At 68.5% G+C, this 113071-nt stretch carries 98 protein-coding genes, 2 tRNA genes and 4 pseudogenes (2 of these 104 only partly in view); 46 read left to right on the forward strand and 58 right to left on the reverse strand.

Annotation, left to right across the window (positions count from 1 at the left end; genetic code table 11):
* The 9 genes from ACS5RC_RS05135 to zwf all read left to right on the forward strand — a co-directional run.
* A protein-coding gene (locus ACS5RC_RS05135; RefSeq protein WP_478342757.1) for an MdtA/MuxA family multidrug efflux RND transporter periplasmic adaptor subunit crosses the window boundary here: on the forward strand, nt 1-100 show its 3' end. The gene continues 1283 nt to the left of window position 1, outside the view; only the last 100 of its 1383 coding nucleotides appear in the window; its start codon lies off the left edge, out of view; its stop codon occupies nt 98-100.
* Between the two features lie 118 nt (nt 101-218).
* Nucleotides 219-3344 (forward strand): MdtB/MuxB family multidrug efflux RND transporter permease subunit, encoded by a 3126-nt coding sequence (locus tag ACS5RC_RS05140; protein WP_478342758.1) that lies wholly within the window; start codon nt 219-221, stop codon nt 3342-3344.
* A gap of 22 nt (nt 3345-3366) precedes the next feature.
* Nucleotides 3367-6690 carry an efflux RND transporter permease subunit gene (locus ACS5RC_RS05145; RefSeq protein WP_478342759.1) on the forward strand — a complete coding sequence of 1108 codons (3324 nt, stop codon included), beginning with the start codon at nt 3367-3369 and terminating at the stop codon, nt 6688-6690.
* On the forward strand, nt 6690-8216 hold the full coding sequence (locus tag ACS5RC_RS05150; protein ID WP_478342760.1) for an efflux transporter outer membrane subunit: 1527 nt from the start codon (nt 6690-6692) through the stop codon (nt 8214-8216). Before ACS5RC_RS05145 ends, ACS5RC_RS05150 begins: the two co-directional genes overlap by 1 nt.
* 157 nt (nt 8217-8373) lie before the next feature.
* Nucleotides 8374-9741, forward strand: a complete 1368-nt coding sequence (locus ACS5RC_RS05155; RefSeq protein WP_478342761.1) for an MFS transporter — start codon at nt 8374-8376, stop codon at nt 9739-9741.
* Nucleotides 9742-9811: 70 nt separating this feature from the next.
* A complete protein-coding gene (gene uraH / locus ACS5RC_RS05160) occupies nt 9812-10339 on the forward strand; it encodes a hydroxyisourate hydrolase (protein WP_478342762.1) in 528 nt (175 codons plus the stop codon).
* A gap of 57 nt (nt 10340-10396) precedes the next feature.
* A complete protein-coding gene (gene uraH / locus ACS5RC_RS05165) occupies nt 10397-10750 on the forward strand; it encodes a hydroxyisourate hydrolase (protein ID WP_478342763.1) in 354 nt (117 codons plus the stop codon).
* Between the two features lie 5 nt (nt 10751-10755).
* On the forward strand, nt 10756-11271 hold the full coding sequence (gene uraD / locus ACS5RC_RS05170; RefSeq protein WP_478342764.1) for a 2-oxo-4-hydroxy-4-carboxy-5-ureidoimidazoline decarboxylase: 516 nt from the start codon (nt 10756-10758) through the stop codon (nt 11269-11271).
* 745 nt (nt 11272-12016) lie between these two features.
* Entirely contained in the window at nt 12017-13588 is a 1572-nt protein-coding gene (gene zwf / locus ACS5RC_RS05175; protein ID WP_478342765.1) for a glucose-6-phosphate dehydrogenase, read from the forward strand.
* A gap of 95 nt (nt 13589-13683) precedes the next feature.
* Here zwf and ACS5RC_RS05180 read toward each other — a convergent pair whose 3' ends face one another.
* The gene (locus ACS5RC_RS05180) at nt 13684-14442 is read right to left on the reverse strand and encodes a restriction endonuclease (protein WP_478342766.1); all 759 of its coding nucleotides are present in this window, start codon (nt 14440-14442) and stop codon (nt 13684-13686) included.
* Between the two features lie 282 nt (nt 14443-14724).
* Nucleotides 14725-15171 carry a Ros/MucR family transcriptional regulator gene (locus ACS5RC_RS05185; RefSeq protein WP_478342767.1) on the reverse strand — a complete coding sequence of 149 codons (447 nt, stop codon included), beginning with the start codon at nt 15169-15171 and terminating at the stop codon, nt 14725-14727.
* Between the two features lie 269 nt (nt 15172-15440).
* Between ACS5RC_RS05185 and ACS5RC_RS05190 the strand changes: the two genes are divergently transcribed.
* Nucleotides 15441-18134: a bifunctional acetate--CoA ligase family protein/GNAT family N-acetyltransferase gene (locus ACS5RC_RS05190; protein WP_478342768.1), complete on the forward strand. Its 2694-nt coding sequence runs from the start codon at nt 15441-15443 to the stop codon at nt 18132-18134.
* Nucleotides 18135-18164: 30 nt separating this feature from the next.
* On the opposite strand, the gene ACS5RC_RS05195 is transcribed toward ACS5RC_RS05190, so the two are convergent.
* The 3 genes from ACS5RC_RS05195 to ACS5RC_RS05205 form a co-directional block, all read right to left on the reverse strand.
* Nucleotides 18165-19013 carry a glycosyltransferase family 2 protein gene (locus ACS5RC_RS05195; protein WP_478342769.1) on the reverse strand — a complete coding sequence of 283 codons (849 nt, stop codon included), beginning with the start codon at nt 19011-19013 and terminating at the stop codon, nt 18165-18167.
* Nucleotides 19014-19022: 9 nt separating this feature from the next.
* The gene (locus ACS5RC_RS05200; RefSeq protein ID WP_478342770.1) at nt 19023-19754 is read right to left on the reverse strand and encodes a PIG-L deacetylase family protein; all 732 of its coding nucleotides are present in this window, start codon (nt 19752-19754) and stop codon (nt 19023-19025) included.
* An 83-nt stretch (nt 19755-19837) separates the two neighbouring features.
* Nucleotides 19838-20110 carry a helix-turn-helix domain-containing protein gene (locus ACS5RC_RS05205; RefSeq protein WP_478343417.1) on the reverse strand — a complete coding sequence of 91 codons (273 nt, stop codon included), beginning with the start codon at nt 20108-20110 and terminating at the stop codon, nt 19838-19840.
* A 331-nt stretch (nt 20111-20441) separates the two neighbouring features.
* Between ACS5RC_RS05205 and ACS5RC_RS05210 the strand changes: the two genes are divergently transcribed.
* The 3 genes from ACS5RC_RS05210 (at nt 20442) to ACS5RC_RS05220 (ending at nt 21798) form a co-directional block, all read left to right on the forward strand.
* The gene (locus ACS5RC_RS05210; protein ID WP_478342771.1) at nt 20442-20954 is read left to right on the forward strand and encodes an META domain-containing protein; all 513 of its coding nucleotides are present in this window, start codon (nt 20442-20444) and stop codon (nt 20952-20954) included.
* Between the two features lie 95 nt (nt 20955-21049).
* Entirely contained in the window at nt 21050-21217 is a 168-nt protein-coding gene (locus tag ACS5RC_RS05215) for a hypothetical protein (protein WP_478342772.1), read from the forward strand.
* A gap of 35 nt (nt 21218-21252) precedes the next feature.
* Nucleotides 21253-21798 (forward strand): hypothetical protein, encoded by a 546-nt coding sequence (locus tag ACS5RC_RS05220; RefSeq protein WP_478342773.1) that lies wholly within the window; start codon nt 21253-21255, stop codon nt 21796-21798.
* Nucleotides 21799-21813: 15 nt separating this feature from the next.
* On the opposite strand, the gene dnaE is transcribed toward ACS5RC_RS05220, so the two are convergent.
* The 23 genes from dnaE to ACS5RC_RS05335 form a co-directional block, all read right to left on the reverse strand.
* A complete protein-coding gene (gene dnaE, locus ACS5RC_RS05225; protein WP_478342774.1) occupies nt 21814-25323 on the reverse strand; it encodes a DNA polymerase III subunit alpha in 3510 nt (1169 codons plus the stop codon).
* Nucleotides 25324-25805: 482 nt separating this feature from the next.
* Entirely contained in the window at nt 25806-26519 is a 714-nt protein-coding gene (locus ACS5RC_RS05230) for an ABC transporter ATP-binding protein (RefSeq protein ID WP_478342775.1), read from the reverse strand.
* 23 nt (nt 26520-26542) lie between these two features.
* A complete protein-coding gene (locus ACS5RC_RS05235) occupies nt 26543-27850 on the reverse strand; it encodes a lipoprotein-releasing ABC transporter permease subunit (protein WP_478342776.1) in 1308 nt (435 codons plus the stop codon).
* A gap of 11 nt (nt 27851-27861) precedes the next feature.
* Nucleotides 27862-29187 (reverse strand): proline--tRNA ligase, encoded by a 1326-nt coding sequence (gene proS, locus ACS5RC_RS05240; protein ID WP_478342777.1) that lies wholly within the window; start codon nt 29185-29187, stop codon nt 27862-27864.
* A 480-nt stretch (nt 29188-29667) separates the two neighbouring features.
* Nucleotides 29668-30978 (reverse strand): sugar MFS transporter, encoded by a 1311-nt coding sequence (locus ACS5RC_RS05245; protein WP_478342778.1) that lies wholly within the window; start codon nt 30976-30978, stop codon nt 29668-29670.
* 85 nt (nt 30979-31063) lie between these two features.
* Complete coding sequence (locus tag ACS5RC_RS05250; RefSeq protein WP_478342779.1) at nt 31064-31399, reverse strand: DUF1467 family protein; 336 nt, start codon at nt 31397-31399, stop codon at nt 31064-31066.
* Nucleotides 31400-31404: 5 nt separating this feature from the next.
* Nucleotides 31405-31809, reverse strand: coding sequence for a methylmalonyl-CoA epimerase (mce, locus tag ACS5RC_RS05255; RefSeq protein ID WP_478342780.1), 405 nt, complete (start codon nt 31807-31809; stop codon nt 31405-31407).
* Nucleotides 31810-31938: 129 nt separating this feature from the next.
* Complete coding sequence (locus tag ACS5RC_RS05260) at nt 31939-33612, reverse strand: ribonuclease J (protein ID WP_478342781.1); 1674 nt, start codon at nt 33610-33612, stop codon at nt 31939-31941.
* Between the two features lie 17 nt (nt 33613-33629).
* Nucleotides 33630-34433 (reverse strand): biotin--[acetyl-CoA-carboxylase] ligase, encoded by an 804-nt coding sequence (locus ACS5RC_RS05265; RefSeq protein ID WP_478343418.1) that lies wholly within the window; start codon nt 34431-34433, stop codon nt 33630-33632.
* The gene (gene nuoN, locus ACS5RC_RS05270; RefSeq protein ID WP_478342782.1) at nt 34430-35875 is read right to left on the reverse strand and encodes an NADH-quinone oxidoreductase subunit NuoN; all 1446 of its coding nucleotides are present in this window, start codon (nt 35873-35875) and stop codon (nt 34430-34432) included. The genes ACS5RC_RS05265 and nuoN overlap by 4 nt, the downstream gene beginning before the upstream one ends.
* Nucleotides 35876-35887: 12 nt before the next feature.
* Entirely contained in the window at nt 35888-37408 is a 1521-nt protein-coding gene (locus ACS5RC_RS05275; RefSeq protein ID WP_478342783.1) for an NADH-quinone oxidoreductase subunit M, read from the reverse strand.
* Complete coding sequence (gene nuoL, locus ACS5RC_RS05280; protein WP_478342784.1) at nt 37408-39519, reverse strand: NADH-quinone oxidoreductase subunit L; 2112 nt, start codon at nt 39517-39519, stop codon at nt 37408-37410. Before nuoL ends, ACS5RC_RS05275 begins: the two co-directional genes overlap by 1 nt.
* Nucleotides 39520-39599: 80 nt before the next feature.
* Nucleotides 39600-39905: an NADH-quinone oxidoreductase subunit NuoK gene (nuoK, locus tag ACS5RC_RS05285; protein ID WP_478342785.1), complete on the reverse strand. Its 306-nt coding sequence runs from the start codon at nt 39903-39905 to the stop codon at nt 39600-39602.
* A 28-nt stretch (nt 39906-39933) separates the two neighbouring features.
* On the reverse strand, nt 39934-40554 hold the full coding sequence (locus ACS5RC_RS05290; RefSeq protein ID WP_478342786.1) for an NADH-quinone oxidoreductase subunit J: 621 nt from the start codon (nt 40552-40554) through the stop codon (nt 39934-39936).
* A 124-nt stretch (nt 40555-40678) separates the two neighbouring features.
* Nucleotides 40679-41167: an NADH-quinone oxidoreductase subunit NuoI gene (gene nuoI, locus ACS5RC_RS05295; protein ID WP_478342787.1), complete on the reverse strand. Its 489-nt coding sequence runs from the start codon at nt 41165-41167 to the stop codon at nt 40679-40681.
* Nucleotides 41168-41192: 25 nt separating this feature from the next.
* On the reverse strand, nt 41193-42215 hold the full coding sequence (nuoH, locus tag ACS5RC_RS05300; RefSeq protein ID WP_478342788.1) for an NADH-quinone oxidoreductase subunit NuoH: 1023 nt from the start codon (nt 42213-42215) through the stop codon (nt 41193-41195).
* An 11-nt stretch (nt 42216-42226) separates the two neighbouring features.
* Complete coding sequence (gene nuoG, locus ACS5RC_RS05305; RefSeq protein WP_478342789.1) at nt 42227-44296, reverse strand: NADH-quinone oxidoreductase subunit NuoG; 2070 nt, start codon at nt 44294-44296, stop codon at nt 42227-42229.
* A gap of 43 nt (nt 44297-44339) precedes the next feature.
* On the reverse strand, nt 44340-45641 hold the full coding sequence (gene nuoF / locus ACS5RC_RS05310) for an NADH-quinone oxidoreductase subunit NuoF (RefSeq protein WP_478342790.1): 1302 nt from the start codon (nt 45639-45641) through the stop codon (nt 44340-44342).
* 1 nt (nt 45642) lies between these two features.
* Nucleotides 45643-46716 carry an NADH-quinone oxidoreductase subunit NuoE gene (gene nuoE, locus ACS5RC_RS05315; protein WP_478342791.1) on the reverse strand — a complete coding sequence of 358 codons (1074 nt, stop codon included), beginning with the start codon at nt 46714-46716 and terminating at the stop codon, nt 45643-45645.
* Nucleotides 46717-46741: 25 nt separating this feature from the next.
* Nucleotides 46742-47932: an NADH-quinone oxidoreductase subunit D gene (locus ACS5RC_RS05320; RefSeq protein WP_478342792.1), complete on the reverse strand. Its 1191-nt coding sequence runs from the start codon at nt 47930-47932 to the stop codon at nt 46742-46744.
* A 16-nt stretch (nt 47933-47948) separates the two neighbouring features.
* Nucleotides 47949-48596 carry an NADH-quinone oxidoreductase subunit C gene (locus ACS5RC_RS05325; RefSeq protein WP_478342793.1) on the reverse strand — a complete coding sequence of 216 codons (648 nt, stop codon included), beginning with the start codon at nt 48594-48596 and terminating at the stop codon, nt 47949-47951.
* A gap of 9 nt (nt 48597-48605) precedes the next feature.
* On the reverse strand, nt 48606-49193 hold the full coding sequence (locus ACS5RC_RS05330) for a NuoB/complex I 20 kDa subunit family protein (RefSeq protein WP_478342794.1): 588 nt from the start codon (nt 49191-49193) through the stop codon (nt 48606-48608).
* A 42-nt stretch (nt 49194-49235) separates the two neighbouring features.
* Nucleotides 49236-49601: an NADH-quinone oxidoreductase subunit A gene (locus ACS5RC_RS05335; RefSeq protein ID WP_478342795.1), complete on the reverse strand. Its 366-nt coding sequence runs from the start codon at nt 49599-49601 to the stop codon at nt 49236-49238.
* Nucleotides 49602-49961: 360 nt separating this feature from the next.
* Between ACS5RC_RS05335 and ACS5RC_RS05340 the strand changes: the two genes are divergently transcribed.
* Nucleotides 49962-50038 (forward strand) — tRNA-Asp (locus ACS5RC_RS05340).
* A 103-nt stretch (nt 50039-50141) separates the two neighbouring features.
* Here the strand turns inward: ACS5RC_RS05340 and ACS5RC_RS05345 are convergent.
* From ACS5RC_RS05345 to ACS5RC_RS05355, 3 genes are all read right to left on the reverse strand, one after another.
* A complete protein-coding gene (locus ACS5RC_RS05345; RefSeq protein ID WP_478342796.1) occupies nt 50142-53375 on the reverse strand; it encodes an efflux RND transporter permease subunit in 3234 nt (1077 codons plus the stop codon).
* A gap of 11 nt (nt 53376-53386) precedes the next feature.
* Nucleotides 53387-54796, reverse strand: a complete 1410-nt coding sequence (locus tag ACS5RC_RS05350; RefSeq protein WP_478342797.1) for an efflux RND transporter periplasmic adaptor subunit — start codon at nt 54794-54796, stop codon at nt 53387-53389.
* Nucleotides 54797-54921: 125 nt separating this feature from the next.
* Nucleotides 54922-55320 (reverse strand): hypothetical protein, encoded by a 399-nt coding sequence (locus ACS5RC_RS05355; protein WP_478342798.1) that lies wholly within the window; start codon nt 55318-55320, stop codon nt 54922-54924.
* A gap of 193 nt (nt 55321-55513) precedes the next feature.
* On the opposite strand from ACS5RC_RS05355, the gene ACS5RC_RS05360 reads away from it, so the two are divergent.
* The 8 genes from ACS5RC_RS05360 to ACS5RC_RS05395 all read left to right on the forward strand — a co-directional run bounded on the left by ACS5RC_RS05360 (nt 55514) and on the right by ACS5RC_RS05395 (nt 64661).
* Nucleotides 55514-55825 (forward strand): hypothetical protein, encoded by a 312-nt coding sequence (locus ACS5RC_RS05360; protein WP_478342799.1) that lies wholly within the window; start codon nt 55514-55516, stop codon nt 55823-55825.
* A gap of 326 nt (nt 55826-56151) precedes the next feature.
* The gene (locus tag ACS5RC_RS05365; RefSeq protein WP_478342800.1) at nt 56152-57906 is read left to right on the forward strand and encodes an ABC transporter ATP-binding protein; all 1755 of its coding nucleotides are present in this window, start codon (nt 56152-56154) and stop codon (nt 57904-57906) included.
* Nucleotides 57907-58014: 108 nt separating this feature from the next.
* Nucleotides 58015-58893 (forward strand): aldose 1-epimerase family protein, encoded by an 879-nt coding sequence (locus ACS5RC_RS05370; RefSeq protein WP_478342801.1) that lies wholly within the window; start codon nt 58015-58017, stop codon nt 58891-58893.
* A 1-nt stretch (nt 58894) separates the two neighbouring features.
* Complete coding sequence (locus tag ACS5RC_RS05375; RefSeq protein ID WP_478342802.1) at nt 58895-59611, forward strand: uroporphyrinogen-III synthase; 717 nt, start codon at nt 58895-58897, stop codon at nt 59609-59611.
* 190 nt (nt 59612-59801) lie between these two features.
* Entirely contained in the window at nt 59802-62057 is a 2256-nt protein-coding gene (locus ACS5RC_RS05380) for a COG4223 family protein (protein WP_478342803.1), read from the forward strand.
* A 96-nt stretch (nt 62058-62153) separates the two neighbouring features.
* Nucleotides 62154-63725, forward strand: a complete 1572-nt coding sequence (locus ACS5RC_RS05385; RefSeq protein WP_478342804.1) for a heme biosynthesis HemY N-terminal domain-containing protein — start codon at nt 62154-62156, stop codon at nt 63723-63725.
* Nucleotides 63726-63912: 187 nt separating this feature from the next.
* Entirely contained in the window at nt 63913-64371 is a 459-nt protein-coding gene (locus ACS5RC_RS05390) for an NUDIX hydrolase (RefSeq protein WP_478342805.1), read from the forward strand.
* Nucleotides 64372-64586: 215 nt separating this feature from the next.
* Nucleotides 64587-64661: transfer RNA gene (locus tag ACS5RC_RS05395), tRNA-Thr, on the forward strand.
* 1086 nt (nt 64662-65747) lie between these two features.
* Here the strand turns inward: ACS5RC_RS05395 and ACS5RC_RS05400 are convergent.
* Nucleotides 65748-66650: a hypothetical protein gene (locus tag ACS5RC_RS05400; RefSeq protein WP_478342806.1), complete on the reverse strand. Its 903-nt coding sequence runs from the start codon at nt 66648-66650 to the stop codon at nt 65748-65750.
* Nucleotides 66651-67647: 997 nt separating this feature from the next.
* On the opposite strand from ACS5RC_RS05400, the gene ACS5RC_RS05405 reads away from it, so the two are divergent.
* From ACS5RC_RS05405 to ACS5RC_RS05420, 4 genes are read left to right on the forward strand one after another with little or no spacing between them, the layout of a single operon-like run.
* Nucleotides 67648-67968 (forward strand): hypothetical protein, encoded by a 321-nt coding sequence (locus tag ACS5RC_RS05405; protein WP_478342807.1) that lies wholly within the window; start codon nt 67648-67650, stop codon nt 67966-67968.
* Nucleotides 67965-68189 (forward strand): hypothetical protein, encoded by a 225-nt coding sequence (locus tag ACS5RC_RS05410; RefSeq protein ID WP_478342808.1) that lies wholly within the window; start codon nt 67965-67967, stop codon nt 68187-68189. The genes ACS5RC_RS05405 and ACS5RC_RS05410 overlap by 4 nt, the downstream gene beginning before the upstream one ends.
* 1 nt (nt 68190) lies before the next feature.
* The gene (locus ACS5RC_RS05415) at nt 68191-68517 is read left to right on the forward strand and encodes a hypothetical protein (protein ID WP_478342809.1); all 327 of its coding nucleotides are present in this window, start codon (nt 68191-68193) and stop codon (nt 68515-68517) included.
* A 31-nt stretch (nt 68518-68548) separates the two neighbouring features.
* Nucleotides 68549-69091 carry a terminase small subunit-like protein gene (locus tag ACS5RC_RS05420; protein WP_478342810.1) on the forward strand — a complete coding sequence of 181 codons (543 nt, stop codon included), beginning with the start codon at nt 68549-68551 and terminating at the stop codon, nt 69089-69091.
* Nucleotides 69092-69217: 126 nt separating this feature from the next.
* On the opposite strand, the gene ACS5RC_RS05425 is transcribed toward ACS5RC_RS05420, so the two are convergent.
* From ACS5RC_RS05425 to ACS5RC_RS05465, 9 genes are all read right to left on the reverse strand, one after another.
* Nucleotides 69218-70789 carry a caspase family protein gene (locus ACS5RC_RS05425; RefSeq protein ID WP_478342811.1) on the reverse strand — a complete coding sequence of 524 codons (1572 nt, stop codon included), beginning with the start codon at nt 70787-70789 and terminating at the stop codon, nt 69218-69220.
* Nucleotides 70790-71113: 324 nt separating this feature from the next.
* Nucleotides 71114-71488 carry a hypothetical protein gene (locus ACS5RC_RS05430; protein ID WP_478342812.1) on the reverse strand — a complete coding sequence of 125 codons (375 nt, stop codon included), beginning with the start codon at nt 71486-71488 and terminating at the stop codon, nt 71114-71116.
* Nucleotides 71485-72117 carry a nucleotide-binding protein gene (locus ACS5RC_RS05435; protein WP_478342813.1) on the reverse strand — a complete coding sequence of 211 codons (633 nt, stop codon included), beginning with the start codon at nt 72115-72117 and terminating at the stop codon, nt 71485-71487. The genes ACS5RC_RS05430 and ACS5RC_RS05435 overlap by 4 nt, the downstream gene beginning before the upstream one ends.
* Nucleotides 72117-73124, reverse strand: coding sequence for a site-specific integrase (locus tag ACS5RC_RS05440; RefSeq protein ID WP_478342814.1), 1008 nt, complete (start codon nt 73122-73124; stop codon nt 72117-72119). The genes ACS5RC_RS05435 and ACS5RC_RS05440 overlap by 1 nt, the downstream gene beginning before the upstream one ends.
* Nucleotides 73121-73528, reverse strand: a complete 408-nt coding sequence (locus tag ACS5RC_RS05445) for a hypothetical protein (RefSeq protein ID WP_478342815.1) — start codon at nt 73526-73528, stop codon at nt 73121-73123. The genes ACS5RC_RS05440 and ACS5RC_RS05445 overlap by 4 nt, the downstream gene beginning before the upstream one ends.
* A gap of 376 nt (nt 73529-73904) precedes the next feature.
* Nucleotides 73905-74660, reverse strand: a complete 756-nt coding sequence (locus tag ACS5RC_RS05450) for a hypothetical protein (RefSeq protein ID WP_478342816.1) — start codon at nt 74658-74660, stop codon at nt 73905-73907.
* Entirely contained in the window at nt 74657-75094 is a 438-nt protein-coding gene (locus ACS5RC_RS05455; RefSeq protein WP_478342817.1) for a type II toxin-antitoxin system MqsA family antitoxin, read from the reverse strand. The genes ACS5RC_RS05450 and ACS5RC_RS05455 overlap by 4 nt, the downstream gene beginning before the upstream one ends.
* Nucleotides 75087-75401, reverse strand: coding sequence for a type II toxin-antitoxin system MqsR family toxin (locus ACS5RC_RS05460; RefSeq protein WP_478342818.1), 315 nt, complete (start codon nt 75399-75401; stop codon nt 75087-75089). The genes ACS5RC_RS05455 and ACS5RC_RS05460 overlap by 8 nt, the downstream gene beginning before the upstream one ends.
* A 93-nt stretch (nt 75402-75494) precedes the next feature.
* Complete coding sequence (locus ACS5RC_RS05465; RefSeq protein ID WP_478342819.1) at nt 75495-75776, reverse strand: helix-turn-helix domain-containing protein; 282 nt, start codon at nt 75774-75776, stop codon at nt 75495-75497.
* 104 nt (nt 75777-75880) lie between these two features.
* Between ACS5RC_RS05465 and ACS5RC_RS05470 the strand changes: the two genes are divergently transcribed.
* From ACS5RC_RS05470 to recD2, 5 genes are all read left to right on the forward strand, one after another.
* Entirely contained in the window at nt 75881-76318 is a 438-nt protein-coding gene (locus ACS5RC_RS05470) for a hypothetical protein (protein ID WP_478342820.1), read from the forward strand.
* Nucleotides 76319-76423: 105 nt separating this feature from the next.
* Nucleotides 76424-76624, forward strand: a complete 201-nt coding sequence (locus tag ACS5RC_RS05475) for a hypothetical protein (RefSeq protein WP_478342821.1) — start codon at nt 76424-76426, stop codon at nt 76622-76624.
* A gap of 63 nt (nt 76625-76687) precedes the next feature.
* Nucleotides 76688-78019 (forward strand): hypothetical protein, encoded by a 1332-nt coding sequence (locus ACS5RC_RS05480; protein WP_478342822.1) that lies wholly within the window; start codon nt 76688-76690, stop codon nt 78017-78019.
* Nucleotides 78020-78146: 127 nt separating this feature from the next.
* Nucleotides 78147-78275: a hypothetical protein gene (locus tag ACS5RC_RS05485; protein ID WP_478342823.1), complete on the forward strand. Its 129-nt coding sequence runs from the start codon at nt 78147-78149 to the stop codon at nt 78273-78275.
* Nucleotides 78276-79500: 1225 nt separating this feature from the next.
* Nucleotides 79501-81726, forward strand: coding sequence for an SF1B family DNA helicase RecD2 (recD2, locus tag ACS5RC_RS05490; protein WP_478342824.1), 2226 nt, complete (start codon nt 79501-79503; stop codon nt 81724-81726).
* 549 nt (nt 81727-82275) lie between these two features.
* Here recD2 and ACS5RC_RS05495 read toward each other — a convergent pair.
* Nucleotides 82276-82587 carry a hypothetical protein gene (locus ACS5RC_RS05495; RefSeq protein ID WP_478343447.1) on the reverse strand — a complete coding sequence of 104 codons (312 nt, stop codon included), beginning with the start codon at nt 82585-82587 and terminating at the stop codon, nt 82276-82278.
* Between the two features lie 87 nt (nt 82588-82674).
* Here ACS5RC_RS05495 and ACS5RC_RS05500 point away from each other — a divergent pair, with 87 nt between their 5' ends.
* Both ACS5RC_RS05500 and ACS5RC_RS05505 read left to right on the forward strand, forming a co-directional pair.
* Entirely contained in the window at nt 82675-82962 is a 288-nt protein-coding gene (locus ACS5RC_RS05500) for a helix-turn-helix transcriptional regulator (RefSeq protein WP_478343419.1), read from the forward strand.
* A gap of 118 nt (nt 82963-83080) precedes the next feature.
* On the forward strand, nt 83081-85012 hold the full coding sequence (locus tag ACS5RC_RS05505; RefSeq protein WP_478342825.1) for an autotransporter domain-containing protein: 1932 nt from the start codon (nt 83081-83083) through the stop codon (nt 85010-85012).
* 41 nt (nt 85013-85053) lie between these two features.
* Here ACS5RC_RS05505 and ACS5RC_RS05510 read toward each other — a convergent pair whose 3' ends face one another.
* The 6 genes from ACS5RC_RS05510 to ACS5RC_RS05535 all read right to left on the reverse strand — a co-directional run bounded on the left by ACS5RC_RS05510 (nt 85054) and on the right by ACS5RC_RS05535 (nt 87773).
* A complete protein-coding gene (locus ACS5RC_RS05510) occupies nt 85054-85206 on the reverse strand; it encodes a hypothetical protein (protein ID WP_478342826.1) in 153 nt (50 codons plus the stop codon).
* Entirely contained in the window at nt 85203-85451 is a 249-nt protein-coding gene (locus ACS5RC_RS05515; protein ID WP_478342827.1) for a DUF6894 family protein, read from the reverse strand. The genes ACS5RC_RS05510 and ACS5RC_RS05515 overlap by 4 nt, the downstream gene beginning before the upstream one ends.
* Nucleotides 85452-85575: 124 nt before the next feature.
* Complete coding sequence (locus tag ACS5RC_RS05520; RefSeq protein WP_478342828.1) at nt 85576-86343, reverse strand: Crp/Fnr family transcriptional regulator; 768 nt, start codon at nt 86341-86343, stop codon at nt 85576-85578.
* A gap of 670 nt (nt 86344-87013) precedes the next feature.
* Nucleotides 87014-87187 (reverse strand): hypothetical protein, encoded by a 174-nt coding sequence (locus ACS5RC_RS05525; protein WP_478342829.1) that lies wholly within the window; start codon nt 87185-87187, stop codon nt 87014-87016.
* A 193-nt stretch (nt 87188-87380) separates the two neighbouring features.
* Nucleotides 87381-87602 (reverse strand): hypothetical protein, encoded by a 222-nt coding sequence (locus tag ACS5RC_RS05530; protein WP_478342830.1) that lies wholly within the window; start codon nt 87600-87602, stop codon nt 87381-87383.
* A gap of 9 nt (nt 87603-87611) precedes the next feature.
* Entirely contained in the window at nt 87612-87773 is a 162-nt protein-coding gene (locus ACS5RC_RS05535) for a hypothetical protein (protein ID WP_478342831.1), read from the reverse strand.
* Nucleotides 87774-88183: 410 nt separating this feature from the next.
* Between ACS5RC_RS05535 and ACS5RC_RS05540 the strand changes: the two genes are divergently transcribed.
* The 5 genes from ACS5RC_RS05540 (at nt 88184) to ACS5RC_RS05560 (ending at nt 90584) form a co-directional block, all read left to right on the forward strand.
* Nucleotides 88184-88660, forward strand: a complete 477-nt coding sequence (locus ACS5RC_RS05540) for a MarR family winged helix-turn-helix transcriptional regulator (protein ID WP_478342832.1) — start codon at nt 88184-88186, stop codon at nt 88658-88660.
* 305 nt (nt 88661-88965) lie between these two features.
* Nucleotides 88966-89334, forward strand: a complete 369-nt coding sequence (locus ACS5RC_RS05545) for a septal ring lytic transglycosylase RlpA family protein (RefSeq protein ID WP_478342833.1) — start codon at nt 88966-88968, stop codon at nt 89332-89334.
* A gap of 217 nt (nt 89335-89551) precedes the next feature.
* Complete coding sequence (locus ACS5RC_RS05550) at nt 89552-89674, forward strand: hypothetical protein (protein WP_478342834.1); 123 nt, start codon at nt 89552-89554, stop codon at nt 89672-89674.
* A 372-nt stretch (nt 89675-90046) separates the two neighbouring features.
* On the forward strand, nt 90047-90259 hold the full coding sequence (locus ACS5RC_RS05555; RefSeq protein WP_478342835.1) for a hypothetical protein: 213 nt from the start codon (nt 90047-90049) through the stop codon (nt 90257-90259).
* A 139-nt stretch (nt 90260-90398) separates the two neighbouring features.
* Nucleotides 90399-90584 carry a hypothetical protein gene (locus ACS5RC_RS05560; RefSeq protein WP_478342836.1) on the forward strand — a complete coding sequence of 62 codons (186 nt, stop codon included), beginning with the start codon at nt 90399-90401 and terminating at the stop codon, nt 90582-90584.
* Nucleotides 90585-90620: 36 nt separating this feature from the next.
* On the opposite strand, the gene ACS5RC_RS05565 is transcribed toward ACS5RC_RS05560, so the two are convergent.
* On the reverse strand, nt 90621-90878 hold the full coding sequence (locus ACS5RC_RS05565) for a DUF6894 family protein (protein ID WP_478342837.1): 258 nt from the start codon (nt 90876-90878) through the stop codon (nt 90621-90623).
* A gap of 403 nt (nt 90879-91281) precedes the next feature.
* A pseudogene (locus tag ACS5RC_RS05570) lies at nt 91282-91712 on the reverse strand (hypothetical protein).
* A 357-nt stretch (nt 91713-92069) separates the two neighbouring features.
* Here ACS5RC_RS05570 and ACS5RC_RS05575 point away from each other — a divergent pair.
* Together ACS5RC_RS05575 and ACS5RC_RS05580 are read left to right on the forward strand one after the other, a co-directional pair.
* Entirely contained in the window at nt 92070-94271 is a 2202-nt protein-coding gene (locus ACS5RC_RS05575; RefSeq protein WP_478342838.1) for a PAS domain-containing sensor histidine kinase, read from the forward strand.
* Nucleotides 94268-94630, forward strand: a complete 363-nt coding sequence (locus ACS5RC_RS05580; protein ID WP_478342839.1) for a response regulator — start codon at nt 94268-94270, stop codon at nt 94628-94630. Before ACS5RC_RS05575 ends, ACS5RC_RS05580 begins: the two co-directional genes overlap by 4 nt.
* A gap of 371 nt (nt 94631-95001) precedes the next feature.
* Here ACS5RC_RS05580 and ACS5RC_RS05585 read toward each other — a convergent pair whose 3' ends face one another.
* The 5 genes and pseudogenes from ACS5RC_RS05585 to ACS5RC_RS05605 all read right to left on the reverse strand — a co-directional run.
* Complete coding sequence (locus tag ACS5RC_RS05585) at nt 95002-95181, reverse strand: hypothetical protein (RefSeq protein WP_478342840.1); 180 nt, start codon at nt 95179-95181, stop codon at nt 95002-95004.
* A gap of 13 nt (nt 95182-95194) precedes the next feature.
* A complete protein-coding gene (locus ACS5RC_RS05590) occupies nt 95195-95359 on the reverse strand; it encodes a hypothetical protein (protein WP_478342841.1) in 165 nt (54 codons plus the stop codon).
* 169 nt (nt 95360-95528) lie between these two features.
* Nucleotides 95529-95867: a hypothetical protein gene (locus tag ACS5RC_RS05595; protein ID WP_478342842.1), complete on the reverse strand. Its 339-nt coding sequence runs from the start codon at nt 95865-95867 to the stop codon at nt 95529-95531.
* A 17-nt stretch (nt 95868-95884) separates the two neighbouring features.
* Entirely contained in the window at nt 95885-97489 is a 1605-nt protein-coding gene (locus ACS5RC_RS05600; RefSeq protein WP_478342843.1) for a methyl-accepting chemotaxis protein, read from the reverse strand.
* Nucleotides 97490-97854: 365 nt separating this feature from the next.
* Nucleotides 97855-98343: pseudogene (locus ACS5RC_RS05605) on the reverse strand (hypothetical protein); the annotation flags it as partial.
* Here ACS5RC_RS05605 and ACS5RC_RS05610 point away from each other — a divergent pair.
* Nucleotides 98339-98428, forward strand: a pseudogene (locus ACS5RC_RS05610) (RNA polymerase subunit sigma-70); the annotation flags it as partial. The pseudogenes ACS5RC_RS05605 and ACS5RC_RS05610 sit on opposite strands and share 5 nt — an antisense overlap.
* A 2078-nt stretch (nt 98429-100506) precedes the next feature.
* Here ACS5RC_RS05610 and ACS5RC_RS05615 read toward each other — a convergent pair.
* From ACS5RC_RS05615 to ACS5RC_RS05625, 3 genes are all read right to left on the reverse strand, one after another.
* Nucleotides 100507-106431, reverse strand: a complete 5925-nt coding sequence (locus tag ACS5RC_RS05615) for an LPD38 domain-containing protein (protein WP_478342844.1) — start codon at nt 106429-106431, stop codon at nt 100507-100509.
* Nucleotides 106431-108587 (reverse strand): lytic transglycosylase domain-containing protein, encoded by a 2157-nt coding sequence (locus ACS5RC_RS05620; protein ID WP_478342845.1) that lies wholly within the window; start codon nt 108585-108587, stop codon nt 106431-106433. Before ACS5RC_RS05620 ends, ACS5RC_RS05615 begins: the two co-directional genes overlap by 1 nt.
* 412 nt (nt 108588-108999) lie before the next feature.
* Nucleotides 109000-109563 (reverse strand): hypothetical protein, encoded by a 564-nt coding sequence (locus tag ACS5RC_RS05625; RefSeq protein ID WP_478342846.1) that lies wholly within the window; start codon nt 109561-109563, stop codon nt 109000-109002.
* 120 nt (nt 109564-109683) lie between these two features.
* On the opposite strand from ACS5RC_RS05625, the gene ACS5RC_RS05630 reads away from it, so the two are divergent.
* The 5 genes and pseudogenes from ACS5RC_RS05630 to ACS5RC_RS05650 all read left to right on the forward strand — a co-directional run.
* Entirely contained in the window at nt 109684-109905 is a 222-nt protein-coding gene (locus tag ACS5RC_RS05630; protein WP_478342847.1) for a helix-turn-helix domain-containing protein, read from the forward strand.
* Nucleotides 109906-110185: 280 nt separating this feature from the next.
* Nucleotides 110186-110416, forward strand: a complete 231-nt coding sequence (locus ACS5RC_RS05635; protein WP_478342848.1) for a hypothetical protein — start codon at nt 110186-110188, stop codon at nt 110414-110416.
* Entirely contained in the window at nt 110413-111819 is a 1407-nt protein-coding gene (locus tag ACS5RC_RS05640) for a replicative DNA helicase (RefSeq protein ID WP_478342849.1), read from the forward strand. Before ACS5RC_RS05635 ends, ACS5RC_RS05640 begins: the two co-directional genes overlap by 4 nt.
* On the forward strand, nt 111816-112745 hold the full coding sequence (locus ACS5RC_RS05645; RefSeq protein ID WP_478342850.1) for a DUF1376 domain-containing protein: 930 nt from the start codon (nt 111816-111818) through the stop codon (nt 112743-112745). Before ACS5RC_RS05640 ends, ACS5RC_RS05645 begins: the two co-directional genes overlap by 4 nt.
* Nucleotides 112746-112950: 205 nt before the next feature.
* Nucleotides 112951-113071: pseudogene (locus tag ACS5RC_RS05650) on the forward strand (recombinase family protein) (its annotated part continues 926 nt past the right edge of the window); the annotation flags it as partial.

Consider the following 113071-nt stretch of genomic DNA (forward strand, 5'->3'; position numbering starts at 1 on the left):
GGACAAGGCGGCCGAGGCCGGCGCGCCCGCCGCGACCACCGCAGCCGCCGAGGGCGACCACAAGCAGGAGCGCCGAGGCCGTCGGCGGCAGGCGCAGTGAGCGGGCGGCACGCGAGCGCGAGGCCCCCCTCCCCCCTCCGCGGGAGGCGGGCGACGCGCGGGCTCCCGCGGCGGACAGCCGCGCCGACCCGCGTCGCGGGGCGGTCTGAGGTTCGGCCGTGAACCCGTCCCGCCTCTTCATCCTGCGCCCGGTCGCGACCACGCTCCTGATGCTGGCGATCCTGATCGTCGGCGGGGTGTCCTACCTGAACCTGCCGGTCTCGGCCCTGCCCTCCGTCGACTACCCGACGATCCAGGTGCAGACCTTCTACCCGGGCGCGAGCCCCGAGGTGATGACCTCGGCCGTCACCGCGCCCCTGGAGCGGCAGTTCGGCCAGCTCGCCAACCTCAACCAGATGACCTCGCAATCCTCGGCGGGCGCCTCGGTCATCACGCTGCAATTCAGCCTCGACCTCTCCCTCGACATCGCCGAGCAGCAGGTCCAGGCGGCGATCAACGCGGCCGGGAACCTGCTGCCCTCGGACCTGCCCGCGCCGCCGGTCTACGCCAAGGTGAACCCCGCCGACGCGCCGGTGCTGACGCTGGCGCTCACCTCCAAGACCCTGCCGCTGACGCAGGTGCGCGACCTCGCCGAGACCCGGCTCGCCCAGAAGATCAGCCAAGTGGCGGGCGTCGGCCTCGTCAGCATCTCGGGCGGCCAGCGCCCGGCGGTGCGGGTGCGCTTCAACGCCCGTGCACTCGCGGCCTACGGCCTCAACATCGACGATCTGCGCACCACCATCACCAACCTCAACGTCAACACGCCGAAGGGCACCATCGACGGCCCGAAGCAATCCTACGCCATCAACGCCAACGACCAGATCCGCGACCCGGCCGCCTACAACGACGCGATCATCGCCTATCGCAGCGGCTCGCCGGTGCGGCTCTCGGACGTGGCCGACGTGGTCAACGCGCCCGAGAACACCAAGCTCGGCGCCTGGGCCGACGAGACGCCCGCCGTCATCCTGAACATCCAGCGCCAGCCCGGCGCCAACGTCATCGCCACCGTCGACAAGATCAAGGCGCTGCTGCCCACTCTCCAGGCGTCGATGCCGGCCGCCGTCGCGGTGGCTCCGCTCACCGACCGCACCACCACGATCCGGGCCTCGGTGGAGGACGTGCAGTTCGAGCTCGGCCTCGCCATCGCCCTCGTGGTGCTGGTGATCTTCCTGTTCCTGCGCAGCCTGTCCGCCACCCTGATCCCAAGCCTGTCGGTGCCGCTCTCGCTGATCGGCGCGCTCTCGGTGATGGATCTCTACGGCTTCTCCCTCGACAACCTCTCGCTGATGGCGCTCACCATCGCCACCGGCTTCGTGGTGGACGACGCCATCGTGGTGATCGAGAACATCGCCCGCCACGTCGAGGACGGCGATTCGCCGCTGGAGGCCGCCCTGAAGGGCAGCCGCGAGATCGGCTTCACCATCATCTCGCTCACCGTCTCGCTGATCGCGGTGCTGATCCCGCTGCTGTTCATGGGCGACGTGGTGGGGCGCCTGTTCCACGAATTCGCGATCACGCTGGCCGCCACCATCGTGATCTCGGCCGTGGTCTCGCTGACGCTGGTGCCGATGCTGTGCGCGCGCCTGTTGAAGCACGTGCCGGAATCCCAGGCCCGGCGGCGCGAGGGCGTCATCGCCCGGCTCGGGCGGCGCGCCACCGAGGGCACCATCGCGGCCTACGGCCGGGCGCTGCGGGTGGTGCTCGACCACCAGGGCCTGACGCTCCTCGTCGCGCTCGGCACCGTGGCGCTCACCGCCTACCTGTTCGTGGTGATCCCCAAGGGCTTCTTCCCGGTGCAGGACACCGGGGTAATCCAGGGCATCACCCAGGCCGACCAGACCGTCTCCTACGCGGCGATGGCCGAGCGCCAGCAGCGCATCGCCGGGATCATCCTCAAGGACCCGGACGTGGCGAGCCTGACCTCGTTCATCGGCGTCGACGGTGCCAACGTCACGCTGAATTCCGGCCGGCTCCTGATCAACCTGAAGCCCCGCGACGAGCGCAGCGCCAGCGCCAGCGAGATCATCCGGCGGATCGGCCGGGCCGCCGCCGATGCGCCGGGCATCCGCCTCTACATGCAGCCGGTGCAGGATCTGACCATCGACACGGCGGTCTCGGCGACGCAGTACCAGGTGATCCTGGAGACGCCGAACCTCGAGGATTTCGAGGCCTGGGTGCCGCGCTTCACCGACGCGCTGGCGCGCTCGCCGGTCGTCGCCGACGTGGCGAGCGACCACCAGGGCCAGGGCCTGGCCGCCTACATCACCATCGACCGGCCGACCGCGGGCCGCTACGGCATCACCCCGGCCACCATCGACAACGCCCTCTACGACGCCTTCGGCCAGCGCATCATCTCGACGATCTTCACCCAGTCGAACCAGTACCGGGTGATCCTTGAGGCCGATCCCGACCTGCACAGGACGCTGGAGAGCCTGGAGGGAATCTACCTGCCCTCCTCCACGGCGACGAACGGGCAGGTGCCGCTCTCGGCGGTGGCCCGGGTCTCGGAGCGGCGGGCGCCCCTGCTGATCTCGCATCTCGGCCAGTTCCCGGCCACCACCGTGTCGTTCAACCTCGCGCCGGGCGCCGCGCTCGGCCAGGCGATCGAGGCGATCGAGGGCGCGCGGACCGGGATCGGGCTGCCCGATTCCTTCCGGGTGGTGCCGCAGGGCTCGGTCTTCGCCTTCCAGGCGGCGCTCGGCAACGAGCTGTTCCTGGTGCTCGCCGCCATCGTCACCGTCTACATCGTGCTGGGCGTCCTCTACGAGAGCTTCATCCACCCGATCACGATCCTCTCCACCCTGCCGTCGGCGGGCATCGGCGCGCTGCTCGGCCTGATGCTGTTCGGGCTCTCCCTCGACATCATCGCGATCATCGGCATCGTGCTGCTCATCGGCATCGTGAAGAAGAACGCGATCATGATGATCGACTTCGCGCTCCAGGCCGAGCGCGAGGACGGGCTCGACCCGCGCGAGGCGATCTACCAGGCCTGCCTACTGCGCTTCCGCCCGATCCTGATGACGACGCTGGCCGCGCTCTTCGCGGCGGTGCCCCTGATCGCGGGCACGGGCGTCGGTTCGGAGCTGCGCCAGCCGCTCGGCATCTGCATCGCCGGCGGGCTCATCGTCAGCCAGGTGCTGACGCTGTTCACCACCCCGGTGATCTACCTCGCCTTCGACCGCCTGGAGCGCCGCGTCACCGGCCGCCGCGGGCCGGACTTGGCGGGCGGCGAGGCGCTGCCGTGAGCGGGCCGCGCGGGGCCCGCCCGTGAACATCTCCGAGCCCTTCATCCGCCGCCCGGTCGCGACGACCCTGCTGACTATCGGCGTGCTGCTCGCCGGGATCTTCGCCTTCCTGAAGCTGCCGGTGGCGCCGCTGCCGCAGGTCGACTTCCCCGTCATCCTCGTCCAGGCGCAGATGGCCGGCGCCAGCCCCGACACCATGGCGGCGACGGTGGCCGCGCCGCTGGAGCGTCGGCTCGGGGTGATCGCCGACGTCAACGAGATGAGCTCCACGAGCTCTCTCGGCACGGTGCGGATCGTCCTGCTGTTCGGCCTCAACCGCGACATCGACGGCGCCGCCCGCGATGTGCAGGCGGCGATCAACGCCGCGCGCGCCGACCTGCCGGCCTCGCTGCGCACCAATCCGACCTACCGCAAGTTCAACCCGGCCGAGACGCCGATCATCATCCTGGGACTGACCTCGGACACCCTGACGCCGGGCCAGCTCTACGATTCGGCCGCTACGGTCGTGCAGCAGAAGCTCTCGCAGCTGCCCGGCGTCGGCAACGTCGACATCGGCGGCTCGTCGCTGCCGGCGGTGCGGGTCGAGCTCGATCCGACCGCGCTGTTCAACTACGGCATCGGCCTCGAGGGCATCCGCGCGGCCCTGGCCTCGGCCAACGCCAACTCGCCGAAGGGGGATATCGAGGCCGGGGGCCGGCGCTACCAGCTCTACGCCAACGACCAGGGCCGCAAGGCCGAGGATTACCGCGACATCGTGGTGGCCTACCGCAACGGCGCCGGGGTGCGGCTCACCGATGTGGGCCAGGTGGTCGACGGCGTCGAGGACCGGCGCAACCTCGGCCTCGTCAACGGCAAGCAGGGCGTGATCCTGTTCGTCTACAAGCAGCCGGGCTCGAACGTCGTCGAGACCATCAACGGCGTGAAGGAGGCCCTGCCGCAGATCACCGCGGCCTTGCCCGGCGGCATCACCGTCAAGCTCACGGGCGACCGCAGCGCCACGATCCGGGCCTCGCTGAAGGCCACCGAGGAGACGCTGCTGATCGCCGTCGCCCTGGTGATCCTCGTGGTCTTCGCCTTCCTGCGCTCGGGCCGCGCCACGCTGATCCCGGCGGTCGCCGTGCCGATCTCGATCGTCGGCACCTTCTCGGTGATGTACCTCCTGGGCTACTCGCTCAACATCCTGTCGCTGATGGCCCTGATCATCGGCACCGGCTTCGTGGTGGACGATGCCATCGTGGTGCTGGAGAACATCCAGCGCCACATCGAGTTCGGCAAGCCCAGGCTGGAGGCGGCGCTGCTCGGCGCCCGGGAGGTCGGCTTCACGGTGATCTCGATGAGCTTCTCGCTCATCGCGGTGTTCCTGCCGATCCTGCTGATGGGGGGCCTCGTCGGGCGCATCTTCCAGGAATTCGCCGTGACCCTGTCGCTGGCGATCCTGATCTCGCTGGTGCTCTCGCTCACCACCACGCCGATGATGTGCGCGCGCCTGCTCCGGCGCGAGGCGTCGCACGGGCAGGCGCGCCCCAACTGGCTGCTGCGCGGGCTGGAGGGCGGGTTCGACGCGCTGCTGCGGGCCTACGCGCGCAGCCTCGAGGTCGCTCTGCGCCACCCGCGCCTCGTGCTGCTCTCCCTGCTCGCGACCGTGGTGCTCAACGTCTACCTCTACGTGATCGTGCCGAAGGGCTTCTTCCCCGAGCAGGATACCGGGCAGATGATGGGCGGCGTCCAGGCCGACCAGCGCATCTCGTTCCAGTCCATGGACAAGAAGCTGCGCGAGGCCACCGCCATCGTGCAGGCCGACCCCGCGGTGGACAGCGTGGTGGGCTTCACGGGCGGGCGCGGCACCAACTCGGCCAACGTCTTCGTCGGCCTGAAGCCCCGCTCGGAGCGCGACCCGATCGGCGTGGTCACGGCCCGGCTGCGGCCGAAGCTGTCGCGGGTGGCGGGCGCGCGGCTCTACGTCTTCCCGCGCCAGGACCTGCAGATGGGCGGGCGCCAGAGCTTCGCGCAGTACCAGTACAGCCTCCAGGGCGACACCGCGGAGGAGCTCTACGCCGCCGCCCCGAAGCTGCTCGCCGCGCTGCAGAAGGATCCGACCTTCTCCGACGTCACCTCCGACCAGCAGGAGGGCGGGCTGGAGAGCCGGCTGGTGATCGACCGGGCCACCGCCTTCCGGTACGGCATCACCCCGGACAAGATCGACAACACCCTCTACGACGCCTTCGGCCAGCGCCAGGTCTCGACGATCTACAACCCGCTCAACCAGTACCACGTCGTGATGGAGATCGCGCCGCGCTACCTGGAGAGCCCGGAGACGCTGCGGCAGATCTACGTCTCGACCTCGGGCGGCAAGGCGCGGGGCTCGGCCACCACCAACGCGGTGGCGGGCACGGTGGCGGCCAACGGCACCACCAACACCAACGCCAGCACCACGAGCACCAACGGCGCCACCACCGACACCGCCTCGGCCATCGCCTCGGATTCGGCCCGCAACGCCGCCGCCAACGCCATCGCGGCCTCGAAGGGCGGCGCCTCCTCGAGCGCGCCGGTCTCCTCCGCCAAGGAGACGATGGTGCCGCTCTCCGCCTTCGCGCGGCTCGAGAGCGGCAACGCGCCGGTCCAGGTGAGCCACACGGGCCTGTTCGTCTCGACCACGATCTCGTTCAACCTCGCGCCCGGCAAGAGCCTGTCGGACGCGACCGCGGCGATCGACCGGGCGATGACGGACCTGCGCCTGCCGGCCACCATCCACGGCGACTACGCGGGCGCGGCCAAGAACTACGTCTCCTCCGCCTCGCGCCAGCCGCTGCTGATCCTGGCCGCGATCCTCGCCGTCTACGCGGTGCTCGGCATCCTCTACGAGAGCTTCGTCCACCCGCTGACGATCCTCTCGACCCTGCCCTCGGCCGGGATCGGCGCGGTGCTGGCCCTGCTCGCGACCGGTACCGATTTCTCGATCATCGCGCTGATCGCGGTGTTCCTGCTCATCGGCATCGTGAAGAAGAACGCCATCATGATGGTGGATTTCGCCCTCGACGCGGAGCGCACCCGCGGGCTCGATCCCCGGGAATCGATCACCGAGGCCTGCCACTTGCGCTTCCGACCGATCATGATGACAACGCTGGCCGCGCTCCTCGGGGCGGCGCCGCTGATCGTGGGCGGCGGCGAGGGCGCCGAACTGCGCCAGCCCCTCGGCATCGCCATCGTCGGCGGCCTGATCGTGAGCCAGATCCTGACCCTCTACACCACCCCCGTCGTCTACCTCTCCCTCGACCGCCTGCGGCACCGGGTCCTCGACCGGCGCCGCCGCCGCGGCGGGCCCGCCGCGCTGCAAGCGGGGGAGTGATGCGGCTGTCCAGCCTCGTGCGAGCCCTGCCGAGCGGCGGGGCGAGACTCGGCGCGCTCGGCCTGACGGCCCTGGCGCTCGGCGGCTGCGTCGTCGGCCCCGATTACGCGCGGCCCTCCGTCGAGACGCCGCTGGCGTTCAAGCAGGGCGGCGCCCGCGAGGACAGCGCCGCCGAGGTCGTGCGGCGCAAGAACTGGCGCCCGGCCCAGCCGAACGACGGGGCCGAGCGCGGCGACTGGTGGCGGGTCTTCAACGATCGGGCGCTCGACCGCCTGATCCGCCTCGTCGACGTCGACAGCCAGACCCTGCGCCAGTCGGTGGCGACCTACCGGCAGGCCCGCGCCCTGGTCGAGCAGGCCCAGGCCGCGCTCTACCCCACGGTGATCGGGGCGCCGAGCATCACCCGCCAGCGGGTCGCCGGCAGCGAGCGCACCAGCGTCGCGCTGCTCGGCCAAGCGAGCTGGGAGCTCGACCTGTTCGGCGGCGTGCGGCGCAACATCGAGGCGGAGACCGCGCTGGCGCAATCGGACGCCGCGCAGATCGGCCTCACCCGCCTCGCGCTCCAGGCCGAGGTCGCCACCAACTACTTCTCGCTGCGCTACGCCGATTCGCTGCAGCGCCTGCTCAACGAGAACGTCGAGAACTTCAAGCGCACGGTGCAGATCACCGAGAACCAGTACAATGCCGGCGTCGCCGCGCGCTCGGACGTGATCACCGCCCAGACGCAGCTCCAGACCACCCAGGCCTCGGCCATCGCGGTGGCCCTGCAGCGGGCGACCTTCGAGCACGCCATCGCGCTGCTGGTCGGGCGCCCGCCCTCGGAGCTGTCGCTGCCGGTGGCCCTCCTGGCCCAGCGCCCGCCGGCGGTGCCGGTCGGCGTACCCTCGTCCCTGCTGGAGCGGCGCCCCGACGTCGCCGGCGCCGAGCGCGCGGTGCAGGCCCAGAGCGAGCAGATCGGCGTCGCGGTCGCGGCCTTCTATCCGAGCGTGACGCTCTCGGCCTCTGGCGGGATCTCGGGGCTGACCAGCAACGGCCTCCTCTCGGCGGCCAATCAGGTCTGGACCGTCTCGGCGGCCGGGACCGAGGTGCTGTTCGACGGCGGCGCCCGCTCGGCCGCCCTGCAGGCGACCCGGGCGGCCTACGACGCCGCGGTGGCCAATTACCGCCAGACCGTGCTGACCGCCTTCGGCGAGGTCGAGAACGGGCTCGCGGGTGTGCGCATCCTGGCCCGCCAGCAGGTCGCCCAGGAGCAGGCGGTGGCCTCGGCGCGGCGCGCCGTCGAGATCACCCTCAACGAGTACCGCGCCGGCACGCAGAACTTCACCACCGTGGTCACCGCCCAGAACCTCGCCCTGACGAACGAGGTCGCCGCCCTTCAGATCCGCCTGAGCCGTTTCACCACCGCGGTCTCGCTGATCCGCGCCCTCGGCGGCGGCTGGGACGCCCGCTCCCTGCCGAGCGACGCCGAGTTGAAGGGCCCGCGCCTGCCGATCGACCTGAGCCCGGCCGTCCGGGTGGACGAGTAGGCCGGACGGGGTCCCGGCGCGGGCCGCGCCCGCCCGACCGGACGGGACGAAGGCGCCGCCGGAAAGACCGGCCGCAGTCACGGCTGGTCCGTATATTGCAAAGCTGCGCCGCGCGTTGCATCGATACTGCGGATACGACCCGCTGCAGGGGCGACCAATGGCCATCCCGTCCGCTACAGCCTCCGATGCACCGTCCTTCAGCCCGCCCACGGCCCTGAACGACACCTACCGGCGCATCACCTGGCGGCTGCTGCCCTTCCTGATGATGCTCTGGATCCTGTCCTGGATCGATCGGGTCAACATCGGCTTCGCCAAGCTCCAGATGCTCGCCGATCTCAAGTTCAGCGAGACCGTCTACGGCATCGGGGCGGGGATTTTCTTCATCGGCTACTTCATCTGCGAGGTGCCGAGCAACCTGCTGCTGGAATACGTCGGCGCCCGCAAGACCATCGCGCGGATCACCTTCCTGTGGGGCATCTGCTGCGTGGCGATGATGTTCGTCACCACGCCGGCCTTCTTCTACGTGCTGCGTTTCTTCCTCGGGGTGTTCGAGGCCGGGTTCTATCCCGGGGTGATCCTGTTCCTGACCTACTGGTACCCGAGCGAGCGGCGGGCGAAGGTCTTCGGGCTGTTCATGTCGGCCTCGGCGATCGCGGGGGTGATCGGCGGGCCGCTGGCCGGCGGGATCCTGAACGGCATGAACGGGGTGAACGGCTGGGCCGGCTGGCAATGGGTGTTCCTGCTCGAGGGGATCCCGTCGATCCTCGCGGGCATCGTCACCCTGTTCTACCTCACCGACCGCCCGGCGAAGGCCGGCTGGCTGACGCCCGAGCAGCGCGCCCTCGTCGAGGCCGATCTCGCCCGCGACGCCGCGGCTCTGGGCCCCCGCGAGCATCGCGTGCTCGCCTCGCTCAAGGACGTCCGCGTCTGGCACTGCATCGCGATCTTCTTCTGCATCGTCACGGCGAACTCGGCGCTCACCTTCTTCGGGCCGAGCGTGGTGCGGGAGGCCGGGTATTCCGATCCCCTCACCGTCGGCTGGATCATGTCGGCGGCCTACCTGTGCGGGGGGGCGGGCATGATCCTGAACGGGCGCCACTCCGACCGGACCGGCGAGGCGCGGCTGCATTGCGGCGTGCCGGCGGCGATCGGGGCGCTCGCCATCGCCGCGGTGGGCCTCCTCGTCCCCGCGAACCCGGTTGCGGCCATGCTGGCGCTGGCCGTCGCCATCGTCGGCACCATGAGCGCGATCCCGGTGTTCTGGCAGATCCCCGGGCGGTTCCTGGCCGGCTCGGCCGCGGCCGCGGGCATCGCGCTGATCAACTCGGTGGCCAACCTCGCGGGGTTCGGGGCCCCGGCCGCGATGGGGTACCTGCGCGAGCGGACCGGCTCCGTCTCGGCCGGCCTCTGGCTGGTCTCCGCCGTCGAGCTCGCGGCGATCGTCCTGATCCTCGCCTTCGTCCCGCCCGCCACGGCCGCGTCGGAGCGCCGGGCGGCCGCCCGCGCCGCCCACGAGCCGGCCTGATCCCCCGCGGCGCGGCCGGCCTCGCCCGAGACCGCGCGCCGAACCCCGCGATTGCCACAGGAGAAGACCCTTGGACGATCCATCAGAGCGCACCCTCACCCGCCGACGGCTCGTCGAGGCCGGCCTCGTCGGGCTGGGGCTCGGAGGCGCCGCGCTGGCCGCGGCCGGCCCCGCGACGGCGCAGGGCGCTCCCGCATCGCCGCCCGGGGCGCTGACGACGGGGCCGACGACGCAGGCCGGCCTCGGGCCGCGCCTCACCATGCACGCCATCGACAATTTCCACGGCACGCCCGGCGCCGGCATGGTCTGCGACCTCTCCGTGCTGGACGGGGACGCCTACCGGCCGCTGAAGACGATCACCACCGGGGCCAACGGCCGCTCGCCCGAACCGCTGCTGATCGACGACGGCCTGAAGGTCGGGCGCTACGAGCTGCTCATGCATTTCGAGGCCTATTTCGCGCGGATCGGCGTGACGCTTCCGAGCCCGAACTTCCTCAGCCTCGTGCCGATCCGCTTCCAGATCCGCGACGCCGGCCAGCGCTACCACCTGCCGATCCTGTTCACGCCCTGGGGCTACGCGTATTACCGCGGCAGCTGACGCGCCCGCCCCTAGTCCCAGACCGAAGGCCCACCCCGCAAGGATCCGAGAGACCCGATGGCCGGCATCACCACACACGTGCTCGACTCCGACCGCGGGCGGCCCGCGCCCGGCGTGCGCATCGATTTCTCGGTTCTCGAGGAGGGCCGCTGGCGCCTCGTGAAGAGCGTCGTCACCAACGTCGACGGGCGCACCGACACGCCGATCCTGCCGGCGGCTGAGGCGAAGACCGGGCAGTATCAGCTCGAATTCTTCATCGACGCCTATCTGAAGGGGCGTCCCGGCGCGAACGAGGCGGACATCTTCGTGGACAACCCGGTGGTCCGGTTCGCCGTCTTCGATGCCAAGCAGCACTATCACGTCCCGATGCTGTGCGCCCCGGGCAATTGCGCGACCTACCGCGGGAGCTGATCGCCGTGTCCGACCTCGCCGCCCTCAACCGGCTCGACCGGGACGCCTTCGTCGCCCGCCTCGGCGGCGTGTTCGAGCATGCGCCCTGGGTGGCCGAGGCGGCTTTTCCCGCCCGGCCCTTCGCGAGCGTGGCGGCCCTGCACGAAGCGATGATGGGCGCGGTGCGCACGGCGCCCGAGGACCGGCGCCTCGCCTTCCTGAACGGACACCCGGAGCTTGCCGGCCCCGAGGCACGGGCGCGGGCCATGACGGTCGATTCGGCCGAGGAGCAGGGCGGCGCCGGCCTCGACCGCCTCTCGGAGGCGGACGCCACCGCCTTCGACAGGCTGAACGCCGCCTATCGCGCGCGCTTCGGCTTCCCGTTCATCGTCGCCGTGCGCGGCCGCGGCCTCGGCGAGATCCGCGCGCTGTTCGAGGCGCGCCTGACTCGGGACCGGGCGGAGGAGGAGGCCACGGCCCTCGACGAGATCGCCGCGATCACGCGGATGCGGCTCGACCGTCTCGTGACCGAGGGCGGCTGACCGCGAATCGGGACCTGCCGTTTCGCGGCAATCCGAACCACCCACAGCCATCCTAAGACATTATTCTTGACAATTAGGAACAAACTGGGTACATGGCTGTCCACGCGCTGTCCCGTCGGCGCGGCGGGTCTCCCATCCGCCGCGCCGGCGCGCCGGGAGCCTGGACCGGATGACCGCCGGGGCGGGTGCGAGGACAGCGCGGCGGTTCCCGCGTCGCCGGCCGGTCAGCCGGCGCCCCGGGCGCCTCTGCGCGACGCCGAGCCGCGCTCGGCCTGGAAGCCCCGGATCAACACGGGCGCGGGGCCGATAGTGCGGAGCCCAGGTCGTAGGAACCGATGCCGGGTCCAATACGGGGCCCGGTGCACGACGCGTCAAGTCTGCCGAGGATGAGGCTACGATCGCCGGACAACGGCGATACCAGGCCGTCCGAGATCGGGGTCGATGCAGGCGGGTAGAGAAGAAGCCGCGACGCCAAGACGGACCGGACCGGGCGGGATGCCCCTCCGGCCCGCGGGGCGCCGGGGGATCGGTTCACGCGCGACACACGGATTTCGGGTTCCCCGGCGTCCCGCGTCTCCCTCCAGCCACGCCTCCGGCGCAGCCCCGCGCGCGGAGACGATGATGCGTGCGCGTCCGTGATCGGACCCGACGGCCCGAATGGGCCCGTCGCCGCCGGAACGTCGGCCGCACCCCTCGGTTATCGTGGCAGTTCGCTGCGCTGCAGCGCGAGACCGGAAGTCCGACCATGCCCGACCCCCGCCCAGAGGCCCCTTCCGAGACCGCATCCCAGGCCGCCGGCAAGGCAGCCGGCAAGGCAGCCGGGACCGCCTCCGGCACGGCGCCGGCCCCGCCCTGCACCCTGGTGATCTTCGGGGCGGCCGGCGACCTCACCAAGCGCCTGCTGATGCCCTCGCTCTACAATCTCGCGGGCGGCGGCCTCCTCGATCCGAATTTCACGATCCTGGGCGTCGATCACAACCCCAACACCGACGAGGGCCTGCGCCAAGCCCTCACCGAATCGATGGAGACCTTCGCCAAGGACCCGGATTCGGAGTTCCACGCCGACCACATCGATCCCGCGCATTGGGGCTTCGTGCGCGAGCGCATCCACTTCATGCAGGGTGACTTCGAGGACCCGAAGACCTTCCAGGCCCTGACCGGCCGGGTCTCGGGCAACGTGGTGTTCTACCTCGCGGTGGCGGCCCGCTTCTTCGGGACCCTCGTGGAGGGTCTCGGGCAGGCCGGGCTGCTGAAGCAGGCGGAGGGCAGCTTCCGCCGGGTGGTGATCGAGAAGCCCTTCGGCTCGGACCTCGAATCGGCGAAGGCGCTGAACGCCCGCATCCTGAAGCAGGCGGACGAGAGCCAGTTCTACCGGATCGACCATTTCCTCGGGAAGGAGACGGTGCAGTCGATCATGGCGATGCGCTTCGCCAACGGCCTGCTGGAGCCGGTGTGGCGGCGCGAGTACATCGACAGCGTGCAGATCACCGCGGCCGAGACGGTGGGCGTCGAGGAGCGCGGCGGCTTCTACGAGCCGACCGGGGCCCTGCGCGACATGGTGCCCAACCACCTGTTCCAGCTTCTCTGCATGGTCGCGATGGAGCCGCCGAACTCCTTCGCGGCTGAGGCGGTGCGCACCGAGAAGGCCAAGCTCGCCGAGGCCGTGCGGCCGATCCCGCCGGAGGACGCGGTGCGCGGGCAGTACACGGCCGGCGCCCTCGACGGCCATCCGGTGGCCGGCTACCGCGACGAGCCGCACGTCGCCAAGGATTCCACCACCGAGACCTACGTCGCCCTGAAGCTCGAGATCGAGAACTGGCGCTGGGCCGGGGTGCCGTTCTACCTGCGCACGGGCAAGCGCATGACCGGGCGGCGCACCGAGATCGCGATCCTGTTCCGGCCCGCCCCCTTCCGGCTCTTCGCCGACAGCGGCGACGAGGGGCTGAAGCCCACCGTGATGCGGCTCACCATCGATCCCGACCACGGCGCCGAGACCGAGCTCAACGTGAAGGTGCCGGGACCGCAGATGCGGCTCGGCCGCGTCACCACGCGCTTCCGCTACGCCGACTTCTTCGCCGCGACGCCGAATGTCGGCTACGAGACGCTGCTGTACGATTGCATGACCGGCGACGCGACCCTGTTCCAGCGGGCCGACAACATCGAGGCCGGCTGGGCCGCGGTCGAGCCGCTGCTGAAGGCGTGGCCCGGGGCGCCGGTGGCGTTCTACCCCGCCGGCAGCCCGGGGCCGACGGAGGCCGACGCCCTGCTCGCCCGCGATGGGCGGCACTGGCTCGGCCTCGACGGGCACACGGATTGAGGGCAGCGTATCGCGCGGCGCCGCGCCCGACCTTCGGTCGGACCCGGGCCGCCCGGCGCACGATCGCAACCCCGCAGGCGCGGGACCGGCCGGCCTCAGGCCTCGGCGCGGCGGGCGAGGTCGAGGCCGTCGAGGTCGTCGTGGTGCAGGAGCAGCACCCCGGTCGCGACCGCGAGCTTGCGGGCGGCCGGGGTGAAGCCCGCGTTCGAGACCACCGCGGCGCGGTCGCCCTCCCAGTAGCGACAGGCGGCCGCCGCCTCCTGCACCGCCGCGTTGCCGACGGGCCTCGTGTAGCGCTTGCACTGGACGACGAGGCGGGTTCGGCCCCGGACCGCCACGATGTCGGCGCCCTGGTCGCCGCTGGTCGGCGTCGGGTGCGCGCGCCAGCCCGCCGCCTGGAGGCGCGCGAGGCAGAAGCGCTCGTAGCCGATGCCGTCGTCGGGCGCGGCGTCGTCCTCGGGCAGGTCGACCGCCTCCGCCACCGCCGCCACGATGGCGAGCGCCTCCTCGCGGCGGGTCTCCAGATAATCGGGAAAGCGCGCCTCGAGCTGGGGCGCCACGGTGCGGTCGAGGAAATAGGCGCATTCGCGCAGCCAGCCGTCGCGGATGGCGTTGCCGTAGGCGTCGACGAAGCTCTCCTGCCGGCGCCGCAGCGCCAAGGTCCCCGCATGCCGCCGCGCGATCCGGCGCACCCGCGCCCGGAAGCGCCGCGGCCGGCCGAGATGACGCATCACCACGAGGCAGAGCCCGGCACCCGTGGCGGCGAAAGCGGGCGGTCCGTAGACGAAGCCGAGGGCGCAGCCGACGGTGCTCGTCCAGAACAGGCGTGCGACAAGGCTGGGCTGGCCGGGCATGCGCCGTGCTCGCGTGGATCGGGCCACCGGACGCGGCCGGCGGACCATCCGGCCATCGCACCGGAGGCTTGCCCGATCTCTAACGCCCCGGCCTGGCCGGAGCCGGGCCGGGCCGGGGCCGGGAGGCCTATCGCCTTGCGGATGCGCGGGTTTTGCGAGGTCGGGCGGGACCGGGCCCGGGCCGCGATGCGCCCGGTCGGCGACGCGGAAAGCTGTGGATCACACGCGGGACGGCCCGCCGGAGACGCGGCGGCCGCGCAGGGGACCTGCCGCCCGGCGCGTCTAGGCCTCGGCGGCGCCGGACTTCGGCGCGCGCGCCCTGCGGCGGAGATGGCCGAGGCCCATCGTCTTGGCGAGTTCGGAGCGGGCGGCCGCGTAGCTCGGGGCGACCATCGGGTAATCGGCCGCCAGGTTCCAGCGCGTCCGATATTCCTCCGGCGAGAGGTTGTAGCGCGTGCGCAGGTGCCGCTTGAGCGACTTGAACTTCTTCCCGTCCTCGAGGCAGATCAGGTAATCCGTCCCGACCGAGCGGCGGACCGGCACGGCCGGCACGGGCGCCTCCGACGGCGTCCCGCTCCCGGCGCCGGCAAGCTGACTCAGAGTTGCGTGGACGGCGTGGATCAGCCCGGCCAGCTCGGGAAGCGGGATGGCGTTGTTGCTGACGAAGGCCGAGACGATATCTGTCGTCCGTCCGACGAGGTCGTGATCTTCGCCAGTCTCGACGTTCATCCCCAGCCCCTCCCCACTCGTCAAGACCTCGGTCGGCATCGGTCCGGGGCCTACGCTCCCCCGAGGGACGCGGACTTAAGGTTTACGGTGCGCTGTCCGTATGGTGTCCGGTCGATTAAAGCAACCGGCAATGCCTTGTCCTTGCCGGGGCTCGCGGTAACTGTCGGGGCCGGCGCCCGCCGCCGTCGGCCCGCGTCGAGCGGCGGGCAGCGGGGCGCCCGGCGGGCGGTGCGGGTCGAAGCCCGGCCGCCGGACGGGGAGCGTCAGGCTTGAGCACGTACCGGTTCGAGGCCCTGCTGAATCCGCGCTCGGTCGCGGTGGTGGGCGCGGGCGAGCGCGAGGGCTCGCTCGGCCGTGCGGTGATCGAGAACCTGCGCCGGGCCGGGTTCCCGGGCCCGGTCCTCCCGGTCAATCCTCACCATGCGGAGGTCGCGGGCTTCCCGTGCGTCGGGCAGGTCTCGGACCTCGCCGCCGCGCCGGACCTCGTCGTCGTCGCGGCGCCGCCCGAGACGGTCCCCGGCATCGTCGAGGATGCGGGCCGGACCGGCGCCGGGGCTGCGGCGATCCTCACTGCCCGGCTCGGCACCGGCCCCGAGGATCCCGGGCCGCGCGCCTGCGCCATCGCCCGCCGCTGCGGCCTGCGCCTGCTCGGTCCCGACAGCGCGGGCCTCGTGGTGCCGGGCCGCGGCCTCAACGCGAGCCTGTTCGCCCATACTCCGCCCGCCGGCGATCTCGCCCTGATCTCGTCCTCGGGGACGGTCGCGGCGGCGATCGTCGAATGGGCGAGCCGCCACGGCGTCGGCTTCTCGGCGGTGCTCTCCCTCGGCAGCGCCTGCGACGTGGACATCGCCGACGGCCTCGACCACTTCGCGAGCGACTATCACACCCGGGCCATCCTGCTCTGCCTCGACCGGATCGCGGATGCGCGCCGCTTCATGTCGGCGGCCCGCGCCGCCGCCCGCGCCAAGCCGGTCGTGGTCCTGCGCACCGGCCGGCACGCCCCGGAGCAGCACGCCCCCGTCACCCACACGGGGGCCCTGGCGCGGCCCGACGCGGTCTACGCCGCCGCCTTCCGCCGGGCGGGCCTCCTGGCGGTGCAGGATCTCGACGCGATGTTCTCCGCCGTCGAGATGCTGGGCCGGCAGCGCCCCTTCCCGGGCCGGCGCCTCGCGATCCTGACCAACGGGCGCGGCATCGGCCAGCTCGCCGCCGACCGGCTGGCCGACCGCGGCGGGGAGCTCGCCGCCGTGACGCCGGCCGCCGGCTACGACGGGGAGAACCCGGTCGATCTCGGCATCGACGCGGGCGGCCCGGCCTTCGCCGCGGCCCTCGCGCCCCTGCTCGCCGACCGTCAGAACGACGCGGTGCTGGCGATCCACGTGCCGACCGCGCGCTCGGCCGCCGTCCCGGTCGCCGCCGCCGTCGCCGAGACCGTGCGCACGGTCCGCGCCGGCACCACGCGCCGCAAGCCCGTCTTCGCGGTGTCGCTCGGCGAGGAGCCCGAGGCGGGCGAGATCCTGGCCGGCGCGGGGATCCCCCGCTTCGCGACGGATTCCGAGGCGATCGAGGGCTTCCTGCACCTCGTGCGCTACCGCGAGGCGCAGGACGACCTGATGCGCACGCCCGATTCCCTGCCGCAGGATTTCAGCGTCGACGTGCAGGCCGCGCGCGGCATCGTCGCCCGCGCGCTGAAGCAGGGCGCGACCTGGCTCGACCCGATCGCCGTGATGGAGCTGCTGGAGGCCTACGACATCGCCTCGGTGCCGGTGACGCTCGCGCCCGACATCGACGCTGCGGCGGCCGCGGCCTGGCCGGTGATCGCGGGCGGCGGCGCGGTCGCCCTCAAGGTCGTCTCGCCCGACGTGGTGCACAAATCGGACATCGGCGGCGTCCATCTCGACCTGACGAGCGAGGACGACGTCCGGGCGGCGGCCCGGCAGATCCTCGCCCGTGCCCGCCGCGACCGGCCGGACGCGCGCATCACCGGCTTCGCGGTGCAGCCGATGGTGCGCAAGGGACGGCGGCGCGAGCTGATCGCGGGGCTGGCCGAGGATCCGACCTTCGGGCCCGTGGTGGTGTTCGGACGCGGCGGCACCGCCGTCGAGGTGATCGACGACCGGGCGCTCGGCCTGCCGCCCCTCGACCTCGCGCTCGCCAGCGACCTGATCGGCCGCACCCGGGTGGCGCGCCGCCTTGCCGCCTATCGCGACGTGCCGGCGGCCGATACGGGGGCGGTCGCCCTCACCCTGGTCAAGCTCGCCCAGCTCGCCGCCGACCTGCCGCAGGTGCGCGAGCTGGACATCAATCCCCTGCTCGCCGACGAGACCGGCGTGGTCGCCCTCGACGCGCGGGTGCGCCTCGGCCGCGGCTACCCGCAGGGACGGCAGGGGGGGCGGCTCGGCCGCGGCCATCCGCGCTTCGCGATCCGGCCCTACCCGACCGCCTGGATCCGGGCGATGAGCCTGAAGGGCCGCACCATCCACGTCCGCCCGGTCCGGCCGGAGGACGAGCCGCTGTTCCGCGCCTTCTTCGCCACCATCGATCCGGAGGACGTGCGGCTGCGCTTCTTCGCGCCGGTGCGCGAGTTCAGCCACGCCTTCCTGGCCCGGCTGACACAGCTCGACTACGCCCGCGCCATCGCCTTCGTGGCCCTCGACGACGCCCTGGAGGAGTCGCGCCGGATGCTCGGCGCCGTCCGGCTGCACGCCGACGCCAACGGCGAGAGCGGCGAATTCGCGATCCTGATCCGCTCGGACGCCCGCGGGACCGGCCTCGCCTACGCCCTGATGCGCCTGATGATCGACTGGGCCCGCTCGGAAGGGATCAGCCGCGTCGAGGGCTCGGTGCTCGCCGAGAACCGGCCGATGCTCGCCGTCTGCCGCCGCCTGGGCTTCACACAGAGTGTGGATCCGGAGGATGCCGGGCTGGTGAAGGTCCGGCTCGTCCTCGCGGGCGGGGCCTGAGCGATGGGCGGCCGGACGGCTGCGCCGCTCTCAGAAGGGGTTGCCGGCCGGCAGGCGGGCCGCCTCGATCTCCGACGCGGTCGGCTGCCTCAGCACGACGAGGCCGTTCGTCCGGTCGGGCTCCACCAGACCGAGGCGGGCGAAGGCGTCGAGCCAGCCATCCATCGGCCAGAACCCGTGACGGGCCCGGAACCGCGCGGCGTTGCGAGCGATGTCGGCGAAGTGCTGGAGCGGTGGATCGAAGGCCGGATGATACTGGTGCCAGGCGCGCGGACCGGCCGCGAACAGCACCGGTACGCCGAGGGCCGCCGCGCGGAAGGCGAGGTCCGTGTCCTCGGCGCCGTACCCGTCGAAGCTCTCGTCGAAGCCGCCGAGGCGGTCGTAGGTCTCCGCGCGCACCGCGAAGGCCAGCGACCAGAACAGGCCGGGCTGGGGCGCCTCCGCCACGCCGGCCTCCGGGAAGACCCGGACCGGGTGGAGCCGCCCCGCCGCGTCGAGGGCGCTCGGTTCCCAGCCGTCCGTGACGGCCCCCTCCGGCAGGTAGGAGACCGCGCAGCAGACCAAGCCGTCCTGGTGGGCGAGGATTCCGCCGAGGCCGGCGACGAGGTCGGCGGACGGGATGCAATCCACGTCGAGGAAGACCAGGGACGGGCTTGCGGCGGCGCGGCGACCGGCGTTGCGGGCCGCGGCCAGGGGCAGGCCGGCCTGATCGAGGACGATGCGCCGGATCGGGAAGCCGTGGTCGGGCAGGGGCGCGGTGTCGCCGCCCATCTCGACGACGATGCATTCCGCGGGCGCGGGTCCGCGCGCCAGGCCTTCGAGCAGGCGCTCGAGATGGGCCCGGCGCCCCTTGTTCAGGGTGATGACGCTGATGCTCATGGGGCGCGGTCAGGCCGAGACGAAGCGCTCGAAGGGGCCGCAGAGCCGCGCGATCATCGCGGGCTCCAGCCGGAACCCCGTGGGATCGTCGGCGATCAGATCGGTGGTCTGCGAGGCGTGGGCAGCGACGGCTCGCTCCTTGAGAGCGCGATGCGCCGAGACGTCGAGGCGGGCCCCCTGGGGTGCCCGGCCGACCTCGGTCTCGGGCGGCAGCGTCCAGCCCCAGACCGGATATTCGTAGACGCGGATCCCAGCGAGCCTCGGCTTGGCGAGCGCGACGATGGCCGCGCAGGCCTTGTGATCGCAGTGCGGATCGTAGCGCCAGGTCACGCAGACGGCGCTGGCCGCACAGGCGCGCGCGGCGTCGGCCACCGCCTCGGCCGCCGCCTCGGCCTCCGGGCCCTCGCTCGGCACGTGGGCATCGGGCAGGCGGAGGAAGGATACGGCGTCCGGCGCGAGGCCCAGGACGGCGACGGCCGCGCGGGTCTCATCCTCGCGCAGCGCCCGGAGCCGCTCGGGCGGATAACTCGCCGAATGGGTATGCGAGCCGCAGCCGTCGCTCACCACGATCAGCCGAACCCTGCGCCCCAGCCGGCAGGCCTCGGCGATCAGGCCGCCGCAGCCGAGGCTCTCGTCGTCCGGATGGGGCGCGACCACGACGAGCCCCCCCTCCCCCACGAGACCCGGGAGATCGGCGACGGGCAACCTGTCGGCCGCAGCGAGGAATTCGTCAGCACGCATCGTGCCGCCTCACTGCCAGACCGCGGGCCCGGAGGCCAGCGCGATCCTCGGCCCGACGGACGCGCCGGGCGCGCGGCCCTGCCCTACCGGTCGTTCTCCGTGGTGAGGTCGCCGAGCCGGGTGCCCTCGCCCTGGCTCGTGCCGTCGAGGCGCACGCCGGGGGAGGGCGAATCGGTGAACACGGCGCCCGCCCCCATGAGAGCGCTGCGCAAGGCCTCGATCTGCCCCGAGGGCGGATCGCCGTGCCCAGCCTCGAAATCGAGCACCATGCGCGGGTCGAGACCGACCTTGGCCGCAAGATCGGCCTCCGACCAGCCGAGCAGACCGCGCGCCGCCCGCGACTGGGCGGGGCTCATCGGGATCTGGACGCCGCCGCTCTGCGGGCCCTCGTCGGATCCTGCCAAGGTCATCCTCCTGTTCCGGCGGGTGAGACCCCGCGATGCGGGACAACGGGACAGCCGCCGGAACGTTTCCGCGGTACCCGTACGGAGGATTGTCCACACCCGGGCCGCGCAAAAGCTCGCGCGACCATAATTGTGCTGAATTCCTGTTCGATGCCACACCGCGCACGTCCCGGATCGCGATCCGGTCGACGGATCCGGATCCTGGACGGCGTGCGGCGGTCGCGCCTCGCGACGACCGCGAGGGCGAATCAAGTGCCGCCGATGTGCGGGAGGGGCGTGAACGATGAGAGCGATCCAGATCGCCGCGCTGGCGTGCGCGGTCGTTGCCGCGGATTTGGCCACGGCGATTGAGGCGGTGGCGCAGAGCCCGGGCATATCCGGTTTCGGACGCGGGAGCCGTCGCCCCGGCGGGGAGGAAGAGAAGAAGCCCCAGTACATCCCGTCCGACAAGCAGACGGAGAAAGTCTTCCCGCTCGACTCCACCTGGACGGCTGTCAGCATCAACGGCAAGCCCTTCGGTGGCGGAGACCGGCCGAGCTTCATCATCGACAAGCAGTACCGCGCGCGCGGCTACGGCGGCTGCAACACCTTCGCGGCGACCGCCTTCCCGCTCCGCGAGCAGCATCTCGCGGTCGGCCCGCTCGCGCTGACCAAGAAGCCCTGCGACAAGGGTATCGCTGCCACCGAGCAGGCCTTCTTCGTGGCGCTCCGCACGGCCGCGCAATGGGATCTGGTCGGCTCGCAGCTCGTGCTGAAGAGCCCGAACGGCGAGTTGCGCTTCGACCGCGCGCTTTAAGGGTGCGTTGACCAAACGGGCATGACGGCGCGGCCGATTCAGGCGCCCTTCAATCCTATCGGCCACGGTCGCCGGAAGGTCGGCACGAGGCGGGCATGACGGGCAGGATCGGATCTGGGATGGGTGCGGTGCGGCGCGCGGGTGTCCGGGAGGAATCCCGCTACGCCGCGCCGCGCAGCCTGCACGGCGGCGCCGCCTGGATCGCGGCCGGAACCTCGCTGGCGGCGACGCTGGCCCTGCTGATGCTGCGGTTCGGCGGCTGACGGGTCCGCCGCGGCGCAGCACCGGGGGACTCGACATGCGGATCCGGTTCACGACCACCTGCCTGGCGGGGCTGCTGACCTGCTCGCATGCCGGGGCGGCCGGGCTCGACCTGAGCGGGCACGCGCAGATCGGGGCCGCGGACCGGGCCGTGACGCTGCGCGTCTCCTGCGAACCGGCGGACCGAGCCATCGCGCTGGCCCTGTCGATTCCCGATTTCGAGGAACTCGCCAAACGCCTGGACCTCGCGGCCTTCGAGGGACCGACCGGTAGCGCCGCGCCCCTGACACAGCTTCGGACCGTCACGGCCGCGGGCGTCCGGACGGCGCGCCTGCGCGCCAGCGGCGCGGTCTCGGCGGATCCGGCGACGCAGTTCGTCCTCACCGCCGCGCCGGCACGGCGCGGGGAAGCTCTCGTCCGCGACGTCGCGGTCGCCCTCGTCGAGCCCGGAGCGAAGCTGGTCTGGACCCAGGCGAGCCCTCGCACCGGGGACGCGGATCTCGTCGCCACGGTGACGATGCCGGCGGCGCAGGTCGCGCCCCTCGCCGCCGTGCTGCGGCCCTGCCTGCCCGAGCGTCCCTGAGTCGGGCTCCCGGCCTCAGCTCACCTCCACCTGCACCACGCCCGGCACCGCCCGGAGCGCGCCGGCGATGGCGGGGCTCGCCTGGTACTTGCCGGGCAGGCGAACCTCGACCTCGCGGTCCCCGTCGAGCAGCAGGATCAGCGAGACCTCGCCCTCGCCGCGCAGGCCGAGGCGCTGCTGTACGGTCGGGATCGGGCGCTCGTCGCGCATGTAGATCCGCATGCCCTTCTGGTAGCGGGCCACGGCCGCGTCGAGGGGCTCGGCGGTCTGGATCCGGGCGCGCACGTCCTCGCCCTCGAGATTGGCCTGGAGTTGCAGGACCAGCGGCTTCCCGGGCTCGAGGATCTCCCGGTAATGGCCGAGCCCTTCGGAGAAGATGATCGCCTCGAAATGGCCGGTCTGGTCCGAGAGGGTGACGATGCCGAGCTTGTTGCCGCTCTTGGTGCGCCGCTCCGAGCGATCGAGCACGGAGGCCGCGACGCGCCCCACGCTGGTGGTGCCCGCACGAACGGCGCGGCAGAACTCCACCCAGGTCTGGACCCGGAGCTTGCCGAGCAGGTCGCCGTACTCGTCGAGGGGATGGCCCGAGACGAAGAAGCCGATCGCGGCGTATTCCCGCTTCAGCTTCTCGGCCACCGGCCAGAGTTCGTGCGGCGGGATGCGCAGGGAGACGGCGTCCGAGACGACGCCGCCGAACATGTCGCCGATGCCGGTGGATTCGGCCTCGGCCGCGCCCTGGGCCAGCTTCATGATCGGATCGATCGCCGCGAAGGCGCGGGCCCGGTCCGGCTCGATGCAATCGAGCGCGCCCGCGGTGACGAGGCTTTCCAGCGTGCGCTTGTTGACATGGCGCGGGTTGAGCCGGCGCGCCAGGCAGGCGAGATCCTTGAACGGCCGGTCGCCGCGCGCCTGCACGATCGAGCGCACCGCCTCACGACCGACCCCCTTGATCGCGGCGAGCGCGTAGCGGATCCGGCCCTCATGCACCTCGAACACCTCACCCGAGGCGTTGATCGAGGGCGGCTCCACCACGATCTTGAGGCGCTGGGCGTCCTGGCGGAATTCGGCGAGCTTGTCGGTGTTGTCGATGTCGAGCGTCATCGCCGCCGCAAGGAACTCGACGGGGTAGTTCGCCTTGAGATAGCCGGTCTGGTAGGTGAGCAGCGCGTAGGCGGCCGCGTGGCTCTTGTTGAAGCCGTAATCGGCGAACTTCGCCAGCAGGTCGAAGATCTCGTTGGCCTTCGGCTTCGTCAATCCGCCCTCGACGCAGCCCTTCACGAAGCGCTCGCGCTGCGCGTCCATCTCGGCGCGGATCTTCTTGCCCATGGCGCGGCGGAGCATGTCGGCCTCGCCGAGCGTGTAGCCCGCGAGCACCTTGGCGATCTCCATCACCTGCTCTTGGTAGACGATGATGCCGAAGGTCTCCCGCAGCATCGGCTCCAGCTTCGGGTGCGGGTACCACGACGCCTCGTTGCCGGCGTCGCGCCCGAGCTTGCGCTCGCAATAGACCGGGATGTTGGCCATCGGACCTGGCCGGTAGAGGGCGACGAGGGCGATGATGTCCTCGAAGCGGTCGGCCTGCATCTCGCAGAGCGCCTTGCGCATGCCCGCCGATTCCACCTGGAACACGCCGACCGTCTCGCCCCGGCCCATCGGCGCGTAGGTGCCCTGATCGTCGAGCGGCAGAGCGGCCAGATCGATGTCGATGCCGCGCTGCTTGAGCAGGTCCGTGCAGCAGCGCAGCATGGTCAGGGTCTTGAGGCCGAGGAAGTCGAACTTGACCAACCCCGCCTGCTCCACCCACTTCATGTTGAACTGGGTCACCCGCATGCCGGTCTTGGGATCGCGGTAGAGCGGCACCAGCTCTTCCAGCGGCCGGTCGCCGATCACCACGCCGGCGGCGTGGGTCGAGGCGTGCCGGTGCAGGCCCTCGAGCTTCTTGGCGATGTCGATGAGGCGCGCGACCACGGGCTCCTCCGCGATCGCGCTCTGCAGCTTGGGCTCGCCCTCGATCGCCTGGGCCAGGGTGACGGGGTTGGCCGGGTTCTGCGGAACCAGCTTCGTCAGCTTGTCGACCTGCCCGTAGGGCATCTCGAGCACGCGACCGACGTCGCGCAGCACGCCGCGGGCGAGCAGCGTGCCGAAGGTGATGATCTGCGCCACCTGCCGCTCGCCGTAGCGGCGCTGGACGTACTGGATGACGCGCTCGCGGCCCTCGACGCAGAAATCGATGTCGAAATCCGGCATCGAGACGCGCTCGGGGTTGAGGAAGCGCTCGAAGAGCAGGCCGAAGCGCAGCGGATCGAGATCGGTGATCAGCAAGGCGTAGGCGACGAGCGAGCCGGCGCCCGAACCGCGGCCGGGCCCGACCGGGATGTCGTGCTCCTTGGCCCACTTGATGAAGTCCGAGACGATCAGGAAGTAGCCCGGGAACTTCATCTTCACGATGACGTCGAGTTCGAAGGCCAGACGGTCGCGGTATTGCTGCTCGGTGAAGCCCGGGGCGGCGCCGTGCTTGGCGAGGCGCGCCTCCAGCCCGGCCTCGGCCTGCCGGCGCAGCTCCGTCGGCTCGTCGGCGGCGATCGCCGCGGCCACCGCCGTGGTCGCCTCGGCGACGGCGCCGGCCCCGTCGGCCTCGGGCGCCACGCTCCCGAAATTCGGCAGGATCGGCTTGCGCGTGCGCACCCGGTAGGCGCACCGCATGGCGATCTCGACGCTCGCCTGCAGGGCATCCGGCAGATCGCGGAACAGCTCGGCCATCTCCGCGCGCGTCTTGAAGCCGTGACGCGCGCTCAGGCGCCTGCGGCGCTCGTCCGAGACGACGCGGCCCTCCGCGATGGCGAGCAGGGCGTCGTGGGCATCGTAATCGTCGGTCTTGGCGAAGAAGGGCTCGTTGGTCGCCACGAGGGACAGGCCATGCGCATCGGCCAGACGCACGAGCGCGTCCTCGACCCGTCGCTCGTCCTCGAGTCCGTGGCGCTGGACCTCGACATAGAGGTTGTCGCTGCCGAAGGCCGCCAGGAGCGCGTCGAGCCGCGCCTGAGCCAGATCGGCGCGGCCCGCGCGCAGCGCCGCGTCGAGCGGACCGGTCGGGCCGCCCGTCAGCGCGATCAGCCCTGCGGCGGAGCCGGCCAGCGCCTCGGCCGCGACCCGCGGCACGTCGCCGAGCGGGATGTCGAGATAGGCCCGTGAGGCGAGGCGCAGCAGGTTGCCGTAGCCCGTCTCGTCCTGGGCCAGCAGCACCACGTTGGTGATCGGGACGCTGTTGCGCCCGAGCGGGTCGGCCGTCTCGAAGGTCAGGCCGAGCTGGATCCCGGCGATCGGCTGGATGCCGCTGCCCGCGGCCTTCTCCGAGAATTCCAGGGCGCCGAAGAGGTTGTTGGTATCGGTCAGCGCCAGCGCAGGCTGCCTGTCGGCGGCCGCGGCCTTCACGAGATCGGCGACCTTCAAGGCGCCCTCGAGAAGGGAATAGGACGAGTGTGCGTGGAGGTGGACGAATCCGACCTCCTTGAGCTGGCGAACCATGACCGACCTTGTTCGTGGCCGCACAGGATCGCCGCAACCGCCTTCCCGAGTCTGTCACCACCGGGCCTCACAGGCCCGGATATCCACCGTTCATCGCGCGCCGGGCCGTCCCTTCTTGCGCCCAGACCTCCGGGATTCGATTTCCTGTGTGCAACGGGACGGAGCGGGAACAAATCCGATCCGGAGCAGGATTGCGCTAGTGAATCGGCGCCAAGGCTACGCCGACCGCAGCGACCGCGACCGACAGCAGCCCGAAGGCCATGAACTCGACCATGCCGGTGAGAACGATCCGCTTCAGCATCTGACCTGCCTCCTGAGAACGAGATCAGCTTCGTTCTTGTTTTGTTCTTTGTAAAGCGAGGCGCCGGAACAGGGTTAAGCAAGCGTTACCGCGTTCGTCCGCCCGCTCCTGCCGGACCGGACCCGGCCGCGTATCGTTGGAAGGACTCCGGCGGGCCGCCGCGGTCGCCCGCGGGAAGTGCTCACTCCAGCGGCTGGATCAGGCCGTTGCGGATGGTCACGCGGCGGTCCATGCGGGCGGCCAAGTCCATGTTGTGGGTGGCGATGAGCGCGGCGAGGCCCGACGCGCGCACCAGCGCCAGCAGGATGCCGAAGACGTGGTTGGCCGTTTGCGGATCGAGGTTGCCGGTCGGCTCGTCGGCAAGCAGCAGCCGCGGACCGTTGGCCACCGCGCGGGCGATGGCGACCCGCTGCTGCTCGCCGCCCGACAGCTCGGCCGGGCGATGCGCGAGCCGCTCCTTCAGGCCTAGGAAGGCGAGAAGCTCCGCGGCGCGGGCCTTGGCCTCCTTGCGCGGCAACCCCTTGATGAGCTGGGGCATCACCACGTTCTCCAAGGCCGAGAACTCGGGCAGCAGGTGGTGGAACTGATAGACGAAGCCCATCTCCTCGCGGCGGAAGCGGGTGCGCTCGGCATCGCGCATCGCGGCGGTCGGCTGCCCGCCGATATAGACCTCGCCGCCGTCCGGGCGCTCGAGCAGCCCCGCGAGGTGCAGCAGCGTCGATTTGCCGGCGCCCGACGGCGCCACCAGGGCGACGAGCTCCCCCGGCCAGATCGCGAGGTCGGCCCCGCGCAGGATTTCCAGGGCGCCCTCGGCCTGTCTGTAGCGCCGCTCGACGCGGGCGAAGAACAGGGCCGGCACCGGCTGTGCGCCGGCGGTCTCGCTGCTGCCGCTCATGGATGTCTTCGTGTCCCCGGCGATCAGCCGTAGCGCAGCGCCTGCACCGGATCGAGCCGGGCCGCGCGCCAGGAGGGATAGAGCGTCGCCGCGAGCGACAGGAGGAACGAGGTCACCACCACGACGGCGATCTCGCGGGCGTTCATCTCGGCCGGGATCTCGGCGAGAAACCGCACGGTCGGGTCCCAGGCGCCCGGGAAGAGCACGTGCTGGATCGGCTTGATGTTGAGCGTGATCAGGATGCCGAGCGCCAGACCCGACAGGGTGCCGACGAGGCCGATCAGCGCCCCGTTGATCAGGAAGACGCGCATGATCGTACCGGGCGTTGCGCCCATGGTCCGCAGGATCGCGATGTCGCTCGACTTGTCGCGCACGAGCAGGATCAGGCCGGAGACGATGTTGAGCGTCGCCACCACGACGATCAGGCTGAGGATCAGGAACATCACGTTGCGTTCGACCTCCAGCGCCCCGAAGAAGGTGCGATTGCGCTGGCGCCAGTCCGTGAGCAGGATCGGGCGCTCGGCCGCCATCTCCAGCGGCTCGCGCATCGCCCCCACGGCGTCGGGCTGATCGATGTAGATCTCGATCATGCTGACGTCGCCCTCCTTGTTGAAGAAGGCCTGGGCCTCGGTCAGCGGCATGAAGACGAAGGTCGAGTCGAACTCGGTCATACCGACCTCGAACACCGCCTTGATGGCATAGCTCTTGGTCCGCGGCGCCGTTCCGAACGGCGTCGTCGAGCCCTTCGGCGTGACCAGGGTGATCGAATCGCCGGCCTGCAGCGCGAGGCTGTCGGCGAGGCGCCGGCCGATGATGACGCCGCTGCCGTCGTCGAACCCCTCGAGCGTCCCGCCGCGCAGCGATTTCGAGATCGCCGCGAGGGCGTCGAGATCCTCGCCGCGCACGCCGCGCACCAAGACGCCGCTGCCGCCGTAGGGCGAGGAGGCGAAGGCCTGGCCCTCGACCAGCGGAATGGCGGCGCGCACGCCCGCCACCTTGGACAGGCGCTCCGAGAGATCGGCGTAGTCGGTGAACGTCCGGTCGATCGGGGTCGCGAAGATGTGCCCGTTGATCCCGACGATCTTCGACAGCAGCTCGCTGCGAAAGCCGTTCATCACCGAGAGCACGATGATCAGCGTCGCGACGCCCAGCGCGATGCCGAGCACCGAGAAGAAGGCCACCACCGAGACGCCGCCGCCGCGGCGCCGGGCGCGCAGGTAGCGCCCGGCGATGATCCACTCGTAGGCCGCGAACGGCGCGGTCGCGGCGCCTCGCACCAGGGCGGCGAGCCGCGCCCTCCGTTCCGCAATCCCGACCGCGGCGCCCGCCATCGTGGGTTCCCTCAAACGCGCTTGATCCGCGACACCAGGTCGATCGGCGCCAGGGTCTCGCGCTCGCCGCCCGCGCGGCGTTTCAGCTCGACCTTGCCCTCGGCGAGGCTCTTGGGTCCGACCACGACCTGCCAGGGCAGGCCGATCAGGTCGGCGGTGGCGAATTTCGCGCCCGGACGCTCGTCGCGATCGTCGTAGAGCACGGTGAGGCCGGCGCCCTCGAGCTGCGCCTGAATCTCGGCGCAGGCCGCGTCCGTCCCGGCATCGCCGACCTTGAGGTTGATCAGGGCGACGTCGAACGGGGCGACGGATTCGGGCCAGATGATGCCGGCCTCGTCGTGGCTGGCCTCGATGATCGCGGCGACGAGGCGGCTCGGGCCGATGCCGTAGGAGCCCATATGCACTGGGCGCTCGATGCCGTCGGGCCCCGCCACCTTGGCGCCCATCGGCTCGGAATACTTGGTGCCGAAGTAGAAGATGTGCCCGACCTCGATGCCGCGCGCGGCCATGCGGCTGTCCTCCGGCACTTCCGCGAAGGCGTCGGGCTCGTGCATCTCGTCGGTGGCGGCGTAGTGCGAGGTCCAGGCATCGACGACCCCCTGGAGGGCGGCGACGTCCTCGAAATCCGTGGTGGCCGGCGGGATGTCGAAATCGAGATAGGCCTTGTCGCAATAGACCTCGCTCTCACCCGTGTTCGCCAGGATGATGAACTCGTGGCTGAGGTCGCCGCCGATCGGGCCGGTATCGGCGCGCATCGGGATGGCCTTGAGGCCGAGGCCCGCGAAGGTGCGCAGGTAGGCGACGAACATCCGGTTGTAGGCGTGGCGGGCGCCGGCCTGGTCGAAATCGAAGGAGTAGGCGTCCTTCATCAGGAACTCGCGCGAGCGCATGGTGCCGAAGCGCGGCCGCACCTCGTCGCGGAACTTCCAGGAGATCTGGTAGAGGTTCTTCGGCAGATCCTTGTAGGAGCGCACGCTCGCCCGGAAGATCTCGGTGATCACCTCCTCGGCGGTGGGGCCGTAGAGCATCTCGCGATCGTGCCGATCCTTCAGGCGAAGCATCTCCTTGCCGTAGGCCTCGTAGCGCCCGGATTCACGCCACAACTCGGCCGATTGCACGGTCGGCATCAGAAGCTCGATCGCGCCCGCCCGATCCTGTTCCTCGCGGATCACCGCGCAGACCCTGTTCAGGACCCGCAGACCGAGGGGCAGCCACGCGTAGATGCCGGCAGCCTCCTGGCGGATCAGGCCCGCACGCAGCATCAGCCGGTGGGAGACGATGTCGGCTTCCTTGGGCGTCTCGCGCAAGGTGGGCAGGAAGTACCGGGAAAGACGCATGAGATTCCGGACGGCGGGGTTCGGGCGCGGTAGGACGGACGGATCGCACACAACACATTGCCTCGGGAAAAGACAAGCGCCGTGGCGGTTTGAGTGGTCGGGCCGGGTCGTTTGGGCGCGCGCTGCGGTCCGCGGACCGCAATTCGGGGCCTGTCGCAGGACAGCAACGCGTCGAGAGGCAGAAAAACGCAAATTCGTGCCACAACCCCCGTGACAGCACGAATTGTTGTTCCTATAAGCACTCCCGCGATGTTTGCGACGCCGGTCCGAGGTGGCGCAGGGTCCGAGTCTCGGGAGGAAAAACGACCGCCACGCAGGCAATGCGGAGGTCAATCAAGGTCGAGCCATCACGAACTGATCAGAAGCAAGGCCTCGGGGCCTTGCTTTTTTATTTTCCGCCCCTGCCCGGACACCGCAAAGGTGCCGGCACCTTCCAGAACACATCCTGCAAGTGCTTGCTTGCACCGGGCTTGCGGCGCGTCAGATTCCGATCGCGTCCGGGGCCGCCGTCGGGCCGCGCAGGATCGCCACGGCATAGGCTGCGATCGCGGCGTAGCACAGGATCGGCGCGGCCAGGGCGGCGGAGAGGCCGATCCGGTCGGCGAGCAGCCCGGTCACGACCGGAACCACGGCACCGCCGACGATCGCCACGCACACGATCCCGGCGCCCTGCGCCGTCCGCCCGCCGAGCCCCGCGATGGCCATCGCGAAGATCGTCGGGAACATGATGGCGTTGGCGAGACCCACCGCCAGCAGCGTCCCGGCGGCGAGCGGTCCCGCGGAGACCGCCGATACGGCCGCCAGCCCGCCCGCCGCGACCGCGCAGGCCGCGAGCGCCACGCCCGCCCGCACCCGCCGCAGCACGACGCTGCCGACGATGCGCCCCGCGAGCGCGCCGCCCCAATAGACGCTGAGGAGGTGGCCGGCGGTTGCCGGGTCCGCTCCGAGCACACGGGGTTGCTCGAGATAGCTCACCATCAGGGTTCCGATGGACACCTCGGCCCCGACGTAGAGGAAGATCGCGAGCGCTCCGAAGGCGAGGCGCGGCCGGGCCAGAAGGTCGAGGCCGAGCCCGCGCGCGCCCTCGTCGGCCGCCGCGTCCTGGACGCGATGGCGCAGGCTCCAGAACAGGGCGGCGAGGGCGAGCAGCACGCCGGCGATGATCAGGAAGGGCACCTGCAGCACGGCGGCTTCGGCCTCGCGCGCGGCGGCCAGCGCCGCGGGTGCGAGGCTCCCCGGATCGGTGGGTTGTTGAGGGCCGCGACCCAGAATGGCCCAGGCTCCGATGGCCGGGCCGACCGTGGTGCCGAGGGCGTTGAAGGTCTGGGCCAGGGTCAGCCGGCTCGGCGCCTGGGCCGCAGGTCCGAGTCGGGTCACGAGGGGGTTGGCGGCGACCTGCAGGACCGCGATTCCCGACGCCATCACGAAGAGCGCGGCGAGGAAGAGGGGATAGAGCCCGATCTCGGCCGCAGGCGTGAACATCAGGCCGCCGGCCGCCATGATCACGAGGCCGAGGACCAGCCCGCGCAGGGAGCCGATCCGTGCGACCAGCGCACCGGCCGGCAGCGACACCACGGCGTAGGCCAGGAAGAAGCAGAATTGCGTGAGCGTGGCTTCCGCGTAGCTGAGCGCGAACAGGCCCTTCAGCTTCGGTGTCACGATGTCGACCAGGACGGTGACGAGGCCCCAGGCGAAGAACAGCACCAGCATGAACGGCAGGAGAAAGGCCCCGCGCGCCGCGTCCGTATCCGGCGCGGCAGCCTCGAGCCGCGCCTCGGCCTGCGCCAGCATGCGTGTCTCCCCCTCCGCGCCGGCTTCCCGGCATTCGCCCGGCGTCAGCAGAGGCGCGCCGCACCGGCCTGTCAACGCGGGGTCGCTAAAGCCCTGTCAGCGGGAAGATGGCGAGCGCGGCCAGGAAGACGGCGCCCGCGAAGACCGTCGTCCAGACCGCCTTCTCGCGCAGGCGCGGGGCGGCCGGGGCACCGAGGTCCTGGCCGGGCACGATGTGCTCGGTCCGGGTTTCAGGCTGGTTCCGAATCGGCAGGATGGCGAACAGCAGGGTCCACCAGACCACGAAGTAGAGGGCGGTCGCGCCGAAGACCGTGAGCTTGAACAGCGCCACGGCCGCCGCCACGAAGACGGAGACCAGCACGACGACGAGCGCGAGCGTCCGCAGCGTCGAGCGTGCGACCGCTTCGAGAAGACCGCCCACCGCGCTCAGACCTGCTCGAGTTCGACGAGGGTGCCGAGGAAGTCCTTCGGATGAAGGAACAGCACCGGCTTGCCGTGCGCGCCGATGCGGGGCTCGCCGGTGCCGAGCACGCGGGCGCCCTGCGCCTTCAGCTTGTCGCGCGCGGCGAGGATGTCGTCCACCTCGTAGCAGACGTGGTGGATGCCGCCCCCCGGATTGCGCTCCACGAACGCCTCGATCGGCGAGTTCTCGCCGAGCGGCGCCATCAGCTCGATCTTGCTGTTGGGCAATTCCACGAACACCACGGTGACGCCGTGCTCGGGCTGCGGCAGCGGCGGCTTCAGGGTCGCGCCCAGCGTGTCGCGGTAGACGGCGCAGGCCGCATCCAGGTCTCGCACGGCGATGGCCACGTGGTTCAGGCGCCCGATCATCGTTGTCTCCTCCCGCAGCGTCGTTGGTCGAACCGGTCCTGCGGTTCGATGCGCGGAGGCACGCCGCGTCGACGCGCCTCCGGCCAGAGCTGTACCGCCCCGCCTCCCGTCGCGGGAGGGGGCCCGCCGTCAGACCTCGACCACCTGCACGTGGCAGGCCGGCTTCTTGCCCCAGGCCTCGTTGACGGCCGTGCGCACGGCCCGGTCGACCGCCTTCTCGACGCCCTCCGAATCCTTCAGCTTGCCGCGCGACAGGCTCCCGAGGGTTCCGTTGACGGCATCGACCACCGTCTCGATCAGCGGATCGCCGGAGCGGCCGCGATTGGGCAGGCCGATGATGTCGACCGCGGGCTCGCCCAGGACCACGCCATCCTCGTCGATGGCGATCGCGACCGAGACGAGGCCGGCCTGCGCGAGCTTGCGGCGCTCCGGGATCGCCCGGTCGCGGTCGTCGATCAGGACGTTGCCGTCCTTGTAGAGGCGGCCGGACTTGATGGTGTTGATGATCTCCGGCGTGCCGGGGCTGAGGCGGATCAGGCTGCCGTTGCGCGCCTTCACCACGTTGCCGACACCCTGAGCCCGGGCGAAGCGCGCGTGCTCGTCGAGGTGCAGGGGCTCGCCGTGGACGGGGATCGCCGTGCCCGGACGGGTCCAGGCATACATCTCCACCATCTCGTCCCGGCGCGGATGGCCGGAGACGTGGACGAGCGCGGTCCGGTCGGTGATGACCTCGACGCCCTGCTCGATCAGGTCGTTGATGATCGAGCCGACGTCGCGCTCGTTGCCGGGGATCGCGCGCGACGAGAAGATCACCTGATCCCCCGCGGCGAGCGAGATGTCCGGATGATCGCGGCGCGACACCCGGGCGAGCGCCGCGCGCGGCTCGCCCTGGGAGCCGGTGAGCAGCGCCACCACGCGCTCGCGCGGCAGGTTCTTCCAGGAATCGGCGCGGCGAAACTCGGGCAGGCCGTCGAGGTAGCCGCATTCGCGGGCCACGTCGATCACCCGATCCATGGCCCGCCCGACCGCGATCACCTCGCGGCCGCAGGCCTGCGCGGCCTCGGCCACGGCCCGGATGCGGGCGACGTTCGAGGCGAACGTCGTCACCGCGACCCGGTGGGGCGCCTCGGCGATCAGCTTGCGCAGCGTGCCGGCAACCTCCTGCTCGGAGGGCGAGAAGCCCTCGCGCACCACGTTGGTGGAATCGCAGACCAGTGCCAGGATGCCCTCGTCGCCGAGCGCCCGGAACGCGTCCGGCGAGGTGACCTCGCCGGCGACCGGCGTCGGATCGATCTTCCAGTCGCCAGTGTGCACCACGAGGCCCGCCGCGGTGCGGATCGCGATGGCGTTCGACTCCGGGATCGAGTGCGAGACCGGCACGTATTCGAGCTCGAACGGCCCGACCGTGACGCGGCGCCCGGCCTTGACCTCGCGCAGCTCGACCTTCGGGGCGCCGGGCTCGCTGAGGCGGCGGGTCTCCAGCAGGTTCTTGGCGAAGCGGGTGGCGTAGACCGGCACCTTCAGCCGCGGCCACAGCTCGCTGATCGCCCCGATATGGTCCTCGTGCGCGTGGGTAATGAAGATGCCCAGCAGATCCTTCTTGCGCTCCTCGATGAAGGAGAGATCCGGGAACATCAGGTCCACGCCGGGCATCGCCTCCTCGCCCGCGAAGCCCATGCCGCAATCGACCATGATCCATTTGCGGCCCTTCTCCGGGCCGAAGCCGTAGAGGGCCGCGTTCATCCCGATCTCGCCCACGCCGCCCAGCGGCAGGAAGACGAGTTCGTCCTGTCCAGTCGTCATCGTTCAGTCGTCCAACCTCAGGCCGCCGTCGCGGCCACGCCGAAATGCACCTCGCCTGCCGTCACAGTGTGCCGTGTTCCATCGGGGGCGAGGATCACGAGCCGCCCCCCCTCGTCGATCTCCTCGAAGCACCCCCGCAGGGTGTCCATCCCGGTGCGGACCGCGATGGGGCTGCGGAGCCCCGCCGCGCGTGCGAGCCAGCGCTCGCGAATCCCGCCGAAGCCGCGACCGCGGTCCCAGGCCCGCGCCGCGCCCGCGAAGCGGTCGGCGAGCAGGCTCAGGAGCGTCTGCGCGTCGGTCGTGCAGCCGGCGTCGGCCAGGGAAGCGCCGCGCTCGGCGGCCTCCGCGGGCACCGCCGCCACGTTGACCCCGAAGCCGATCACAACGGCGCGCCGCCCGCCCGGCAGCATCTCCGTCTCGAGCAGGATCCCGGCGAGCTTACGCGATCCGAGCAGCACGTCGTTCGGCCATTTCAAGCGGAACGACCGATCGGCGTCGGACGTGGTGCCGCAGGCGGCCTCCAGCGCCTCGACGAGGGCGATGCCCGCCACGAAGCCAAGGCTCGCGAGCCGCTCCGGCTCGATGCCGGCCGCCGGCCACAGCACGCTCGCCGTCAGGTTGCCCGGCACCGAGGCCCAGCCGTTGCCGCGGCGCCCGCGACCGGCCTCCTGCCGCTGCGCCGCGATCCAGAGCGGTCCGGTCTCGCCCGCGCGCGCCTGCGCGAGAGCCTCCGCGTTCGTCGAGCCGATGCGCTCGTGAACGTGGAGGCGGTGTCCCTCGGCCCTCGCGACCTGGCCGAGGCGGTAGTCCGGTCTGGTCAGAACAGGGACCTCGCCGCCGCGCCCGCCGCGCCGACGAGGGGCGCCGGCAGCAGCCAGAACAGGATCACGACGACGCTCGACAGGCCGAGCACGATGCGCAGGCCCGGCGCCATCGCCTCGTAGGGCGCCTTCGGCTCGTCGAAATACATGATCTTGACGAGGCGCAGGTAGTAGTAGGCGCCCACGACGCTGGTCACCACGCCGATCACCGCGAGGGTCACCAGCCCGGCCTTGATGGCGGCGGCGAAGACGTAGAACTTCGCAAAGAACCCTGCGAGCGGCGGAATGCCGGCCAGGGAGAACATCATCATGGCGAGCAGAAACGCCAGCATCGGGTGCGTGCGCGAGAGACCCGAGAGATCGTCGATCGTCTCGAACATCTCGTTGCGGCGCCGCAGGCTCAGGATGATCGCGAAGGCGCCGAGCGTCATGGCGAGATAGATGATCATGTAGATCACCACCCCGCGGATACCCTCCTCGGAGCCCGCCGCCAGGCCGATCAGCGCGTAGCCGATGTTGCCGATCGACGAGTAGGCCATCAGGCGCTTGATGTTGCTCTGCCCGATCGCCGCGAAGGAGCCGAGGGCCATGGAGGCGATGGCGATGAAGACGATGATCTGCTGCCAGATCGCGGTGACGTCGGGGAGCGCGCCGATGAAGATGCGCACCGTCATCGCCACCGCCGCCATCTTCGGCGCCGATGCGAAGAAGGCGGTCACCGGGGTCGGCGAGCCCTCGTAGACGTCGGGCGTCCACATGTGGAACGGCACCGCCGACATCTTGAAGGCCACGGCGGCGGCCACGAACACGATGCCCAGCACGATGCCGAAGCCCGCGTTGTCGTTCAGCGCCGAGACGATGCCGGGAAACGAGACCGTGCCGGTGAAGCCGTAGATCAGCGACGAGCCGTACAGCAGCATGCCCGAGGAGAGCGCGCCGAGGACGAAGTACTTCAGGCCCGCCTCGGTGGATTTCAGGTCGTCGCGATGGAACGAGGCGATCACGTAGGCCGCGAGCGATTGCAGCTCCAGCCCGAGATAGAGGGCGATCAGGTCATTGGCGGAGACCATCACCATCATGCCGATGGTGCAGAGCACGATCAGGATCGGGAACTCGAACCGGTCGATGCGCTCCCGCTGGAAGTAGTCGCGGGACAGCAGGATGGTGGCGGCCGAGCCGAGCAGGACCAGGGCCTTCATCACCTTCGAGAAGCCGTCCTGGATGAAGGCACCCGAGAGTGTGGTGACCTTGGTGCCGGGCGCTTGGCTGATCACCACGAAGAAGGCGAGCAGCAGGAGGATCAGCGCGCCGACATTCACGCCCTCGACGGAGCGCTCGCCCCGGAAGGCGCCGTAGAGGATCAGCACCATCACGCCCACGCCGAGGATCAACTCGGGCAGGAGCGGTGCGAGGCTGGGCAGGACAGTGTGCACGGTCGGCATCGGCTCAGGATCTCAGGGCGCGATCGGCAGCGCGGCGGCCGCGGTCTGCGTGTTCGACAGGGCGGTGCGGATGCCGGCCATCAGGGCCTCGGTCGAGGGCGCGAACACGTCCAGGATCGGGGCCGGGTGAACGCCGTAATAGATCGTCAGGACCACGAGCGGGGCGAGGATCAGCTTCTCGCGCGTGTCCAGGTCGAGGATGCCCTGAAGGCTCGGCTTCTCGAGCTTGCCGTAGATCACCCGGGCGTAGAGCCAGAGCGCGTAGGCCGCCGAGAGGATGATGCCGAAGACCGAGAAGAAGGCGACGGTCGGGTTCGCCTTGAAGGCTCCCATCATCGCCAGGAACTCGCCGACGAAGCCCGACGTGCCCGGCAGGCCGACATTGGCCATCGTGAAGACCAGCATCGCCACCGCGTAGAGCGGCATCCGCTTCACGAGGCCGCCATAGGCCGCGATCTCGCGGGTGTGCATGCGGTCGTAGACGACGCCGACGCCGAGGAAGAGCGCGCCCGACACGATCCCGTGCGAGATCATCAGGAACAGGGCGCCCTGGATGCCCTGCTCGTTCAGGGTGAACAGGCCCAGCGTGACGAAGCCCATATGGGCGACCGACGAGTAGGCGATCAGCTTCTTGATGTCGGTCTGCATCATCGCGGTGAGCGAGGTGAAGATGATCGCAATGATCGACAGCGCGAAGACGAGGGGCGCGAAGTCCTGGCTCGCCAGCGGAAGCATCGGCAGCGAGATCCGGATGAAACCGTAGCCGCCCATCTTCAGGAGGATGCCGGCCAGGATCACCGAGCCCGCGGTCGGCGCCTCCACGTGGGCGTCGGGCAGCCAGGTGTGGACCGGCCACATCGGCATCTTCACCGCGAAGGAAGCGAAGAAGGCGAGCCACAGCCAGGTCTGCATGTGGGCCGGGAAGCGGGTCTGCAGCAGGGTCGGGATATCGGTGGTGCCGGCCTGCCAGTACATCGCCATGATGGCGAGCAGCATCAGCACCGAGCCGAGCAGGGTGTAGAGGAAGAACTTGAAGCTGGCGTAGATGCGCCGCTTGCCGCCCCAGATGCCGATGATGAGGAACATCGGGATCAGGCCGGCCTCGAAGAACAGGTAGAACAGCACCAGATCGAGCGCGCAGAACACGCCGATCATCGTCGTCTCCAGGACCAGGAAAGCGACGAAGTACTCCTTCACCCGGCGCTCGATCGAGTTCCACGAGGCCCCGATGCAGAACGGCATCAGGAAGGTGGTGAGCAGCATCAGCGGCATCGAGAAGCCGTCGAGGCCGAGCTTGAACCGGATCGTCTCGGTGAGCCACGCGTGGCTCTCGACGAGCTGGAAGCTCGACGCGGAGGCGTCGTAGCGGCTCCAGGCCACCAGCGAGAGCAGGAAGGTGATGATCGTGGTGGCGAGCGCGGCCCAGCGGGCGTTGCGCTTCACGCTCGCGTCGTCGCCGTTCAACGTCAGGATGAAGGCCGCGCCGCAGAGCGGCACGATCAGCAGGCCGGAGAGGATCCCGAGGCCGAACATCAGTGAGCCCCTTTCGGCAGGCCGGTCATCAGGTACCAGCTGATCAGGCCGGCGACGCCGATGAGCATCACGAAGGCGTAGTGATAGACGTAGCCGGTCTGGAAGCGGACGACGCCGCGGGTGACGTCGACCACGCGGGCCGCGATGCCGTCGGGGCCCGCGCCGTCGATGGCGCGCCCGTCCACCTGCCGCCACAGGAACAGGCCGAAATCCTTGGCCGGACGGACGAAGATCCGGTCGTAGAGCTCGTCGAAGTACCACTTGTTGAGCAGGAAGCGGTAGAGCAGCGGCTGCTGCTCGGCCAGCGCGTGCGGCAGCTCGGGCCGGCGGATGTACATCCAGAAGGCGACGACGAAGCCCAGCGTCAGCATGATGAAGGGCGAGGCCGAGACCCAGCCGGGCACGCTGTGGATGTCGTGCATGATGTGGTTCTCGGGGCCGTGCGCCAGCGCGTGGCCCCAGAAGGCGTCCATGCCCTCGCCGATGAAGCGGTTCTTGAAGATCAGGCCGGCGAAAAGCGCCCCGAAGGCGAGGATCGCCAGCGGGATCGTCATGACGAGCGGGCTCTCGTGCGGCGTGTGCGGCGCGTGGTCGTGGTGCTCGACGGCGCTGTGGGAGGCCGGCTCGACATCGTGGCCGCGGTCGTCGTGGGCGACGCCCTCGTGGTGACCCGGCGCACCATCGGCCTGATGGGCGGTCGTCGAGTGGGCGACGGCGGGCGCGTGATGGTCGTCGTGGCCGGTGGCCGCGTGTCCGTGCGCCCCGTGCCCGGCCCAGCGCGCCGGTCCCTCGAAGGTGAGGAAGAACAGGCGCCAGGAGTAGAACGAGGTGAAGAAGGCCGCGATCACGGTGGCGAAGAAGGCCAGCGTGTGCCCGGGGCGGGTGGAGACGTAGGCCGCCTCGATGATGGCGTCCTTCGAGTAGTAGCCGGCGGTGAAGGGGAAGCCGATCAGCGCGAGGGTGCCGATCGCCATCATGGCGGTGGTGAAGGGGATGTAGGGGCGTAGGGCGCCCATGTTCCGCATGTCCTGCTCGTGGTGCATCGCATGGATGACCGAGCCGGCGCCGAGGAACAGCAGCGCCTTGAAGAAGGCGTGGGTGAAGAGGTGGAACACTCCGGCCGCGTAGGCGCCGACCCCGAGCGCCACGAACATGTAGCCGAGCTGCGAGCAGGTCGAGTAGGCGATCACCCGCTTGATGTCGTTCTGCACGAGCCCGACGGTGGCCGCGAAGAAGGCGGTGATGCCGCCGATCACCGTGACGACCACGAGCGCGTCGGGCGCCATCTCGAAGAGCGGCGAGAGCCGAGCCACCATGAACACGCCGGCGGTGACCATCGTGGCCGCGTGGATCAGGGCCGAGACCGGGGTCGGGCCCTCCATCGCGTCCGGCAGCCAGGTGTGCAGCAGGAACTGGGCCGACTTGCCCATCGCGCCCATGAACAGCAGCAGGCAGGCGAGGGTGAGGGCGTGCCAATCCTGGCCGAGGAAGTGGAAATGCGCGTCCTTCAGCTCGTTCACCCGCGGGAAGATCCCGTCGAAGGCGACCGAGCCGAACAGCACGAAGACCAGGAAGATGCCGAGGGAGAAGCCGAAATCGCCGACGCGGTTGACGATGAAGGCCTTCATCGCCGCGGCGTTGGCCGAGGGCTTCTCGTACCAGAACCCGATCAGCAGGTAGGAGGCGAGGCCGACGCCCTCCCAGCCGAAGAACATCTGCACGAGGTTGTCGGCCGTCACCAGCATCAGCATGGCGAAGGTGAAGAGCGACAGGTAGGCGAAGAAGCGCGGGCGGTGCGGATCCTCCTCCATGTAGCCGATGGAGTAGAGGTGCACGAGGGTCGAGACCGAGGTCACGACGACGAGCATAACCTTGGTCAGCGCGTCGATCCGGAAGGCCCAGTCGACCGTCAGGTCGCCCGCAGAGAACCAGGTCGCCACCTGCACCCGGGTCGCGTGCTCGCCGTCGATGAACACGCCCCAGGACAGCAGCGCCGCGAAGGCGAGGCAGGCCGTGGTGACGTACTCGCTCGCCCGCGCGCCGATCAGACGGCCGAACAGGCCGGCGACGAGGGCGCCGATGAGCGGGAAGAAGACGATCGCGTGATACATCGCTCTCTTGCAGTCCGGCCTCGGGTGCGGCGACGCCGCTCCCGCGTTTCAGGTCAGGGCGAGACGGAGGGGGGCCGCCTCTAGCCCTTCATCATGCTCACGTCCTCGACCGCGATGGAGCCGCGGTTGCGGAAGAACACCACCAGGATCGCGAGGCCGATCGCGGCCTCGGCCGCCGCGACCGTGAGCACGAACAGGGCGAAGACCTGACCGGTGATGTCGTTGAGGTGCGTGGAGAAGGCGACGAAATTGATGTTCACCGCGAGCAGGATCAGCTCCACGGACATCAGGATCACGATGATGTTCTTGCGGTTGATGAAGATGCCGAGCACGCCGAGCGTGAACAGGATCGCGGCGACCGTCAGGTAGTGGCTCAGGCCGATCATCGTCTTGCCCTTTCGGTAAGCCCGCGCATCAGACCTCGACACCCTGACGCGAGGGCACCTTGCGGGTCTCGACCGCCATGCCCTGCGTCCGGGCGTTCTGCACGCTGATGTTCTGGCGCTTCACGCCGGGCCGGTCGCGCAGCGTCAGCACGATGGCGCCGATCATCGCGACGAGCAGGATCAGGCCGGCCAGCTGGAAGAAATAGACGTATTCCGTGTAGAGCACGCGACCGAGGGCGGCGGTGTTGGTCAGGTTCTCGCCCGCCGCGACATTGCCGAGGGGTGCCTGGACGAGACCCGGGTCGATCGTCCACGAGCCGACGACGAGCAGGATCTCGATCAGGAACACGGCTCCGATCAGGGCGCCCACCGGCAGATATTGCTGAAAGCCCTGCCGCAGCTCGGCGAAATCGACATCGAGCATCATCACGACGAACAGGAACAGCACCGCGACCGCGCCCACGTAGACGACGACGAGGATCATCGCCAGGAACTCGGCGCCCATCAGCACGAACAGGCCGGCGGCGTTTACGAAGGCTAGAATCAGGAAGAGCACCGAGGCGACGGGATTGCGCGAGGCGATCACCATGAATCCGGAGGCGATGGCGACGCCCGCGAACAGGTAGAAGAAGGCGGCTGCTGCGGTCATGCGCTTGTCGGAATCGGCCGCTGGAGACGGCCCCTTCTGCCTGGTGGACGGACGGCCGGCCGAGGCTGGCCGTCCTATAGAACCCGGTCCCGCGTCGCACAAGGCGCGGCGCGGCATGGCGGTGTCAGCGGTAGGGGGCGTCCATCGCGATGTTGCGCGCGATCTCGCGCTCCCAGCGATCGCCGTTCAGCAGGAGCTTCTCCTTGTCGTAGAGGAGCTCCTCGCGGGTCTCGACCGAGAATTCGAAGTTCGGCCCTTCGACGATCGCGTCGACCGGGCAGGCCTCCTGGCACATGCCGCAATAGATGCACTTCACCATGTCAATGTCGTAGCGCGTGGTGCGGCGCGTGCCGTCGTTGCGGCGCGGCCCCGCCTCGATGGTGATGGCCTGGGCCGGGCAGATCGCCTCGCAGAGCTTGCAGGCGATGCAGCGCTCCTCGCCGTTCGGGTAGCGGCGCAGGGCGTGCTCGCCCCGGAAGCGCGGACCGCGGTGCCCCATCTCGAAGGGGTAGTTGATCGTCGCCTTCGGTTTGAAGAAGTACTTCATGGCGAGCACGAAGCCCGACACGAACTCCTTCAGGAGGAGGCTCTTGGCAACCTGATCGAGCTGCATGCTCGGATCTCCGCGTGTGCGAGGGTCATGCTCCCGGCGCGAGGCCGGTGAGCTTGAGGACGAAGGCCACGACGATCACCGAGACCAGCGACAGGGGCAGGAACACCTTCCAGCCGAGCCGCATGAGTTGGTCGTAGCGGTAGCGCGGGACCATGGCCTTCACCATGGCGATCATGAAGAACAGGAAGCTGGCCTTGAGGGCGAACCAGATCAGCCCCGGCACCCAGGTGAAGGGCGCGAAGGGGATCGGCGAGAGCCAGCCGCCCAGGAACAGCACCGTGCCCAGCGCGCACATGGTCATGATCGCCACGTACTCGCCCAGCATGAACAGCAGGTATGGCGTGGACGAATACTCGACCATGTAGCCCGCCACGAGCTCGGACTCCGCCTCCGGCAGATCGAAGGGCGGGCGGTTCGTCTCGGCGAGCGCCGAGATGAAGAACACCACGAACATCGGGAACAGCCAGAGCCAGTACCAGCCGAACAGGCCGAGGCTGGTGTCCTGAGCCATGACGATGCGCGAGAGGTTGAGCGAGCCCGCGCAGAGCAGCACGCAGATGATCACGAAGCCGAGGGACACCTCGTAGGAGATCATCTGCGCCGCCGAGCGGAGCGCGCCCAGGAAGGCGTATTTCGAGTTCGAGGCCCAGCCGCCCATGATGACGCCGTAGACGCCGAGCGACGAGATCGCGAAGATGTAGGTCATGCCGACGTTGATGTCCGCGATGGCCCAGCCCTCGGCCAGCGGAATCACCGCCCAGGACGCGAGCGCCAGGGTGGCGAAGACCAGCGGCGCCAGCAGGTAGATGCCCTTGTTGGCGCCCGCCGGGATCACCGGCTCCTTGATCACGAACTTGATCAGGTCCGCGAAGGACTGGAACAGGCCCCAGGGCCCGACCACGTTCGGCCCGCGCCGCAGCTGCACCGCCGCCCAGATCTTGCGGTCGGCGAGCAGAGCGTAGGCGATGAAGACGAGGAGCGCCGCGAGCAGCACGAAGCTCTTCAGCGCGATCAGGAGCACGGTCCCGACGACGTCCCAGGTGGTCATGGGGTGGGCTCCTACTCGGCCGCTTCGAGCGCGCGCCCGCGGGCGAGGCTCGAACACTCGGCGAGCACCCGCGAGGCGCGGGCGATCGGGTTGGTGAGGTAGAAGTCGCTGATCGGGGAGATGAAGGGCGTGCGCCCTCCCTCCCCGCTCAGGGACGCGAGCCGCTCGAGGGCGGCGGCGGCGTCGCCCGCCTTCACGGCGCCGAGCGCCGCGAAGTGCGGATGCTCGGCGTAGAGCGCGCGGCGCAGCGCGATCAGCGAATCGTAGGGCAGCTTCTTGCCGACCACGTCGGAGAGGGCGCGCAGGATCGCCCAATCCTCGCGGGCGTCCCCCGGCGGGAAGCCGGCGCGGTTCGTCATCTGGACCCGGCCTTCCGTGTTCACGTAGGTCGCGGTCTTCTCGGTATAGGCGGCCCCCGGCAGGATCACGTCGGCGCGGGACGCCCCGCGGTCGCCGTGCGTGCCCTGGTAGACCACGAAGGCGCCCGGGGCGACGTCGCACTCGTCGGCGCCGAGGTTGAACAGCACCTCCACGCCGCCGCCGACCATCGCCGCGAAATCGAGGCCGCCCTCGCCCGGCACGAAGCCGAGATCGAGCGCGCCGACGCGCGCGGCGGCCGTATGGATCACGCCGAAGCCGTTCCAGCCCTCGCCGAGCGCGCCGACCGCGCGGGCGAGGTTCGCCGCCGCCGCCAGCACGCCGGGCTGGTTCGCAGCCGTCTCGCCGACGACGATCAGCGGGTTCTTGGCGGCCTTCAGGGCCTCGAGGAAGCTGTGCTCGCCGCGCGCCAGGGCGGCGAGGGAGTCAGGCCCCGCGCCGATATGGACGTGCGGATAGGTCAGGTCGGTCGGCTCGCCGATCAGGCCGACCGCGAGCGGAGCCATGCGCCAGCGCTTGCGGATGCGCACGTTGAGGAGCGAGGCCTCGATCCGCGGGTTGGTGCCGACGAGCAGGATCGCGTCGGCCTGCTCGATGCCCGGGATGGTCGGGTTGAAGGTGTAGGCGGCCCGGCCCCAGGCGGGATCGAGCCCCGGTCCGGCCTGCCGGCAATCGAGGTTCCTAACGCCGAGGGCGGCCATCAGGCCCTTCAGCGCGTAGATCTCCTCGACGGCCGCAAGGTCGCCGACCACGGCGCCGACGCGGGCCGGGTCGGTCCCCTTCAGCTTCGCCGCGATGGCCCCGAAGGCCTCGGCCCAGGAGGCCGGGCGCAGGCGCCCGTTCTCGCGCAGGAACGGGCGGTCGAGGCGCTGCAGGCGCAGCCCGTCGACGGCGTGGCGCGTCTTGTCGGAGATCCACTCCTCGTTGATGTCCTCGTTGACGCGTGGCTCGATCTGCATGACCTCGCGACCCCGGGCATCGACCCGGATGGCGCAGCCGACCGCATCCATCACATCGACCGATTCGGTCTTGGACAGCTCCCAGGGACGGACGTTGTAGCTCTGCGGCTTGTGCACGAGCGCGCCGACGGGGCAGAGGTCGGCCACGTTGCCCTGAAGCTCCGAGCCCATCGCCTGCTCGAGGTAGCTCGTGATCTCCATGTCCTCGCCGCGGCCGATGGCCCCGAGATCGGGCACGCCCGCGACCTCCGCCAGGAAGCGCACGCAGCGGGTGCAATGGATGCAGCGGTTCATGGCGGTCCGCACCAGCGGGCCGATATACTTCTCCTCGACGGCGCGCTTGTTCTCGCCGTAGCGGGTCGAGTCGACGCCGTAGGCCATCGCCTGATCCTGCAGGTCGCAATGGCCGCCCTGGTCGCAGATCGGGCAATCGAGCGGGTGGTTGATGAGGAGGAATTCCATCACCCCCTCGCGCGCCTTCTTGGTGCCGCCCGAGCGCGTCAGCACCTCCGGCGGCTCGCCGTTCGGGCCCGGCCGGCAATCCTTCACCGCGTAGGCGCAGGACGCCACGGGCTTCGGGGCCCCCTTCAGCTCGACGAGGCACATCCGGCAATTGCCGGCGATCGACAGCCGCTCGTGGAAGCAGAAGCGCGGGATCTCCGCGCCCGCGACCTCGCAGGCCTGGAGCAGGGTGTACTCGGCCGGGACATCGACCTCGGTGCCGTCGACGACGATCTTGGTCATGCGTACTTCTCGGTCTCGAACTGCGGCGCGGGCGCGGAGCGGATCACTCCGCGGCCATCGGCACGGGGTCCGAATGCGGGTTGGCGGTGTAGCGGTCGATGCGGCGCTCGATCTCGGGGCGGAAATGCCGGATCAGGCCCTGGATCGGCCAGGCCGCGGCGTCGCCGAGCGCGCAGATGGTGTGGCCCTCGATCTGCTTGGTGACCTCGAACAGCATGTCGATCTCGCGCTTCTGCGCGCGACCCTCGGCCATCCGCAGCATCACCCGCCACATCCAGCCCGTACCCTCGCGGCAGGGCGTGCACTGGCCGCAGCTCTCGTGCTTGTAGAAATAGGCGATGCGGGCGATCGCCTGGACGATATCCGTCGAGCGGTCGAGCACGATCACCGCCGCGGTGCCGAGGCCGGAGCCCAGGCCGCGCAGCGTGTCGAAATCCATCTTGGCGTCGATGATCTGCTCGGCCGGCACCAGGGGCACCGAGGAGCCGCCGGGGATCGAGCAGAGCAGGTTGTCCCAGCCGCCGCGCATGCCGCCGCAATGCCGGTCGATCAGCTCGCGGAAGGTGATCCCGAGCTCCTCCTCGACGTTGCAGGGCTTGTTGACGTGGCCCGAGACGCAGAACAGCTTGGTGCCGGTGTTGTTCTTGCCCCCGAGCCCCGCGAACCACGCGCCGCCCCGGCGCAGGATGGTGCCCGCCACCGCGATCGACTCGACGTTGTTCACGGTCGTGGGGCAGCCGTAGAGGCCCATATTGGCCGGGAAGGGCGGCTTCAGCCGCGGCATGCCCTTCTTGCCCTCGAGGCTCTCCAGCAGCGCCGTCTCCTCGCCGCAGATATAGGCGCCCGCGCCGTGGTGGACGTAGATGTCGAACGGGTAGCCGTGGACGTTGTCCTGGCCGACGAGATTGGCCGCGTAGGCCTCGTCGACGGCCCTCTGCAGGGCGTGCTTCTCGGCGACGTACTCGCCGCGGATGTAGATGTAGCAGGCATGCGCGGCCATCGCGAAGGAGGCCAGCATGCAGCCCTCGATCAGGAGATGCGGATCGTGCCGCATGATCTCCCGATCCTTGCAGGTTCCGGGCTCGGACTCGTCGGCGTTGACCACGAGGTAATGCGGACGCCCGTCCGACTTCTTGGGCATGAAGGACCACTTCAGCCCGGTCGGGAAGCCGGCGCCGCCGCGGCCGCGCAGGCCGGAGGCCTTCATCTCCTCAATGATCCAGTCGCGGCCCATCTCCAGCAGGAACTTGGTGCCGTCCCACGCGCCGCGCTTCCTGGCCTCCTCGAGGCCGGGCGAGTGGAGGCCGTAGAGGTTGGTGAAGATGCGATCCTGATCGGAGAGCATGTCAGGTCCTCTCGGGCTTCGGGGGAGCGCCGGCGGCGGGCGTCTCGGCGGCGGCGGCCGGCCGGCCGGCCTCGCCGTCGCTCGCGCCCGATGCGGCGGGAGCGGGCGGCGTCGCGTCGCGCGGCAGCGTGGATTGCGCCCCGGCCTCGGCGCCCGCAGGCTCCAGATCCTTGATCGCCTTGGCCGCCGGCTCCGGCGCCGAGGGACGCTCGGTCGTCGAGTGGGCCGTGTTGGCGGCCTCCGTCCGGTCGCCCGGCTTCACCGGGGTCTCGCCGGAGGCGGCGCGCTGGGCCGGCGCATCGCTCGCCGGGCCCTCGACCGCGCGGCCGGCATCCGGACGGGCGGGCTTCGGGTTGGAGGCGGCCTGCTTCTCGCTGGAGGCGGCCTCGTCCTGCGTGCGGGCCTCCTCCTCCGACTTGCGGGCGTCCTCGAAGCGCTTGCGCCACGCGCCGACGCGGGAGCCGTCGAACAGGGTCGGATCGGTCAGCGTCTCGGCGCCCCCCAGCGGCTCGGACGAGACGCGGCCCTTCTGCGAACCGACCTTGACCGGGCGCCCGGCCGCGAGGTCGTCCATCAGCGTTCCGAGGGATTCGGGCGTCAGATCCTCGTAGTAATCCTGATTGATCTGCACCATCGGGGCGTTGCAGCAGGCCCCGAGGCACTCGACTTCGAGCCAGGAGAAGGTGCCGTCGTGGCTGACATGGCCGGACGGCCCGAGCCGGGCGTGCAGCATGTCCTTCAGCTCGCGCGCCCCGCAGGAATCGCACGGAACGGTGCCGCAGACCTGGATCCAGTAGCGACCGACCGGCTCCAGCGCGAACATCGTGTAGAAGGTCGCGACCTCCAGCACGCGGATATGCGGCATGCCGAGCTGGTCGGCCACCGCCTCGATGGCCTTCTGCGGCAGCCAGCCGCCGTTCTGCTCCTGCGCCTTCCACAGCAGCGGGATCACGGCGGAGGCCTGGCGTCCCTCCGGGTACTTGGCGATCTGCCCCTCCGCCCACGCGGCGTTCTCGGGCGTGAACGCGAAGGTCGCGGGCTGCTCGGCGGCGGGGGCTAGTCTGCGGTTGGCCATCGTTTCTCGAAACCCTCGTGCCGGATCAGCGGTCGACCTCGCCGAAGACGATGTCGAGCGTGCCGAGCACGCAGGACACGTCGGCGAGGAGGTGCCCGCGGCACATCCAGTCCATCGCCTGCAGGTGGGCAAAACCCGGCGCCCGGATCTTGCAGCGGTAGGGCTTGTTGGTGCCGTCCGAGACCAGATAGACCCCGAACTCGCCCTTGGGCGCCTCGACCGCGGCGTAGACCTCGCCCTCAGGCACGTGGAAGCCCTCGGTGTAGAGCTTGAAGTGGTGGATGAGCGCCTCCATCGAGCGCTTCATCTCCCGCCGCGGCGGCGGCGCGAACTTGCCGTCGAGGGCCGCGATCGGGCCCTGTCCGGCCGGCTCGCGCAGCTTCGCGCAGCATTGCCGCATGATGCGCACCGATTCGCGCATCTCCTCCATGCGGATCACCTGCCGGTCGTAGGTGTCGCCGTTCTTCCCCACGGGGATGTCGAATTCCATCTCCTCGTAGCACTCGTAGGGCTGCGACTTGCGCAGGTCCCACGGGATGCCCGAGCCGCGCACCATCACGCCCGAGAAGCCCCAGGCCATCGCCTCGTCCACGGTGACGATGCCGATGTCGACGTTGCGCTGCTTGAAGATGCGCGAGCCCATCACGAGGGCGTCGAGATCGTCGACCACCTGGAGGAACGGGTCGCAGAACGCCTCGATGTCGTCGATCAGCGCGGGCGGCAGGTCCTGGTGGACGCCGCCGGGCCGGAAGTAATTGGCGTGGAGCCGGGCGCCCGAGGCCCGCTCGTAGAAGATCATCAGCTTCTCGCGCTCCTCGAAGCCCCAGAGGGGCGGCGTGAGCGCGCCGACGTCCATCGCCTGCGTGGTGACGTTGAGGAGATGCGAGAGCAGCCGTCCGATCTCGCAGAACAGGGTGCGGATCAGCTTGGCCCGGCGCGGCACCTCGATGCCCGCGAGCTTCTCGATCGCGAGGCAGAAGGCGTGCTCCTGGTTCATCGGCGAGACGTAGTCGAGCCGGTCGAAATAGGGCGTCGCCTGCAGGTAGGTCTTGTACTCGATCAGCTTCTCGGTGCCGCGGTGCAGCAGGCCGATATGCGGATCGACGCGCTCGACCACCTCGCCGTCGAGCTCGAGCACGAGGCGCAGCACGCCGTGCGCCGCCGGGTGCTGGGGCCCGAAATTGATCGCGAAGTTGCGGATGTTGTGCTCGGTCATGGCCGTCTCCGCGGGATCAGGCCGACGTCTTCTCGTCGCCGGGCAGCACGTAGTCGGTGCCTTCCCAGGGCGAGAGGAAATCGAAGTTGCGGAATTCCTGCGTCAGCTTCACCGGCTCGTAGACCACGCGCGCCTCGTCCTGGTCGTAGCGGACCTCGACGAAGCCGGTGAGCGGGAAGTCCTTGCGCAGGGGATGCCCCTCGAACCCGTAATCGGTGAGCAGCCGGCGCAGGTCCGGATGGCCCGAGAACAGGATGCCGTAGAGGTCGTAGGTCTCGCGCTCGTACCAGTTCGCCGCCGGGAAGATGTCGATCACCGAGGGCACGGGCGTGGTCTCGTCCGTCTGCACCTTCACCCGGATCCGGCTGTTATGGCGCAGGGAGAGCAGGTGGTAGACCACCTCGAAGCGCTGCGCGCGGCCGGGATAGTCGGCGCCGCAGATGTCGATGAAGTTGCGGAAAGCGCAGGCCGGGTCGTCGCGCAGGTAGGTCAGCGCGTAGACGATGTCCGAGCCCTGGACGACGAGCGTCAGCTCGCCGAAGCGGATCGCCCGCGAGACGATCGCCGGCCCGAGCGCGCCCGCGATCCGGTCGGACAGGGCCTGCAGCGCCGCCTCGCCGGATTCCGGCTGGGTGTGGGGCAGGATGGTGATGCCGTTGGTCATCGCCGCTCCTCAGCGCTCGATCGTGCCGGTGCGGCGGATCTTCTTCTGCAGGAGCAGCACGCCGTAGAGCAGGGCCTCCGCCGTCGGCGGGCAGCCCGGTACGTAGATGTCGACCGGCACGACCCGGTCGCAGCCGCGCACCACCGAGTAGGAATAGTGATAGTAGCCGCCGCCGTTGGCGCAGGAGCCCATCGAGATGACGTAGCGCGGCTCCGGCATCTGGTCGTAGACCTTGCGCAGCGCGGGCGCCATCTTGTTGGTCAGCGTGCCGGCGACGATCATCACGTCGGACTGGCGCGGCGAGCCGCGGGGCGCGAAGCCGAAACGCTCGCAATCGTAGCGCGGCATCGACATCTGCATCATCTCGACGGCGCAGCAGGCGAGGCCGAAGGTCATCCACATCAGCGAGCCGGTGCGGGCCCAGTTGATGAGCTCGTCCGCCGAGGTCAGCAGGAAGCCGCGATCGGCCAGCTCGTCGCTGATCGACAGGAAGGTCGGATCGTTCGCCCCGATCGGCCGGCCGGTATTGGGATCGATGATCCCCTTCGCCTGCGGGGCGATGGTCGGGGCGCGGGAGAGATCGTGCGTGAGGGCCATGGATGCCTCAATGGGGTGTCGACGATGCGTACGGGCTCGGGCTCAGTCCCATTCGAGGGCGCCCTTGCGCCACTCGTAGACGAAGCCCACCGTGAGCACGCCGAGGAAGACCATCATCGACCAGAAGCCGAACCAGCCGAGCTCGCCGAAGGTGATGGCCCAGGGAAACAGGAAGGCGACCTCGAGATCGAAGATGATGAACAGGATCGCCACGAGGTAGAAGCGCACGTCGAACTTCATGCGCGCGTCGTCGAAGGCGTTGAAGCCACACTCGTAGGCGGAGAGCTTCTCCGGATCCGGGCTGCTGTAGGCCACCAGGAACGGCGCCACGAGAAGGGCGGCGGCGATGAACAGCGACACGCCGAGGAAGACGATGAGCGGCAGGTAATCCGCCAGGAGACCGGTCATGCGACACCCCGTGATCGTGTGAGACCGCAGCGCCTCGAGCCCGATCCGGCCCGGCGAATGGAATTGCTCCAATGCCAGAGTGCGCGTGGCGCGAGGCTTAGTCGAGCGGTCGAGGTGAGACAAGGGCATTGCGCGTCGCACAATCCGCCCTCGCCCGACACAGATGGGGATCTGTCCCTCCCGCGTGCAGCCGGGCAGATGCGCGCAGGTCGACCGGACCGGGGACGGCCCGCGTGGACGCGCGGCCGAGTCGCCGTCCGGACAGCGGCTCGGCCGCCGAAAGTGCGCGCCGGCTGCTTGACAGCCCCCGGCCCCCCTCATAAACCCCGCCTCGTCGCCGCAACGAGGCGACCACGCCACGCGGGCGTAGCTCAGTTGGTTAGAGTGCCGGCCTGTCACGCCGGAGGTCGCGGGTTCGAGCCCCGTCGCCCGCGCCACGTCTTCCCCTTCCCGATCTCCACCTGTCTCGGCCACCGCTCCCGCTCGTCGCCGACACGGGACACGGATGCCGCTCGCGCCGGCCGGCGCGGAGCCGTCGGCCTATTCGGCCGGCACCGGCGCGCCGTCGGCCATCTGCGGGATCGGGCGCGCGTCCCGCGCCGCGAACCGGGCGCAGAGGGCGGGCAGCACGACGAGGGTCAGCAAGGTCGCGCTGGCGAGGCCGCCGATCACCACGGTGGCGAGCGGGCGCTGGATCTCGGCACCGGTTCCGGTCGCGAGCGCCATCGGCAGGAAGCCGAGCGCGGCGACGAGCGCGGTCATCGCCACAGGGCGCAGGCGCGAGAGCGCGCCCTCGCGGATCGCCTGCTCGAGGGGCAGGCCCTCGGCGCGCAGCTGGCGCAGGCGCGTCAGCATCACCAGCCCGTTGAGCACCGCGACGCCCGACAGCGCGATGAAGCCGACGGCGGCCGGCACCGAGACCGGCATTCCGCGCAGCCACAGGGCGAGGATGCCGCCGCTGAGCGCCAGCGGCACGGCGCTGAAGACGAGCGTCGCCTCCCGGGCCGAACGGAGCGCCGCACAGAGCAGCAGGAAGATCAGCACGAAGCAGGCCGGCACCACCAGCATCAGGCGCGCACGCGCCTGCGCGAGGTTCTCGAATTGCCCGCCCCATGTGATCCACGCCCCCGCGGGAAGCGGCAGCGCCGCCACCTGTCCGCGCGCCTCCTCCACCACCGAGGCGATGTCGCGCCCCCGCACGTTGGCGGTCACGACGATGCGGCGCTTGCCGTTCTCCCGAGAGATCTGGTTCGGCCCCTCCGTCATCACCAGGCTCGCCACCTGCCGCAGGGGCACCGAGGCGATGCGGCCCGTGCCGTCGGCAGGCAGCGGCACCGGCAACGCCCGGAGCGCGTCGAGATCCGCGCGGAGGGCATCGGCGAGGCGCAGCACGATGCCGAAGCGGCGGTCGCCCTCGAACACCAGACCGGCCTCGCGCCCGCCGATCGCCGCACCGATCACGTCCTGCACCGCGCGGTGGCTGAGCCCGAGGCGGGCGATCTCGCCCTTGTCGAGGCGGATCTCCAGCACCGGCAGGCCGTCGACCTGCTCGACTTTCACGTCCTCGGCGCCGGGAATGGCCCGAAGGATCGCGGCGATCCGGTTGGCCGCGGGGAGCAGCGCCTCGAAGCGCTCGCCGAACACCTTCACGGCGAGATCGCCCCGGGTGCCGGCCAGTAGCTCGTTGAAGCGCATCTGGATCGGCTGGGTGAACTCGTAGGCGTTGCCCGGGAGCGCGCCCGCCGCAGCCTCGATCCGCGCCACCAGCGCCTCCCTGGGAAGGGTGGGATCGGGCCACGCGGCGCGGTCCTTGAGCATGATGAAGGTGTCGGACACGTTCACCGGCATGGGGTCGGAGGCGATCTCGGCGGTGCCGGTCTTCGAGAACACGGTCTCGACCTCCGGCAGCGCCAGCACGGCGCGTTCGAGCCGGAGCTGCATCGCCTGCGACTGGCCGAGCGCCGTCGAGGGAATCCGCATGGCGTGGAGGGCGATGTTGCCCTCGTCGAGCTGGGGCATGAACTCCTGGCCGAGCCGCCCATAGAGCAGGAGGCTGCCGGCGAAGAGCAGGCCCGCGAGGCCCGCCACCGCGAGCGGCGCCCGCAGCGCCCCGTCGAGGACCGGGCGGTAGAGCGCGATGAGCGCGCGCACCGCGCGGTTCTCGTGCTCCCGCACGCGTCCGGTGATCAGGATCGCGATCAGCGCGGGAACGAAGCTGAGCGAGAGCAGGAAGGCGCAGGCGAGCGCGATCAGCACCGTCAGCGCCATCGGGGCGAACATCTTCCCCTCGACGCCCGTGAAGGCGAGGAGCGGCAGATAGACCAGCATGACGATGGCCTGACCGTAGACGGTCGGCGCGATCATCTCGGCCGCCGCCTCCCGGACGGTGTCGAGCCGGTCCTGCGTGGTCAGGGCCCGGCCGAGGCCGGCCTGCCGCTCCGCGAGCCGGCGCAGGGCGTTCTCGGTGATGATCACCGCGCCGTCGACGATCAGGCCGAAATCGAGGGCGCCGAGGCTCATGAGGTTGGCGCTGATCCGGCCCTGGACCATGCCGGCCGTCGTCATCAGCATGGCGAGCGGGATGACCAGTGCGGCGATCAGCGCGGCCCGGACGTTGCCGAGCATCAGGAAGAGCACGGCGACGACGAGGAGCGCGCCCTCGGCGAGGTTCTTCGCCACGGTGCGGATGGTGGCGTCGACCAGCACGGTCCGGTCGAGCACCGTGCGCAGGCGGATGTCGGGCGGCAGGCCGGCGGCGATCGCGCCGAGACGGGCATTGACGGCCGCCGAGACCGTGCGGCTGTTGCCGCCGATCAGCATCAGGGCCGTGCCGATCACCGCCTCGGAGCCGTCCGCGCTGCCCGAGCCCGTGCGCAGCTCGCGTCCGATGCGGATCTCGGCCACGTCCGCGATCCGCACGGGCACACCCTTGCGGGTGGCGACCACGACGCGCCCGATCTCCTCCATCGATTCGAGCCGCCCGTTGGCGCGCACGATGGCGCCCTCGCCGTTGCGCTCGATATAGGCGGCGCCCCGGTTCTGGTTGTTGCCCTCCACCGCCTCGGCGATGTCGGCGAGGGTCAGGCCGAGACCGATCAGCTTCGCCGGGTCCGGCTCGATCTGGTACTGCTTCTGGTAGCCGCCGATCACGTCGACCCCGGCCACCCCCGGCACCGTCCGGAGCTGGGGACCGATGATCCAGTCCTGGACGGTCCGCAGGTACGAGGCCTGCTCGAAGCCCGGGCGCAGGCTCTGGCCCTCCGGGGTCAGGTAGCGCCCGTCCGGCTGGAAGCCGGGCCGGCCCGGTGCCGCCGGGGCCCGGGCCTCCGGCGGCGCGAAGGCCAGCGTCCACATGGTGACCTCGCCGAGCCCGGTGGCGATCGGCCCGAGCGTCACGTCCGCTCCGGGCGGCAGGGTGGCGCGGGCCTGGGCGAGGCGCTCGCCGACCTGCTGACGGGCGAAGTAGATGTCGGTGTCCTCGCTGAAGATCGCCGTGACCTGAGCGAAGCCGTTGCGGGAGAGCGAGCGGGTCAGCTCCAGGCCGCGGATGCCGGCGAGCGCCGTCTCGAGCGGGTATGTCACCTGCCGCTCGACGTCGACCGGCGAGAGCTGCGGGATCACCGCATTCACCTGGACCTGGTTGTTGGTGATGTCGGGGACGGCGTCGATCGGCAGGCGCTTGGCCGCGAAGAGGCCGAGGGCCGCCAGGAGGACGCTGGCGATCAGCACCGCGTAGCGGTGGCGGACCGAGAGGTCGAGGATCGTGCGGATCATCCGGTTTGGCCTCAATGCGCGTGCTCGGCCTCGGCCTTGCCGAGTTCGGCCTTCAGGACGAAGCTGTTCTGCACGGCGACCCGCTCGCCCGCGGCGAGGCCGCCGACCACCTCGACCTGATCGGGGTCGCTGCGCCCGAGGCGCACCGTCCGCGCTTCGAACCCGGTCTCGGTCCGCACGAAGACGGTCTCGGCCCTCTCCACGGTCTGGAGGGCGGCGCGCGGCAGGGACAGGTCGACGGGCGCGTCCTCCAGCACCACGCCGACCGTGGCGAAGGCGCCGGGACGCCAGGCGAGATCCGGGTTCCCGACCGCGGCGATGACCCGGGCCGCCCGCGTCTGCGGATCGAGCACCGGGCTCACGAAGACGATCGTGCCGGGGGTGGCGGGACCGTCGGCGCGGGTGAGGCGCACGGCCTGGCCCTGACGGATCCCGCCGAGATCGGACACCGGCACCGCGAGGTCGACCCAGACCTGCGACAGGTCGGCGATCGTGTAGATCTCCTTCTCCTGGCCCTCGTCGTTGACCGGCGCGCCGAGATCGACCCGGCGCTCGATGATCCGGCCCGCGATGGGCGCGCGCAGCTCGTAGCGCTGGAGCCCGAGCAGAGGGGCGCGCCGGAGCGGGGCCATGTGCTCGTCCTCGCCCGCGGCGAGCGCGAGGGCGGGGCGCGCGGCGAGCCGGACGACCTCCGCGTCGGGCACGCCCAGCGCCGAGAGCTTCTGACGGGCGAGATCGACTTTCAGACGCGACTCGATCAGGCCGTTGCGGGCACGCAGGAACTGCTGCTCGGCCGAGATCTTGCGGTCCCAGAGGTCGTGGTCGCGGGAGAACAAGGTCTCCTGCAGCTCAAGCCCGACGCTCGCCGCGATGTAGTCGTTCTTGGCGTCGGCGACGTCGCGGCTGTCGAGAACGGCGACGATCTCGCCTTTCTCGACGGTGTCGCCGAGGCGCTTGCGCAGCTCCGAGACGGTGCCGACCACCTTGGCGGCGACCCGCGCCACCCGGTCGGCGTCGGGCGTCACGGTGCCGGGTACGGAGAGGATGCGGGTGAGCCGCCCCGACCCGACCGGCGCCACGGTGATGCCCGCGGCGTCGATCGCCGCCGGATCGAGGGCGATCCGATCGACATGGGGCTCGACATGGATCTCGGCTCGGGCGTGGCCTTCCGGCTCCCGCGCCCCGGGGCCGGCTCCCCGTATCGCGGCCCTGGCCGCCTCCGGCTGGCCGGGACCCGCGTGGTCGTGGCCCTCGTGCGCGTGCGGCGCCGCAGCGGAGACGAAGTCCGTCCGGGCGGGTTCGGCCGGGGCCAGACCCGTCCGTTCGAGGAGCGCCCGCGCTCCGTCGGAGATCCCCGGCACGAGGGCGCCCGACGCCAAGCCGGCCGCGAGCGCGGCCGGAACCGCGAGAGATCGGATCATGCTGTGAAACCTCGTGACGGACGCGCCGCCCGGCAGACCCGTCCGAGGGCCCTGCCGCATGCGTCAGGAAGCCGCCCCGGAACGGGCGGCGGCACCGATGCGGCCCGGTGAGGCCGCGCAGGCGCTCAGGCGCGCGGCGGTTCGATCGGCGGCGCGGGCGCGCGGGTCGGACGGGCGACCGGCACCCGCGCGAGCACCCGCGCGGCCTTCACGCCCCGGGACGGGCCGGCCGCCTCTGGCGCGACGGCGACCTGATGGCAGCCGCACTGGGCACAGTGATGGAGGCCGGCCGCAGGGTCGTGGCCCGCCGGATCGGCGCGCTCCATGACCCGCGCCGCGTCGAGCGCGGGGACGGGCCCGGCCGCCGGGCCGAGGCCGGTGGCGGCGTGCGCGTGCCCGTCGAGAGCCGGAAGGGCGAGGACCAGAAGGGCCAGAAAGGCGAGGACGCGACCGGACAGCCACCAGGACGCGCAGCCGGCCGGGCGGACACCTCTTGGACTACGCTGGCGCGATGCGCGGAGCACGGGCTGCCGAATCCTCATGGCCGTCGACGGGCGTACGGTACCTGAGCGAGGGCCCGGCGCAAAGCGACCCCGGCGTGCGGTGCGGCACGCCGACGAAGATCGGCCGCGGAAGAAAGTCTCGCGCTCGGCCCCGTTGCGATGCAACCCGAACGGCCCGGCCGCGTCTGCTCCCGGTGAGCAGCGGAGACGTGCGATGGAACCCATGAAGCCGATGAAACCGATGGAGCCCATGAAACCCATGGAGCCCATGAAGCCGATGAAGGGCGGCGAGGCCTGGTGGCCGAAGGACCTGGGCGAGCCCTCGACCAGCGGCGGCCAGAACGACCTGCGCTACGCGTTCTTCCCCGACAAGCACCGCCTGCTGATCGAGCAGGACGGCACGGTGACGACCTACGACAGCGGCGACCACAGGATCAGCGGCGTGTCGCAGGCGAGCGGATCCTCGGTCACGTTCTCGAGCCAGAACGGCGACGTCGATCTCGGCTCGCTCAAGAAGGTCGGCTGACAGGGCCGCTGGGCCCGCCGCCGCTTCGAGGCGGGCCCCGTCCAAGGCCGGCCCGCCCGACGGACATAGCTTCCGGCCGGGGCCCGTCGAGCCCGGCCGGAAGCCGGGATCGACGCGTGTCGGGGGGCGACCGCCGATCGAGCGGGATCGCAGGGCGCCCCCTGCGCGTGCCCTGCGCGCCCGCTCTCGGCATGCGCGAAGGCAGCCCCGAAGTCCGCCCCTATGTCTTTGTCGCCGCATGATGATTTCGGACATGCGGCTTCCCCTGGGCCCTGTCATGCTCTAAGCGCTCGGGCCATGTCGCCACCGAACGCACGCCCGACCCGATGCGCGCGCTGATCGATCTCCTGCGCGCCATGCGCCCCGCGGAGCGCCGCCGGCTGGGCCTGATCGCCCTGGGGCTCGCGGGCGCGGCGCTGCTGGAGGTGGTGGGCGTCGCCTCGGTGATCCCGTTCCTGACGCTGGTCGGCGATCCGGGCGCGGCCGATCGCCTGCCCTACCTTGCGGCCCTGCGCGATGCCCTCGGGCTCGCCGACCCGCGCAGCTTCCTGATCGGCGCCGGACTCGCCGCGCTGCTCGCGATCCTGGTGACCGCCATCGCCAATGCGGGGCTGACCTACGCGCAGCTCCTGTTCACTCACATGACCGGCTACGGCTTCGCCCGGCGGCTGCTGTTCCGCTATCTCGACCGCGAGCGGCTGTTCTTCGCGCAGGCGAACAGCGCGGAGCTCGCCAAGAACGTGCTGAGCGAGACCGATCGCCTCGTCGTGGGCGTGCTGACGCCCTTGACCGTGATCGGCTCGCGCGCGACCTCGGCGCTCGCCGTGATCCTGTTCCTCGTGGCCTATGCGCCGGGCCTCGCCCTCGTCCTCGGCGGCGGCTTCGGCGGCCTCTATGTCGGGATCTACCTGCTGATGCGCGCCCGCCTCGCGCGGATCGGAGCGCGGGCCGTCGCCGACAACGAGACCCGCTACCGCGTGGTGCAGGAGACGCTCGGCGCGCTCACCGAGCTGAAGCTCTACGGCCGGGCCGAGGCCTTCGCGGGCCGCTTCGACGCGCCGGCCCGCGCCTATGCGCGCGACAGCGCCGCGAGCCTCGTCACCGGGCAGACCCCGCGCTTCGTGATCGAGGCCCTGGCCTTCGGGGGCGTCATCGTGGTGGTGCTGTTCGCCCTGGCGCAAGGGCTCGACACCGCCGGAATCCTGCCCCTGCTCGGTCTGTTCGCCTTCGCGGGCTACCGCATGCTGCCGGCGTTCCAGAACATCTTCAACAGCTTGGCGCTGCTGCGCTTCTACCTGCCCGCCGTGCGGCTGATCGTGGCCGAGCTCGGCGGCGAGCGCGTGCGCGGAGCGCGCGGACCCGAGCGGCTGCCCTTCCGCGAGGCGATCCGCTTCGAGGGCGTCGGCTTCGACTACGAGACCGAGCGTGCGACGCTGTCGGGGATCGACCTCGCGATCCCGGCCGGCGCAACCGTGGGGCTCGTCGGGCGCACCGGATCGGGCAAGTCGACCCTCGTCGGCCTGCTGCTCGGCATCCTGGAGCCGAGCCGCGGGCGCATCACGGTCGACGGGCTGCCCCTCGATGCGGCGCGGCTGCCCGCTTGGCAGAACCGGATCGGCTATGTGCCGCAGGACGTGTTCCTGGTGGACGGCAGCGTCGCCGAGAACATCGCTCTCGGCATCGACCGTCCGGATCCGGACCGGATCGAGCGCGCGGCCCGGCTCGCGGGCGCCCAGACCTTCATCGCCGCCCTGCCGGGCGGCTACGCCGCGCCGGTGGGCGAGCGCGGCGCGCGCCTCAGCGGCGGGCAGCGCCAGCGCATCGGCATCGCCCGGGCGCTCTACCACGAGCCGGACGTGATCGTGTTCGACGAGGCGACCTCCGCCCTCGACGGCGAGACCGAGGCGGCGGTGATGCGGGCGATCCAGGAGCTGCGCGGCCGGCACACCGTCATCATGATCGCCCACCGCCTCTCGACGCTGGAGGGTGCCGACACGGTCCATGTCCTCGAAGCCGGGCGCCTCGTCGCGTCCGGGCCGCCGCAGGCGGTGCTGCCGGGGCTCGCCGCCTCGGCGGCGTGAGCCGGGGAGCCCGCGCCGAACGCCGCCCCGGGCCGGGACGCCGTGCCAATCGGCGCGCGACAGGCTACCAAGGCGGCCGGCACACACGAGGCTTCGGAGAGCACCGGCATGCGCGAGACCATCGACCTGACGAGCCCGGGCGGCACGACGGCGCGGATCGCCCTCGACGGGGCGGAGCCCGTCTCCTGGCGGGTCGACGGCACCGAGTACCTCTGGAGCGGCGACCCCGAACACTGGAACCGGCACGCGCCCTGGCTCTTCCCGGTCGTCGGCGCCTCGGCGGGCGGGCGCGTCCAGGTCGCGGGCCGGGCCTACCCGATGGGCCAGCACGGCTTCGCCCGGGACATTGGCTTCACCGTCGTGCGCCAGGGCGCGGACAGCATCACGCTCCGCCTGACGGACGGCCCCGAGACGCGCAGCCACTATCCGTTCCCGTTCCGGCTCGACATCACCGCCCAGGTGCGCGACCGCGAACTCGCCTTCGCGATCGCGGTGTCCAATCCGGGCGAGGCCCCCCTGCCCTACGCGCTGGGCTTCCACCCGGCCTTCCCGTGGCCTTTCGCCGGCGGCAGGCGCGAGCCCGGCGGCGGCTACGCCGTCGCGTTCGAGGCGCCGGAGCGCCCGTCCGTGCCCGAGGTCGGGGCCGGCGGCCTGCTGTTGCGCGACGAGCGCCCGATCCGCTTGGAGGGCACCGTGCTGCCGCTCGACCCGGCCCTGTTCAGCGAAGCGCTGGTGTTCCGGAACGCTGCGAGCCGGTGGATGCGCTTCACCGGCCCGGGCGGTCGGGCGATCCGCATGGAGATGGAGGATTTTCCCCATCTCGCGGTCTGGACCAAGCCGACGGCGCCGTTCCTCTCGCTCGAGTGCTGGACCGGCCATGCGGATTGGGCGGACTTCTCCGGAGATCTCGCCGAGCGCGATTCGCAGCGCCTGCTCGCGCCGAACGCCGAGGCGCGGCACGGCGTCCGCCTGAGCCTTGAGGGCTGAGGTGCGGATCTGGGTGGCCCGGCCCGAGCCCGGCGCCTCCCGAACGGGCGAGCGCCTCGCCGCCCTGGGCCACGAGCCGCTCGTGGCGCCGGTCCTGGCCACGTGCCCGACGGGCACGGTGCTGCCGCTCGCTCCCTTCGACGCGCTGCTGCTCACCAGCGCCCACGGGCTCGATGGGCTCGACGCGCTCCCTCCGGAGGCTCTCGCCGCGCTGAGGGGGCGGCCGGTCTTCGCCGTCGGTCCGAGCACGGCGCGGGCGGCGGTGCTGCGCGGGCTCGCGCCGGTCATCGAGGGCTCGGGCGACGCACGCGGCCTCGTCGCAACGGTGGCGGCGCGGCTCGCCCCGGGTGCGAGGCTCCTCCACCTCGCGGGTGCCGCGCGCAAGCCCGAGCCGGCGGCCTCGCTCGAACGCGCCGGATACGCGGTTCGGGTTCATGTCGCCTACGCGGCGAACCCCGTCCCCGTCCTGCCCGAATCGGTGGCGGACGCGCTGGCGGGCCGGGCGCCGGCCGTCGCGGCGGCGCTGCATTATTCCCGCCGCAGCGCCGCGACCGCCCTCGATCTCGTCCGCAACGCCGCGCTAGACGAACCTTTCCGGGCCATTCAACATTACTGCCTGTCGGAGGATGTGGCCGTACCCCTGGCAGCGGCGGGCCTTCCGATCCATTTCGTGCCGGCGCGGCCCCGTGAGGACGAACTCCTCGCAGGCCTCCGCTGACGCCGTCTTCGATCTGTCGCACAGGGCTCGCGCCGAGCCGGCCCGCGATGTTAGGAGGCCGGCCAGGGTTGCCGATCCGGCTCGAACGGGTCGCGCCCGGCACGCGGACAGGGCCTTCGCCGGACGCGCGATCCGGGGCAGGCGACGAGACGGGCGGCGCCCGGACGGTGAGACTGGAGAGAGACGGCCCGTGAAGCCCCCATCCAACGACACGAACCGCCCGAACCCGCCGAAGGGCAGCGAGGCCGGCAAGCCCGGCGAGATCGGCCGCGACGCCGGCAAGGACGCCGTGAGGAGCGAGCCGTCCAAGGATGCGCCCGCCAAGATCGGCGCGGCGCCCCAGGGCGGCGCCCCGGTTCGGAGCGGCGCGAGCCCCGTCCCGGATGCGGGATCGTCGAAGGAGGCCGCGAAGGTCGGGAGTCCCCAGGCTGCGGGGCAGCCGGGGAAGGACGCAGCCCCCGCTGCCGGAACGCTCGGGACGGCCGCGCAGGGCGGCAAGCCCGGCACGGCGCCGGGCGTCACCGGTCCCGTGACGGCCAAGCCCGCCGGAGAGCCGCTGAAGGCCGGCCCGACCCCGGTGCCGCCGGTGCCGCCGGTGAAGCCCGGCACGCCGCCGGAATCCGGCAAGCCGGGCAGCGCGACGACCGAGGCGCTGAAGACCGATCCGGCGAAGGCGGCCGGCGCCGCATCGGAGCCCGGCAAGAGCGAGTTGGGCAAGAGCGAGCCCGGCAAGAGCGAGCCGGGCAAGACGACCGCGGGTTCCTCGACCCAGAAACCGGACGCCGGGAGCACGGGCCAGGCCGGCCCGGGCGCGCCGCGTCCCGGCGGCCTCACCGACGGCCCCATCATCGACCTCAAGGCGAAGCGCGTCCCGGAGCCTGCCGAGGCGTCGCGGGCTGCGGCCGGCGCAGGCAATCCGGCCAAAGTCGAGCCCGGCAAGACCGAGGCAGGCAAGACCGAGGCAGGCAAGACCGAGCCCGGCAGGAGCGATGCGAAGCCGGCATCGAGCCCGGCTCCGAAGACGGCGCCCGTGGCCGAGCCGCGCCGGGCCGGCGGGTTCGGCTCGATGGCGACGGCCGGGCTGCTCGGCGGCGTGATCGGCGCGGGCCTGCTCTTCGGCGCGGACCGGGCGGGCGTGCTCGGCCACCGCGAGGATACCCGGATGACGGGCCTGGAGCAGCGCGTCTCCAGCCAGCTCTCCTCCCTCGACCAGCGCATCGCCGGCCTCGCGCCCCGCGACGCGCTGAACGCCCTCGACAAGCGCGTGGCGAGCAACGAGGCCGCGCTGAAGCCGTTGCCCGATGCCGTGAAGAGTGCCGAGACCGCGGCCAAGCAGGCCCTCGCGCAGGCCGGCGGCAGCCAGCCCTCCGGCGCCGCGCAACCCGCGGAGGGCGGCCAGCCGGCCGCCCAGGGCCTGCCGCCGGATCTCGCGGCCCGCCTCGACAGCCTCGACCAGCGCGTCGCCGCGCTGCAGGAGGAACCCGGCCGCGACGCCACCGGCGAGCCCCGGCCCGTGCCCGACGTCGCGGCCCTGGCCGAGCGGGTGAAGACCCTCGAGGGCAAGGTCGGCGCGCCGGCGCCCCAGCCCGAACAGAACGATCTCGGACCCAGGCTGGCCGCGCTCCAGGGGGAGGTCGAGACCCGGACCAAGGCGAATGCCGAGGCCGATCAGGCGCTCGCCAAGCGTCTCGAGGGCCTGCAGCAGGCCCTCGACGAGCGGGTCAAGGCGGCGACCGAGGCGGTCCAGACCGCGACGCAGGCGACCCAGCAGGCCGCCGAGGCCGGTCGCAGCCAGGCCGAGCAGGCCGCCAAGGCGGTTCAGCGCGACCTCGACGCGCAGGGACAGAAGATCGCCGCGCTCGACAAGGCCGTCGCCCAGCGGGCGGAGGCGACGACCGTGCAGGCGGCGCTCCGGGTGGTGACGGCCGACCGCGTCGCCACCGCCCTCGCCACAGGCGTGCCCTATGCCGAGCCGCTCGCCACCCTGCGCAAGCTCGAGACCGGGGATTCCGGGCGGCTCGACGCCTTGGCGCCCTTCGCCGAGAGCGGGGCGCCGAGCGTCGCGCAGCTCGCGGCGGAGTTCCGGCCGATCGCCGAGAAGGCCGCCGCCGCGCGCCGCGCCGCGCAGGCGCGCACCGTCGCGGAGAGCGGCGACCTGCGGGCGAAGTTCCTGAGCATGGCCGATTCGATCGTGCAGGTCCGCAAGGTCGACGCGCCGCCGGCTGCCGGAGGCGGCGCCCCGGAGGCGGATCCGGTGGCCAAGGTCCAGGCCGCCCTGGACCGCGGCGCGCTCCAGGACGCGGTCAAGGCCTTCGAGAGCCTGCCTCCGGAGGCCAAGGCCGAGGCCGCGGATTTCGGGAAACGCCTCACGGCGCGCGCCGCGGCGGCCCAAGCCTCCCAGGCCCTCCTCTCGGACGCCTTCAAGAGCCTGCCGGCCGGCCAGTAGCGCCGACCGGAGCCGGTCAGCGACGCCGGCCGAACCCGACACACCTTCCATCCGCGCGGCGGTCCCTCACCGGGCGCCCACAGGAGTACTCGATCGATGTGGCGCGCCCTCGCCTTCCTGGCTCTTCTCGCCCTCGCCGCCTTCGGGGCGGTCTGGATCGCCGATCGGCCCGGCACCGTCACGGTGGTCTGGAACGGCTACGAGGTGGCCACCAGTCTCGCCGTCGCCCTCGTCGGCGTGCTGATCGCCGCGATCGCGGTGGGCTTGGTCTGGGCGGTGGTGCGGGGCTTCATCAACCTGCCGGAGATCCTGGTCCGCGGCTCTCGCGAGCGGCGGCGCGCCAAGGGTTTCACCGCCCTGTCGCGCGGCATGGTCGCGGTGGGATCGGGCGATCCGCTGGCGGCCCGGCGCCATGCCAGCGACGCGGAGCGGCTGCTCGGAGCCGAACCGCTCACGCTTCTGCTCAAGGCTCAGGCCGCGCAGATCTCGGGCGACCGCGAGGCGGCCGAGAACGCCTTCCAGCGCATGGTGGACGATCCCGAGACCCGGGTGCTCGGCCTGCGCGGCCTGTTCGTCGAGGCCCGCCGCCGCGAGGACGAGACCGCCGCACGCGCCTATGCGACCGAGGCGGCCCAGCTGGCGCCGAGCGTCGGCTGGGCGAACGAGGCCGTGCTGGAAGCGCAATGCGCGGACGGCGACTGGGGCGGCGCGCTGGAGACGGTCGAACGGCGCGGCGCCCTCGGGCTGCTCGACAAGTCGGTGGCCCGGCGCCAGCGCGCGGTCCTGCTGACCGCGGCGGCCCAGCGGCGCGAGGCGGGCGAGCCGGAAGCCGCGGCCGAGCGGGCGCTGCAGGCGGCGAAGCTCGCACCCGACCTCGTCCCGGCGGCCTGCATCGCCGGGCGCCTGCTGGCGCGCCGCGGCGACCTGCGCAAGGCGGCCAAGATCGTCGAGGCGGCGTGGAAGGCCAATCCGCATCCGGACCTCGCCAAGGTCTATCTCGGCCTGCGGACCGGCGATTCGGTGCGGGATCGCCTCGCCCGCGCCGACACCCTCGCCAAGCTGTCCTCCTGGCATCCGGAGGCGCGGCTCGCCCTGGCCCAGGCCGCGCTCGACGCGCGCGAGTTCGGACCGGCGCGCGACGCCCTCAAGCCGCTCGTCGCCGAGCGTCCGACCGTTCGGGTCTGCCTGCTGATGGCGCGCATCGAGGAGGCCGAGCACGGCTCCGGCTCCGGCCGCGCCCGCGAATGGCTCGCCCGCGCCGCCCATGCGCCCCGCGACCCGCTCTGGATCGCCGATGGCTTCGCCTCGGAGAACTGGGCTCCCGTCTCGCCCGTGACCGGACGCCTCGACGCCTTCGAGTGGCGCGAGCCGCCGAACACGCTGGCGCCCCCGGTCGAGGACACCGGCGCCGAACTGGACGGCGCTCAGCCGGCAGCGCCCGGCCCTCTGGTCCACGACCGGATCTCGGGCCCCGCGCTCAACGGCACGCTCGCCCCGGCCTCCGAAGGCGTCCCGCCCGCCGTCCCCGCGCCGATCGAGCACGGCCCGACGGCCGAGGCGCCGGTCGCCGTCGGCGCGACGAACCCCGTCGTCCTGCCGGTCCCCGGGGCGGAGCCGCACCCCACCGCGCAGGCAGACGAACTGTCCAAGGCGCGCCGCATCGCCTGAGCGACCGCGGAACCCACGCCCGCGTCGCGGATTTTCAGACTTGAAGCCCTGCAACCGACGATCTGTGGTTGAAATCACTGGATAACACACGCACGTTGCAGAAATGGACGGCCTGTCCCCGCGACGGGACCACGGATCCGGCCTTCTCCGGCCGCAGCGGACATCGCTCGGCGATTAGGGATCAGGAATGGCGACGCTAGCGGGCGATGGCGAGCGAGAGGCCCGCCGTCAGATCGGAGCCCTGCCGTTTCGACGCGATGCCGACGGGACGATCGAGGTTCTACTGGTCACCTCTCGCGAGAGCCGCCGCTGGGTCATCCCGAAGGGTTGGCCGATGAAGGGCCGCAAGCCGTATGAGGCGGCCGCGCGCGAGGCCTACGAGGAGGCGGGCCTCGTCGGCCATATCGGCAAGCGACCGCTCGGCTTCTATCTGTACGAGAAGCGCCTGAAGAACCGCGATTCCGTGCTGTGCCAGGTCAAGGTCTTCCCGATGGAGGTGCGCAAGCAGCTCAATCGCTGGCCCGAGCAGAGCGAACGGGAATTGCGCTGGTTCGCGCCCTCCGAGGCGGCCGAGGCGGTGGTCGAGGCCGGGCTCGCCGCCATCATCCGCGCGACGCTGAAGCCATCCGGGACGCCGCGGACCTGACATCCGGCATCCGCGCGCGCCATGCTCATGCTGGCGCAGGACCATGATGCGGGCGCTAACCCGCTGGTGCCGCGCCACCCGACCGAAACCCGGACATCCGGGTCCCGCACGCCAGCAACCCAATTGCCCGAACAGGGCGATTGCAAAGCCCGGCCCGATCCGCTAATCCCCCCCCGAGCCGACGCCATCCCAACGGGATGCGCCCTGGCCATCCTGCTGCGGTAGCTCAGTGGTAGAGCACCTCATTGGTAATGAGGAGGTCGAGAGTTCAATCCTCTCTCGCAGCACCATTCAAATCCAAGATCAGACCAGACTAACGCGGGAAGTCACGCGGGCGATTAATCGCTCCGCTCGCGTTGCGATGTCCTGGACTGTGCCTCAGGGTTGCCCGACCCTGGAAGGATCCTCGGAACGAGGTCCATCATTGTCGACCGGGCGTCCCGCGCGATCGTCTCGGGCGGCAGAGCGATCGGACAAGCGAGACCACGACATCGTCCAGCATCACCCGAGCGATTTGAGAGCGTGCCAGGCCTTCGGCGAAGGCCGCGACGCTCGATCGCTGATCGGTGATGACGGGCGTGCGTGAGCCAAGGATCTAAGGTGGCGAGACGCCCTGAGCGCGAGGGCCATCGGCACGACCGATGTGGTGGCCGTCGGATCGGCGTTCGGTTGGACCGAAACGCCTTCGGGACAGAGCGCCACGACGAATCCGACCTTAGGAATCCGTCCCGATGGGCCCTGGATCCGCGCACAGCGCGCGCCGGCATCCCGGGAGCGGGGAAGGCCCCCCGACAATAGCGATCCTGCCTGCGGCGTCAGCGGTCGCGTTTCCCGCAATCTGTCCCGATGCGGGGATCCAGGTCCGACGTGCGTGCCTCGGCGGTCGCGTGAGACGGGCAGGGCATGGGAGCAGCGCTGAGCCAGCTCGGCTCAGGGAACCGGATCACGATCTCCTGGTCAGGCGGGCGGGACCGAACTACGCGCGTGGCCGGATGCGGCTGACGTGCCGCCGCCACGCCCGATCCTGACATCGGCTTCCTGGCGCGTGTCGAACACCTGCCCGTCGAGGAGGAGTCCGTCGCGCAGCCTCGCGTCGATGCTCTTCCAAGTGCCATGCTCCGATGGATTGCCTGGCATGATGGACGCAGTCTGCGAGCCACTGGCTGCGGTCCGATCCCGGACCCTTTCGCGATGAACGCTGGGCCAGTGTCGGCCGGCATTTCGGGACCGACCGCCGCATCATCTGCGCCGCGCAGAACCCTCCGGTCCGGCGTCGGGTGACTCTCCGTTGCCGGGATGACGCTCGACGGCACGCCAGCGGGCTCGAGCACGTCGGTGGCACCGAAACAGCCGGTGCCGCGTCAGGGGTCGAAGCGCTAGCCGGGCGGTATCGGTGGATTGGCCTGCTCGCCTCCGTCCGAATTACGCTGCCGGCCGCGATCGTTTATGAACGCAACGATCTGGGCAAGGGTATTTGCATTGTTGAGCGCGTCCGCCGTCGTCGCGACATGGATGTCGCCCGTTCCAAGCGTGTGGAAATACTCGTGCGTGATCACGTCCCGTTTCAGATCGTCTCGTGCCGCAACCCAGGACGTACAGAGTTCTGTATCGGGCGGTTTGACGCCCGGCGTCGTCCACGCAAAGGCAGGCCGCGGATCCGCACACTTTCCACTCGCCCTCGCGATCGTCAGGGTCTTCGGAAGGGCGAGATTCTGATCGATGAGCCGGATAACCTTCGTGAGGCCGTCCTGAAAGGCGGATGATAGAGGGTCCAGCGGAACGAGGAGACGTTGTGAAATGACGGCGATCTCCCGCTGGAATCCGACCAGAGACGCGGAAGTCGCACCGGGGACGTTGCTCTGTGCCTGAAGCTGCCGAAGTCGGCCCAGAGAAAACCGTAGCGAGGCGCGACTATCCTCAAAGGCTACGTTTAGGATGTCTTGTTCCGTGGGCGCTGCACTCGGCGACGAGGGCGGTGTCACGGTCGGGGCGACCCCAGCCTTTTCAATGCGGTACTTGCCTTTGAAATAACTCGCTTCATACCACGTGCGATCGTTGCCGGCGGCTGAAAGCGGGCGCTGCCAACTCTCGCGTGTCGAGGATCCGTTCCACCACATGTTCACGAGGGTCGAGGACGCGGCCCAATTGCCCGAGCCCTTCTCTGCGCTTCCCAGATCTCGCCAGGTCACCTGGCCATGGGGCTGAAATTCATACTCCCAATTCCACGCCTTGACCTTGACGTTCCACTTTCCCGGAAGGATATCGAGGTCGCTGGCCATCTGACGCTCCTCGTTGACAGCGTAGGCGCACGCGTCCATCAGATCTAGGCAGTCATCAAGGCGTTGTCGACTGATTTGATGCGACCCAGCCAGGGCAAGGGCATCGTCGAATTTATCGATCCCTGCTTTTCGTCGGGCGCTCTATAGCTGCACCTCCCGGCTTCGTTCATGGCTCGCTCCACATGCGAGCGCCTGCGCGCGGCCCCTTCGGCGGCCCTGCCGCGCTCCATCCCATCGTCGACACCGGACACCGTCCCGCACGAGCCATGCCCGGCCACCGCCCGCGCGAAGGCTGGGGACACCAAGCCCGGGCGGGCGGTTGGCCATTCATCCGCATGGCTCATCGCAGTCGCGGGCCACACGCCCGCTCGACGGCCTCGCGACTGTCCGCAGGATGGGTGTCGAAGGCGCTCGGCACCCTCCGCGCGACCTCTCGGTCCGTGGCGATGAGGATCTCGAACAACCGGCAGGTGCCGCGGCCAGGAGCGCGCCGACACCGATCACGCGGCAATCGCAGGTACCGGCCGTGAGCATCCGCTTCAGGATCGGCCCCGCCCGATCGTTCGGCCGGATGAAGCGTTGCTCGGTGATCCGATCGGGAGCGCGAATGTCCTCCAGCACGATCTGGATCCCGTGCCGGATCCTCTCGGCGTCGAGGCCAGGGGGCCCGTGGGGTCTGAGAGATCAACCGCCTCCGGCTCACAGCCCACCCTGAAGACACGCCTCGCATCCGCAAGCCTCGAGGCACCGGCCCGATCCGCTCGCCCGTCAGCGGGCAACACCTGATCGCGTTCCCCTGGACCTGCCGATGCCGCAGCGTGATGCGTTCCAACAGGCAGAGGCCGTGCCGCGGCGCGAGCCTCATGAGGCTGCGTCCAGACATCAAAAAGCCCGCCAAGCCATTGGGCCAGCGGGCTGAAATGATGGTAGCGAGGGTCCGCTACAGTGCATCACCCACTAAACCGCGCCTGACCTTCACCTACAGGTCGAGGGCAGCGTGATGCACAACCGCGAGCCCCACGTCCGCGAATTGCTCTGCCAGGCTGAGGCGCACGCCGACGCAGGGGCAGCCGAGGGCGCCCTGTCGCGCCTACTAAGCGGCATCGAAGCGGGGGAAGCCCGCGGGCGGGCGCTGCCGGCCTACAGCGCAGCCCTGCGGCGCCATGGCGCGACCCTGGCCAAGATCGGCGGTCCCGATCTGCTGGAGGCCGTCTTCGCTCGCCTGTGCTCCGCCTCGACCCAGCACGCCACCACCCAGCGGGATCTCCTGCACACTGCCAGGGCCGACCTTCTCGCGAACGACGGAGCGAACCCATGAACCGATCAGAGGCCATCGCCTTCAACTCCGGCATTCGCACAGCTCTCGATTGCGCTGAGCAGACGGCCAACCTCCTCGAAGCCGACGAGAGTTCCGACGCCGATCTGCGAAGAGGCGTCGTCAAGGCACTGCGTACCATCGCGCGCGAGTACGCGGGGCTGATGGTCCGCATGCCGGCCGAGGAAATTCAGGCCGAAGAAACCCAGGACGAGGAGACATGACATGACCCACGTGATCGAATTTCCGAAGGGCCCTGCGAAGCCTGCCGGGGCACCGCCCGTCGAGGCTGGGCGAAGCGCCCTCGAGCATGATGTGCTGCACGCTCGCGACGCCCTGAAGGCATCCCTGCCGGCCGAAGCGCTCCGGCACATCTCCGCCGATGCTCTGCTGCTGGCCGCGAGCCAAGTCGTGCTCGCGGTCGATGCCGCAAGAGAGGCACGACGGCACGGTCCGGCCCATGATGGGCGCCGCTCCGAGCTTGAGGCCCTGGACTGCCTCTTCCGCTCATCTGATCCAGCCGCCAACCCAGATCCCGACGACTGCGCTTGAGCCATCACGCGCGAGCGATAGTGGCAACGAAATGCCCGAGCGCGACCTCTCCCTCCGATTTCAGGCAGCTTCTCCGATGGCCCGACCGACCTTCTACAGCCCCGAACTCGCCGACGAGATCTGCGACCGGATCGCCAGTGGTCGCTCAGTCCGCTCGGTGGAGCGGGACGAGGACATGCCGAGCGGGCAGACGATGCGTCGGTGGCGGCGGGACCATCCGGAGTTTGCTGCCCTCTACCAGAAGGCCTGCGAGGACCGTGTGACGGAGATGCTGGAGGATCTGTTCGCGATCGCTGACGACGGGACCAACGACTGGGTGGACCGGCCGCGCGGCGATGGACAGGTCGACCGCGTGCTGGACCACGAGCACGTGCAGCGGTCCAAGCTCCGGATAGCGACCCGGCAGTGGGCGATGTCGAAGCTCGCTCCGCGGAAGTTCGGCGACAAGATCGAGGTGGCGGGGGATCCAGAGCGGCCCCTCATTTCCGAGGACGCGGCCGACACGGCCCGGCGCATCGCTTTTCTCCTCAACGCTGGCATGGCTTCGCGCAGTCGGCAGGCGGGCGAGGGGTAAGGCGAGAAGATACAGCCGGCCGTTGATCGTCACGTTACCACGTGGCAACGTGGTCACGTGGCTAATCAAGACAGCGAGGTAGCCGCAATGCCATCAGGACGAACAGCACGATGATCCGGCACGACATCACCGTCTTGGCTCTGTGCGCCTCAGCGGCAGCACGACCTGATTGTTCACCGCGTAGAGGAAGCAGGGAAATGAGGAGGTGTTCGCGTTGCAGGCGGCGAGTGCGGCCGCCTCAGCTTCTGCGATGGTGCTACCGCTGCGTGCAGTAACGACAGCGCCCATGGGCCTCACCGCCATCGCTTTGGGCTCGCGCATGCCGTCATAGCTCCGCACGACGGCGGGTGGTTGATTTGGATCGATGAACGCGACGCGATCGGCCTGGAAGTGGCCTGCATAAAACAGACGCTCCATTGGTCGCAAAGGTACTTGGCGAGGATCTGACGCCACCAACCTCTCGTCGGAAGCCAGAAGAGTACAAGCTTCGGAGTAGCTTTGCTGACACCCTTCGAGTGCAAGCTGTTCGGCAACAGCGATCGAACTTTCTGAGTTCCGCCAATACCACCGTCCCGATTTTGGCTCGACCGCAATAGCTTTCGGTGACTTGAAAGTTAGATATCGCTGGGCGATCTTACGACGCTCGTCACGAAGCAACGGTGTCTTTGTTAGGTCGCCGGTTCGGTCGAGAGCCTCGACGAGGCGGGCCTCGAAGCTCGTCGCTGACGTCGCGGGTTGAATAGACACTCCCATAGGTGGCGAAGCGGGGGCGGCGATCATGGCGCGGCGCCGCGCTAGGTCGGCGAATACCCCGTTCGGGAAACGCGCGAGGTAGGCCTGGAAGTCGAGCGGGTCCTTGCTGTCCTTAATGCTCTGCCAAAACAGAAGCTCAGCCTCCGGCGTCCCGTTGCGTGGGGCCTGCTCGACGACGTGGATCGGTGGCGGCATTGATGGCTTGAAGTAGAACTCTCCTTCGAGCGCGGTGTTCTCCCACGGCAACTGCGTACCGTTCGATGCCTCGCGGACGTCGCGGCGAACCAAACCGAGCAGCTGGCGGACTTCAAGCCCAGGCGTCTCGATGTGACGCAGCAGTGCGGTCGTGAACAGGCTATTGCGGCCCTTACCGTCCCACGCCACCGCGCCAGGCGCTGTGGCGAAAGCCACCAGAGTGCCAGTCCCCGCAGAGATCTGGCTGAGGCCACCGCGGGGGATGTCGCGTGAGCCGGTGATGAGACGCTTCTGGAAGGGATTGTCGCGGCAGGCATCGAGGAACAGCAGCGTGACCCGGGCCATGCCCTCGGTCTGCTCCAGCAGGCTCTCGACATCCACCCCTTCGAACCGCAGGTCGCGCGGGGTCTTGACCTCTACGCTAGTCGGCAGCAGCCAATTGCGCCCGCCTAGTTCCAGGGCATGGCCAGCATAGAAGAACACCGCCGCCTCTGCGCCCTGGGCCGCCGCGCCGAATTGCCTGATCCCTCTCTCGAGTGCAGCCCGGTCCGGATCAAGGACAGTTTGAACCGTGAAGCCGAGCCGCTGAAGCGCGGCGCCCACGTCGCTTGCATCGTTGCGCGTGTTTGCGAGTGCTGCCGCGTGCTGGTAGCTCGCCACCCCGACCACGAGCGCGACCCGCGCGTCTCCGGCGAAGGCGGCTTGGACTAAACCGAATAGGATCAGGCTTGCGATGAGCAGAACACGCATGACAGGATCGAGCCGCCGAATACACGCTTCTTAGGGCTAAGCTCATATCACGCCGCGACGGAACGGTTCGAGATCGTCGACGTGATAACGACCCTGCAATGGAACACACTGCGGAACATTGTCCCTTTTGCTGCATCTAGGTCAGCTTGCATCCGCAGCAGCGGCAAGGTGGGTCGAAGGCGCAACGTCTGCTCCGGGGCGAAAGGTTCAAGTCCGCTTTGTTCGTGCCGGATCCTGACCCAGCTTGACGAGTGGAAACAGACTTGAACCCAGGCGGCATAAGGGCGACCGTGCGCGCATAGAAGCTTTGACGTGACAACGTGGTCACTCGCCACGGTTCAGCGCGTCGAAGTCGCGGCCGTGCTGGCGCAACACCAAGCGCAGTCCCTCAAGGTAGAGATCGTGCGGCTTGCAATCCTGGGCGACCGCGATCTCCCGGAGCGCCTTGAACACCTTCGGGTGCGCGTAGACCGAGGCGTGCGGCTTCTCGAACCGGATGCGCCGGTTGTAGCCGTCAGGCCCTACCGGTTCGGGGACCTGAGAATTCTCCACGTCTTCACGTGGAGACGTACCAGTTGAAACGCTGCCACGTTGTAACGTGGTCACGTCCTCACGTGAAGCGGCCGCTGCTTCCGCCGGCGCCTGTGTGGCGATCCGCGCGAGCTGATCGTTGATCGACGGTCTGGGCTTCTTGCTCATGCCTTCGTTCCTGCAAGCTGGGCCTTGATCCACTGCCAGAGCAGACGGACCTCGACGGCCGCCTTGCCCTTTGGCGCCAGTTCGGTGACGCCCTGCCCTGTCGTCATCGCATCCAGGAAATCAGAGCGGGTCGCCACCATCGAAGGCGCCAGAGCTCCAGTGCTGACGAGGGCGGTGGCCGCATCCAGGGTTCGAACCTGGGTCGTCGGATTGCACTGGTTCAGCACGAAGGCGAATGGCCGCTTGAGGAGCCGCAGTTGCTCCACGGTCGGCCGGGCCGCCTCGACGTCGAGGATCGAGGGCTTGACCGGCAGCAGACACAGGCTCGCCTCGCGCAGCACGAGAGCGACGCCCGGCCCGAAATACCCGGGGGTGTCGACGACCGCGAGTGAGACGCGGCCGCCGGTACGCAGCCGACCGAGCGCCGCACCGAACCCGGCCGGCTCGACCCGCTCGACCTCGATGCCGTCCGCCTCCCGGCGCCGTCCCCAGCCGAGGAGCGATCCCTGCTGATCGGTGTCGATCGCAGCAACGGTTTCGCCATCCTGCATCGCCGCGACTGCGAGCGAAGCTGCAAGCGTGCTCTTGCCGCTGCCGCCCTTCTGGGTGGTGAGAGCCAGGACGTGCATCAGAGGCCTGCCATCCCTGCCGGGTTCTGTTTGAAGAGGCGCCCGGAGCGGATGTACCCGCTCGTTGTGTCGAAGCGCTTGTGCCGGAGCTGCCGCTGGATCGCGTGGCCTGGGGCGTCGTTCGCGGCGGCCGAGGTGGCGAGCCCGGATCGGAGCGAGTGCCCAGCGAACTCGGAGGCGCGCCGGTGGGCCTCCTCGGGGCTCATGCCATCGGCCAAGCAAGCGGCCTCGACGGCACGCTGCACGATCCGCGCGATGCTGCGATCGGTGAGGGCGTCGGTAGCGACCTGGCCGTGACGGTTGATCGCCCGGAACGCCGGGCCCGATTTCAGACCGGCGGCCTGGATCCAGGCGCGCAGGTTCCGCACTGGGCAGGTCTCAGGGTTCGAGCCGTAGGGCACGCCGATCTCGGCGCCCTCGCCTACCTGATCCGTCTTGCTGCGGACGAGATGCACCACAAGCCCATCGGACTGCTCCTCGAGCCAGGCCGCGCCGTCGCGGCGCGCGACCTCCAGGCTGGCAAGCTCGGAGCGCCTGAGTGCCGCGGCGAACCCCACGAGGATCAGGGCACGGTCGCGCAAGCCCACGAGGGTATCGGGCAGCATGGCGATCGCCCGGCGGAGGTCGGCCGTCATCAGGGGGAGCTTCTTTGCGGCCGGCTGGCCATGACCCCGCTTGATGCCTCGCCACGCATCGCGGAAGGCGGCGCCGCCGGTGTCGAGCTCGTACCCGGCTGCCGCGTGCCACTCCCGGATCGCAGCGAGGCGACGTTGTAACGTGGTAACTTTCAACGTGGTCGCGTGGTCGATGAGGTAGGAGAGCACGGCAGCGGGCCCGGCGGGCAGGGCCGGGACGCCTCGACCCTCGCACCAGCCGACGAAGGCACGGACGTCGCTTGCGTAGGCCCGCCGCGTATTGGCCGAGCGGGCGAGCTCCGCATAGCCTCGGGCGCGATCGGCGAAGGGCTGGAGGCCGGCCGATGCCGGAAGGGCGACTTCGGTGCTCATGGGCACTCTCCCAGGCCGAGGACGGAGATGAAGCTGCGGGCAATCGCAGCGCTGTACCCGTTCACAAGGGTACCGGCGACGACCACGAGGACCGCAACCACGCGTTCGGCCACCACATCGGGCTTCGCGGCCTCAACTCTTGCTTGGTCGGCGGTTCGGGTCGCTGCGATCGTCGCAGCGTTCGTATAGAAAGGCAGGTGTGGCGGATGCACCTGCGCACGGGCCATGCCGGCGACGCCCGACCGGATGTAGGGACGAGCCGCTACGAAGATGCCGAGCACCGCCAAGGCTGATCCGAAGCCGCTCACCGCCTCAGCCCGGGGTAGGGCCCGGCAGCCAACGAACCACCAGCCATGAAGGGCGAGGGCTGCTACGCCCAGGCTCGCGGCCGTCCAGTAGCTCAAGGCAATCCGCCGCCACCAGGGGAGCGCAGGTTCTGCCGGCGCATCGCTGGCAGGGAGGATGGGGTTTGCCACGCTCAATCCGTTCTGGTGTCCGATAATCCCTTCTTATCGGACGTTAGCGCAGCTTGGCAGAACTATCCACGTCCCAACGTCGGAACGCTGCCACGTTGTCACGTGGTAACGCGAGAAAGCGAAGGCGAGCCCAACCAGGTAAGGACGGAAGCTTTTGAACATCGTTCAAAAGTTGGTGTGATCAGGATTGCGGCTTCTGCGCGCGCCGTGGCGTTAGAGCCGCCTGCTTCCCTGTCGACCGCAAGGAGGCGACTGCCTCACGCGACGAGGGATGACCGTTGTAGCAACGTAGTGTTGGCGCCCCTCATACTGCGAAGGCGCCGAAAGCTGGAATAGCGGGGTCATCGAAGCACAAGCGGACGACTTCCCTGCCGAGCGCCCGCACCGGAAATCGCCTGGTTTCAAATTGAGCGTTGAACTTCTGTTCGTTGAAAGTAAGTACGGGAGCTGCTGTTTCTACAAGCCCAGATCTTTGTAGATCATTGGTTGGACCTGTCCATGAAATAACTTCCATTGTTTCATTAATGAGCACATTGAAATGGACCGGAAGAAATGTATCACCACCAGCTACAGTTCTCTCCTCAGGCGTCAAAAGATTTTTCTCTGCCCGATAGATGGTCTGTAACAAGTGTAGGTTTGGTTCTGTTAAAATATCAAGCGCTCGCGCGATCTCCATTCGTTCTGAATTTGCTACATTCAGAGTTCCCAGCGTGGCGACTGCGCGCGCTAAGGCATCTGCCATCTGTGGGTTAGTCTCAGTTAGCATCCGCCGGATCGCCGCGTGAGCTGAGAGCTGATAGACAGCATCCGCTGCCAGTCGCTCGCGGGCACCTACCTCTAAGCAGTCAATGCGTTCAGCTAGGCCGCTTAGCAAGCGGTCTGTCAGACGAGCGTTTGCATAATCAATGCCAAGTTGTCCTAAATCGAACACCAAGGCCGCCCAAGGTATGCTGCTGAGCGCGGCTTTTGTGCCCAGCGCTCCAACCTTCTGAAGCAACTGAATACCTGAGCCCATCGGGAGCTGCTCAGCGGCTCCAGGCTGGATCATGTTGCTGCTCACGCCTCCTGCGCAGTGCGCTCTGCAGCTTCAAGCTCTGCAGCCATCTGCAGCGCTTCATCAGGATGTCGCGCAGCCATCCGGAGCAGCATCGTCATCGGGCGGCTCGCAGTGGTCTCGCCCTTCTCGTACTTCTGAAACGAGTTCGGGCCGCCTCCGAAGATACGGCTCGCTCCGGCCTTAGTGAGGCGGAGGCCCTTGCGAACCCGCTCAATTTCAGACGGGGAAGCAACGCCCAGCACTTCAGCCTTGAGCTCAGCAAGCGCAAGATCGGACACTTTCATGTCCTCGCGGGTGTGCAGGCTCTCGCCGCTGGCATCACAATACCAGCCGGGCATCTGGATCTGCCGGGTTTTCCCCCTGTACGTCACGACGTCAGGACGAACGTCACGGACCATGGGAAGCCCTGTCTCAGGGCAGCGCGGCGCCTCAGCCATTGTCCTTCTCCTTGAACGACAACAACACGAACTCGGTCACAACATCTGCACGGAATTTGATGTACAAAGTACCAACGTTGGACGGCACAAAGTACACGTCCTGCCACTCCTGATGATTTCCGTTGGAAGTCATAGATTTATGAAAGTGGCTACTCCGCATCGTCTGAATGACGGCTGCCATATCCGCCGTTCCGAACCCCAGTGCCGCAGCTGAGCGCCTCACGGTGCCCGTTGCGATGAAGCTGGGCGAGGCTGCCCAAGCTTGCACAGTGGTCAAGTCGTAGGTTGGCTTCCGCTTCTCTGACATCGACGATCCTACACCATAATGGTGTACCGACAAGAGGGTTCCAAGGGGAGTGGTAAACGAGAGCTGCCGCACGCCAGCAGGCAGGGCAACTGCTCAGTGCTCGTCTCGTTTCCCATCCTTCCGCTCCCGGAACCGGATCCCAGCGCCGCCGCCGTTCTCGGGGATGAACTCCAGGCCAGCCTTCTCGAAGGCCTCGACCAGGGCCCGGTTGTTCATCGTGGTCAGACGGCGCGATGGCTTGCCATCCACGCTGCGCACTGTCTCGAAAGCCTTGATCGTCGGCAGAGGAACGCCGGAAGCCTCCGAAAGGCCCTTCTGATCGAGGCGTGCCAGTGCACGTCCAGCGCGGCACATCTCAGGCGTCAGCTCCGTCACAACCGCATCTCCAGCCATGTCGCCAAAAATATAACGTTAGACCAGCGTTGACAACCCTTCTCCATGTCGCCATAAGTATCATGTTGGCTGTTTGGAGACATGAAATGTCCCGCCGTGAGATATCGTGGGTCGCGGCCCTTCGCGATCTGAAGGACGACCGCGCCACTCGCTCGCCCATCCGCGAAGAGCGCCTACGCAGCACCGCACACCTACGCGGATCGCCGGCCCTGGCGCTCTCCGCCTGGCGCGGCCGGTCCGGCAAGCGCTACGTGGTCGGCGTCCACGCCTTGAGCGCCGACGTGATCGAGGAGGCCGGCCCTGCTGTCGTCCTGGCGGTCCGCCGCGGTGACATCGGCCCGGCCGTGCTGGTCAGCGTCGCGGCGTTTGAGGCCGGCGCCGAGGGCTTCGCTTCCTTCCGCCACGTGGCGCGTGCGGCCGGCGCTACCGAGCTCGGGATCCACCGCCTCGCCGAGGGCCCCGAGCAGCGCGCTGCCATCGTCGCCGACCTGACCGGCCCGGCCGCCGAAGCCTACCCCGCCTGACGGCGGCCTGAGCCGGCGCTGATTGCGCACATCTGCGCAGCGCACGCCTCCACCATCCACCTTCAATCCGACCCACCGCCGCGAGCCCCACCGGGAGCCCGACCGATGACGCACGTCCGTATCCCAGATTTCAGCCAGCCGGCGCCGGCTCCGCCTCGCTCGCGAGCGGTCGCCATAGCGGTGCCCCAGCCCGCGCCGGCCCTCGTCCTGTTCGCCCGCGCTGTGCGGCTCACGGGCGAACTCCTGGCCGCCTGCACCATCGTGGGCGGCGGTGCCGTCCTCATCGCCTTCGCCACCCTGCTCTGAACCCCCCCGTCCCGTAGCTTCCGCGGGCCCGGTGGCTCGCCGTCTCATCAGGAGATCATCAACATGCCAATCGGGAACCCACTGCTTCGCCGGCCTGTCGACTGCGCACCCAAGCCCAGCCTGCGCGACCGGCTGGCGTCCACCAAGGCCACAGCGGGCCGCATTCTCAAGCGCAGGAAGCCCGACGCTGCCGCGGCGCCAGATCCAATCTTCGAGGCGATCCGGGAGAGCCGTCGCTTGTTCGCGGCATGGACCGCCTCTCTCAGCCTGCCGCTCATCGGGATCAATCCTAACCCCGGCACCGAGGCAGCCTGCGATGCCTTCCACGAGCACTGCAACGACGTGCTGTTGGAGACCGTCCCCCAGACCGCCGCGGGCTGCCAAGCGCTCGCCCGGTACGCGGTCGAACATCTACGGGCCGAGCACTGGGCGCTCGATGAGGATGAGCACGGCAACCAGCACTTGCGCGTTCTCGACCTGATCGCTCGGAGCTCGCTGCTAAGCGCAGGTGATCTATCGGTGGCCGTCCCCGTTGCAGCGGCCTTGGTCAGCCCGACGCACGCCGCTAACTCGTCGCCCTCAGACGCGGAGTTGCTTTCGCTCGGGCGGAAGTTCGAGGAAGCGCATTCGGCCTGGCAGGCTACTCTCCCGGCTAGCAGGGAAGCCCTTCGGCGCGTGAGTGCGTTCGAGGAGCGCGCCAAGCGCGAGGGCATGGATGCGGCCGCAGCATGCCAAGCCGCATGGCTGCAGGACGGCGTGAACGAGGCGTATCGGATTGAGCAGGCTGCCTTTGACGCCCTGGAGCCACTGAACCTCGCGATCATGGCGATGCCGGCGCACACCGTCGCGGGGCTTGCTGTGAAAGCTCGAGCTGCAACGGTCTCAGTCTGGCCGAAGGGCGAGTTCGAGGAAGACCGAGCACAGGGTGAGCACGAGGATTGGGAGCGGCGTCTGGTTCGCGACCTGATCGAGGCCTGCACGAAGCTGGCGAAGCGCGAGGGACAGAAGGCCATCCAGCTGCCTGAACCGCGCCTGGATAATCTGGATCTCTCGACGCTCTCCATCATTCAACTGCGGGGGCTGTATAGCGCCTTCCGCGCGGCAACCGAGTGTTGGGGTAATTTCACTCAAGCGTTTTGGGCCGGGAGCAGCCGCGGTGGCCTTTGGACGAACAATGAAGCCGGCGCTGCTACCGACGCGGAAGAGACTAGGGCGAGCAGGATGGCCGACCTGATCGTGCATGAGCTTGCACGTCGTAACCCGCAGGACAGCAATGACCGTGAGCTGTGGCTGAGAGTTCAGATCGAGAATGAACTGATGTGCGAGGGAAACCTTCGTTTCGCTCCCAAGCTACGCGGGGCCATTGCCGAGATGTGGACGCCTGACCATGGCTGACGTGCTCACCTTCCGTCCGCGCTAGGCGCCGACCAAGCCGTCGCAGGCCGAACTTCGCGCTCAGATCGAGGATGCGGCGCAAGCCGCCCTCGACACGGCCGACCGGCTTATCGCCCTCCTCGACCGCATGGACGGGGACCCCGACTGCGAGGACGGCGCTGACGCGGAACCCTCCCTCGGCGCCCCCGAGGGCCACGCCTCGCAGCTCGTCTGGCTACGCGGCTCCGATCGCGATCTCGAGCTCGCCTGCACCTAGAGCATCGCCGGCGAAAGCCAGTCTAACCATGCTCGCCGCCTTGGTGCTCGGCCGGGTGGCCCATGAGGCCGTCAACTGCACGGTGGTGACAACCGAAGGCTTGCCGATGCTCTACCTTGCCGGTCCTGACATCTCCGGCTGGAGGCATACGCCGGTTGCGAAACCAGACGTCCTCCACAGAATGAGTGGCTGCTTCAAGGTCGGGTAGCGCACGCACGGGGGTGATGCCGTTCACCTATAGGCTCGCTGCGGGTGCGCCGCGAGGACGAACAGCGAAGGTCTATCACGATCTGAGCGAAGAGCGCTCGGAACGAGACGAGGCTGAACAGGGCGATGGCGAAGACTAGGGCTGCTGAGACCACGGCCTTGGCAGTGACGGCGTCCACGGGTTGAGATCCTTGTTGCTGCTTCCCGGACGCCTACCAAGCCGAGGCACAATGTCAGCACGTGAGGCGTCAAACGACTTAAGAAGGTTACCTTCTTTTCTCTGTTGCCTAACAGGCGCAGAGGCTCGAGGCCGTGCGCCGGCGCACGATGTCTGGATCTAGGGAAGTCGAGCCCAGGGCCAAATGGCCGACGACCTAGCATCGCTCAAATGCGATCAACCCCCGTGTCACCGACATTAAGAGATCTGGGGCACCCTCTTCGTACAACGCGGAGATGACCATGCGCAGTTGGCTGGTGGTGAGCGTGGCGGCAGTAGCTCTCACAGGGAGCATCCAGGGTGCTGAAGCACGCCGACTTGGTTTGGGTCGGCTGTTCTCTGGCAGAGCGCCGGTGGCATATCGGCCCGCCGCTGTGACCCCATCAAGTACCCCTCGCACCGAAGCGAGGCCGGCAACCGCGGTTGGCTATCCCCCAGCGGTCGCAATCACTCCCGGTGGGACGGTCGCAGTGGCAGCGGCAACTGCGGTGCCCGTTGCTGCGGTGGCAGAGCTCCGCAGCTCGCCTGAGCTCACCTCATCGCCCTCTCGCCCGCCAATGCCCCTGACGCCGCCTGTCCGAGAAGTGCGTGCCGCCACGCCAGCCTGCGCAATAGACCGTCGCGTCGGCGGGCTCAGTGGAACCGAGGGCGGCTTCTGTCTGATCAACTAGGCGGTGCAGCGTCGCTCGGCGTCGACTGCCCCCTTTGAGGGTTCAGCATCATGCGACCACCGGAGGCTGTTTCGGGGTTCAGCCATCGATCCGATATGTAGCTTCGGTACTCGACGTGGGCCGCGGCGGCATGGATCAGGCAGACAGATCGGTGACGGCCTCAAGGACGCCGCAGCACTCCGGCGGCGGCCAACCTGTCGAGGCGCTGGCTGGCACGATCGAGCGGGTCACCTTCCACAATGCCGAGACTGGCTTCTGCGTCCTGAAGGTGCAGGCCCGCGGCAAGCGCGACCTCGTGCCTGTCATCGGCCACGCCCCGGCCATCGGTGCAGGCGAGTGGATCACGGCCACTGGTATCTGGTTCACCGATCGCCAGCACGGCCTCCAGTTCAAAGCCGACACCCTGAAGGTCACCCCGCCCACCGGCGCGGATGGCATCGAGAAGTACCTCGCCTCGGGTTACATGCGCGGCATCGGGCCCGCCATGGCCAAGCGCATCGTGGCCATGTTCGGAGAGGCCACCTTCGAGATCATCGAGGCCGAGCCCGACCGCCTCAAGGAGGTCGCCGGCATCGGCCCCACGCGCGCCGCCCGCATCGTCGCAGGCTGGGCCGAGCAGAAGGCGGTGCGCGAGATCATGCTGTTCCTGCACGCCCATGGCGTCGGCACGGCGCGGGCCGTGCGCATCTTCAAGACCTACGGCCACGATGCCATCCAGGTGATGACCGAGGATCCCTACCGCCTCGCGCGTGACATCCGAGGCATCGGCTTCAAGACCGCCGATGCCATCGCGATGCGGCTCGGGCTGACCCAGGAAGCGCCCCAGCGGCTGCGGGCGGGCATCTCGTTTGCCCTGCAGACGGCTACAGACGAGGGACACTGCGCCCTGCCCGTGTCCGAGCTCGTCAAGCTCGCCACTGAACTTCTCGGCGTCGAGGCCCCGCTGATCCGCGCGGCCCTGCTCGAGGTGCTCGAGACCGGCGAGGTGGTGCAGGACATCATCGGCGACAAAGCCTGCATCTTCCTAGCCGGCCTGCACGCGGCCGAGCGCGTCATCGCCGAGCGCTTGATCCGGCGCGCGAAAGGCGAGCCGCCCTGGCCCGAGATCGATCTCGCCAAGGCTCTGCCGTGGGTGGAAGCCAAGACCGGCAAGACGCTCTCGCCCTCGCAAGCCGAGGCCGTGCGCCTCGTGCTGGGCGCCAAGCTCGCGGTGATCACCGGCGGGCCTGGCGTTGGCAAGACCAGCACCCTCGACACGATCCTGCGCATCCTGTGCGCGAAGGGCACGCGCGTGCTGCTGACGGCGCCCACCGGTCGGGCGGCCAAGCGCATGAGCGAGCAGACGGGGCTTGAGGCCAAAACCATCCACCGCCTGCTTGAGATCGACCCCAAGCATGGCGGCTTCTCGCGCAACGAGGAGAACCCGCTCGCCTGCGATCTGCTCGTGGTGGACGAGACCTCGATGGTCGACGTGCCGCTGATGAACGCACTGACCAAGGCGGTGCCGGAGCAGGCGGGCCTGCTGCTGGTGGGCGATGTCGATCAGCTGCCCTCGGTCGGACCGGGGCAGGTGCTGGCCGACATCATCCGGTCGGGCCGGGTGCCGGTGGCACGGCTGACCGAGGTGTTTCGCCAAGCGGCCGAGAGCCGGATCGTCGTGAACGCGCACCGCATCAACGCGGGCAAGATGCCCGAGGCGGCACAGCGCGGCGGCGAGAGCGACTTCCACCTGATCGAGATCGCCGACCCGGAGGACGGCGTCGCCAAGCTGATCGAGGTGGTGACCCGGCGCATCCCGGCGCGGTTTGGTCTGGACCCGGTGCGCGACGTGCAGGTGCTGACGCCGATGCAGCGCGGGGTGCTGGGCGCGCGCAACCTCAACCACGAGCTGCAGGCCGTGCTCAACCCGCACCCGCCCCAGGTGGTCGAGCGGTTTGGCTGGCGCTTCTCACCGGGTGACCGGGTGATGGAGAGCCAGAACGACTACGACCGCGAGGTGTTCAACGGCGATCTCGGCACGGTGGCGCGCATCGACGAGGACGAGGGCGCGGTGATCGTCTCGTTCGAGGGCCGTGAGGTGGTCTACCCCTATGGCGAACTCGATACGCTCGTGCCGGCCTACGCGACGACGATCCACAAGTCGCAGGGCTCGGAGTATCCGGCTGTCGTGATCCCGCTGACGACGGGCCACTGGACGATGCTGGCGCGCAACCTGCTTTACACGGCGGTGACGCGCGGCAAGCGTCTGGTGGTGCTGATCGGACAGCGCAAGGCGATCGGCATCGCTGTGCGTGGCGGCAACATGAAGCCGCGCTGGACCAAGCTGAAGGAGTGGCTTAGCGGCCAGAGCGCATAGCGATGTGGCCAGCCGTAGCTCGCTGAACCTAACCAGTGCCATATCCGTCATTGGCATTGCCCGGCATCAGGGTCGCCAGGCTGTTGTCACCGCCGCAGCTCTCTAAACGCCCTACGCTCTCAGGCTGCATGGGGTTGTTGGACCCCCATATCCGGAAGTATCTCGCAGATATTGTCGCGACCGGCACGAGACGGCAGAGCCATGCGGGAGGGACATGCGGGGGTGACATGCGGCCGGACGGTATGACGAACGGTTGCGGACTTCCGTTCGATCGGCGACGGAGAATGCAATCATCAGAAAATCGTGCTGCTCGTTAGTATTCGGCTTTGGATGAGAACAAATTGATTAGGGTGACGCGCCATGGTCAACATCATGCGTCCTGCTGGGGAGTGGGGTCATCGGGGCAATCCACCGATCACACTGCTGCAACATGAAGAACCGGAATGGCAGTTTGCTGAGGTTGAGTACGGCCCAGGCGGGACCTGGGACGTCGTTACCTCATGCTTGCACATCGCTGCCCATCCAGATCCGCTCCGTCAACGCCTGGGGTTAGGGCGAGCCCCATTTCAGACCGTCGCTCCAAGCGCAGCAATCAGCGCTCCCGGCGACCATCTTGTGGGTGCGTGGGAAGGGTCTGCACGCGGTCAGCACATCAGGATTTTGCCAGGCTTCGTCGGCGCCGCCATACAACGCGACGTTGCCGAACAGACTGTCTCTAAGCGGCACTTTGCCTATCGGAGAGAGTGCGACGGTGCGGATACGGTCATCCGTAATCTTCTCGGCGCTATGTCGACCCACCTGAGCAGCGGAAGTCCTGGCGGGGTAATCTTCATGCAGGCCGTCGTGCTGGCGCTCGTCCACCACGCTATGCCGGCCCCATGGACCGCGGCTGAGGTGACGGGGCTACGCGGTGGCCTTTCTCGATCCCAGCTTAACACAGCCCTGGAGATGATCGAAGCACAGCTGCTCGGTCGACCGAGCCTCGTTGACTTAGCGTCCGCCCTCAATGTCAGCACACGCTACTTTTGCCGTGCCTTCCGTCGCTCTACGGGCTTATCCCCGCACCAGTTCATTATCAGGCGCCGGATAGAATTGGCTCGGTCATTGATAGAAAGAGGAGAGCTTTCCTTGACCGAAGTTGCCTATGCATCGGGTTTCAGCCACCACAGCCAGATGACCGCAACGTTCCGGCAAGTACTAGGTGTGCCACCGTCACATTTTCGCAACAATCGGTAACAGTTTAGCTGCGTGCCAGCGCTTAGGGTTCCCGTTTTAATAAATCAGTTCTCGATCCAGAAAGCCCCCCTTTCAGGCACCGGTTATCCTCGACTGAAATACAAAAGAGGAGATCGGGATGAAGCGTTCGATCAAGACATTGATGCTTTCAGCAAGCCTCATTGCGCTGGGTGCAGGAAGCGGCTGGGCACAATCTGGCTACTACTCTGGCCTCTATGGCTTTGGCGACAGCTTGACCGACAACGGTCGGATACCTCGCGAGACCGGATATAATCCCACGGGTACAATCGATGCCATCCGCGGAACTCACCTTTACGAGGGTGGCCGGTGGTCGAATGCGCCTGGGTACTTCGAGCAAATTCCGGGGCGGATCGGAACGCCCTACGTCGCAAGCAATGATTACGCGATCGGCGGCGCGCAATCGGTTCACCAGGACCCCAACCCCCTACTTTCCCCGTTCTTTTCCTGGGGTGTTCCGGATCAGATTGATCAGTTCGTCGCGCGCGGTGGCCGCTTCGGGTCGCGCGACTTGGTAACCTTGTGGATCGGCTACAATGATATCACGGCCATTCCAGTGGCAGCTTCGGCCGCTGCGCGGTCTGCCGGCGTGACCGCAATCCTGAACAACAACGTTACAGCCCTGAACCGGCTCGCTGGGCTGGGCGCCCGCGAGTTCCTGGTGTTCAGCCAGCAGACGTTCCGCACCAGCAATCAAGATCTGGCAGCATCGTTCAACACACAATTTCCGGGCTATCTGCAGCAGTTCTCTAATCAAGGCATCAACGTCCATTACTTCGATGTTGACACCCTCCTGAACCGGCTGCGAGCGAACCCGGCCGCCTTCGGTTACGTCCCGCAGGCGGCAACCGGCAATTGCAGTGCCGATCCGGCCTGCGCGTTCGTCGGCTACCTGAACCCCGCAGTGGAGAACCAGTACATCTCGGTCGATGGCGTTCACCTGACCGCGAAAACGAATGGCCTCATCGCGTCCTACGTCGCAAACCAGCTGAGCGCTCCGCTGACCATCGGTCCACAGGGGGAGCTGGGCCAGAGTGCCGGCATGGCATTTTCCTCGACCCTGATCGATTTCCTGAGCGCCGAGCGTCGCCGTAACATGGCCATGTCGGTTCCTGCTACCTTCACGGCGGATCTCCCTGGCCGCACTGCCCCGCCTGTGACCATCCCAGTCCAGGTCGGCAGTCCGCTTTCCCTGTTTGCACTCGGCACCTATCTCAACGTCGATCGCACAGCCCAGAACCGTGCTGGTGGTGGCAGCACTGGCAACACATTCAATGCCGATTTCGGCGGTGTCACTGCCGGCCTGCTGTACCAGGCCACCCCGAACCTCGTGCTCGGTGCAGCCTTCAATTATCTGAACACCAGCGTCGATCTGCGTGGTCTCTCGAACGGTCGGATCGACATGGACAGCTTCCAGGGCGCTGGTTTCGCCTCGCTGTCCTTCCCCAACTTCTTCGCCGACGTGGTCGGCACCTATGGCCGCAACAACTACAACCTCGACCGGCCGGGCGTGATGAGCGACCGCCTGACCGCCTCGCCGGACGGCGATACGTTCACGGTCGCAGCGCGGACGGGCTATCTGTTCGACTTCGGCACCTTCAAGGCCGGTCCGGTCGGCGAAATGGCTTACGCCAACGTCAGCGTCGATGCCTACCGCGAGCGTGGAGACACGCTGCTGACCATTGGCACGCGCCGACAGAACCTGGAAGGGTTGACGGCCGGCGGCGGCGTCCAGATCCGCACCACCCTTCCGATCTTCGGTGGCTTGGCGAGCCCATTCCTTAACGTGACCGCCCAGCACGACTTCCTGGACGGGGTGCGCACCGTAACGTCCTTCCAGACCTACGCACCGACCCTACTGATCCGGACCCAGACTGGTCGGCTCGGGGATGATGTCTACGGCCGCGTGGCCGGTGGCCTGGACCTCGACTTCGGCAACGGCCTGAGCGGCGTCCTGACGGGGTCGACCAGCTTCGCCCGGACCGGCGGCGGCGACGCTACGGTTAGCGCGGGTCTGCGCTACCGCTTCTAACGGTCCCTCTTAACCCCAAGCGTAAGTCCCTTGGCCCGGCCTCACAGCCGGGCCTTTTTTCTCGGAGCGCCAGTCATGACGGCCTCGGCTAACCAGTCGATAGCGGCGAAGATGGCGCCCGCAGCCTTGTAGAGGTCGCCGCCGATCGGCGCTTGGCTCAGCACGTCGATGCAACGATCTCGCTCCCAGCTCACGGGGGAGGTGCCCCCATCCACCCACCGTCCAGCGTCATCGTCACCCGGTAGATCTCCTGCCCGTGCTCGTCCCGCACGGTCGCACTGTACGTCCGGCGGTTGCCGTCAGGCATGGTCTCCTGGACCATCTCACCCAGCGTCTTGTGCGCCTCTGCGCGGGCTTGGTGCGGGCAGTCGAAGACGACACCGTCCTCACCGGAGACGAAGTAGGCCGCGTCGTCCGTGTCGATGGTGTAGCGCGGCACTGAGCACCTCGGGCAAGCATGTTGAGGATAGGTCAATCAACCGGGCCGCGATGTGTTCGCAGCCTGCAAGGTTCCCAAATACGGAGCACAGCTGTGAGCCGACCGGCTCCAGCCGCTGACAAACTCAGGCCGGTACATGGCCGTTTGCGCCTGCGACCTGCTCCCCAAACTGCAGGTAGGTGGGATCGAACTCGGCCGCCTTGACCAGCTCGTCCCAAGCGGTGATCTCCAGGACGCCACTCTTCAGCCTGATCAGGCCATTGGCCCGCATCCTTTTCAGCACGCGATTGACGTGAATGGGGGTGAGGCCGAGCGCGTCGGCAAGGTCGATCTGGATCAGGGGCAACGAGCAGCGATGCGCTTCGGCAAGCCCCGCCGCCTGCAGCCTGAGGTACAGCTCACAGAACAGGTGGGCCGTACGTTGGTAGCTGGAGCGCCGCCCTAGGCCGATGATCCAGCCGCGGAAGATGCTCGCGTCGATGAGCGTCTCGCGCCAAAGGAGCGCAGCAATGGTCGGAAATTGGACGGTGAGATTGCGCAGGTTCTCGTGCGGGATGAAGCACAGGATGGCCGGGGTGAGCGTGCCGAGGCCGTAATCCATGGTTTGCACGTGCAGGCTGTGCAGGTCGGGCACATCACCAGGGACGTGGAACGACAAGATCTGCCGCCGGCCTTGGCTGAGCAGCTTGTAGCGGCAGACCCAGCCTTCCACGATGAGGCAGACGTGAGCGGATGTGCTGCCGTCGCGCACGATGTCCTGGCGAGCCCGGTGAACGCGTGTTGCACCCGGCAGGCTGAAGATCTCCTCACGCTCCTTGGAAGTGAGGTTGGTGACGCGCTCGAGCTTGCGGACGAGCAGGCTGAGCGAGTGGGTCTCCGAAGCCAACGACATGCCTTTCGCCGTCTAGGACAGGCGAAGGAACACGCCTTACCGAACGCCAGGATCCGTGCTGGATCTGCAGCTGGCTAAGCTATCTAGAGCGTGCGCAAGGCGTTCGAACCAACCTAGATTTGGTCGAGGTTAGTTTTGCACGGAATGTGACTTCGTTGTGGACCAACCTCGCGCTTGAGGTTAGCCAGGATTGATCCAGCGCAGTGCGGCCAAGAGCAAGGCCACGAACAACCCGCCAGCCATAGCGAGGACGATCGGGTGAGTGGCCATAGCGTGACAGTGGCCTTCCAATGCAACAACTCCCCCCTTCCAGAATAATGAATTTTGTGAAAAACCGAGCCGCTGTTGCGTAGCCTATCCACACGGATTTGCAGGGACGACTATGTTAGCGGCGCTGAGGGCACTGCTTTCCTATCACGTGCCGCGCACCGGCTCAGGCTTCCCTGTCAACGCGGGCGACACCGATGCCAGCCAAGCCGACTGTTCAGCGGCACTGCGCAAGCCCCATCTTACCACGCGAGAGTTCGTGATGATGGCGAAGGCGGCTCGCTGTCAGAACAGCGTGCGGGTGGGTCCGACCCAGTAAGCCTCAACGGCTCCGCAGCCTTTATCGCCCGCCACAGCCTCAGCCAACCCATCGATCGCGTCGTGGAGGGCGCTCGTCGCCTTATCAGTGCAGATCAGGAGGCTCACTGACGCCACCCGCCAGACCACTGCCGGATCTGTGCCTCAGCTCTCTGGTGATTGCGGCGGCGACGAACGCCTCGGCTGTCTCGCCGGGCACAAGCACAAACTCGATTTCAGCCAGCTGCGCATCGGTAAGTTCGATTACCAGAAAATCCATGCCCATCCCTTGCCGATGCAGGACGAGACCCGCACTGAGTTCAAAGCTGTGCTGTTGCTAGGCGCCCGTCGCCTGCCACAGCCGAGGCACCGGTACTCGGAGCGTGACTAGCTTGCCGCTGCCACGGCGATTGCCGCTTAGGCGAACGGGCGTTCGAAGCTTCGGGACCTTCCCATCAATACGGCACAGCCGATCAGGCGAGATAGGCCGAATGCAGCGCGGTCTGACGTTTGCCGGACTGCGGCCCCTCTCTCCGCCGCGCGGGACGGATCGGCTTTGGATCCGATGTGCGGCCCCAGCTCGGGATTGATCCAGCCAGGGCCAATCCGTCCTGCTCCGAACCGTGCAAGACGGTGCGCAGCATCACGAACTCGTCCAGGTCACTGTCGAGTGCGGCAGATGTGAAGACCGGCATCGCCCTACCTCACCAGGATCGTCTCAGCCCAGATGCTGAGAGCACGGACGAGCGGCGGGGCAGCTGCCAGAGGTCGTCCTTGTTCGGGAACGGCTCCAGGCGCCCACCGACCGCCAGCGTCAGCGCGGTCAGGAGAACTGGCATGAGGAGCAGCACAGCGGCCAGGAACATCACATCCCCTCAGCGCTGCGCGTAAGGCCCTGGGTAGACCACCCGCACTACGCGTCCGGCACGGTCCTGCGCCGGGCTCCTCTGCGCCTCGCGTGTCCCAACGGCTGGCAGGGCCGGAGCAGTCGCCTGAAGAGCGACCAGGGCCGGGAGTGGCTTGCTGATGAGCGTCTCGGCATGGCCCGCACCACCGAAGGCCAGGACCCCGAAGATCATCAGGCCCATGCCGGTTCCTGCGGCGGCAGTGAGTGTGAGCGGTCGAGCGATACGCGGCATGATCTAGCCCCCCCCTTGCGTTTGTTGTCCAATGGTTAGAGAACCAATCATTGGATGTCAACACCTAAGCAGACTATGCCTTGCGGTCCTCATCATGTTACACCATGCCCATGACGCAGCTTGCCACAGAGCCTCAGATGCAGACCTCAGACGGCCAAGCGGACGAGGGTTCCCCCGGCCCCGACGTGCTCCCCCTGGATCGGCAGCTCTGCTTCTCGGTCTATGCGGCGGCCCATGCCTTCACCGCAGCCTACAAGCCCTTGCTCGAGCCGCTTGGGCTGACCTACCCGCAGTACCTGGTCCTGCTGGCGCTGTGGGAACAGGATGGGCAGAGCGTGAAGCAGATCGCCAGTCGGCTGCGGCTCGACCCTGGCACGGTGACGCCGCTTCTCAAGCGCCTGGAGCGCGATGGCTTGCTGCGCCGTGGGCGCGATCCGGCTGACGAGCGGCTTCTACGGGTTGAGTTGACGGAAAACGGTCAAGCTCTGCGCTGGAAGGCTGGTGCTGTTCGGGAGCGAATTGTCTGCGCGCTGGGCGGAAGCGAGGCGCCGATCCAGACCCTCAAGCGCTCCATCGACACGCTCACTCAGCAGCTCGACCCCACCCGTAGCTGAGCGTCTGAACGTCTGAGTGACGGTCCGCGTCGGCCTGGAGCGGCTGTGCTCCGACAGCGCACAGCTGCAGCAGAGCTCTGGCCTGAGGAAGGTTCAGGGCTATGCCGGCTTTGCAATACGCTCTCGCCCCCGCCTAGCAATTGGTTCAGGCGCCTCCTGCGGGGGAACGGACACGTGTACTCAGCACGTTTTCGCCACATCCGAGGCGGGCATGACAGCATAGCAGCCATGCATTCGATGATCCCGCTATCGTCATAATTGCCGATCTTAAGCAGGCCCACTTCGAACAACAGTGGGAATGCACGATGATCGTCAGAGCCCAACGGCCGTTTCTAGCTCTCTTCACGCTTGCCTGCGCTCTGTGCGCCAGCGCCGAGGCCACGGCCTCATCGGGTCAGCAGGCGGGTGTCGCGTCCTGGTACGGTCCCGGCTTCCACGGTCGGAAGACCGCCAACGGCGAGCGCTTCAACATGCATGCCCTGACGGCCGCGCATCGCACCTTGCCGCTGGGAACACAGGTGCGGGTGACAAACGCTCGCACAGGCCAGTCAGTGGTGGTGCGCATCAACGATCGTGGCCCCTATGTCGGTCGGCGCGTGATTGATCTGTCGAAAGCCTCAGCGCAGGCTATCGGCATCGGAGGTCTCGCAAAGGTATCCATCGCGCGCCTGTGAAACGGAACGACCAAGCGGCCAGGCCGATCCTCGTTGTCTCCATCGAGAGTGCCGAGCCACGGGGCAAATTAGCCCAGGCGCCGGATCTCTTGTGTTGAGACCGCCCACACGTGGGTGAGCCACATGCGCGGATCCGCGACCGCCCCATGGACCGATCTCGGCGGAGAGACGTTGGCCTTCGGAATTCTGGTCCTCTGAGGTCGGTGTGATGAAATCCGTGAGCCTCGCCCTCCCGATCTTGTTTTTCGGGTCGGTGCTCTTCGGAGGGCTCTATATCCTGAACGGCTCGCGCTTGCTGGCCCCGCTGGTGTTCCTTGAGCAGCAGGTCATTGCTGACTAGAGGCGCGACGGCCCCACAGGATGCGAGCCGGCCAATCCGGTTGGGGGGCAAGTAACCAGATCAGCCAGCTCGCCGCCGCTCCAATGGATTGAAGTCCGCCGGACACGGCCCTCGCCAGTATCACGCCGCCTCCAGCTTGACCTCACGGCCTATCGCATTGTGCACCGTCCGACCTCGACAGCCTGCCGGCGTCGGCCGCTAGCCTCGCCGGCAGGATCGCACTCCCCTCTCCTGCCGGCGGGGCAACCTACCTAGCCAGCCTCCCTCAGCATGCGTCGGTTCCGGCGACTGGCCGAACCGCTGCTACGTGACGGGACAGCACGGTGCATCCCGGAGACAGCCGGCAGGACGCCGCGCGGTTATCCTGAGCTGATGGCCGACGCCACCGTAGCCCTAATCCTGGCCGTCTCCATCGAGAACGCCAAGCTGCGGGCCGCCCTTGCCGAGGCTCAGGACACCTTGGTTGAGATCGCGGTGGATGCCGGCGAGTTGCACGCGTGCATCGAGGCACTACAGGTCGAGATCAAGGAGCTACGGGCAGAACAGGACGCACGAGCGTACGCATCCCAGCGACGGACTGGCTGACTGTCAGTCTGACAGAGCGACAGCGCTGATAGATTGCTGATCGCGGCGGCTGCTCGTCCTCGATCTCATCCGCTCGTCCTACCGGTCTTGGGCGGTCTCGACCTACCCATGCGCCGCGACCCGCCTACCATAAGCCGTAATGGCTGATGACGAGACATCTCTCCTTGCAGACATTCGAGCCGCGCTGGCCAAGCAACCTTCCTCTCAGCAGGTCCAGCAACGGACTGCGGAGGCCCTCCTGACCTTCCTGAAGGATCTGCCCAAGCCTTCGGCGGTCACGCTGCCAGATCCGCCCGAGGACGATCCAGACAGTACCGCGATGTAGCGCCCCGTTCCCAGGTCCTCCACAGAATTGACGATGCTACTCCTCGGGCGGTTGTCGCTTGATCCAGAGGCCTGCATAGGTGAGCGTGGCCGAGTATACTGGGTGGCCGTGCTCATCCGTGACGATCACAGCGATTGATCGATGGTCGCCGTTCTTCGGGATCTCCTCGCGAGCGATGTCCGGAAGCAAGCGTTGAGCTGTCCTGCGCATCTCTTCGAAGGTGTCGAACTCGGCGCCAACATCGTCTTGCTCGACCTCGTGATCAGTGTGGACGTCGAAGTAATAGCGAGGCATCGGCGCTCCTTCTGCCACCTAGAAGCAGAACCGCCGACATGCGTGCCTGTTCAACCGTGTCGGATCGGGTGTCGATCTTGTCGCCATCTTCTAGTAGCGCGAGGACAAGCCGCGAGCGGGGTGCGAGCCGGCCGACGCGGATGGGTGGCACGATCCAGGTCAGCCGGCCCGCTGCCGATCCCGATGAGGGAAGACGCACCGATATCGACGCCTGACGCTAGCACGCACCCTACAGCTTGACTGTGCGACATCCTGCGTCGCGCGTGTGGCACCGGGACTTTGCGGTACGCATCGAGCCGGTTCCGCCGATTGGGGATGAGAGCGGCCAGCCGGCGAACGGATCTATTTTAAGCCCTGCCCTGGCGTCGTCGGCGCCTTCAGGTGGAAGCGCCGGCAAACTCCGCTAAGACGCGTAGGGCCCGCGGAACAGGTCTCCCAAAGCCCGCCTGCGGAACAGGGTGGCCCAGCGCCGCCGTCGATGCTCGGGTCGATCGTGCAGCATGTGGCAGCGCTGGCAGAACGCCGCAAGGTTGGCGTCCCGGTTGTCGGCCGTGTCGTGGTTCTGGTGAGCGGCGGCCAGAACCACCCGCGTCGTCCGTATGGACCCGAGCACGTCGTCGCTATCGACTGCAAGGCAAACGATCTGCCCCGCCCCATCGCGCCAGGAACCGGCCTGCGCGTCCCACCAACGCCGTCGCCGAGATGCCAGACGGTTTCCCCGTGCGGGCGCCGACAGCCTTCACAGCGCCCGCCTGCGCGCCGAAAGCGGATCACGGCCGAGAACTGCGGCCAGTCGATAGGGTAGAAGAAGCGGTGCTCGCGCCGGATCGGCATGGGGCTGGATCCGGAATGGTCGGCCTAAGCGCGATCGTATGGCGGCCTGCCGCAGCCGCCTAGAGGAACTGCAGCTTCACACAAGATTGGACGCCGTTGGGGCGCGGGCTGGCGTGGGACGCGCTACGGCACCGAATGCCCTGCGGGAAGCCAGGCGCCTCTGTATGGTCGAGCTGGAGGAGCACGTATAGTAGTGTCTCTATTCAGAGGCGTGCACCATCAACTCGTGCTTGCCATAAGCTGATTTGGGGGTGGCGCTGGTCCGATTTCAGTTAAGATGAGCGCCAAGAATTTGTGTCGGAGGACGAGATGGGCAGCCAGACTGGTCTCCCTGAGTGGCCATCCGGCAGAGGTGAAATGGCCGAGCGCATCCGCGCGCACGATTGGTCAGTAACGCCTCTCGGATCAGTTCAGTGCTGGCCGTCTCGCCTCAAGGTCATGGTCGAGCAGGTGCTGGCCAACCCTCTCGTTGCCAGTCTCGTCTGTGGGCCTGAGCACCTCTTGATCTACAACGATGCGGCTGCCGCTCTCTACGGCGAGCACCATCCTGCGGCTCTCGGCCAACCTCTGCCGGTCACGTTCCCGGTGGGCTGGGCTACGGTCAAGCCGTTCTACCAGCGTGCCTTTGCCGGTGAGGTGGTGCAGGTTCATGGCCAGCCACTCGACACACGCGGTGAGGGTGACCCGGAAGCAGATGTGTTCGACGCCGTCCTCACGCCTGTGCACGAGGAGGATGGAGGCGTGGCTTACGTCCACATGGTTGGCGCTGAGATCAGGCGACGCGCTCGGGCCGAGACCATCGCACGCCAGAGTGATCAGCAACTCGCCGCGATCTTCGGCAGCGCCGCCGTGGGTCTGTCCGAACTGGCGCAGGATGGCCGCTTCCTGCGGGTCAACGATGAGATCTGCCGTATCCTGGGTCGTACCCGTGAGGAGGTGCTGCTGCTCAGCATTTTGGACGTCACTCATCCCGATGACGTCCTCTCAAGCCTGACCGCCGTCGGAGAGGCGCTCCGGACCAATCAGCCCGCTTCACTGGACAAGCGTTACCTGCGCCCGGACGGAAGGTTCCTCTGGGCCAACAGCCGTGTGCAGCCGCTGCACCACAATCTGGGTCAGCCAAGCACCCTCTTGGCCGTGACCGCCGACCTGAGCGACCGGCGCGCTGTCGAGGAGCGCCTGCGCGAGAGCGAGGAGCGGTTTCGTGGTCTCGTCGAGGGCTTCAGTCAGGCGGCCTGGGAGGCGAGCCCAGAGGGTTTGATTACGACCGACAGTCCAGGGTGGCGCGCTCATACCGGCCAAAGTTTTGACGAGTGGATCGGTACCGGCTGGCTCAACGCCATTCATCCTGAGGATCGGGCCGAAACGATCAGAAAGTGGCAAGAGGCAGTCGCGGCGAAGCGCGCCGTCGATCACGAATACCGCCTCTGGCACGCAGCGAGTGCGTCATGGCGTTGGTCGAACGTGCGCGTTGTGCCGATTGCGGACCTCGACGGAACGATCCGCAGGTGGGCGGGTCTCAATATCGACGTTCACGACCGGCGCGCCTCCGAGCAGCGCCTGCGCAAGAGCGAGGAGCGGTTCCGGGCTCTTGTGAACCTTGTTCCCGTCATCCTGTGGCGCTCGGACGCGAGCGGAACCGTGAATTCGGAGAACCAGTCTTGGCTCGACTACTCCGGCCAGACGAAGGAGCAGGCGGATGACGGCGGCTGGCTGGAGGCTATCCACCCGCACGACCGCGAACCTGCTCGCGAGGCGTTTCGTATCGGCGTTCAGAACGGCTGCCCAATCGAGGTGCAGCACCGGATGTGCCGCCGTGACGGGCAGTACCGCTGGTTCCTAGTGCGGCAGGTGCCGATCCTTGACGGTCAGGGCCGTGTGGCCGAGTGGTTCGGCGCGGCCATGGACATCCACGAGCTGCGCGAGCTGCAGCAACGGCAAGCCGTCATGGTGGACGAGCTGCAGCACCGCACCCGCAATCTGCTCACGGTGGTACGCGCCATCGCGCAGCAGACCATGATGCAGACCGGCCCCACGGAGCAGTTCCGCGCGCAGTTCAACGACCGGCTCTCGGCTCTGTCGCGCGTGCAAGGCCTGCTCTCCCGCTCTGACCAGGAGCCGATCACCATCAGAGCCCTTGTCCAGACCGAACTCGACGCGCTCGGGGCGGCCGCCCTGGGCGAGCGCGTAATCCTGGAGGGGCCGCGGGTGGTGCTGCGCAAGGCTAGTGTGCAGACGCTGGCGCTGGCGCTGCATGAACTCGCCACCAACGCGCGGAAGTATGGCGCGCTGGCCAGCGAGCAGGGTGAGCTGTGGGTGAGCTGGGACACGTACACCGCTGATGCCGGAGAGCAGCGGCTTGCGCTTACATGGCTGGAAGAAGGGAGCCGCCGCCCCCAGGAGTGTAGCCCGATCCGGCGCGGCTACGGGCGCGAGCTGATCGAGAAGGCGCTGCCCTATGTACTCAAGGCACGCACGAGCTACGAACTGGGTGAAGCTGAGCTGCGATGCTCCATGGACCTGCCCCTCACTGACAGCACAAAGGCTGGGCGCTCATGACCTCTGCAACGAACCCGCTGGTAGGGCGGCGTGTGCTCCTAGTGGAGGATGACTACTTTATCGCCGACACCTTGGCCGCCGATCTTAGGGCGCTTGGAGCTGAGGTGGTCGGTCCTGTGGGGAGCGTTGAGGACGCCCTGGAGCTGATCGAGACTACGATGGTCGAAGCCTCGGTGCTGGACATCAACCTGCACGAGGTGATGAGCTATCCTGTGGCCGAAGCGCTGGAGGCACGAGGCATCCCGTTCGTATTCGCCACTGGGTACGAGAAGACCGCGCTGCCAATGCGCTTCGCACACGTACCCCACTGCGAGAAGCCGGTCGAATTAAGTTGGCTTGTTCAGGCGCTCCGCGTTTGATTGCCTCTCAGTGTTCCAAAGACGCTAAGCATGGGACCTACAGGGTGGGGCCAAAAAAAGCCTGCCGGTGAGAGGGCTGGCACCGTCTAAGCTGCACTTTTAAAGCGCGTTGCCGAGAGTACCCTTGCCGGTACCCTTCTTTCCTTTAAACACCATCGCGGCCTGGGTCCGCAGGGCGTCGCCGCCTCAAGCGCCGGTTGACGAAGGCCGAAGCGGTCACCGCGGCGCGTAGGACGGCCCTGGCTTTGACAAGGATAGCTCAAGCCGAGCCTCAGGCATGAAAAAGCCCGGCGCGCCGGGAACCGGGCGGGCTGATGATGGCTGTGCAGATGTGCACCGCAAGCCATCAGGACCTAAGTAGACGGCCGACCTCAGAAGTTGGCCAGCTCGCTGAACGGATCACCGCCTTCGGCCGCGGCTGACGTGTTGGTGAAGGCGGGCTCGATCAAAGCCAAGCCCATGAACGCGCTCACCACCGCGATCAGGATCAGGAGCAGCCGCCTGTCTGGGGTGTCGGCAGCTTGACGGCGCATAGGCAAGGTCGTGGGCATGGGTGCGTCACCGTCAATCGAGGGATGCAACCTGCATCATCATCTCGGGATCCTGGACATCGACGAGGCTGGCCAGCTTCATGCCATGGCTGGTCATCTCATATTGGCCAAACAGCATCACGGCGGCGAACAGCCCCCAGATAGCTACGAAGAGAACGGGGGGACGATCGGTGCTCATGGGATACGCTCCGTGCAGTCAAAGCGCAGAGTGAGCTGAGGCGCGACCGTTGCAATCACCTTAATGCAGTAGGAAAGCTTGGCATATCATATAATCGGGCTGGCTGACGAATGAGGTTTACGGCAACCAACCGCTGCAACGCCATGCCTGAGGCCGTGCTTTCCGGCCATCAGCAGCCAACCGCATTTGCTCGGACGTAGACGTCCTGAAGGGTCTCGCGGGAGGAGGCTATCCGCTCGGACATCACTTGCAGGTGGCGCCGAAGCTGAGCAAAGCCATCGTTGGTCTCAGCCTGAAGGTCTCCGAACATCTTGAGATCCGCTGGCCTGTCCCTCAGCAGCAGGCTGCCCTCTCGCAGCGCAACGCCCCGGGTCACGCGTTCTGCATTTTCGAGAGCGAGCCGCATCGTCTCGATCTGCCGAGCGGCCTCATCAAGCCGAGAGAGTTGCAACGCGTAGCCGGCGCAAGCTTCAGCCAGCGTAGCCCGACGGGCGTCAGGAGAGATCATCGCGACTAGATCCTCGCTCAGGCCGCCTTGACCCTGGCCAGGAAGGTGCCGACCTCCTGCGTGAGACCCTCCGATTGGCGGGCGAGCTCCTGGGCGGAGCTGAGCACCTGGCTCGCGGCCGCGCCGGTCTGCCCCGCGCCGTCGCGAACGCCCGCGATGTTGCACGTCACCTCCTCGGTGCCCTTGGCCGCCTCCTGCACGTTGCGCGTGATCTCCTGCGTGGCCGCGCCCTGCTCCTCCATCGCCGCCGCGATCGAGGCGGCGTAGCTCGACATCTCGCCGATGATCCGGCCGATCGCCTCGATGTCGGCGACCGCCTCCTGCGTCGCGGCTTGGATCTCGCCGATGCGCGCGCCGATCTCGCCCGTCGCCTTCGCGGTCTGGCCCGCCAGCTCCTTCACCTCGGAGGCGACCACCGCGAAGCCGCGGCCGGCCTCGCCCGCGCGCGCCGCCTCGATGGTGGCGTTCAGCGCCAGCAGGTTGGTCTGGCCCGCGATGTTGGCGATCACCTGCACGAAGGTGGTGATCCGCTCGGCCGTGTCGGCCAGGCGCCGCACCGTGGTGTCCGTGCGCGACGCGCTCGCCACCGCCTGGTCGGCGATCTGGGCCGAGCGGGTGACCTGCGTCACGATCTCCTTGACGGAGGCCGCCATCTCCTCGGTCGCCGCCGCAACGGTCTGCACGTTGGCGGAGGTCTCCTGGGCGGCCCCCGCCACGATCGTGGTCTGCTGGTTCGTCTGCGCGGCGACCGCCGTCATGGCCTCTGCGGTGGCCTCCATCTCGGTGGCGGCGCCTGCCAAGCCCTGCGTCAGGGAGGAGACGTTGTGCTCGAAATGCGCCGTGATCTGCTCGAGCAGCTCCGCGCGGCGCATCTTGGCGGCGTTCTCCAGGGCCTGCTCGGCCTCCAGGCGCCGGGCCGTGACGGCGTTGTCCTTGAAGATCTGCAGCGCGCGCGCGAGCAGGCCGATCTCGTCCCGGCGCTCGGTGCCGACCACGGCGACGTCGAGATCGCCGGAGGCGAGGCGGCCCATGGCGCCCGTCATGGCCTGCAGCGGCCGGGTGATGCCGGACAGGACAATGGCCGCCAACAGCGCCATTGCGAGCGCGAGGCCAACCCCGGCGGTCGCCAGCAGGTTGGTGGCAGCTGATGACGCGGTCTGAGCCGCCCTCTGCTTGGCGGTCTGCAGGTCGGCGAGGTTGGCTTCTACACGCTTGGCCACGCTGGCGGCGATCCTGGCGCGGGCCGGCCGAACTTCGCTGTTGGAGATCTTCGCGGCGGCTTCGTTCTCGTTCCTGAGCCCGAGCACGATCGACCGTTCAGCGGCTGAGAAGTATGCAACGAGGTCGGCCTTGATGCCCTCGTTCGTTGCCAGGCGCTGAGGTGTATCGGCCAACGTAATCAGGCGCTCGATGGCCGCCGTCGCCATTTGTTTCTGTTCCTTAAAGCTCGCCAACTGCTGCTGCATGGCGGCGTCAGCGGTCTCGATGATGATGTTCTTCTCGTTGATGGCGGCCTCATCGACGGCGACATTCATCTGCAGGGCGGCGATGGCGCGTGTGGCGCTGACATCTACGATTGCCTGTGTGTTCTGCTCAAGCAAGCCGATGCTCGCGTTGGCCATCCAAACCAAAGCCACTGCTACAGCGATCAGGATGGATGCTGGGATCGCAAGCTTTGCGATGAGCTTCAGATCGTTGAACGCGCGCATAGTCGATCCAAGGTCGGTGATTGTCCGAGCTAAGTTGTGGTTCGGAACAGTTAATTTTTAATTAAATTTCCGCAATTACGATGCAAGCTAACGGTTACATCGCAATCTATGTCAATAAGTATTGCTGCGATGCAAATAGAAGTTCTCAGTCCCCGAGGTTCAAACCTGCACTTCCAGCAGGCCCCTAAGGTTCTACCAGCGTCAGCGAGATGCAGGCGGGATTGCCTATGCGGGCGTGGTTTGGAGGGGCTGCCTATGAGCACCAACGTCCAAAAAACCTACCTTGTCATCATGACCTTGCCGGAGAGGGGGCCGACGCCCTTGGGCACCGGCACGCTGGTGCCCTCGTAGTTCGCGTTCGGATAGAGGTTCGGGCCCTCGTAGAGATTGACCTGCTGGGCGACCACGACCGTGTAGGCCGACTGGTCCGCCACCGGCTGGGTCGCGTCGATCACGAGGCGCCCGGTCGGCAGGTAGATCGTGCCCAGCATGGTGCGGGCGTTGTTGCTGATGATGCGGTAGATCCGCAGCGGCTTGGTCGCCCCGAGCGGCGCCGGCGTCGGAGGGATGGGGTATCCCAGGTCGAGCAGGTTGGCGAGGACCGCGGGGTCGAGCGGGTTGGCGACGGTGGTCTGCTCGGCCATCAGCAGGCCCGCCATCTCGCCCGTGGTCGGCGCGGTCAGGCTGATCGTGGTGTCCTTGTCGAAGAGCAAGCCGCCCTTGTTGCCGGTAAAATAGAACCCCACGCCGGCCCCGCTCAGGCTGGCTGCGTTCTCGCTGTCGCTGGCCGCAAACGAGGCGCGCGCGGATGATCTTGTGCAGGAGACGCTGCTGAAGGCCTGGGCGAACCAACAGCCACACCGTGGAAAGGAGCCTGACGATCGGCGGTCCGGCCTCATGGGCCTACCGGTGGCATCATAGCCGACAATCGTACGGCCCTGACGGCCTCTGTTATGCCGGTCATGGGCTGCGACTATCAATATGGTGTGTGCGCGCGCAGAAGCCAGATGCGACGGCATTCAATTGCGTGGCCACATCGCTAACGTAGCCGAAAGAGCCTATGGGTTCGGTCTGACTGCGTGCTGGCCAATCGTCAGGAACAGCCGGCGCCTCCACGCGCCGGGCTCAATGACAGCTCCAATCTGCAACCTGTTCCTCTTGCCCGATCCGTCGAACGCGTATGGCGTCAGGCTGATGGCCTGAAGCAGGCGAGCGCACGAGATTGTTCTTAGGAGGGACCGTGTAGACGCCAGCACCAAGCGCCTGCCGGCTCCCTAAGAGCAGAAGCTACCGGCACGCGATCGGACCAGCAGCATCATTGAGGCGAGGGATACGATGAATTTCAACCTAATCGCGGTGGGTGTCAGGTCTGGTAAGGGGGAAATCGTTCTTGCCGATCAGGCCCATGATCAAGATGCAGCGCGACGGATCGTGCTGACCTTCCCTCTCCCGGCCGGCATAGCCGCGGACTTCGTGGGACGCGAAACGGAGCTTTTGCGTGAGGGGAGTGCCATAATTCTAGCCGTGCAGGAGGCTCTCACGCGCCCATAAATCTACCTGAGAGCGAATAGACCCTACTTCAGGATAATAAATTCCTCAATTAAATTTGGAACAAAACTGAATTTATTGAATTTTATGTGATTACTCTCGAAAGTTTATATCATGAAGGCGCTCAAAATGTCCTTCGTATTCTTTGGGATCGGGCTTGCTCCCTCGGTAGCGCAAGTCCCGTCGGCTACACAGCATAGCCGTGCGCAAGCGCCCAACATGCCCCAAACGAGCGATACCGTCCCGGAACGTATCCGACCCGAGGAAAATAACTCAGCAAAACATAATAAATCTCCTTTGGTGACAAAAATAATAACTAGATGAAGATGGGTTGAGAGCGGCACAAAAAGTTCTGACATGCAGTACATTGCTCCCATTGGGACCGTTGTTTCATTATTGCAGGAGCGAGGCACTGTAGCGGTCAGCTTTCAGGCATTCCTTGGATGCTTGCTGTTGATCGGCGGACTTGAGGCAGAACGGCTAGCGTGCCTTCGTTGGCAAATGAACCAACACTCCAATGAATGGGACGTACGCATCATCTTGGCGTTCGCTCTTCCCATTGCAGGCGTCCTAATGATGTACGGCGCGAGGCTGTAAAGACACTAGTTTTAATAATTCTGTTATTTGGATATGATTTAAAGACTAACGCACACTAATATGAAATTATGTATAGCCATTTATTGCGCAAAAACTACGCTCGCTTTGTTGCTTGTATGGGTGTAAGGTCCGATTTTAGTAGGAGGTCGTTATGCGAACTGCTATCAATCAGGATGGACCAGCCATCTTAATCTGGCTCGAAGAAGGGACTGTTGCGACAGCTGAAATGTTTTATGCTCGTCCGACCGACTTCACTCATGGACCAGATGCATGGCCTCGTTTCAACGAAGCGTTTCGCACTGCCATGCAGCTACCGAGGTCAGACGAGTGCTTGCCTTGGATCAATGTCGGAGGTGAAATAATTGCCCCGACAGACCTTAAAAAAATGTATGTCCTGATCCCGGACAATGAGTTCTAAAATCTTCTAGTAGACCATGGATCCTATAGGCGATATCAGCGGCGGTACGGGTCAGATGAGGGGCTCGTGCCGTCGAGCGGGTAGGCATGCGCAAAGCTGATGCTGAGGTATTGCCAGCTAGGCCATTTGCTGAGCGTCGAGGGGCGCCCCACACTCCCGGCATGCGCACCGCCGGCCCGTTCCACGCCGATCCGGCCCTGTCGCCGGCCGGCGCGCACGATGCGCCGAGTAAGGGCTTGTTCACACAGCATCAGCCAGAGGAAGCGGGCCGTCTGCCGTGCCGTGAGCCGCACGGCGATTGGGTGACGGGGCAGAGCTGTCGGCATCAGAGCCACACAAGAAAACGACCTTCGTGGCGTGCTCGATCCTACTCATCGGCCAAGGCCCTCTTCCTCTCGCGGGTGCCGCTCTTGGGTCGACGCGGCGTCAGGTCGGTCAGGTCGGCGTTCTCGCCGTCCTTCAGCAGGCGTGAGCGGACCTCGGACCAGCGCTCGGCGACCACAGCGAAATCGTACAGGCGCTTCGCCGCGAGGCGCCCGCGCAGCTCACGCGCAACCTCCGGCGACAGCATGCGGATGCGGTCCAGGAACTCGCCCGGGTCCTTCACGGGCACGCCCTGCATGCCGTCGGCGCCGTAGGCGATCAGCGCATTCCGGGCCGTCACCATCGACAGGCCATCAAGGGCGTTGCGCAGCTTCTCCGTCGTCGGGCCGCTCACCTGGATCGGCTGGCCGTCGCGCCACGACAGGGTGAGGCTCGAGCGGTCCAGGTCTGCCTCCGGCAGGAGGTTGCCGTCGCCCAGCGCCTTCGACACGCCGCCGATCACCGCGTTGTAGGCGCGGGCCAGCACCAGCGGGTGCATCAGCTTCTCGCTGCTGTCGAAGCCCTGCTTCTGCAGGGTGGCATAGGCTCGCTCCGCCTCCGGCAGGCCGCGCAGGTAGGCCTCAGCCCCAGTCCGGTCGCCCGTGGCGATCTTCTGCCCATAGGCGGTGGCCGCCTGCTCCAGGCTGCCGACCTTCTGCCCGACGAGGGCGTAGAAGCGTGTGCTGGCCTCGCTGCCGACCGCGAGGTTTTGCACGAGCTCGCGGGCGAGCGGCAGATCCCAGATCGTCTTCTCCTTGCCGTCGGGCTTGCCCTGCATCCAATGGATCAGGGTGTCGGCGTTGCGCAGGAGGTCGATGGCCGTGCCGCCGCCGAGGTTCTTGGCAACGTAGTCGGTCTTCATCGGCGACCAGCCCGTGACCTGCCCGATGCCCTTGGCAATCTCGGAGGTGTAGCGGGTGTGCTGCTCGGAGGGTGGCAGGCTCTGGAGCGAGGGCGGCACGATCGGCCGGTCCCGGAAGGCGTCGAAATTCGCGCGGGCGTTGTAGAACGTGTCGATGATCGGGTTGGTGTAGGGCACGGAGTGCGCGTCCGCGAGTGCGGCGCCCCACTTCTTCAGCAGGGTCGGATCCTGCCGGAACGCGTACTCGACGCCGTATTCGAAGGTGTCGGAGATGTTGCGCACGATGCCGAACGGCTTGGGCATCTCGAACCAGTGCCCCTCCGGGCCGGCCGGGAAGAAGTTGTAGGCCCGGTGCCGCCGCCACGGCGCGGCGCCGAACCACTCCGGGTTCTCGCTGTTCAGGTAAGCCGTGCCGCCACCGAGGACGGCGCCGAGGGTCAGCGTCTTCACCCAGGCGGCGCGGGCGTTCTGGAGCTTGTCGAGTTCCAGCGTCGACAGCTCCTCACCGCGGGCGCGCTTGGCTTCCAGCCGCACCATGTCGCCGATCAGGCTGCGGGCCTCCTTGTCGGTGCCCTGGATCGTCGCCCCGAGGAACGGCACGAACCGGCGCATGACCGCGAGGTCCGAACCGGCGCGGCGGAAGTCCACGTAGTCGTTGGCGTTGTGGGTGGCGTACAGCGCGGCGTTGAACGCGTCGAAGCCCAGCGCCTGCGCCTGTTTGGTGTAGCTCTGGAACAGGCCCGCGCGGGTCGCGGCCTCGGACAGCTCGGCGAGGTGGGCCACGCCGCCAGTCAGGCGCCGCGGATCCCAAGGTGCCTTCTCGCGGAAGGCCTGCGCCCCCTTACCGAAGCCGCTGCCCTCCACCGCATCGTGGATGGCGCCGCCGCCGAACCCGCCGAAGCTCAGGTAGCGCTCGAAGTCGCCTCCATGGCGAACCACGTCGAAGAGCCCCTGGATGGCGGAGACGAAGGGGATGAAGCGCCGACCGCCCGTGGCTACCGACGTGAACTGATCGCGCACCGGGTTGCGATAGACGAAGCCCAGGCTCTTGGTGACGCCGGCCCGGAGCACCTGCTGGCTGATCTGCAGCACGGAGACGAAGAGATTGCGTTCCGGCTCCGTCAGGTTGTTGAGCGCGCTGTAGAGCGCCTGCCCGTACTTCCCGTCCGACAGCCGCAGGGCCCGGCGCTCGCCGTTGACGTAGTAGAACGTGATCGGCTCGGCGCCTGGCCGGATCGGCTCCTGGCGGAAGATGTGGGCGAACACGTCATCGCCCAGTAGCCCTTCGGCCTGGTGGATCAGTGCGCCGAGGTCGAGGTTGTCGACGTTGGCCCGGCTGCCGGCAGCGCGCAGGGCGTCCACGACATCGACCCGCACGGAAGAGAGCTTGTTGGCCGGGATCGGCTCGGCGATGAAGCCCGAGCCGGGCCCAGCCGTCTCCGCGAGGCGGGCCAGGGCGGCCTTCGTCTCGTTCAGGGCGGCAGCGGCCTCAAGGTCGTGCACACGGGCATGGATCGCGTCGAGCGGGTTCAGCACGGAGCGCTGCGAGCCGCGGAACGCCTTCATCATCGAGGCGCCGTCCCGGCGGCCGCTGCCCTGGATGCCGCCGCGGCCCAGATCCTCCATGTCGCGCATCTTCGGCACGTAGTCGCGCCGGCTCATGGCGGCGTCGAAATACTCCTTCGTGAACAGGCCGAGGTCGAAATGGCGCCGGAGGAGGTTGGTCTGGAACTCGTACATCTGCGCGGCGCCGTCCGCGAAGGTCGGATATTTGGCCTCGAACTCCTGCACCGCCTTGGCGTAGTCGCCGGCCGAGAGCTTGCCGGGCGGGTTCGGGATCTCTCCGGCCGCGAAGCGCTCGTAGTCCGCGACCATGCTCTTGGCGGTCAGGTAGGCGCCGAAGTCGTGCCACTGCTCGGGCGCCCAGCGCTTGCCGATCGCGCTCTCGATTGCTCCGCGGAACGAGGCGCCTTCATACTCGGTGCCGCGGGCCGGCCGCACGCCGCGAGCCAGCATCGCGTCGGCCACGGTACGCGAGCCCGCTGAGAGACGGGCCAGGATATAGGCGTCGTCCTGCGGCAGAAGGTCGAGGGTCTTGCCGGTGTTCTCGCGGTAGAGGCGCCCGAGCGCTTCCTGGGCCCGCGCGATCGGGTGATGCTTGGAGACCCAGCGCGTGTAGAGCGCGTCGCGCCACGCATAGAAGTTCGTCCCGCGCGGGTCGGCCTCGGCCCCTCCGATGTAGTCGGAGCCGAGGAGCTTGAGCATCCGCCGGAACACGCCCTCGGGCTTGTCCGTGATGATGTCCGATCCGACCACAGCGCCGCTGTCGGCCCGGTGCAGCACGTCGAGGTCGCCCCGAAGCCGGTCGAGCGCCGCGGCCTGGGCCGGCAATTCGGTGCGCAGCGTGCGCTCCAGGTCCGCCGCGGCGCCCGGATACGTGCGCTCGGCATAGGCGCGGTTCGTGGCGTAGAGCCGGAAGAGCTCGGCGAAGGCCTCTGCATCACCTGTCGCCCCGGTGCCGGCCCCGAGCGGCGCTAGCTCAACGCGGTTGCGGGCAATGACGGGATCCACCAGGGCGGCTGTCTGGGGCGACTGCTGCAGGCTATGCCCGGTCTCATGCAGCACCGTGTCGAGGTCGGACAGTGAGCGGACCCGCTGCACGCCGGTGCGCGTGTTGAATTGCCCACGAGCGCCGGGCTGAACGCGACCGGTGCGCAGGATCGTCTCGAAATCCCGCGCGATCCCCTGGGCCATTTCCTCGAGGCGAGCCGGCCGGGCGTCGCCCTCGACCGGCGCGGTGCCCTGATCCTCGACAGGACGGCCATGGCGGATCTGGTCGGGCTCTTCGATGCCGACTGCCCCAGGCTTGCGCGTGCGCAGCAGGGTTTCGGAGTGCTCGCCGAACAGCTCTCGACCGATGCTGTCGGCCTCGGTCTGCACGTGAGCCTCGATCGCTTCGTGAGCGGCGCGGACGCCGGCATGGTCCAGACTGATCCCACCGTCGACGAGGCGTGCCGTGCCCCGGTCCTGCAGGTTGAGTAGGGCCCGCTCGAATTCGGCCGCGGGCATATCGGGGACAGCAGCGCGGATCTCGGCCAATGGCACACTGCGCTCGGCCGGCAGCCCATGTAGCCGGGACGCAGCCTCGACAACGCGCAATTCGGCGCTGTCGAGCAGAGGTGTCCGCTCCTGCGATGCAGCCTGCAGAAGACTGGCCAAGCCGTCCCGCGCAGCGTTCGCCTCTGGCTGCCGGTCGAGCGTGGCCGCGATCTTGGCGAGAGCACCGCTCGCCTTGCCGGACCGCTCGCGGAAGAGGAGCCCGTCGACCGCTTGTGTCTGCTGGCGCCGGCCACTGCCCTCGCCCGATGCCATGATGGCGTGCTCCAGGGCCACGAGCGGGTCCGAGGCGTCGCCGCGCCAGAGCAATTCGGCCGCGTCGGTCAGGGCCCGCGCATCGACGTCGCCGGGGCGGAGGCCGGCCGCCTTCATCGCCTTGCTGATCCGCTTCGCTTCGGCGTTGATCTCGCGCGTCTGCGTGTCGACCTTGCCGGGCGCCGGGGCGTCGTCGTGGGCGCTGAACTGGCGCTGGCCGCGCCGCTCGCGGTCGAGAGCGTCGAAGATCTCCGTTTCGACGTTTCGGGAGGCCATGCCGTCGGCATCGGGCGGCAGGTAGCCGTGTTCGATCAGGCTCTCGCGCCAGAAGCCGTCGATGGTCCTGCCCTTCTCTCGGGCGAGCGGGCCGCCGCCGGGTACGAAGACGCGGTTCAGGTCGCGGGCACGCGCCTCGCCATCAAGAGCGAGGCCGCCGTTGCGGGCGATGAACTGGGACAGGGACAGCGGCTTGCCGGATGGAGCAGCAGTCTGGATCGACTGCGGAGCCACTGCTGCGACAGACGCCGCGGGTTCTGGCGCAGGCACGGGTTCGACTACGGGCACCGCCGGATCGGTCTGAGCTGCCGGTTCCTCGCGCGGCACGTCTACCGCAGCGCGCGCGGCTGCTGCCTCCGGGTCGGCGACCACGGCCGGGGCTTCCATCGCTGGTCGGCTGGGTTCGATCGAGGGCTCCCGCGCTACTGCTGCGGGCAACGCACGGCCGTCAGCCTGCTCGCGAGAGACGGGAGCCGTCGGATCGGGCCCGGCGGCTGACATCGGCGGCGCTGGCTCCGCTCCACGCAAGGGCTCAGCCGGCACATTGGTCCGCGAGGTCGAGGCAGCCTCCGCGCCCGGTTGGCCCCCATCCATCCCGCCGCGATCCGCCAGAGCCTCACGTGGCAGGTCGGCGCCAAGCGCTTCCCGCTGCGCAGCTCGGGTCCGGACGAACTCCGCCACCGACCCGGCGCCGCTCCTCAGGTTCTCCTTCAGCAGGCCTCCGACCGCGCCTGCCGCCTGGCCCACCGCGTGACCTCCGGCGCCGAGCAGCCCGCCCGCGATCGGCGCCAGCACGGCCTCCAGCTTCTCGAAGTGCTCCTGCTGCCCGGTCGCCGTGCGGATGCCCTGCACCGCCAGATCGGTTGCGCCAGCCTGCACGCCCATCGTGGCCGCGGCCTGGGCGGCCTTGCCGAAGCCAGCCGCGGCCAGCCTGCCGGCGAGCGCGCCGCCGCCGAAGGTGGCGAGGTTCAGCGGGTCGAGCACCTGTCCGGCGAGCGAACCCGCAACGCCGCTGCCCGTCACCCGCGTCGGCGAAAGGTCATAGGCGATCTGTTCGAGCACCTGGTCGCGCGCGCCCTGGCGGATCGCGTCCGCCTGCTCAACCGTCAACTCGGGTTCCGGGGCGAGGGCTAAGCCCTCCATGCCGGCCCCGACGGGATCGGCGATCCTCTCGGCCGAGGTCGGGGTCCCGCCGCGCGCGAGGCGCTGGGCTTCCACCTGCCTGAGGGCGCCGCTGATCGTGCCGCCGCCGAACGAGCCGCGCAGGTTGCCGAGGAAGCCCTGGCCTGGGTTTGCGGATGCGGGCGGTGCGGCGGAGGCCGCAGGCTGCTCGGTCGGCCCGAAATCCGGCAGGACGCGGCGGTCGTATTCCGGATCCAGCCCGAAGGCCGGGACGATCAACCCCTCTTCGCCTGCCATCAGCGGTTCCCCATAGCGGCGCCGAGCCGGCGATCGATCTCTCCGAGGGCGCGCTGCGCTGTCCCGGCGCCATAGATCCCATCGAAGCGCTGGCGCACCGCAGGATCGTTCCTGTTCTGGGCAAGGGCCGCGAGGTCCTGCACGGCTGGGCCGCGGCTGAACTCGCCGGGCTGCGCGGAGGCCGGGGGCGAGCCCGCGCCTGCGGTGCCGGCCGGGACGGTGGCGGGCGCGGGCGCCTGCGGAGAGGCCGGCGGCCCGCTGCGCCCGTTCAGCGCATCGTCGAGCTGCTGGCGGCCCACGGCCCGATCCAGGTTGCGCTCCTCGAACGGATTGGGTCGCTGGCCGGCGCCGAGCTTCCCGAGCGTGCGCGTCGCTTCGTCGGCGAGGTCCTGGTTCAGGCCGTGGAGCTGCAGGCTGTCGGACAGGACCCGTTCCGCAAGGGGGCCGTAGGTCGTCCGCATCTGCTGGATCACGGGGGCCAGCTTCTTGCCGTCCTCGCCCGCCGCATGGATCTGACGCGCGATCTCGTTGGCCTCAGCCTTCGTCACGCTCAGCGGCGCTTCGACGCCAAGCTGATCCTGGGCCGCGAGCCGGGCGCGGACGACGCTCTGAGCGCTCGCCGGCTGGATCGTGCGGCGACCGTCCTGGGTCTGGTCGTACTGCGCGGCGGCTCGGGCCTGCTGCACGGCCGGCAGGGTTTCGACGGCGCGGGCCGGGTCGGACCGCCGCAGCGACAGCATCGTATCGACCTGCTTCGCGGCCCTGGTGTAAGCCTCGGCATCCTTCTGGAAGCCGTCGGCGCCGGGGCGCGGCCGCAGGGCATCGAGGCGCCGCAGGGCGTCCGCCTCGGGCAAGGACTGAATGCCGTCCAGCGCGTTGTAGATCCCTCGTGAACGGCCGCGGTTGGCCGCCCACTCTGCCGCCGCCTGAGGACCAAACACCCGGGCGACGTCTTCCTGGCGCAGGTTCGGGTTGCCCTGGCCGGTGCTCTCGACGCTGGCGAGATCGTCGCTGATCCGGGCGTTGAGGGTCTGGGCCTCTTCCTGGCTCTGCCTCTGCGCCTGGCGCTGCTGGGTGGCGTACAGCGCCTCGGCATGGCGGAGGCCCACCTCGCGCTGATCCTCCGGCAGGAGGGATGCCAGTCGGCCCTCCTCGGTCGAGCCCATCTTGCGCCCGGCCCAGCGCACCACATTGTCGACCGTCTTGCCCGCGAGCACGGAGCGGTTCGCGGCGATCTGGTCCTCGCCGAGAATGTCGCTGACGGGCGTCCCGGGCTTGGCTTTCAGCAGCGCCGTTGCGCCGCCCGAGCCGAGGAAGTGTGCGAGGTAGGAGGTTGTTGGCGTTGCCGGGATGCCGGCCGAGGCCAGGGCCCGGTTGTTGTCGTCCAGCAGGTGCCCGGTCATCTCTCGCGACAGGTCTGCATCGTTGCGCAGCGCGAGCACCTGCACCTGAGAGCGCCCCTGCATCAGGTCCGGCCGGTGCTTCGCGACCGTGCCGAGCCAAGTGCCGTCCGTGAATTGCCCGAGCCCGGTGGCGCTGCTGTTCGGGTTGCGCGCTGTGGGATCCCCGCCGCTCTCCACGCCGGTGATCCGGTCGATGATCTGGTCGCGGCTGGTGGGCGGACCGCGATAGGCGGCGATCTGCTCCTCGGGGTCGAGTGTGCCGACCCGGGCGTAGATCCCGCGCTTGCCGAAGGCGCGTTTGCGAGCCTCGGCCTGTACCTCCGTGAGGTAGCCCTTGGAGGCCGCCTCGTCGTAGCGCTTGCCGATGGCGCTGATCAGGGTGTTGGCGTCCTCGGGCGAGCCGTGAACGATGGTGTGCAGGCCGTCGTCCTCGCTGCGCATGATGCCGGCGAGCTCGGCATCGCCGGCAGCCTTGTCGGCGTAGCCCTTCACGGTGGCGCCGCCGTTGGCGAGCGTGCCGGCCTTGCTCATGATCCAGAGCTGCCGGGCACGGTCGTCGCGAATGTTGCCGGCCGCCTCTTGGAGCGTGGCCTGGGAGGCCTGCGCGTAGCCCTCCGGGTCGGGGCTGTCCTTCTGGGCCTGCAGAAGCTTGACGTGCGCCGGGATAAAGGCGCTGTCCGCCTTGGCATGATCGAACACCGCGGCCTCGGCGTCTGCCTTCTTCATCTGCTGAAGGCCGAAGGTCAGCGGCACCTCGCCCATCTTCGCGAGGCCGGCGCCGATGGCGGCCTGACCACGGGCAATGGGAGTGGCATCGAACCCCGCGATACCGCGACGGCTCTCTAGGGAGGGCTGGGCGCCCAGGTCTTCGGCGGAGGGGAGGCGCGGCACGCTGCGCTCACCCGAGCCGGTGCGCGCTGGCGAGCTGAGCGGAACGAAGCGACCAAGCCGTGCGGATTGCCATGCGCTGCCTCGGATTGCTGCGCCTGGCTCCGGGTGGCCCTGGTGCTGCGAGGGAGGCCGCCGAGGCCGGGCTGCAGCAGGAGGGGGCTTCGCTCAGGCAGATGCTGATCGTTCCCGTCAGCAGTACGGTATCTGGATACCTTTTCTGATCGAGCCTCTCAACGTGTTTTCGGGCACCATGCACAAGGCTCGAGTGGCGTGTTCAGATCTTTTCCCTGTTTACAACGAAGCGCCGTATGGCCTCAGAAGGCGCTATCGCGCCCTCTCTGCCTTCCATTACCTCAGCATCGAACTCGCCTCTATACGATAAAATAGCATAATTCGCGATCACTTGACCGGCGTAGGCAATTCTTGTCTCTAACTCAGGATGCATCCTAAGCATTTCAGAAGCAACATGGCATTCGGCGCTTATCTGAGTAATAAGTCTATTGATTGCGATACCAACAGCGTTTGCGACGCCAGCATCATCCTCCCAATTCTTTCCATCTGGTGTTTTTGCCATACGCATAATTGATGAAATTATGTGAAGCGCCGCTGCGGTCCGCTTGCCGCCGAGCAATATCGCATGAAGATCATTCTCTCTAAAGCTTTGCTCTATACGCTGTTCCATTTCTCTACTTATAGAAAGTCCGGACAACTCGGAAGCTTCTTTAACCTTGTCGTACAGCGCTGAGCTTATTTGTATAGTCGCGTTACGACGGGTGCCCTCCTGCGGGTTCATTCTTGGCCGACCAGGGCCGCGCTTTTCCCTCTCACTGCCTGTCATCTGCCGCACCTGCCCTGTTCAGATAATTGATGGCTAGCACATATTTTTCTCCTTGCAACCTGGTCCGCTGTGTGAGAGGCATATTATACCTGCTGGCACTTATTTAATGCGAGGCGAGGTATGACCGACGATCTGCAAGCAGTTCTGACGCAAGCCACTGTCGACGTGGCCCTTGCCGGTCGGCTCCTAGGGATTGGAAAAAACGCCGCCTACCGAGCACGTGAGGCCGGTGACATTCCATCAATCAGAGTAGGGGGCCAGTATCGCGTTCCAACCGCGAAGTTGCGTGAAATGCTGGGGCTGCCACCTACTGCAATTACTGCCCCCTCCCTGGCCGCCTGAACTCCGCCGTCGGCGGCTGCGGCCTGCCGGCTCTGCAACCACGTTGGACTTCACAGCCGACGAGCAAGAGCAGGATCTCAGACATGAAGAAACCCGCACATCGCGGGGCGACGGCGGGTCTCTCGAATGCAGCTGTGGCGGCTTGCGATGAGAGACATACGTTGGATGCAGCCCCTCTTCAAGCCCGAACAATCGCCAGACGATACGGCATCACCATGGCTGTGGCTGAAACCGTAGCGGGGCTCGCCTTTCCGCAGATCGATACTTGGAGCGCTCGCCCATGAGCGTGCCGCGCACCATCGCGACGATCCGCAAGAACAACGCCGAGGAGATCCGCATCAGCGTCTGCGATCAGGGCGGCTACACCCTGGTTGATCTGCGGGTGTTCTCATCCCTGCGCAGTGCAACCGGCGAGCCCCACGCCACCAAGGCCGGCATCTGCTTGGTGCGGGCGAAGCTCCCCGAGTTGATCGAAGCTCTCCAGGCAGCCGTCGGGGAGGCATCCCGATGATGGCCCCTGCTGACGAGTTGGCGCCCCCACGCTCAATCGACGCCGAGCAGGCCTTACTCGGCGCCATCCTGATCAATCAGGAGGCCCTCGACCGAGCTCGCGACCACGTTCAGGCCGCGGACTTCTTCGACGACGCGCACCGGCATGTGTTCGAGGTCATGTGTCAGCGCCGGGATGCCGGCGAGGCCATCGACTGGAAGCTCATGACCGCCGTGCTCGGCAACGTCGACCTGGGTGGCGCGACCGTCAGCGCCTACCTTGCCCGACTGGCGGCCGAGGCTACGACGGTGATCGGAGCGGCGGACTATGCTCGCACGATCGCCGAGGCTGCGCAGATGCGCTGCGTCCTCGAGGCCGCACAAGCGGCTGTCGCCCGCATGACCGATGGCTCGGTCCACAGCCCAGCCGAGTATGCCACCCAGATGATCGAGCGCCTCGACGAGGTGGCCAGCGCCGGCCTCGCTGAGCATGCGCGTCGCGTCACCCTGGGCCAGGGCGTCAGCTCGGTGATGGCCCGCATCGACCAGGCCCGGCAGGGCCTGATCCCGCGAGGCGTGCCCTACGGCCTACCGAAGCTCGACGCCGACACGCTTGGCATGCGGCCCGGCCAGTTCATCGTGCTTGCCGGCCGACCGGGCATGGGCAAGACCACGGTGGCTTTGCACGTCGCCCTGGCTGCAGCCCGGAGTGCCGGCGTGGTCGGCTTCTTCTCGCTCGAGATGGGCGCCGACGAGTTGTCGGAGCGCATGCTGGCCGCGCTGGCCTACGAGGCTCGCGAGCCGGTGCCCCTCAGCTACCGCTCGATCGCCGAAGCGCGGGAGCTCTCGGCCGCAGGCATCCGCCGCCTGCAGGAAGCCGAACGCGCCTGTGCCAGCGTCCCGCTCTGGATCGAGCCTCAGGTCGGGCTGACCCTGGCCCAGATCGCTGCGCGGGCGCGGCAGATGCGGCTGCGCGCCGAGCGCAAGGGGATGCCGCTCGCTGTCATCATCATCGACCACATCGGCCTGATCCGCCCGTCGAAGCGCTACGCCGGCAACCGGGTGCAGGAGATGACCGAGATCTCGTCTGGCCTGAAGGGGCTGGCCAAGGAGCTCGGCATTCCGGTCCTCGGCCTGAGCCAGCTCAACCGCGAGGTGGAGAAGCGGCAGGACAAGCGCCCGCAACTCGCCGACTTGCGCGAGAGCGGCTCGATTGAGCAGGATGCCGACGTGGTGCTTGGGCTCTATCGCGAGGCCTACTACCTCGAGCGTCAGGTCGACCTCACCGATGTCGAGCAGGATCGCCTCGCCCGCTGCCAGAACGAGCTTGAGATCGAGATCCTGAAGCAGCGTTCCGGCCCGACGAGCCGGATCACCTGCTTCTGCGACATCGCCTGCAACGTGCTGGCGGAGGCTGCGCGATGAGCTCGCTTCCGACCATGCCGGTGTACGTCGACCGGCACATCGCCGACACGGCGCACATGACGAACGAAGAGGCCGGCGCCTACTTCCGCCTGCAGATCTTCGCCTGGCGCTCGCACGGCTGCTGCCTGCCCGACGACGACGCTCGCATCGCGCGGATGCTCGGCACCACACTGAAGCGGTGGTCGGCGCTGAAGCCAACCGTCCTGGCCAATTGGACCTTAATTGACGGCCAATGGCGCAACGATCAGGTCGCTCGCGAGCATCAATTCGTCAGCGCTAAATACGAGCGGAAGCGCGCCGCCGGGAGGCTCGGCGGCAGGCCTAAGCCATTGGAATTACACGATCAGGCAGAAGCAATAGGTTCTGCAATTGAGAACCAAACGGAAAGCGAACCGAAAGCACCTAAACCTAAACTAAAAGAAACCCCTATAGTCCCCACGGGGACGGAGCCGGATGGCTTCCTCGAATTTCGGGCTGCCTACCCCAGGCGGAACGTGGCGTTCCCGACGACGCTGGCCCGGAAACGATGGCTCGAGGCGATCCGACGGGGCGCCAGTCCCGCCGAGATCACCGCTGGAGCCAAGGCCTATGCCGCCGAGCAGGCGCGCATCGGCAAGGTCGGTACCGAGTTCGTGAAGACGGCCGACGCGTGGCTGCACCAGCAGCGCTGGCAGGACTACGCCGCTCAGCCGCCGAGCACGGCCGGCGAGCCAACGGCAGCGGATACCTACCTCGCCGGCCTGTCGGACGATCGCTGGCGACAGGAGGTGGGGACCTGGCAGGCACGACGAGGATATTGGCCCCTGCGCAATCGGACCGCGCCACCCGACGATCCCGCCACGAAGGTCCCGCCGCACATCCTCGACGAGTTCGGCGTGCGTCGTTCCGTCTGCCCACCAGTGCCGCAACTCGCGAGGGCGAGCTGATGCGTAGCTTCTCGCCTCAAGCGACCGCCGAAACCCGTCCCATCCAGCGCCGCCCGCCCAAGCCACCGGCCGAACTAGTCCGCTTCGTCCGTGCCCTTGCGGTCGATGACGCTCGGCGCGACCATGAGGCAGCGCTGGACGCGGCGCGGCAGCGGGCAGCCCGATCGGCACCCCCAACGATCGATAAGGGACCGAACCGCCGATGATGCGTGCCGCGATCTACTCCCGCTACTCGACCGACCTGCAGCGCGATCGCTCGATCGAGGACCAAGTCGCGGTCTGCCGGGAGTTCGCTGTTCGCAACCGCTGGACGGTCGTCGCCGAGT

Source organism: Methylobacterium sp. HJ2 (assembly GCF_056431005.1).

What these genes read in the sequence shown, in the direction of transcription:
- ACS5RC_RS05150 (WP_478342760.1), top strand. Translation starts at nt 6,690, where the DNA reads ATGCGGCTGTCCAGCCTCGTGCGAGCCCTGCCGAGCGGCGGGGCGAGA.
- ACS5RC_RS05155 (WP_478342761.1), top strand. Translation starts at nt 8,374, where the DNA reads ATGGCCATCCCGTCCGCTACAGCCTCCGATGCACCGTCCTTCAGCCCG.
- uraH (WP_478342763.1), top strand. Translation starts at nt 10,397, where the DNA reads ATGGCCGGCATCACCACACACGTGCTCGACTCCGACCGCGGGCGGCCC.
- zwf (WP_478342765.1), top strand. Translation starts at nt 12,017, where the DNA reads ATGCCCGACCCCCGCCCAGAGGCCCCTTCCGAGACCGCATCCCAGGCC.
- ACS5RC_RS05180 (WP_478342766.1), bottom strand. Translation starts at nt 14,442, where the DNA reads ATGCCCGGCCAGCCCAGCCTTGTCGCACGCCTGTTCTGGACGAGCACC.
- ACS5RC_RS05185 (WP_478342767.1), bottom strand. Translation starts at nt 15,171, where the DNA reads ATGAACGTCGAGACTGGCGAAGATCACGACCTCGTCGGACGGACGACA.
- ACS5RC_RS05195 (WP_478342769.1), bottom strand. Translation starts at nt 19,013, where the DNA reads ATGAGCATCAGCGTCATCACCCTGAACAAGGGGCGCCGGGCCCATCTC.
- ACS5RC_RS05200 (WP_478342770.1), bottom strand. Translation starts at nt 19,754, where the DNA reads ATGCGTGCTGACGAATTCCTCGCTGCGGCCGACAGGTTGCCCGTCGCC.
- ACS5RC_RS05205 (WP_478343417.1), bottom strand. Translation starts at nt 20,110, where the DNA reads ATGAGCCCCGCCCAGTCGCGGGCGGCGCGCGGTCTGCTCGGCTGGTCG.
- ACS5RC_RS05210 (WP_478342771.1), top strand. Translation starts at nt 20,442, where the DNA reads ATGAGAGCGATCCAGATCGCCGCGCTGGCGTGCGCGGTCGTTGCCGCG.
- ACS5RC_RS05215 (WP_478342772.1), top strand. Translation starts at nt 21,050, where the DNA reads ATGACGGGCAGGATCGGATCTGGGATGGGTGCGGTGCGGCGCGCGGGT.
- ACS5RC_RS05220 (WP_478342773.1), top strand. Translation starts at nt 21,253, where the DNA reads ATGCGGATCCGGTTCACGACCACCTGCCTGGCGGGGCTGCTGACCTGC.
- dnaE (WP_478342774.1), bottom strand. Translation starts at nt 25,323, where the DNA reads ATGGTTCGCCAGCTCAAGGAGGTCGGATTCGTCCACCTCCACGCACAC.
- ACS5RC_RS05230 (WP_478342775.1), bottom strand. Translation starts at nt 26,519, where the DNA reads ATGAGCGGCAGCAGCGAGACCGCCGGCGCACAGCCGGTGCCGGCCCTG.
- ACS5RC_RS05235 (WP_478342776.1), bottom strand. Translation starts at nt 27,850, where the DNA reads ATGGCGGGCGCCGCGGTCGGGATTGCGGAACGGAGGGCGCGGCTCGCC.
- proS (WP_478342777.1), bottom strand. Translation starts at nt 29,187, where the DNA reads ATGCGTCTTTCCCGGTACTTCCTGCCCACCTTGCGCGAGACGCCCAAG.
- ACS5RC_RS05245 (WP_478342778.1), bottom strand. Translation starts at nt 30,978, where the DNA reads ATGCTGGCGCAGGCCGAGGCGCGGCTCGAGGCTGCCGCGCCGGATACG.
- mce (WP_478342780.1), bottom strand. Translation starts at nt 31,809, where the DNA reads ATGATCGGGCGCCTGAACCACGTGGCCATCGCCGTGCGAGACCTGGAT.
- ACS5RC_RS05260 (WP_478342781.1), bottom strand. Translation starts at nt 33,612, where the DNA reads ATGACGACTGGACAGGACGAACTCGTCTTCCTGCCGCTGGGCGGCGTG.
- nuoN (WP_478342782.1), bottom strand. Translation starts at nt 35,875, where the DNA reads ATGCCGACCGTGCACACTGTCCTGCCCAGCCTCGCACCGCTCCTGCCC.
- ACS5RC_RS05275 (WP_478342783.1), bottom strand. Translation starts at nt 37,408, where the DNA reads ATGTTCGGCCTCGGGATCCTCTCCGGCCTGCTGATCGTGCCGCTCTGC.
- nuoL (WP_478342784.1), bottom strand. Translation starts at nt 39,519, where the DNA reads ATGTATCACGCGATCGTCTTCTTCCCGCTCATCGGCGCCCTCGTCGCC.
- nuoK (WP_478342785.1), bottom strand. Translation starts at nt 39,905, where the DNA reads ATGATCGGCCTGAGCCACTACCTGACGGTCGCCGCGATCCTGTTCACG.
- ACS5RC_RS05290 (WP_478342786.1), bottom strand. Translation starts at nt 40,554, where the DNA reads ATGACCGCAGCAGCCGCCTTCTTCTACCTGTTCGCGGGCGTCGCCATC.
- nuoI (WP_478342787.1), bottom strand. Translation starts at nt 41,167, where the DNA reads ATGCAGCTCGATCAGGTTGCCAAGAGCCTCCTCCTGAAGGAGTTCGTG.
- nuoH (WP_478342788.1), bottom strand. Translation starts at nt 42,215, where the DNA reads ATGACCACCTGGGACGTCGTCGGGACCGTGCTCCTGATCGCGCTGAAG.
- nuoG (WP_478342789.1), bottom strand. Translation starts at nt 44,296, where the DNA reads ATGACCAAGATCGTCGTCGACGGCACCGAGGTCGATGTCCCGGCCGAG.
- nuoF (WP_478342790.1), bottom strand. Translation starts at nt 45,641, where the DNA reads ATGCTCTCCGATCAGGATCGCATCTTCACCAACCTCTACGGCCTCCAC.
- nuoE (WP_478342791.1), bottom strand. Translation starts at nt 46,716, where the DNA reads ATGGCCAACCGCAGACTAGCCCCCGCCGCCGAGCAGCCCGCGACCTTC.
- ACS5RC_RS05320 (WP_478342792.1), bottom strand. Translation starts at nt 47,932, where the DNA reads ATGACCGAGCACAACATCCGCAACTTCGCGATCAATTTCGGGCCCCAG.
- ACS5RC_RS05325 (WP_478342793.1), bottom strand. Translation starts at nt 48,596, where the DNA reads ATGACCAACGGCATCACCATCCTGCCCCACACCCAGCCGGAATCCGGC.
- ACS5RC_RS05330 (WP_478342794.1), bottom strand. Translation starts at nt 49,193, where the DNA reads ATGGCCCTCACGCACGATCTCTCCCGCGCCCCGACCATCGCCCCGCAG.
- ACS5RC_RS05335 (WP_478342795.1), bottom strand. Translation starts at nt 49,601, where the DNA reads ATGACCGGTCTCCTGGCGGATTACCTGCCGCTCATCGTCTTCCTCGGC.
- ACS5RC_RS05345 (WP_478342796.1), bottom strand. Translation starts at nt 53,375, where the DNA reads ATGATCCGCACGATCCTCGACCTCTCGGTCCGCCACCGCTACGCGGTG.
- ACS5RC_RS05350 (WP_478342797.1), bottom strand. Translation starts at nt 54,796, where the DNA reads ATGATCCGATCTCTCGCGGTTCCGGCCGCGCTCGCGGCCGGCTTGGCG.
- ACS5RC_RS05360 (WP_478342799.1), top strand. Translation starts at nt 55,514, where the DNA reads ATGGAACCCATGAAGCCGATGAAACCGATGGAGCCCATGAAACCCATG.
- ACS5RC_RS05365 (WP_478342800.1), top strand. Translation starts at nt 56,152, where the DNA reads ATGCGCGCGCTGATCGATCTCCTGCGCGCCATGCGCCCCGCGGAGCGC.
- ACS5RC_RS05370 (WP_478342801.1), top strand. Translation starts at nt 58,015, where the DNA reads ATGCGCGAGACCATCGACCTGACGAGCCCGGGCGGCACGACGGCGCGG.
- ACS5RC_RS05385 (WP_478342804.1), top strand. Translation starts at nt 62,154, where the DNA reads ATGTGGCGCGCCCTCGCCTTCCTGGCTCTTCTCGCCCTCGCCGCCTTC.
- ACS5RC_RS05390 (WP_478342805.1), top strand. Translation starts at nt 63,913, where the DNA reads ATGGCGACGCTAGCGGGCGATGGCGAGCGAGAGGCCCGCCGTCAGATC.
- ACS5RC_RS05400 (WP_478342806.1), bottom strand. Translation starts at nt 66,650, where the DNA reads ATGGCCAGCGACCTCGATATCCTTCCGGGAAAGTGGAACGTCAAGGTC.
- ACS5RC_RS05410 (WP_478342808.1), top strand. Translation starts at nt 67,965, where the DNA reads ATGAACCGATCAGAGGCCATCGCCTTCAACTCCGGCATTCGCACAGCT.
- ACS5RC_RS05415 (WP_478342809.1), top strand. Translation starts at nt 68,191, where the DNA reads ATGACCCACGTGATCGAATTTCCGAAGGGCCCTGCGAAGCCTGCCGGG.
- ACS5RC_RS05420 (WP_478342810.1), top strand. Translation starts at nt 68,549, where the DNA reads ATGCCCGAGCGCGACCTCTCCCTCCGATTTCAGGCAGCTTCTCCGATG.
- ACS5RC_RS05425 (WP_478342811.1), bottom strand. Translation starts at nt 70,789, where the DNA reads ATGCGTGTTCTGCTCATCGCAAGCCTGATCCTATTCGGTTTAGTCCAA.
- ACS5RC_RS05430 (WP_478342812.1), bottom strand. Translation starts at nt 71,488, where the DNA reads ATGAGCAAGAAGCCCAGACCGTCGATCAACGATCAGCTCGCGCGGATC.
- ACS5RC_RS05435 (WP_478342813.1), bottom strand. Translation starts at nt 72,117, where the DNA reads ATGCACGTCCTGGCTCTCACCACCCAGAAGGGCGGCAGCGGCAAGAGC.
- ACS5RC_RS05440 (WP_478342814.1), bottom strand. Translation starts at nt 73,124, where the DNA reads ATGAGCACCGAAGTCGCCCTTCCGGCATCGGCCGGCCTCCAGCCCTTC.
- ACS5RC_RS05455 (WP_478342817.1), bottom strand. Translation starts at nt 75,094, where the DNA reads ATGGCTGAGGCGCCGCGCTGCCCTGAGACAGGGCTTCCCATGGTCCGT.
- ACS5RC_RS05460 (WP_478342818.1), bottom strand. Translation starts at nt 75,401, where the DNA reads ATGTCAGAGAAGCGGAAGCCAACCTACGACTTGACCACTGTGCAAGCT.
- ACS5RC_RS05470 (WP_478342820.1), top strand. Translation starts at nt 75,881, where the DNA reads ATGTCCCGCCGTGAGATATCGTGGGTCGCGGCCCTTCGCGATCTGAAG.
- ACS5RC_RS05475 (WP_478342821.1), top strand. Translation starts at nt 76,424, where the DNA reads ATGACGCACGTCCGTATCCCAGATTTCAGCCAGCCGGCGCCGGCTCCG.
- ACS5RC_RS05480 (WP_478342822.1), top strand. Translation starts at nt 76,688, where the DNA reads ATGCCAATCGGGAACCCACTGCTTCGCCGGCCTGTCGACTGCGCACCC.
- ACS5RC_RS05485 (WP_478342823.1), top strand. Translation starts at nt 78,147, where the DNA reads ATGGACGGGGACCCCGACTGCGAGGACGGCGCTGACGCGGAACCCTCC.
- recD2 (WP_478342824.1), top strand. Translation starts at nt 79,501, where the DNA reads ATGGATCAGGCAGACAGATCGGTGACGGCCTCAAGGACGCCGCAGCAC.
- ACS5RC_RS05500 (WP_478343419.1), top strand. Translation starts at nt 82,675, where the DNA reads ATGATCGAAGCACAGCTGCTCGGTCGACCGAGCCTCGTTGACTTAGCG.
- ACS5RC_RS05505 (WP_478342825.1), top strand. Translation starts at nt 83,081, where the DNA reads ATGAAGCGTTCGATCAAGACATTGATGCTTTCAGCAAGCCTCATTGCG.
- ACS5RC_RS05520 (WP_478342828.1), bottom strand. Translation starts at nt 86,343, where the DNA reads ATGTCGTTGGCTTCGGAGACCCACTCGCTCAGCCTGCTCGTCCGCAAG.
- ACS5RC_RS05525 (WP_478342829.1), bottom strand. Translation starts at nt 87,187, where the DNA reads ATGGATTTTCTGGTAATCGAACTTACCGATGCGCAGCTGGCTGAAATC.
- ACS5RC_RS05530 (WP_478342830.1), bottom strand. Translation starts at nt 87,602, where the DNA reads ATGCCGGTCTTCACATCTGCCGCACTCGACAGTGACCTGGACGAGTTC.
- ACS5RC_RS05535 (WP_478342831.1), bottom strand. Translation starts at nt 87,773, where the DNA reads ATGTTCCTGGCCGCTGTGCTGCTCCTCATGCCAGTTCTCCTGACCGCG.
- ACS5RC_RS05540 (WP_478342832.1), top strand. Translation starts at nt 88,184, where the DNA reads ATGCAGACCTCAGACGGCCAAGCGGACGAGGGTTCCCCCGGCCCCGAC.
- ACS5RC_RS05545 (WP_478342833.1), top strand. Translation starts at nt 88,966, where the DNA reads ATGATCGTCAGAGCCCAACGGCCGTTTCTAGCTCTCTTCACGCTTGCC.
- ACS5RC_RS05555 (WP_478342835.1), top strand. Translation starts at nt 90,047, where the DNA reads ATGGCCGACGCCACCGTAGCCCTAATCCTGGCCGTCTCCATCGAGAAC.
- ACS5RC_RS05560 (WP_478342836.1), top strand. Translation starts at nt 90,399, where the DNA reads ATGGCTGATGACGAGACATCTCTCCTTGCAGACATTCGAGCCGCGCTG.
- ACS5RC_RS05565 (WP_478342837.1), bottom strand. Translation starts at nt 90,878, where the DNA reads ATGCCTCGCTATTACTTCGACGTCCACACTGATCACGAGGTCGAGCAA.
- ACS5RC_RS05575 (WP_478342838.1), top strand. Translation starts at nt 92,070, where the DNA reads ATGGCCGAGCGCATCCGCGCGCACGATTGGTCAGTAACGCCTCTCGGA.
- ACS5RC_RS05580 (WP_478342839.1), top strand. Translation starts at nt 94,268, where the DNA reads ATGACCTCTGCAACGAACCCGCTGGTAGGGCGGCGTGTGCTCCTAGTG.
- ACS5RC_RS05585 (WP_478342840.1), bottom strand. Translation starts at nt 95,181, where the DNA reads ATGCCCACGACCTTGCCTATGCGCCGTCAAGCTGCCGACACCCCAGAC.
- ACS5RC_RS05590 (WP_478342841.1), bottom strand. Translation starts at nt 95,359, where the DNA reads ATGAGCACCGATCGTCCCCCCGTTCTCTTCGTAGCTATCTGGGGGCTG.
- ACS5RC_RS05595 (WP_478342842.1), bottom strand. Translation starts at nt 95,867, where the DNA reads ATGATCTCTCCTGACGCCCGTCGGGCTACGCTGGCTGAAGCTTGCGCC.
- ACS5RC_RS05600 (WP_478342843.1), bottom strand. Translation starts at nt 97,489, where the DNA reads ATGGCCAACGCGAGCATCGGCTTGCTTGAGCAGAACACACAGGCAATC.
- ACS5RC_RS05615 (WP_478342844.1), bottom strand. Translation starts at nt 106,431, where the DNA reads ATGGCAGGCGAAGAGGGGTTGATCGTCCCGGCCTTCGGGCTGGATCCG.
- ACS5RC_RS05625 (WP_478342846.1), bottom strand. Translation starts at nt 109,563, where the DNA reads ATGACAGGCAGTGAGAGGGAAAAGCGCGGCCCTGGTCGGCCAAGAATG.
- ACS5RC_RS05630 (WP_478342847.1), top strand. Translation starts at nt 109,684, where the DNA reads ATGACCGACGATCTGCAAGCAGTTCTGACGCAAGCCACTGTCGACGTG.
- ACS5RC_RS05635 (WP_478342848.1), top strand. Translation starts at nt 110,186, where the DNA reads ATGAGCGTGCCGCGCACCATCGCGACGATCCGCAAGAACAACGCCGAG.
- ACS5RC_RS05640 (WP_478342849.1), top strand. Translation starts at nt 110,413, where the DNA reads ATGATGGCCCCTGCTGACGAGTTGGCGCCCCCACGCTCAATCGACGCC.
- ACS5RC_RS05645 (WP_478342850.1), top strand. Translation starts at nt 111,816, where the DNA reads ATGAGCTCGCTTCCGACCATGCCGGTGTACGTCGACCGGCACATCGCC.